Source organism: Nostocoides veronense (assembly GCF_039531185.1).
GTDB lineage: Bacteria > Actinomycetota > Actinomycetes > Actinomycetales > Dermatophilaceae > Nostocoides_A > Nostocoides_A veronense.
On the sequence record NZ_BAAAPO010000053.1, the window covers coordinates 1 to 102,659 of the forward strand.

General features: G+C 67.4%; 113 protein-coding genes. 27 read left to right on the forward strand and 86 right to left on the reverse strand.

What is annotated here, in order from left to right; all coding sequences use genetic code 11:
• Positions 1–334: 334 nt before the first annotated feature.
• The 6 genes from ABD225_RS16450 to ABD225_RS16475 form a co-directional block, all read right to left on the reverse strand.
• On the reverse strand, positions 335–775 hold the full coding sequence (locus ABD225_RS16450; protein ID WP_344088027.1) for a recombinase family protein: 441 nt from the start codon (positions 773–775) through the stop codon (positions 335–337).
• A gap of 337 nt (positions 776–1,112) precedes the next feature.
• Entirely contained in the window at positions 1,113–1,604 is a 492-nt protein-coding gene (locus ABD225_RS16455; protein WP_344088030.1) for a hypothetical protein, read from the reverse strand.
• Positions 1,601–2,713 carry a redox-regulated ATPase YchF gene (gene ychF / locus ABD225_RS16460; protein WP_344088033.1) on the reverse strand — a complete coding sequence of 371 codons (1,113 nt, stop codon included), beginning with the start codon at positions 2,711–2,713 and terminating at the stop codon, positions 1,601–1,603. The genes ABD225_RS16455 and ychF overlap by 4 nt, the downstream gene beginning before the upstream one ends.
• A 34-nt stretch (positions 2,714–2,747) precedes the next feature.
• Complete coding sequence (locus tag ABD225_RS16465) at positions 2,748–4,862, reverse strand: alpha-galactosidase (protein ID WP_344088035.1); 2,115 nt, start codon at positions 4,860–4,862, stop codon at positions 2,748–2,750.
• 43 nt (positions 4,863–4,905) lie between these two features.
• Complete coding sequence (locus ABD225_RS16470; protein WP_344088037.1) at positions 4,906–5,421, reverse strand: NUDIX domain-containing protein; 516 nt, start codon at positions 5,419–5,421, stop codon at positions 4,906–4,908.
• Positions 5,414–6,043 (reverse strand): hypothetical protein, encoded by a 630-nt coding sequence (locus ABD225_RS16475; protein ID WP_344088040.1) that lies wholly within the window; start codon positions 6,041–6,043, stop codon positions 5,414–5,416. Before ABD225_RS16475 ends, ABD225_RS16470 begins: the two co-directional genes overlap by 8 nt.
• Before the next feature lie 95 nt (positions 6,044–6,138).
• On the opposite strand from ABD225_RS16475, the gene ABD225_RS16480 reads away from it, so the two are divergent.
• The gene (locus ABD225_RS16480; protein WP_344088043.1) at positions 6,139–7,341 is read left to right on the forward strand and encodes a DNA recombination protein RmuC; all 1,203 of its coding nucleotides are present in this window, start codon (positions 6,139–6,141) and stop codon (positions 7,339–7,341) included.
• 5 nt (positions 7,342–7,346) lie between these two features.
• Here the strand turns inward: ABD225_RS16480 and ABD225_RS16485 are convergent, their stop codons facing one another.
• Positions 7,347–8,384 (reverse strand): 4-hydroxy-3-methylbut-2-enyl diphosphate reductase, encoded by a 1,038-nt coding sequence (locus ABD225_RS16485; protein WP_344088046.1) that lies wholly within the window; start codon positions 8,382–8,384, stop codon positions 7,347–7,349.
• Positions 8,385–8,429: 45 nt separating this feature from the next.
• On the opposite strand from ABD225_RS16485, the gene xseA reads away from it, so the two are divergent.
• Together xseA and ABD225_RS16495 are read left to right on the forward strand one after the other, a co-directional pair.
• Positions 8,430–9,665 carry an exodeoxyribonuclease VII large subunit gene (gene xseA, locus ABD225_RS16490; protein WP_344088049.1) on the forward strand — a complete coding sequence of 412 codons (1,236 nt, stop codon included), beginning with the start codon at positions 8,430–8,432 and terminating at the stop codon, positions 9,663–9,665.
• 34 nt (positions 9,666–9,699) lie between these two features.
• A complete protein-coding gene (locus tag ABD225_RS16495) occupies positions 9,700–9,915 on the forward strand; it encodes an exodeoxyribonuclease VII small subunit (RefSeq protein WP_344088052.1) in 216 nt (71 codons plus the stop codon).
• A gap of 4 nt (positions 9,916–9,919) precedes the next feature.
• Here the strand turns inward: ABD225_RS16495 and ABD225_RS16500 are convergent, their stop codons facing one another.
• Positions 9,920–10,501: a DUF4245 domain-containing protein gene (locus ABD225_RS16500; protein ID WP_344088055.1), complete on the reverse strand. Its 582-nt coding sequence runs from the start codon at positions 10,499–10,501 to the stop codon at positions 9,920–9,922.
• 134 nt (positions 10,502–10,635) lie between these two features.
• On the opposite strand from ABD225_RS16500, the gene ABD225_RS16505 reads away from it, so the two are divergent.
• Genes ABD225_RS16505 through ABD225_RS16520 form a run of 4 tightly spaced genes read left to right on the forward strand, consistent with a single transcriptional unit; the run spans position 10,636 to position 14,774 of the window.
• Positions 10,636–11,547 carry a carbohydrate kinase family protein gene (locus tag ABD225_RS16505; protein ID WP_344088058.1) on the forward strand — a complete coding sequence of 304 codons (912 nt, stop codon included), beginning with the start codon at positions 10,636–10,638 and terminating at the stop codon, positions 11,545–11,547.
• 31 nt (positions 11,548–11,578) lie between these two features.
• Positions 11,579–13,261, forward strand: coding sequence for a fumarate hydratase (locus ABD225_RS16510; protein WP_344088062.1), 1,683 nt, complete (start codon positions 11,579–11,581; stop codon positions 13,259–13,261).
• Positions 13,262–13,263: 2 nt separating this feature from the next.
• Positions 13,264–13,962 (forward strand): carbonic anhydrase, encoded by a 699-nt coding sequence (locus tag ABD225_RS16515; protein ID WP_425564475.1) that lies wholly within the window; start codon positions 13,264–13,266, stop codon positions 13,960–13,962.
• Entirely contained in the window at positions 13,959–14,774 is an 816-nt protein-coding gene (locus tag ABD225_RS16520) for an MOSC domain-containing protein (RefSeq protein ID WP_344088068.1), read from the forward strand. Before ABD225_RS16515 ends, ABD225_RS16520 begins: the two co-directional genes overlap by 4 nt.
• A gap of 18 nt (positions 14,775–14,792) precedes the next feature.
• On the opposite strand, the gene ABD225_RS16525 is transcribed toward ABD225_RS16520, so the two are convergent.
• The 5 genes from ABD225_RS16525 to ABD225_RS16545 form a co-directional block, all read right to left on the reverse strand.
• Entirely contained in the window at positions 14,793–15,509 is a 717-nt protein-coding gene (locus ABD225_RS16525; RefSeq protein WP_344088071.1) for a hypothetical protein, read from the reverse strand.
• Positions 15,510–15,674: 165 nt separating this feature from the next.
• The gene (locus ABD225_RS16530) at positions 15,675–15,995 is read right to left on the reverse strand and encodes a hypothetical protein (RefSeq protein WP_344088074.1); all 321 of its coding nucleotides are present in this window, start codon (positions 15,993–15,995) and stop codon (positions 15,675–15,677) included.
• 185 nt (positions 15,996–16,180) lie between these two features.
• Positions 16,181–17,527, reverse strand: coding sequence for a phosphoglucosamine mutase (gene glmM, locus ABD225_RS16535; RefSeq protein ID WP_344088076.1), 1,347 nt, complete (start codon positions 17,525–17,527; stop codon positions 16,181–16,183).
• Between the two features lie 92 nt (positions 17,528–17,619).
• Positions 17,620–17,793, reverse strand: a complete 174-nt coding sequence (locus tag ABD225_RS16540) for a hypothetical protein (RefSeq protein WP_344088079.1) — start codon at positions 17,791–17,793, stop codon at positions 17,620–17,622.
• Entirely contained in the window at positions 17,793–18,812 is a 1,020-nt protein-coding gene (locus ABD225_RS16545; protein WP_344088082.1) for an MFS transporter, read from the reverse strand. Before ABD225_RS16545 ends, ABD225_RS16540 begins: the two co-directional genes overlap by 1 nt.
• Before the next feature lie 29 nt (positions 18,813–18,841).
• Between ABD225_RS16545 and ABD225_RS16550 the strand changes: the two genes are divergently transcribed.
• Complete coding sequence (locus tag ABD225_RS16550) at positions 18,842–19,612, forward strand: DeoR/GlpR family DNA-binding transcription regulator (RefSeq protein ID WP_344088085.1); 771 nt, start codon at positions 18,842–18,844, stop codon at positions 19,610–19,612.
• A gap of 101 nt (positions 19,613–19,713) precedes the next feature.
• On the opposite strand, the gene rpsI is transcribed toward ABD225_RS16550, so the two are convergent.
• Both rpsI and rplM read right to left on the reverse strand, forming a co-directional pair.
• A complete protein-coding gene (rpsI, locus tag ABD225_RS16555) occupies positions 19,714–20,208 on the reverse strand; it encodes a 30S ribosomal protein S9 (RefSeq protein WP_344088088.1) in 495 nt (164 codons plus the stop codon).
• Between the two features lie 41 nt (positions 20,209–20,249).
• Positions 20,250–20,693 carry a 50S ribosomal protein L13 gene (gene rplM / locus ABD225_RS16560; RefSeq protein ID WP_344088091.1) on the reverse strand — a complete coding sequence of 148 codons (444 nt, stop codon included), beginning with the start codon at positions 20,691–20,693 and terminating at the stop codon, positions 20,250–20,252.
• Positions 20,694–20,964: 271 nt separating this feature from the next.
• On the opposite strand from rplM, the gene ABD225_RS16565 reads away from it, so the two are divergent.
• The 4 genes from ABD225_RS16565 to ABD225_RS16580 are packed head-to-tail and all read left to right on the forward strand — an operon-like array spanning position 20,965 to position 23,498.
• Positions 20,965–21,546, forward strand: a complete 582-nt coding sequence (locus ABD225_RS16565; protein ID WP_344088094.1) for an ArsR/SmtB family transcription factor — start codon at positions 20,965–20,967, stop codon at positions 21,544–21,546.
• Complete coding sequence (locus ABD225_RS16570) at positions 21,543–22,799, forward strand: MFS transporter (protein ID WP_344088097.1); 1,257 nt, start codon at positions 21,543–21,545, stop codon at positions 22,797–22,799. The genes ABD225_RS16565 and ABD225_RS16570 overlap by 4 nt, the downstream gene beginning before the upstream one ends.
• A gap of 46 nt (positions 22,800–22,845) precedes the next feature.
• On the forward strand, positions 22,846–23,112 hold the full coding sequence (locus ABD225_RS16575) for a hypothetical protein (protein WP_344088100.1): 267 nt from the start codon (positions 22,846–22,848) through the stop codon (positions 23,110–23,112).
• Complete coding sequence (locus ABD225_RS16580; RefSeq protein ID WP_344088103.1) at positions 23,109–23,498, forward strand: type II toxin-antitoxin system VapC family toxin; 390 nt, start codon at positions 23,109–23,111, stop codon at positions 23,496–23,498. The genes ABD225_RS16575 and ABD225_RS16580 overlap by 4 nt, the downstream gene beginning before the upstream one ends.
• Positions 23,499–23,510: 12 nt before the next feature.
• On the opposite strand, the gene ABD225_RS16585 is transcribed toward ABD225_RS16580, so the two are convergent.
• Positions 23,511–25,406 carry an ATP-dependent metallopeptidase FtsH/Yme1/Tma family protein gene (locus tag ABD225_RS16585; protein ID WP_344088105.1) on the reverse strand — a complete coding sequence of 632 codons (1,896 nt, stop codon included), beginning with the start codon at positions 25,404–25,406 and terminating at the stop codon, positions 23,511–23,513.
• Between the two features lie 154 nt (positions 25,407–25,560).
• Here ABD225_RS16585 and ABD225_RS16590 point away from each other — a divergent pair, with 154 nt between their 5' ends.
• The 4 genes from ABD225_RS16590 (at position 25,561) to ABD225_RS16605 (ending at position 28,864) form a co-directional block, all read left to right on the forward strand.
• Entirely contained in the window at positions 25,561–26,301 is a 741-nt protein-coding gene (locus ABD225_RS16590) for an amino acid ABC transporter ATP-binding protein (RefSeq protein ID WP_344088108.1), read from the forward strand.
• A gap of 31 nt (positions 26,302–26,332) precedes the next feature.
• A complete protein-coding gene (locus ABD225_RS16595; protein WP_344088111.1) occupies positions 26,333–27,148 on the forward strand; it encodes a glutamate ABC transporter substrate-binding protein in 816 nt (271 codons plus the stop codon).
• A gap of 94 nt (positions 27,149–27,242) precedes the next feature.
• On the forward strand, positions 27,243–27,923 hold the full coding sequence (locus tag ABD225_RS16600) for an amino acid ABC transporter permease (RefSeq protein WP_344088114.1): 681 nt from the start codon (positions 27,243–27,245) through the stop codon (positions 27,921–27,923).
• Entirely contained in the window at positions 27,920–28,864 is a 945-nt protein-coding gene (locus tag ABD225_RS16605; protein ID WP_344088117.1) for an amino acid ABC transporter permease, read from the forward strand. Before ABD225_RS16600 ends, ABD225_RS16605 begins: the two co-directional genes overlap by 4 nt.
• Before the next feature lie 25 nt (positions 28,865–28,889).
• On the opposite strand, the gene ABD225_RS16610 is transcribed toward ABD225_RS16605, so the two are convergent.
• Complete coding sequence (locus ABD225_RS16610) at positions 28,890–29,045, reverse strand: hypothetical protein (RefSeq protein ID WP_344088120.1); 156 nt, start codon at positions 29,043–29,045, stop codon at positions 28,890–28,892.
• A 116-nt stretch (positions 29,046–29,161) separates the two neighbouring features.
• Here ABD225_RS16610 and ABD225_RS16615 point away from each other — a divergent pair, with 116 nt between their 5' ends.
• Together ABD225_RS16615 and ABD225_RS16620 are read left to right on the forward strand one after the other, a co-directional pair.
• Entirely contained in the window at positions 29,162–29,677 is a 516-nt protein-coding gene (locus ABD225_RS16615; protein WP_344088123.1) for a transposase family protein, read from the forward strand.
• A complete protein-coding gene (locus tag ABD225_RS16620; protein WP_344088126.1) occupies positions 29,649–29,876 on the forward strand; it encodes a hypothetical protein in 228 nt (75 codons plus the stop codon). Before ABD225_RS16615 ends, ABD225_RS16620 begins: the two co-directional genes overlap by 29 nt.
• Before the next feature lie 181 nt (positions 29,877–30,057).
• On the opposite strand, the gene ABD225_RS16625 is transcribed toward ABD225_RS16620, so the two are convergent.
• Both ABD225_RS16625 and ABD225_RS16630 read right to left on the reverse strand, forming a co-directional pair.
• Complete coding sequence (locus ABD225_RS16625; protein ID WP_344088129.1) at positions 30,058–30,699, reverse strand: LuxR C-terminal-related transcriptional regulator; 642 nt, start codon at positions 30,697–30,699, stop codon at positions 30,058–30,060.
• Entirely contained in the window at positions 30,651–31,889 is a 1,239-nt protein-coding gene (locus ABD225_RS16630; RefSeq protein WP_344088132.1) for a sensor histidine kinase, read from the reverse strand. The genes ABD225_RS16625 and ABD225_RS16630 overlap by 49 nt, the downstream gene beginning before the upstream one ends.
• Before the next feature lie 142 nt (positions 31,890–32,031).
• Between ABD225_RS16630 and ABD225_RS16635 the strand changes: the two genes are divergently transcribed.
• Complete coding sequence (locus ABD225_RS16635) at positions 32,032–34,266, forward strand: MMPL family transporter (protein WP_344088135.1); 2,235 nt, start codon at positions 32,032–32,034, stop codon at positions 34,264–34,266.
• Here the strand turns inward: ABD225_RS16635 and ABD225_RS16640 are convergent.
• The 4 genes from ABD225_RS16640 to ABD225_RS16655 form a co-directional block, all read right to left on the reverse strand.
• Complete coding sequence (locus ABD225_RS16640) at positions 34,161–35,015, reverse strand: PfkB family carbohydrate kinase (RefSeq protein WP_344088138.1); 855 nt, start codon at positions 35,013–35,015, stop codon at positions 34,161–34,163. The genes ABD225_RS16635 and ABD225_RS16640 overlap by 106 nt on opposite strands.
• Complete coding sequence (locus ABD225_RS16645) at positions 35,012–37,501, reverse strand: alpha-amylase family glycosyl hydrolase (protein WP_344088141.1); 2,490 nt, start codon at positions 37,499–37,501, stop codon at positions 35,012–35,014. Before ABD225_RS16645 ends, ABD225_RS16640 begins: the two co-directional genes overlap by 4 nt.
• 32 nt (positions 37,502–37,533) lie before the next feature.
• Positions 37,534–39,243: an ABC-F family ATP-binding cassette domain-containing protein gene (locus ABD225_RS16650; RefSeq protein ID WP_344088144.1), complete on the reverse strand. Its 1,710-nt coding sequence runs from the start codon at positions 39,241–39,243 to the stop codon at positions 37,534–37,536.
• Positions 39,244–39,379: 136 nt separating this feature from the next.
• Positions 39,380–40,636, reverse strand: a complete 1,257-nt coding sequence (locus ABD225_RS16655) for an NAD(P)/FAD-dependent oxidoreductase (RefSeq protein WP_344088147.1) — start codon at positions 40,634–40,636, stop codon at positions 39,380–39,382.
• A 118-nt stretch (positions 40,637–40,754) separates the two neighbouring features.
• Here ABD225_RS16655 and ABD225_RS16660 point away from each other — a divergent pair, with 118 nt between their 5' ends.
• From ABD225_RS16660 to ABD225_RS16670, 3 genes are all read left to right on the forward strand, one after another.
• The gene (locus tag ABD225_RS16660; RefSeq protein ID WP_344088151.1) at positions 40,755–42,371 is read left to right on the forward strand and encodes a PucR family transcriptional regulator; all 1,617 of its coding nucleotides are present in this window, start codon (positions 40,755–40,757) and stop codon (positions 42,369–42,371) included.
• Positions 42,372–42,442: 71 nt separating this feature from the next.
• Positions 42,443–42,688, forward strand: coding sequence for a hypothetical protein (locus ABD225_RS16665; RefSeq protein WP_344088154.1), 246 nt, complete (start codon positions 42,443–42,445; stop codon positions 42,686–42,688).
• Entirely contained in the window at positions 42,685–43,104 is a 420-nt protein-coding gene (locus ABD225_RS16670) for a type II toxin-antitoxin system VapC family toxin (RefSeq protein ID WP_344088157.1), read from the forward strand. Before ABD225_RS16665 ends, ABD225_RS16670 begins: the two co-directional genes overlap by 4 nt.
• On the opposite strand, the gene meaB is transcribed toward ABD225_RS16670, so the two are convergent.
• The 4 genes from meaB to truA all read right to left on the reverse strand — a co-directional run bounded on the left by meaB (position 43,101) and on the right by truA (position 49,123).
• The gene (gene meaB / locus ABD225_RS16675) at positions 43,101–44,102 is read right to left on the reverse strand and encodes a methylmalonyl Co-A mutase-associated GTPase MeaB (RefSeq protein WP_344088160.1); all 1,002 of its coding nucleotides are present in this window, start codon (positions 44,100–44,102) and stop codon (positions 43,101–43,103) included. The genes ABD225_RS16670 and meaB overlap by 4 nt on opposite strands.
• Before the next feature lie 8 nt (positions 44,103–44,110).
• On the reverse strand, positions 44,111–46,264 hold the full coding sequence (gene scpA, locus ABD225_RS16680) for a methylmalonyl-CoA mutase (protein WP_344088163.1): 2,154 nt from the start codon (positions 46,262–46,264) through the stop codon (positions 44,111–44,113).
• Positions 46,264–48,111, reverse strand: coding sequence for a methylmalonyl-CoA mutase family protein (locus ABD225_RS16685; RefSeq protein WP_344088166.1), 1,848 nt, complete (start codon positions 48,109–48,111; stop codon positions 46,264–46,266). The genes scpA and ABD225_RS16685 overlap by 1 nt, the downstream gene beginning before the upstream one ends.
• A gap of 175 nt (positions 48,112–48,286) precedes the next feature.
• Entirely contained in the window at positions 48,287–49,123 is an 837-nt protein-coding gene (gene truA / locus ABD225_RS16690; RefSeq protein ID WP_344088169.1) for a tRNA pseudouridine(38-40) synthase TruA, read from the reverse strand.
• Positions 49,124–49,257: 134 nt separating this feature from the next.
• Here truA and ABD225_RS16695 point away from each other — a divergent pair, with 134 nt between their 5' ends.
• Both ABD225_RS16695 and ABD225_RS16700 read left to right on the forward strand, forming a co-directional pair.
• A complete protein-coding gene (locus ABD225_RS16695; protein WP_344088173.1) occupies positions 49,258–49,746 on the forward strand; it encodes a GNAT family N-acetyltransferase in 489 nt (162 codons plus the stop codon).
• Positions 49,747–49,808: 62 nt separating this feature from the next.
• Positions 49,809–50,969 (forward strand): MFS transporter, encoded by a 1,161-nt coding sequence (locus ABD225_RS16700; protein ID WP_344088175.1) that lies wholly within the window; start codon positions 49,809–49,811, stop codon positions 50,967–50,969.
• Positions 50,970–51,116: 147 nt separating this feature from the next.
• Here the strand turns inward: ABD225_RS16700 and rplQ are convergent, their stop codons facing one another.
• The 10 genes from rplQ to ABD225_RS16750 all read right to left on the reverse strand — a co-directional run bounded on the left by rplQ (position 51,117) and on the right by ABD225_RS16750 (position 57,429).
• A complete protein-coding gene (gene rplQ, locus ABD225_RS18790) occupies positions 51,117–52,085 on the reverse strand; it encodes a 50S ribosomal protein L17 (RefSeq protein ID WP_425564477.1) in 969 nt (322 codons plus the stop codon).
• Between the two features lie 23 nt (positions 52,086–52,108).
• Positions 52,109–53,134 carry a DNA-directed RNA polymerase subunit alpha gene (locus tag ABD225_RS16710; protein ID WP_344088178.1) on the reverse strand — a complete coding sequence of 342 codons (1,026 nt, stop codon included), beginning with the start codon at positions 53,132–53,134 and terminating at the stop codon, positions 52,109–52,111.
• Positions 53,135–53,384: 250 nt separating this feature from the next.
• Positions 53,385–53,993, reverse strand: coding sequence for a 30S ribosomal protein S4 (gene rpsD / locus ABD225_RS16715; protein ID WP_344088181.1), 609 nt, complete (start codon positions 53,991–53,993; stop codon positions 53,385–53,387).
• Between the two features lie 31 nt (positions 53,994–54,024).
• A complete protein-coding gene (gene rpsK, locus ABD225_RS16720; protein WP_048547110.1) occupies positions 54,025–54,420 on the reverse strand; it encodes a 30S ribosomal protein S11 in 396 nt (131 codons plus the stop codon).
• Positions 54,420–54,797, reverse strand: a complete 378-nt coding sequence (gene rpsM, locus ABD225_RS16725; RefSeq protein ID WP_048547107.1) for a 30S ribosomal protein S13 — start codon at positions 54,795–54,797, stop codon at positions 54,420–54,422. The genes rpsK and rpsM overlap by 1 nt, the downstream gene beginning before the upstream one ends.
• Before the next feature lie 193 nt (positions 54,798–54,990).
• Positions 54,991–55,104, reverse strand: a complete 114-nt coding sequence (gene rpmJ / locus ABD225_RS16730) for a 50S ribosomal protein L36 (protein ID WP_048696678.1) — start codon at positions 55,102–55,104, stop codon at positions 54,991–54,993.
• A gap of 61 nt (positions 55,105–55,165) precedes the next feature.
• Entirely contained in the window at positions 55,166–55,387 is a 222-nt protein-coding gene (infA, locus tag ABD225_RS16735) for a translation initiation factor IF-1 (RefSeq protein WP_048696677.1), read from the reverse strand.
• Positions 55,388–55,643: 256 nt separating this feature from the next.
• Positions 55,644–55,847: a hypothetical protein gene (locus tag ABD225_RS16740; RefSeq protein WP_344088192.1), complete on the reverse strand. Its 204-nt coding sequence runs from the start codon at positions 55,845–55,847 to the stop codon at positions 55,644–55,646.
• A 161-nt stretch (positions 55,848–56,008) separates the two neighbouring features.
• Complete coding sequence (gene trxA / locus ABD225_RS16745) at positions 56,009–56,374, reverse strand: thioredoxin (RefSeq protein ID WP_344088195.1); 366 nt, start codon at positions 56,372–56,374, stop codon at positions 56,009–56,011.
• Between the two features lie 50 nt (positions 56,375–56,424).
• Complete coding sequence (locus tag ABD225_RS16750; protein ID WP_344088198.1) at positions 56,425–57,429, reverse strand: TIGR03617 family F420-dependent LLM class oxidoreductase; 1,005 nt, start codon at positions 57,427–57,429, stop codon at positions 56,425–56,427.
• Between the two features lie 282 nt (positions 57,430–57,711).
• Between ABD225_RS16750 and ABD225_RS16755 the strand changes: the two genes are divergently transcribed.
• Entirely contained in the window at positions 57,712–60,183 is a 2,472-nt protein-coding gene (locus ABD225_RS16755; RefSeq protein ID WP_344088201.1) for a helix-turn-helix transcriptional regulator, read from the forward strand.
• A 138-nt stretch (positions 60,184–60,321) separates the two neighbouring features.
• On the opposite strand, the gene ABD225_RS16760 is transcribed toward ABD225_RS16755, so the two are convergent.
• From ABD225_RS16760 to rpsL, 47 genes are all read right to left on the reverse strand, one after another.
• Positions 60,322–61,107 (reverse strand): alpha/beta fold hydrolase, encoded by a 786-nt coding sequence (locus ABD225_RS16760; protein ID WP_344088204.1) that lies wholly within the window; start codon positions 61,105–61,107, stop codon positions 60,322–60,324.
• Complete coding sequence (locus ABD225_RS16765) at positions 61,104–62,066, reverse strand: Rieske 2Fe-2S domain-containing protein (RefSeq protein WP_344088207.1); 963 nt, start codon at positions 62,064–62,066, stop codon at positions 61,104–61,106. The genes ABD225_RS16760 and ABD225_RS16765 overlap by 4 nt, the downstream gene beginning before the upstream one ends.
• Entirely contained in the window at positions 62,063–63,316 is a 1,254-nt protein-coding gene (locus tag ABD225_RS16770; RefSeq protein ID WP_344088210.1) for a flavin monoamine oxidase family protein, read from the reverse strand. Before ABD225_RS16770 ends, ABD225_RS16765 begins: the two co-directional genes overlap by 4 nt.
• Positions 63,313–64,473 carry a cytochrome P450 gene (locus ABD225_RS16775; RefSeq protein ID WP_344088213.1) on the reverse strand — a complete coding sequence of 387 codons (1,161 nt, stop codon included), beginning with the start codon at positions 64,471–64,473 and terminating at the stop codon, positions 63,313–63,315. The genes ABD225_RS16770 and ABD225_RS16775 overlap by 4 nt, the downstream gene beginning before the upstream one ends.
• Positions 64,474–64,475: 2 nt before the next feature.
• The gene (locus ABD225_RS16780; protein ID WP_344088216.1) at positions 64,476–65,354 is read right to left on the reverse strand and encodes an ABC transporter permease; all 879 of its coding nucleotides are present in this window, start codon (positions 65,352–65,354) and stop codon (positions 64,476–64,478) included.
• Positions 65,351–66,298: an ABC transporter ATP-binding protein gene (locus ABD225_RS16785; RefSeq protein WP_344088219.1), complete on the reverse strand. Its 948-nt coding sequence runs from the start codon at positions 66,296–66,298 to the stop codon at positions 65,351–65,353. Before ABD225_RS16785 ends, ABD225_RS16780 begins: the two co-directional genes overlap by 4 nt.
• Positions 66,299–66,461: 163 nt before the next feature.
• Positions 66,462–66,827 (reverse strand): hypothetical protein, encoded by a 366-nt coding sequence (locus tag ABD225_RS16790; protein WP_344088222.1) that lies wholly within the window; start codon positions 66,825–66,827, stop codon positions 66,462–66,464.
• A 56-nt stretch (positions 66,828–66,883) separates the two neighbouring features.
• Complete coding sequence (locus tag ABD225_RS16795) at positions 66,884–67,279, reverse strand: hypothetical protein (protein ID WP_344088225.1); 396 nt, start codon at positions 67,277–67,279, stop codon at positions 66,884–66,886.
• A 27-nt stretch (positions 67,280–67,306) separates the two neighbouring features.
• Positions 67,307–67,687 (reverse strand): hypothetical protein, encoded by a 381-nt coding sequence (locus ABD225_RS16800; RefSeq protein WP_344088227.1) that lies wholly within the window; start codon positions 67,685–67,687, stop codon positions 67,307–67,309.
• 292 nt (positions 67,688–67,979) lie between these two features.
• Positions 67,980–68,357 (reverse strand): hypothetical protein, encoded by a 378-nt coding sequence (locus ABD225_RS16805; protein ID WP_344088230.1) that lies wholly within the window; start codon positions 68,355–68,357, stop codon positions 67,980–67,982.
• 221 nt (positions 68,358–68,578) lie between these two features.
• Positions 68,579–71,515, reverse strand: a complete 2,937-nt coding sequence (locus tag ABD225_RS16810; protein ID WP_344088233.1) for an ATP-binding cassette domain-containing protein — start codon at positions 71,513–71,515, stop codon at positions 68,579–68,581.
• A complete protein-coding gene (locus tag ABD225_RS16815; protein ID WP_344088236.1) occupies positions 71,515–73,761 on the reverse strand; it encodes an NHLP family bacteriocin export ABC transporter peptidase/permease/ATPase subunit in 2,247 nt (748 codons plus the stop codon). Before ABD225_RS16815 ends, ABD225_RS16810 begins: the two co-directional genes overlap by 1 nt.
• A 3-nt stretch (positions 73,762–73,764) precedes the next feature.
• Entirely contained in the window at positions 73,765–74,574 is an 810-nt protein-coding gene (locus tag ABD225_RS16820; RefSeq protein WP_344088239.1) for an HlyD family efflux transporter periplasmic adaptor subunit, read from the reverse strand.
• The gene (locus ABD225_RS16825) at positions 74,571–75,944 is read right to left on the reverse strand and encodes a SagB family peptide dehydrogenase (RefSeq protein WP_344088242.1); all 1,374 of its coding nucleotides are present in this window, start codon (positions 75,942–75,944) and stop codon (positions 74,571–74,573) included. Before ABD225_RS16825 ends, ABD225_RS16820 begins: the two co-directional genes overlap by 4 nt.
• Positions 75,945–75,981: 37 nt before the next feature.
• Positions 75,982–78,255 carry a TOMM precursor leader peptide-binding protein gene (locus tag ABD225_RS16830; protein WP_344088245.1) on the reverse strand — a complete coding sequence of 758 codons (2,274 nt, stop codon included), beginning with the start codon at positions 78,253–78,255 and terminating at the stop codon, positions 75,982–75,984.
• A gap of 43 nt (positions 78,256–78,298) precedes the next feature.
• A complete protein-coding gene (locus ABD225_RS16835; RefSeq protein ID WP_344088248.1) occupies positions 78,299–78,484 on the reverse strand; it encodes a hypothetical protein in 186 nt (61 codons plus the stop codon).
• A gap of 1 nt (position 78,485) precedes the next feature.
• Complete coding sequence (locus ABD225_RS16840) at positions 78,486–79,322, reverse strand: class I SAM-dependent methyltransferase (protein WP_344088251.1); 837 nt, start codon at positions 79,320–79,322, stop codon at positions 78,486–78,488.
• Between the two features lie 150 nt (positions 79,323–79,472).
• The gene (gene map, locus ABD225_RS16845; protein ID WP_344088254.1) at positions 79,473–80,306 is read right to left on the reverse strand and encodes a type I methionyl aminopeptidase; all 834 of its coding nucleotides are present in this window, start codon (positions 80,304–80,306) and stop codon (positions 79,473–79,475) included.
• Positions 80,307–80,317: 11 nt separating this feature from the next.
• A complete protein-coding gene (locus tag ABD225_RS16850; RefSeq protein ID WP_344088337.1) occupies positions 80,318–80,890 on the reverse strand; it encodes an adenylate kinase in 573 nt (190 codons plus the stop codon).
• 5 nt (positions 80,891–80,895) lie between these two features.
• Positions 80,896–82,209: a preprotein translocase subunit SecY gene (gene secY / locus ABD225_RS16855; protein WP_344088257.1), complete on the reverse strand. Its 1,314-nt coding sequence runs from the start codon at positions 82,207–82,209 to the stop codon at positions 80,896–80,898.
• A 239-nt stretch (positions 82,210–82,448) separates the two neighbouring features.
• Complete coding sequence (gene rplO / locus ABD225_RS16860) at positions 82,449–82,931, reverse strand: 50S ribosomal protein L15 (RefSeq protein ID WP_344088340.1); 483 nt, start codon at positions 82,929–82,931, stop codon at positions 82,449–82,451.
• A 2-nt stretch (positions 82,932–82,933) separates the two neighbouring features.
• Entirely contained in the window at positions 82,934–83,116 is a 183-nt protein-coding gene (gene rpmD, locus ABD225_RS16865; RefSeq protein ID WP_344088260.1) for a 50S ribosomal protein L30, read from the reverse strand.
• A complete protein-coding gene (gene rpsE, locus ABD225_RS16870; protein WP_344088263.1) occupies positions 83,116–83,763 on the reverse strand; it encodes a 30S ribosomal protein S5 in 648 nt (215 codons plus the stop codon). Before rpsE ends, rpmD begins: the two co-directional genes overlap by 1 nt.
• A gap of 31 nt (positions 83,764–83,794) precedes the next feature.
• Positions 83,795–84,169, reverse strand: coding sequence for a 50S ribosomal protein L18 (gene rplR / locus ABD225_RS16875; RefSeq protein ID WP_344088266.1), 375 nt, complete (start codon positions 84,167–84,169; stop codon positions 83,795–83,797).
• A 3-nt stretch (positions 84,170–84,172) separates the two neighbouring features.
• Positions 84,173–84,712 (reverse strand): 50S ribosomal protein L6, encoded by a 540-nt coding sequence (gene rplF, locus ABD225_RS16880; protein ID WP_344088269.1) that lies wholly within the window; start codon positions 84,710–84,712, stop codon positions 84,173–84,175.
• Positions 84,713–84,724: 12 nt separating this feature from the next.
• Complete coding sequence (gene rpsH / locus ABD225_RS16885; RefSeq protein WP_344088272.1) at positions 84,725–85,123, reverse strand: 30S ribosomal protein S8; 399 nt, start codon at positions 85,121–85,123, stop codon at positions 84,725–84,727.
• Positions 85,124–85,359: 236 nt separating this feature from the next.
• A complete protein-coding gene (locus ABD225_RS16890) occupies positions 85,360–85,545 on the reverse strand; it encodes a type Z 30S ribosomal protein S14 (RefSeq protein WP_324385536.1) in 186 nt (61 codons plus the stop codon).
• Position 85,546: 1 nt separating this feature from the next.
• Complete coding sequence (gene rplE, locus ABD225_RS16895; protein ID WP_344088275.1) at positions 85,547–86,107, reverse strand: 50S ribosomal protein L5; 561 nt, start codon at positions 86,105–86,107, stop codon at positions 85,547–85,549.
• On the reverse strand, positions 86,107–86,442 hold the full coding sequence (gene rplX, locus ABD225_RS16900) for a 50S ribosomal protein L24 (protein WP_344088278.1): 336 nt from the start codon (positions 86,440–86,442) through the stop codon (positions 86,107–86,109). Before rplX ends, rplE begins: the two co-directional genes overlap by 1 nt.
• A gap of 4 nt (positions 86,443–86,446) precedes the next feature.
• The gene (rplN, locus tag ABD225_RS16905) at positions 86,447–86,815 is read right to left on the reverse strand and encodes a 50S ribosomal protein L14 (protein ID WP_344088281.1); all 369 of its coding nucleotides are present in this window, start codon (positions 86,813–86,815) and stop codon (positions 86,447–86,449) included.
• Positions 86,812–87,099, reverse strand: coding sequence for a 30S ribosomal protein S17 (rpsQ, locus tag ABD225_RS16910; protein WP_344088284.1), 288 nt, complete (start codon positions 87,097–87,099; stop codon positions 86,812–86,814). The genes rplN and rpsQ overlap by 4 nt, the downstream gene beginning before the upstream one ends.
• 5 nt (positions 87,100–87,104) lie before the next feature.
• A complete protein-coding gene (gene rpmC, locus ABD225_RS16915) occupies positions 87,105–87,329 on the reverse strand; it encodes a 50S ribosomal protein L29 (RefSeq protein ID WP_344088287.1) in 225 nt (74 codons plus the stop codon).
• Positions 87,329–87,748: a 50S ribosomal protein L16 gene (gene rplP / locus ABD225_RS16920; RefSeq protein WP_344088289.1), complete on the reverse strand. Its 420-nt coding sequence runs from the start codon at positions 87,746–87,748 to the stop codon at positions 87,329–87,331. Before rplP ends, rpmC begins: the two co-directional genes overlap by 1 nt.
• Before the next feature lie 7 nt (positions 87,749–87,755).
• Complete coding sequence (rpsC, locus tag ABD225_RS16925; protein ID WP_344088292.1) at positions 87,756–88,556, reverse strand: 30S ribosomal protein S3; 801 nt, start codon at positions 88,554–88,556, stop codon at positions 87,756–87,758.
• Complete coding sequence (rplV, locus tag ABD225_RS16930) at positions 88,556–88,927, reverse strand: 50S ribosomal protein L22 (RefSeq protein ID WP_344088343.1); 372 nt, start codon at positions 88,925–88,927, stop codon at positions 88,556–88,558. Before rplV ends, rpsC begins: the two co-directional genes overlap by 1 nt.
• A 14-nt stretch (positions 88,928–88,941) precedes the next feature.
• Positions 88,942–89,223 (reverse strand): 30S ribosomal protein S19, encoded by a 282-nt coding sequence (rpsS, locus tag ABD225_RS16935; protein WP_344088295.1) that lies wholly within the window; start codon positions 89,221–89,223, stop codon positions 88,942–88,944.
• Positions 89,224–89,239: 16 nt separating this feature from the next.
• Positions 89,240–90,076, reverse strand: a complete 837-nt coding sequence (gene rplB, locus ABD225_RS16940) for a 50S ribosomal protein L2 (protein ID WP_344088298.1) — start codon at positions 90,074–90,076, stop codon at positions 89,240–89,242.
• Between the two features lie 15 nt (positions 90,077–90,091).
• The gene (gene rplW, locus ABD225_RS16945; RefSeq protein WP_344088301.1) at positions 90,092–90,391 is read right to left on the reverse strand and encodes a 50S ribosomal protein L23; all 300 of its coding nucleotides are present in this window, start codon (positions 90,389–90,391) and stop codon (positions 90,092–90,094) included.
• Entirely contained in the window at positions 90,388–90,999 is a 612-nt protein-coding gene (gene rplD / locus ABD225_RS16950; protein WP_344088304.1) for a 50S ribosomal protein L4, read from the reverse strand. Before rplD ends, rplW begins: the two co-directional genes overlap by 4 nt.
• 2 nt (positions 91,000–91,001) lie before the next feature.
• Positions 91,002–91,658, reverse strand: coding sequence for a 50S ribosomal protein L3 (rplC, locus tag ABD225_RS16955; RefSeq protein ID WP_344088308.1), 657 nt, complete (start codon positions 91,656–91,658; stop codon positions 91,002–91,004).
• A gap of 11 nt (positions 91,659–91,669) precedes the next feature.
• Positions 91,670–91,978 (reverse strand): 30S ribosomal protein S10, encoded by a 309-nt coding sequence (gene rpsJ, locus ABD225_RS16960; RefSeq protein ID WP_019146773.1) that lies wholly within the window; start codon positions 91,976–91,978, stop codon positions 91,670–91,672.
• A gap of 338 nt (positions 91,979–92,316) precedes the next feature.
• On the reverse strand, positions 92,317–92,748 hold the full coding sequence (locus tag ABD225_RS16965; protein WP_344088311.1) for a TA system VapC family ribonuclease toxin: 432 nt from the start codon (positions 92,746–92,748) through the stop codon (positions 92,317–92,319).
• The gene (locus ABD225_RS16970) at positions 92,748–92,975 is read right to left on the reverse strand and encodes a ribbon-helix-helix domain-containing protein (RefSeq protein WP_344088314.1); all 228 of its coding nucleotides are present in this window, start codon (positions 92,973–92,975) and stop codon (positions 92,748–92,750) included. The genes ABD225_RS16965 and ABD225_RS16970 overlap by 1 nt, the downstream gene beginning before the upstream one ends.
• 133 nt (positions 92,976–93,108) lie before the next feature.
• The gene (tuf, locus tag ABD225_RS16975; protein ID WP_344088317.1) at positions 93,109–94,305 is read right to left on the reverse strand and encodes an elongation factor Tu; all 1,197 of its coding nucleotides are present in this window, start codon (positions 94,303–94,305) and stop codon (positions 93,109–93,111) included.
• 103 nt (positions 94,306–94,408) lie between these two features.
• The gene (gene fusA, locus ABD225_RS16980) at positions 94,409–96,523 is read right to left on the reverse strand and encodes an elongation factor G (protein ID WP_344088320.1); all 2,115 of its coding nucleotides are present in this window, start codon (positions 96,521–96,523) and stop codon (positions 94,409–94,411) included.
• 118 nt (positions 96,524–96,641) lie between these two features.
• On the reverse strand, positions 96,642–97,112 hold the full coding sequence (gene rpsG / locus ABD225_RS16985) for a 30S ribosomal protein S7 (RefSeq protein WP_048547048.1): 471 nt from the start codon (positions 97,110–97,112) through the stop codon (positions 96,642–96,644).
• The gene (gene rpsL / locus ABD225_RS16990; protein WP_344088323.1) at positions 97,112–97,486 is read right to left on the reverse strand and encodes a 30S ribosomal protein S12; all 375 of its coding nucleotides are present in this window, start codon (positions 97,484–97,486) and stop codon (positions 97,112–97,114) included. The genes rpsG and rpsL overlap by 1 nt, the downstream gene beginning before the upstream one ends.
• Positions 97,487–97,965: 479 nt before the next feature.
• Here rpsL and ABD225_RS16995 point away from each other — a divergent pair, with 479 nt between their 5' ends.
• Positions 97,966–99,720 carry an immune inhibitor A domain-containing protein gene (locus tag ABD225_RS16995; RefSeq protein ID WP_344088326.1) on the forward strand — a complete coding sequence of 585 codons (1,755 nt, stop codon included), beginning with the start codon at positions 97,966–97,968 and terminating at the stop codon, positions 99,718–99,720.
• A 160-nt stretch (positions 99,721–99,880) separates the two neighbouring features.
• Here ABD225_RS16995 and ABD225_RS17000 read toward each other — a convergent pair whose 3' ends face one another.
• Positions 99,881–100,687, reverse strand: a complete 807-nt coding sequence (locus ABD225_RS17000; protein ID WP_344088329.1) for a thioesterase family protein — start codon at positions 100,685–100,687, stop codon at positions 99,881–99,883.
• Positions 100,677–101,219, reverse strand: a complete 543-nt coding sequence (locus ABD225_RS17005; RefSeq protein WP_344088332.1) for a GNAT family N-acetyltransferase — start codon at positions 101,217–101,219, stop codon at positions 100,677–100,679. The genes ABD225_RS17000 and ABD225_RS17005 overlap by 11 nt, the downstream gene beginning before the upstream one ends.
• 93 nt (positions 101,220–101,312) lie before the next feature.
• Between ABD225_RS17005 and ABD225_RS17010 the strand changes: the two genes are divergently transcribed.
• Positions 101,313–102,605, forward strand: coding sequence for a sensor histidine kinase (locus tag ABD225_RS17010; RefSeq protein ID WP_344088334.1), 1,293 nt, complete (start codon positions 101,313–101,315; stop codon positions 102,603–102,605).
• Positions 102,606–102,659: the final 54 nt, after the last annotated feature.

Below are 102,659 nucleotides of genomic sequence, written 5' to 3' on the forward strand. Positions count from 1 at the left end.
CGACCACCACGAAGGAGGAGATCAACGCGCGTCATGACACACCCATCCACAACTCTTGACAATTGCTCACGGGGTCCAGCCCTGCCACAAAGGAGGCTTCGACGTCGGAGGGAGTGCACACGAACCGCCCGGGCGGCAGCACCCCGTTTGCCGCCAGCGGCGGAAAGGTCACGACGACTCCTCATGTCCAAACGCTAAGAGGCCACACTGACACAGTAGCGACGCTATTGCCCTCTGAAGCGCTGCGAGGCCTCCGAGGCTTCCCGTCGAGGTCCGCTGCGGAACGAACGAGCCGGGGTAGGTGAATGCCTACCCCGGCTCATGTTCGGGGCTCTCAGTTCCGCTGCACGACGCGTGACACGGTTAGGGGGCGCCACCGCCCGCCGCGCTTGGTCGGCCTGCCTTCGGCGGTCAGCGTGTCCGCGATCTGCCGGAGGCTCATGCGCTGGCCGTGCAAGGCGTGAATGCGCGCCACGGTGGCGGCTTCCTCGGGGTCGTCCACGAGTGCCGCGCCCTCGGTGCGCTTCCCCAGCGGGGGCGACCCGTAGGCGTAGCCGCCTCGCTCGGCCTTGCGCCGCCGACCGTTGCGGAGCCGGAGCCGCACCATGGCCCGCTCGTACTCGCTCACCGCACCGAGCACCTGCCGAATCAGGCGGCGGCTTGGGTCGTCGGGGTCCTCGTGGAGGTTGGCGTCCTCGCCTTGGGCGCACGAGTACGCCCGGCCCTTAGCCCGCCAGAGGTCAGCAAGCACCTGCTCCTGGCGGCGTCCCACCATGCGCGGACCCGCCCGACGATGGCGGAAGCTCCGTTGACGACGGCGGATACGGCAGCGAGCACTCCGGCGTCCGGGGGTGGCGCTGCCGCGATTGCCTCGCGGATCGCCCCCCTCGCTGCCGTCCGGGCCGTCGTCCAGAACACCCGCGACGCCATCACCCCGTTCGTCGGAGCCAGACTCCCGCCGCCACCCTCCGCGACGAAGCCGCCGCCCTCCGGGCCAGCGGCGAGCCGGTCACCCGGCAGATGGACGCCGCCGACCTCACTACCTGTCACACCCGTCGAGGACTTCCTAGCCCTCATCGACCGGCGCGTCAGGGCGCTGTAGGGGGCGAAACTCAGCCTGCGAATGCCTCGGGCTTGACGACCGCAACGATCAGTGTGACGACGGCGGCGACGCCGAACAACGACAGGCCGACCGCCCACGTGAAGAAGCCGGGCAGCCGCCGAAACGGCTCGAACGGTCCCGCATAGGCAGGCGTTTGATTTCGCCGTTCCGCCCAAGTGGGTCCGTGTGCCCTGAAGCCTTCCGGCAAACCGCCTTCCATGTCGCTGAGCCAGTGGGCGTCTGTGATCTCTGCCTGCCGGTGACGAGTGAGCAACTGCACGGTTAGTACCGACACGATCACGCTCAATAGGGACGCCACGATCCGAGCGAAGCGCGAAGCACCACCGCCAAGCGCGATAGTGAGGAGGAATGCTTGTGCCGTCAGGCTTAGAACCGGAGCCTGCCATAGCAAGCCGTCAAAGGCTGTGCGGCGAGCGGCCACAGCGGCGTAGACCGCATCGACGCTGGGGGACGAGGTTGACCGCTCGTCACCCCCGCTCATTTGGCTGCCGCCTTGCCGCCTGATGCCTGTTGAAAGCGGAACTCGACGACGTCGCCGTCTTGCATGACGTAGTCCTTGCCTTCCAGGCGGGCCTTGCCGGCTGACTTGACGGAGGCCATCGAGCCCAAGGTGTCCAGGTCGGCGAAGGAGACCACCTCGGCCTTGATGAAGCCCTTTTGGAAGTCGGTGTGGATAACGCCCGCCGCCTGCGGGGCCGTCCAGCCCTGGCGGATGGTCCAGGCGCGTGATTCCTTGGGGCCGGCGGTGAGATAGGTCTGCAGGCCAAGCGTGTGAAAGCCGGTGCGGGCCAACTGATTCAGACCGGACTCCTCGGCGCCGAAGCTCTGCAACAACTCCAACGCCTCGTCCTCGGACATCTCCATCAGGTCCATCTCCAACTTCGCGTTGAGGAAGACTGCGTCGGCGGGCGCGACGAGTTCCCGCAGGGACGCCTGCAATCCGGCATCCGCAAGCTGATCTTCATCCAGGTTGAAGACATAGATGAAGGGCTTAGTCGTCAGCAGCCCGAGCGAGCGGGCGAGGTCGGGGTCGACACCGGCGGCGGCGCCCGCGGCATACAACGTGCTCCCCTCCTCGAGGACCTTCTGGGCCGCGAGGGCCGTGTCGAGGACCGCCTTGTCGGCCTTCTTGCCCTTGACCTCCTTGTCGAGGCGCGGGACGGCCTTCTCCAGGGTCTGCAGGTCGGCGAGGATCAGCTCGGTCTCGATAACCTCGATGTCGTCCTTGGGCGAGACCTTGCCGTCGACGTGCACGACATCGTCATCGGCAAAGGCCCGCACGACCTGGCAGATCGCGTCGGCCTCGCGGATATTGGCGAGGAACTTGTTGCCCAGCCCCTCCCCCTCGGACGCGCCCTTGACGATGCCCGCAATGTCGACGAAGGAGACCGTCGCCGGCAGGATGCGCTCGCTGCCGAAGATCTCCGCGAGGCGGGTCAGCCGCGAGTCCGGCAGGGGAACCACCCCGACATTGGGCTCGATGGTCGCGAACGGGTAGTTCGCGGCGAGCACATTGTTCTTGGTTAGGGCGTTGAAGAGGGTGGACTTGCCGACATTGGGCAGTCCGACGATTCCGATGGTGAGAGCCACGAGGACAGAAGTTTAGTGGCCTGGCGGGCACCCCTCATACGCGCTGCAGATGCACCAACAAGGCCTGCTCGGGATGCAGATTCGGCATCGACAAGCCCACTGACATCAGAACCGCGCCGCTGATCTGGGTGCCGGGGGCATCGAACCAGTCGGGGAAGTTCATCTGCTGACAGCTCGGAATCTCGCCGAGGTTGACCGGGCTCACGGCGTAAGTCGCCTCCGGGTCGAGGCCCGCCAGCCGCAGGCAGCCGGAGACCTCGACGACCTCGGTGTCGAGCTGGGCCATCGAGAAGACCGCCTCCGAGCCGTCCTTGGCGACGACTCCGTGCACCACGGCATTGCGGGTGGGTGTGTCGACGCGGACGACCTCGCCGGTGTGCAGCAGCTCGCGGTGCGCCTTGTGCCAATCGATCGCCGTGCGCAGCATGGTGAGTTCCTGGTCGTTGAGCGTGGCGACATTCCACTCCACGCCCATGTGCCAGAAGACCGCGCTCGCGGCGCGGAGCGCGAACGACTTGTGCCGGCCGGTCGTATGCGAGTGCGGGCCCCCGATATGCGAACCGATCAGCTCCGGCGGGACGACAAGCGAAGTCCAGAGGTTGATGTGCTGGCGCTCCATCGCGTCGATGGTGTCGGATGCCCAGAGGCGATCGGTGCGCTCCAGAATGCCGAGGTCGACGCGGCCGCCGCCGGAGGCGCAGGTTTCGATGTCGACACCGGGGTGGCGGCGACGCAACTCGTCCATGAGTTCGTAGACGGCGAGCGTCACGGCACGAATAGCCGGGTGACCGTCGTGCGCAACGTCGACGAGGCTGCGGTTGTGGTCCCACTTGACGAAGGCGATGTCGTGGTCGCGCAGCAGCGCGTCCATCCGCTCGAGGATGTGGGCGAAGCACTCCGGATTGGCCAGGTCGATGACCTGCTGGCGGCGGGCGAGCACCGGGTCGCGGCCCGGGACGCGCAGCATCCAGTCCGGGTGTTCGCGCAGCAGATCGGACTTGGGGTTGGCCATCTCCGGCTCGACCCAGATGCCGAATTCCATTCCGAGAGAACGCACATGGTCGATGATCGGGTTGAGTCCGTCCGGCCACATCTCATCCGAGACGACCCAGTCGCCGAGTCCCTGGCCATCGTGGCGACGGGAGCCGAACCAGCCGTCGTCGAGGACGAAACGCTCCATCCCAGCGGCCGCTGCCTTGTCGGCGAGATCGGTGAGCACATCGAGTCGATGGTCGAAATAGACCGCCTCCCAGGTGTTGAGGAGCACCGGCCGGGGGGTGGACGGGTGGGAGGGGCGCGAGCGGACATACCCGTGGAAGGCCGCGCTGATCCCGTCCAGACCGCGGTCGCTGTATGCCGCGAAACCCGTTGGTGCGCGGTAGACCTCGCCTTCGCCGAGGACCACCTCCGACGGCCCGATCAACTCCCCGGCACCTAGCTGTGCCTTGCCCTCGGGGTTGCGCTCGGCATACACCCGGGAGTCGCCGGACCAGGCGTGGTGCACGGCCCAGACCCGGCCATGACGGAACCCGAATCCGGGATCGCCGACGCACAGCGCCAACGGGCCACTGTGCTCCGTCCGGCCCGTGCGGCCCTCGCGCATCCAGGCACCCATCGGCACGGTCAGGCGCTGCGGCGAGCGCTCGCGGCACCATCGGCCGCTGAGGTCGAGCACCTCGATGGCGTCCATGGGCAGCGGCACGCTGAGCTCGCACGCATCGATCCGGAAGTCGCCCGCGCCGAGATTGCGGACGTCGGCGGCCATCTCGAGCAGGCCGTCCGGGTGGAGGCGGTAGGTGACCTCGATCTGCAACTCCGTCTGCTCGTCGACCGCATCGACGACGAGGGAGGACTCGTCCGCGGTCACCGAAGCGGCCGTGAAGCGCGGCGCAAAGCGCGTGCCATCGGGGGCCGAGCCGATCAGGGCCGGACGCATCCGCCAGCCGTCGACCGGCATCGGCAGCAGGCGACGCACGAGCGGAACGTCGGGGTGGGAGTGCGGCACGACGGGCGTGGTCGCCGCGACCAACTCCGCCTCGGAGAGGCCGTCGGGCAGGCGCGGACCCCAGTGGAGGACAACCGGCAGCGCATCACCATCGCTGGCCGCGACGAAGGAGGTGGTCTCGCTGCGCAGGTGGATCAGGGTCACGGGGTGGACTCTCCGTCGAGTAGTCGGGCGGTCACACCCAACGCTAGTCGTCCGCGCTGACGGGCGGCAGGCCGTCCTCCAGATAGGCGCGCGGCGCGGGCGTGAGGGCGGCGCGGAGGAGGCGGGCGGCATACGGGGCGACGTGGTTGTCGAGGTCCTCAACGGCCACCCAGTGCACGGCCACGATCTCGCGGACCTGCAGAATCAGCCCCTCCACCCACGCGGACGGGACACGCCCGAGGTCAAAGAGGAAGAGCACCGCGTCATCCCAGCCGCGGTAAGGCGGCAGCCAGGTCGTCGTCAGCAGCTCGCCGACCTGCACTGCGGTGCCGAGTTCCTCGGCGACCTCGCGGGCCAGGCAGGCGGCGGGCGATTCAAATTTGTCGACCACACCACCGGGCAAGTCCCACTCGCGCTTGTAGGTCAGTTCGCAGAGCAGGACTTCGCCGCGTTCGTTGCACAGCGTGCCCTGGGCGATGACGCGCTTTGTGGGCAGGCGCTCGTTGAGTCGGGCGATGAAGCTGCGGTATGCCGCCTCCTGGTCGATTGGGTCAGTCATCCACCCCCTCCCCGCCGACCGTAGCCACAAGGTGCGCGATGACCGCACCGGCGTGCTCGCGCCAGACGTCCTGCGGGATCGGCGGGAGCAGGTCATCCCACAGGGTGTTGAAGGTGCCCCGCAACTGGGGCATCCGGGTGGGCCGGGCGATGAACCAGACGTGCCCGTGCGCTCCCCCGTCACCCCACCGTCCGATGTGGCAGCGTCCGACACTTGGGAGGGCTTCGATCGCTTGGACAAGCGCCACGCTCAGCACGCCATATTCAGCAGCGCGATCGCGCGACAACTCGTGCATATCCAGATGCTCGAGGGGCTCGAGGACGAAGATCGCGGGCGAGCCGGACGGCGGGGCCTGCTTGACGAGCCAATGCTCATCGCGCCACCGGACCGGCCAGTCCGGACTCGCGGGAGTGCTTGGCGCGCAATGACATTCGGCCGGATTGTCGCCCTCGCGAGCGGCCTCCTCATCGGCCAGCGGCGCGAGAGCCTTGACCGTGAGGTCGCCGTCGAACGGGAAGGCCGCCCAGGTCGTGTAGCCGTCCTCGGGCAGCGGCAGGTGCCCGCCAGCGGCCTCTTGCGCGGCGAGTGCTCGGGCGTGGAAATCCTCGATCGACTCGGGCATGCCCAGAGGCTACCTGTGGCCGGTGACAGGCCTCCTGGCCAGCGCGTTCGCCCAACGCCGAGGGGTTGTCGGTGGGCGGTGGGAGGGTTTCGCTCATGGACGGATGGATAGCTGCTCTGGTGGGGCTGGTGATCGGCGCGCTGCTCGCAGGGGCCTTAGTGTGGGCGAGGTATGCCGCCCGCTCGGCCGCCGTGCTCACCGAGCGTGACCTGCTGCGCGCCCGCGTGGTCGACTTGGAAGCCTCGCTGAGCGAGGACTCCGAGACCGCGGCCTTGTTGTTGCCGCTGCGCGACACCCTGGGTCGAGTGGAGCGACAGGTCGGGACCTTGGAGCGGGACCGCGTGGAGCAGTTCGGGTCATTGCGCGCGGTTCTCGCGAGGGTGGAAGGCGAGACGCAGGATCTCGGGCGAGCAACGGCCTCGCTCGCGGGCTCCTTGCGATCGAGCACAGTGCGCGGAGCGTGGGGGGAGGTGCAATTGCGGCGGGTTCTGGAGGTGTCTGGGATGTTGCCGCGCTGTGATCTCGACGAGCAGGTCAGCGCCATCTCCCGCCACGGGCATGGAGTGCGGCCCGATGTTGTCGTGCGCCTGCCGGGTGAAAAGGTCATTGTCATCGACGCCAAGGCGCCCATGACGGCCTTCCTCGATGCGCAGGCCGAGGACATCGGCGACGATGAGCGCGGTGCGCTCTTGAGCCAGCACGCGGCCGGATTGCGGCGACATGTGGAGGTTCTCGCGGCGAAGGACTATTGGTCTGCTTTCAGCGCGAGTCCTGAATTCGTCGTCTGCTTCGTGCCGAGCGACGCCATGCTCGCCGCTGCCCTCGCCGCACAACCCAGCCTGCACGAGCACGCGCTCGGGCGCCGGGTTGCGCTCGTCGGGCCGGCCTCGCTGCTCGCGCTCTTGCGGACCGTGGCTTTCACCTGGCAGCAGGACTCCGTCGCCACCTCGGCCAGTGAACTGCTGGAGGTGGGTTCGGAGCTCTACCGCCGTCTCGCAACCCTGGGCGGGCATACCTCCAAGCTGGGACGCAGCCTCACCAGTTCGGTCGAGGCCTACAACGCCATGGTGGGCGCCTTGGAGTCACGCGTGCTGGTGACCGCCCGGCGGATGCAGCAACTCGGCCTCGCCACCGACGAGCTGCCCGACCTGAGCCCGATCGACACCGGCGCCAGGCCCTTGACGGCGCTGGAGTTGATCGACGCCGCAACCCAGCAGGACGCCCGAGCCGAGCTGCTCTTCGACGTCTCCGACAAGCGGGGCTCGACGGGAGGTGATGTTCAAGCGCAAACGGGCTGATCGCCTTAATGGAGCGAGGAGGTCGAGGCGAAGGAGCCGTCGTGCGTCATCTTGTCTGACATCCCGGCAGCCTTCAGGTCGCGGCGGATCTCATTCGGCAGCGAGAAGGTCAGCGACTCCTCGGCGGCGACGACGGGGCGGACATCGGCATACCCGCGCTCGGCGAGGAACTCCAGGACGCCACGCACGAGCACCTCGGGCACCGACGCGCCGGAGGTGACGCCAACGGTGGAGACGCCCTCCAACCAGGCCTCATCGATCTCGTCGGCATAGTCGACAAGATGGCCACCGCGCGCGCCATGCTCCAAAGCGACCTCGACCAAGCGCACCGAATTGGAGGAGTTGCGAGACCCGACGACGATCATCAGATCGCACTCTGCGGCCATCTGCTTCACGGCAAGCTGGCGGTTTTGGGTTGCATAACAAATGTCGTCACTCGGCGGGTCTTGCAAGGACGGGAAACGCTCGCGCAAGCGGCGCACGGTCTCCATGGTCTCGTCGACCGAAAGCGTGGTCTGTGAGAGCCAGACGACCTTGTCGGGATCGCGGACGGTCACATTGGCGACATCATCCGGGCCATCGACCAGGGTGATGTGCTCGGGCGCCTCACCCGAGGTTCCGACGACCTCCTCGTGACCCTCGTGGCCGATGAGCAGGATGTCGTAGTCGTCATTGGCGAAACGGACGGCCTCGCGGTGCACCTTGGTCACCAGCGGGCAGGTGGCGTCGATGGTCTTGAGGCTGAGCGCGCGCGCCTCCTCGTGGACGACCGGGGCCACGCCGTGCGCCGAGAAGACCACGGTTGCGCCTTCGGGCACTTGGTCGGTCTCATCGACGAAGATGGCGCCGCTCTTCTCGAGCGTGGTCACGACGTGCTTGTTGTGGACGATCTCCTTGCGCACATAGACCGGCGGCCCGTAGAGCTCCAGCGCCTTCTCCACCGTCACCACGGCCCGGTCGACACCGGCGCAATAGCCGCGCGGCGCGGCGAGGAGCACGCGCTTTGCGGCCTGGTCGGTGGTGCTGTCCTGCGGGGAAGTCATGTCTCAATCGTAGGTTGTCGCCCGGCTCCCCTACCCTCAGGCGTTGTGAGCAGCACCCCCGCCGCGCTGCCGGAGCGCGCGGCCGACACCAGCCCGGAGCATCCGTGGCCGCTGCGCCTGCTCAGCCTGAAGATCGGTGAGTACATCGAGAAGATGTCGGTGGTCTGGGTTGAGGGCCAGGTCGTCCAATTGGATCGGCGAGCAGGCACGGCCTACCTCACGCTGCGTGATGTCGATGTCGACATGTCCTTCAATGTCGCGATCTCCACCAATGCCCTCGATGCCATGCCGCGGCCGCTGTCCTCGGGCCAGCGCGTCGTCGTGCAGGCTAAGCCGGCCTTTTGGAACAAGCGCGGCAGCTTGACCCTCGACGCCCGGCAGATCCGTCCGGTCGGGATCGGTGAGTTGCTCGCCCGGCTTGAGTACCTCAAGCGCACGCTCGCCTCGGAGGGCCTGTTCGCTCCCGATCGCAAGAAGCCCCTGCCCTTCCTGCCGCGCACCATCGGCCTGATCACCGGTCGGGCGAGCGCCGCCGAGCGGGATGTCGTGGAGAACGCTCGTCGCCGCTGGCCGGGCATCCCGTTCGAGATCCGAGCTGTGCCCGTCCAGGGCAGCGCCGCCGTGGAGGAGGTATGCCGTGCCCTCGCCGACCTCGACGCCCTCGCCGACGTCGAGGTGATCGTCATCGCCCGTGGCGGCGGGTCGGTCGAGGATCTGCTGGCCTTCAGCAACGAAAGCCTGGTGCGGGCCGTGGCGGGCGCGCGCACGCCGATCGTCAGCGCGATCGGCCACGACATCGACACCCCGATCCTCGACCTGGTCGCCGACGTCCGGGCCTCGACGCCCACCCACGCGGCGAGCCTCGTCGTGCCCGATGCGGCCGAGCTGCGATCTCAACTGGATTTGACGTCCATGCGGCTGCGCCGCTCCATCGGCGACCGACTGCAGCGCGAGCGCCGACGGCTCGTCGAGCTGACGAGCCGACCGGTGTTGACGGACCGGACGGCATACATCCGGACCCAACGCATGGAGATCGCGACCATGCGCCGCCGCGGGCAGCTGCGGATGGAGTCCCTGGTCGCCCGGGACCAGGACCGGGTCGAGCACCTGCGCCGTCAGGCGCGGCTGCTGTCGCCGCAGGCGACATTGGACCGCGGCTATGCGCTGGTGACCGCCCCCGATGGGGAGGTCATCACCGACCAGGACCAAGTCGCGATCGATGACCTGTTGCGGGTGCGGGTGGCGCGCGGCGACTTCCCGGTCCGCGCCACGGCGACCTGAGGCGTGTCGGCGCGGCCACCTATCCTTGCTGCCCATGGCCACTGAGACCGAGTTCCCCGAGATCGCCGACCTGAGCTACGAGCAGGCGCGCGACGAACTCGTCGACGTCGTGGCGCGGCTCGAGGGCGGCCAGGTCGGGCTGGAGGACAGCATGACCCAGTGGCGCCGAGGTGAAGCGCTCGCCGCGCATTGCCGGGCCTGGCTCGACCAAGCCGAGGCCGCCCTGGCGGAGCAATCCGCCGAGGAGTAGGCCCTCAGGAGGCCGTCGGCGTGAAGGGCTTCAGGTGATCGGCGAAGAGCGCGAGCTCGTCGAAGGTGCCATCGCCGGTGATGATCGTCGTCAATTCGCCCGGTCCCGGGGCGACCAAGCTGTTCTGGGTCTTGATGTCTCGGACGTACTTCTGCCACTCCCGGCCGCCCGCGCTGACCGTGCCCGTCACGGGCGCGCGATTCGTCTGCTGCGTGATCCAGGCCTTCGTGGCGTCCTTGGTCTGCTCGACCGCCACATAGTGGCCAGCAGGCGAGGTATATCCGACATGCCAGGTCGAGAGATTGTCCGTCGACGGGACGAAGCGAACCGCGCTCGGACGCCAGCCATCCGGCAGCCCGACCGGCACCTGGATGGGCCAATGCAGTTGCGCGACAACCTGGTTGCCGACCTTGGGAATGTCGACGACCGGCCCGGACATGGAGTTGGTCCGCGCGACGATGAAGAACAGACCGGCCATCATCGCGCCGATGACGAGCAAGGACCGGACCATATTGAGCACCGAGCCACGGGCATACGCACTGGCCTGGCTCGGCGGGGCCGGCTGCTGGTCGACCTGCTCACTCATGCCCCTATCGTCGCCCACGGCAGCCAGGATCACCGAACTCGGGAGGCCGCGGACACCCGCTCGGCGACGCCGGGCCCGGCGATAGAGTCGGATCACAGCAATCCCGTGGAGACCGACGAAGGGCCCGAAGCCATATGGACGCGCAATTCCTGGTCATCGGCGAGGCGCTCATCGATATCGTCGCCCGCCATGCCGAGAGCCCGGTCGAGCATGTCGGCGGGTCGCCGGCGAATGTCGCGGTCGGCCTGGCACGGCTCGACAATGCGGTCCGCTTCAACACCTGCCTCGGCGAAGACGCGCGCGGCGAGCGCATCCGAACTCACTTGCGCCACAGGGGGGTTCACGTCATTGACGGCACAGACGATCACCCAACGTCGACGGCACAAGCCAATATTGACGAGTCTGGCGCCGCGTCATATGTCTTCAATCTGTTCTGGGATCCCGGGCACATCGAACTTCCCGAAAGCGTCGGCCATATCCACACTGGCTCCATTGCGGCGGTCCTCGAACCAGGCGGCACCGAGATCCTGGACGCCCTCGATCGGGGCCGGGCGCAGGCGACGGTCTCCTATGACCCCAACTTCCGATCGTCGATCATGGGCGATGTCGACGCGGCCAAGGCACGCATCGAGGACGTCATCGGGCGCAGCGATGTCGTCAAGGCGAGCAGTGATGACGTGGCGATCATGTACCCCGACCTGTCTCTGGAGCAGGTGCTCGCGCACTGGATCGACCTCGGGCCGGCGTTGGCCGTCATCACGCGCGCCGAGGACGGCGTCACCTTCCAGATCGCGGGCGCCGAGCCCGTGACCCGGCCCGCTCCCCCGACGACCGTCGTGGACACCGTCGGCGCGGGCGACTCGTTCATGGCCGGGCTCGTCTCCGGACTGCATACCCTCGGCCTCCTCGGCTCCCCCGAGGCCCGCGAGCGCTTGTATGCCGCGAGCCCCGCCGACGTCGAGCCGGCCATCGAACGCGGCGCCCTATGCGGCGCCATGACTGTCTCCCGAGCTGGCGCCTACGCCCCGAGCCTGGACGAACTCTGACCCAACCTTCGAAAGGTGTTGTGGCGCAAAGATGCCCGACTTCGCATATGAGGACATGCTGCCGACCGGGGAAGACTCCACCCCCTACCGGCTGCTGACGACCGAGGGCGTGGAGGTCGTCACCGGACCCGACGGCACCGACTTCCTGCGCGTCAGCGACGAAGCGCTGCGGCTGCTGGCCGACACCGCAATGCACGACATCGCGCACTATCTCCGGCCGGCGCACCTGACGCAATTGCGCTCGATCCTCGACGATCCCGAGGCCTCCAATAACGACAAATTCGTCGCACTCGACCTGCTGAAGAATGCGAACATCTCCGCTGGCGGCGTTCTGCCGATGTGCCAGGACACCGGCACCGCGATCGTCATGGGCAAGCGGGGTCAGCGCGTGCTATCGAGCGGCCCGGACGAGGCCGCCCTCTCGCACGGCATCTTCGACGCCTACACGCGGCTGAACCTGCGCTACTCGCAGATGGCGCCGATCACGATGTGGGAGGAGCGCAATACCGGCTCGAACCTGCCCGCGCAGATCGAGTTGTATGCCGACACGGCACCCGGGCACGAGACGACCTACAAATTCCTCTTCATGGCCAAGGGCGGTGGCTCGGCCAACAAGTCCTTCCTCTATCAAGAGACCAAGGCGGTCCTGAACCCCGAACGCCTGATGACCTTCCTCGACGAGAAGCTGCGCTCCCTCGGAACCGCCGCCTGCCCGCCATACCACCTGGCCATCGTCATCGGCGGCACGAGCGCCGAATTCGCTTTGAAGACAGCGAAATACGCGAGCGCGAAGTACCTCGACTCGCTGCCGACCGAGGGCTCGATGACCGCGCACGCCTTCCGCGATACCGCGGTCGAGGCACAGGTGCTGGAGCTGACGCGCCAGTTCGGGATCGGTGCCCAGTTCGGCGGCAGGTACTTCTGCCATGACGTGCGCGTTGTCCGCCTCCCCCGGCATGGCGCCTCGCTGCCCATCGCCGTCGCCGTCTCGTGTTCGGCCGACCGGCAGTGCCTGGCCAAGATCACCAAGGATGGCGTCTTCATCGAGCAGTTGGAGACCGATCCTGCGCACTACCTCCCGGAGCAGACCGACGACTCGCTCGCCGATGACACGGCCGCCGATGTCGTCGCGATCGACCTCAACCGCCCGATGCCGGAGATTCTCGCCGAGCTGACCAAACACCCGGTCAAGACCCGGCTCTCGCTGACCGGCCCGCTCGTCGTCGCCCGCGATATCGCGCACGCAAAGATCAAGGAGCGCCTCGACGCGGGCGAGGAGATGCCGACATACCTGCGGGACCACCCGGTCTACTACGCCGGTCCAGCAAAGACTCCGGAGGGGATGGCGTCCGGATCCTTCGGCCCGACCACGGCCGGCCGGATGGATTCCTATGTCGATCAGTTTCAGGCCGCGGGCGGCTCAATGGTCATGCTGGCCAAGGGCAATCGCAGCCAGCAGGTCACCGACGCGTGCCGCACCCACGGCGGTTTCTATCTCGGCTCGATCGGCGGCCCAGCGGCCCGGCTCGCGCAGGACTGCATCAAGTCGGTCGAGGTCTTGGAGTATCCCGAACTGGGGATGGAAGCGATCTGGAAGATCGACGTCGAGGACTTCCCGGCCTTCATCGTCGTCGACGACAAGGGCGAGGACTTCTTCGCCTCGGTGACCAAACCGGTCGCCTTCTCCATCGGCAAGCGCCCGGGGTTGGTATGACCGTGTCCGAGCGCCATCGTTCCCAGCCCGGCACGCGCCCCACAACCCCCGAGTCCGCGTGGCGCACCTTGATGGCCGGGAATGCCCGGTTCATGGCCGACGACCGGGCGCACCCGCACCAGGACGTCGACATGCGGCACCGCCTGGCGAACAAGCAGGCGCCCTTCGCGATCCTCTTCGGGTGCGGCGACTCCCGGGTCGCGGCCGAGATCATCTTTGACCAGGGACTCGGCGACCTTTTCGTCGTCCGCACCGCCGGCCATGTCGTGGACTTCAGCGTCCTCGGATCCATCGAGTTCGGGGTGCTGAAACTCGGCACGCCGCTGATCGTGGTGCTGGCTCACGACTCCTGCGGGGCGGTTGCCGCTGCGGTTGCCTCGGCGCAAAGCGGCGAGATGCCACCGGGCTATATCCGCGACATCGTCGAGCGCATCACCCCCAGCGTCTTCGCGGTCGGCAAGGCCGGGAGGATCACGCCGGAGGCCGTCGAGCGCGAACATGCCAAGCTGACCTGCGAATTACTGTATGAGCGCTCCTCGATCTGCCGGGACGCCGTCGACGCGGGTCGGCTGGCGATCGTCGGATGCGAATACGACCTCGTCGACGGCCAGGCGCACCTGGTGCATGTGGTCGGCGATATCGGTGAGCACGAGCTCGTGCTCCGGGAAGGGCCAGGCGAGTCGGGTCCGTCCCCCTCGTGACCTCGCTGTCCTCCATCCGGATTCACCCGGTCAAAAGCACCGCCATCCGTCTCGTGGGCGAAGCGGACGTCGACGCCCTCGGACTGGTTGGAGATCGCCGGTGGATGGTGGTCGATGGTGACGGCGAATGCGTGACGGCCCGCACCGACCGCCGGCTCTTCACGATCGTGGCGGACACTGCGCATACGGCTCCTGGATTGCCGGTGCCCTTGCGGCTCTCGGCGCCCGGCTTTGGAGCGATCGACGTGCCGGTCTCGGGGAGCGAGGCCATCCGCGTGACCGTCTTCGGCCGTGCCTTGCGCGCCAGGTCGGCGAGCCCGGAGGTGCGGCACTGGCTTCAGGCCGTCCTTCAGCGGCGCGATGTCGACCTCGTGCAGATGGTTGAGCCACGCCCCCTGAACCCGGCATATGCCGAGGCGGGCGAAGCAACGGCCTTTGCCGATGGCTATCCGGTGACGCTGGCCAGCGAGTCCTCGTTGAGGCAGCTTCGGGACTGGATTGGCGAGGGTGCGCAGTCTGCGCTGCCGATGGATCGCTTCCGGCCCAATCTCGTCGTGACGGGCGATGTCGCCCCCTTCGCGGAAGACACCTGGCGCCGCGTGCGCATCGGCGCGATCACCTTCCGGGTTGTTAAGGGCATCGACCGATGCGCCATGACCCTGCTGGACCCGGCGACCTTGGTGAGTGGCGCAGAGCCCATCCGCACGCTCGCGCGCTATCGAAAGTGGGACGGCGCAACATGGTTCGGGGTGCAGTTGATTCCGGACAACCCCGGATCGATCCTGGTCGGCGATTCCGTCACGCCGACCTGAGCCGGGTGACATCGTGACTTACGAGACGGTTTTCTCGGAGAGTACCGTCGCGCCGGAGGCGTCGAGTTGCACCTCGACCCTCGGCCCCTTGGCCGCTGCGGCGAGGTTGTCGAGCGTCACGTCGTCGAATCCCGCCTTCTCGCCGTCCTTCAGCACGGGGAAGGTGACTTTGCCCGTCGAGTCGACCTGACCGATGAGTTCGCCCGAGTCGACCGACCCGAGCACGCCATCGGCATAGGCGTAGACGTCGGATGGCCCAAGGAAAAGCACCACCTCACCCAGGGACGCCAGGTCCTTCTCGACCTTCTTGACGTCCGCCGTCCCGCTGAGCGCCAGACCCATCGTCAGATTGCCCGCGGGAAGCCGACCCGCAATCACCTCATCCGGCGTGACCGAGACATGGAAGGTGCGCCACTCTGCGGGGCCGTCGAAGGGCACTTCCACTCCGGACGGTGAATCATCTGCGGAGTAGGCCTTGCCCGCGGTTGCGGACCCGAACCGGCCTTTGACGACGACCGTGCTGTATTGCCAGATCGGCCCACTCCCCATCTGGTAGGTCCGGTTCGGCAGTAGGTCCTCGACCTCGTCATAGGGTGCGACCCGAGAGGCCGCCTCCCGGCGATGCTGCAACTCTTGAACCACATTGGAATCGGCTCTATCCCCTGCTTCTCCGGAGCAAGAAATCAGCATCGAGCCAGCCATGGCGGTCAATGCTCCCGCAGCAATCGCACTCATGCTTCTCATCCTTCAGGCTCCTCGCGATAGGCGTTGTTTAGGTGAGACCGATCATGATCTGTGTAATAGGCAGGCTGCGGGGCATTCGATTTCATGCACCCGTACTCGCTGTCACGATGAGTGAGACCAAGTGTATGACCTAGCTCGTGACATGCCAGGCCGCGCTCATCCGCGGTACTCGCCTGCGTAGTAAGAGAGGTCAAAGCGCACGGTGTGCTGTTCACAGGAAAGAATCACGAGGGAATCGCAGGTCGCGAGGCCAATCATTCCCGGATGCCCAGGACCGTGCCAGTCATACCCGCAGTAGCCTCCATAGTCCTGGTTGCGCACAATCACGTCAGTGCTCGAGTCCAAGGTCGAGTCGTACGCCGTCACAGCATCAGTAGTGTTTAGGTTGTACACCCGTGCGTAATTAACGGAGGATTGCACCGCAGGATCGAGGCCGATGTAATGGAACCAATGGGTCCCGCCGTCCGCCTTGTTCACAGGCGAGCCTCCCCCGCACCCGGTAAAACCGTTTGCCCCAGACCAATTGGCCTGCGCGGCGGGAGAAACCAAGGCAACGACAAAGGCGAATGCCGACGTCAGCAAGGCTATGCGTACAAATGGTCCATGGTCCATGGTTCACGGGTCAAGAGTTTGAACGGATTAGATTCCTGGCCAGGTAACAATTAGAGCGCGAGTCGCTCCTTGACCACGGCGGCGAGGCGGTCGGCGACAGCCTGGGCCTGCTCAGCCGTAGCAGCCTCGACCATCACGCGCACCAACGGCTCGGTGCCGGACTTGCGCAGCAGCACCCGGCCGGATCCGGCCAGTTCATCCTCCTCGCGGGCCACGGCTGCCTGCACCTCCTCGTCGGAGGCCACGCGGCTGGTGTCGACGCCCTTGACGTTGATGAGCACCTGCGGCAGGCGGGTCATCACCGCCGCCAACTCGGCGAGCGACTTGCCGGTTTCAGCCACTCGGGCGGCGAGCATGAGGCCGGTCAGGACGCCGTCGCCGGTGGTGCCATGCTCGAGGAGTATGACGTGCCCAGACTGCTCGCCCCCAAGCGAGAAATCGCCCTCGCGCATCTTCTCCAAGACATAGCGGTCGCCGACGCCGGTCTTGAGGACATCGACGCCTTCGCGCTCCATCGCTTGCAGCAGACCGAGATTCGACATCACGGTGGCGACGAGAGTGTTGCCGGCGAGCTTGCCTCGCTCCTGCATCGCCAGGGCGAGGATGGCCATGATCTGATCGCCATCGACAACCGCCCCGGTGTGATCCACAGCGAGGCAGCGGTCCGCGTCGCCGTCGTGGGCGATGCCGAAGTCGGCGCCGCGGGCGACGACCGCGGCCTGCAGGTGCCCGAGGTGGGTCGAGCCGTAGCCGTCGTTGATATTCAGACCATCGGGGCTGGTCCCGATCTCGATGACGTCGGCACCGGCCAGCCGGAAGACCTCGGGCGAGACCGCACTGGCCGCGCCATGCGCCCCGTCGATGACGACCGTGACGCCATCGAGCCGGTTCGGCAGGGCGGCGAGGAGGTGGGCGACATACCTCGCCTGCCCCGCACGGTTGCGGTGCACCCGACCGACCTCGGCGCCGGTGGGGCGCTCCCACTCCTGATGCAGGCGGGCGGCGATCTCGTCCTCGACGGAGTCGGGCAGCTTGTGCCCGCCGGCGGCGAAGAACTTGATGCCATTGTCCGGCATGGCGTTATGCGAGGCGGAGAGCATGACGCCGAAGTGCGCATCCATGTCCGCCGTGAGGAAGGCGACCGCCGGCGTGGGCAGGACGCCCGCGTCGTGGACATCGACACCCGCCGACGCGAGCCCGGCAATGACGGCTGCGGCGAGGAACTCACCCGAGGCTCGCGGGTCCCGGCCGACGACCGCCTTCGGCTTCCGACCGGCTGCGCGGGCCGGAGCGCCGAGCACGTGTGCCGCCGCGACAGCCAGACCGAGCGCGAGTTCCGCGGTGATCTCCCGGTTGGCCATGCCACGCACGCCATCAGTGCCGAAGAGTCGAGACATTGGGGGCCTTCCAGAAGGGGTTCACGGCCTCGCCCCGGAACGGCGGGCCTGAAGAATGGTAGTCGGCAGGAAGCCATCCCCCGTCGCGGCGACTAACTCGACGTGAGCCCAGCGTTCGCGTCGCGCGTCGCGGCACGGCGTATGCCGTGCGCGATGAGCGCTGCGATCAGGCCGGCGGCCAAGGGCACCAGCATGGCCGCGCGCAGGCTAGTGGCATCGGAGAGCACGCCAATCACCGGGGAGGTGAACAGGAAGCCAAGGCGCATCAGCCACCCCAGCAGAGCGATGCCGGTGCCGTGCGCGAAACCGGGCAACCGGCCGGCTGCGGCGAGGCCGCAGGAACCAAGGTGGCGCACCCGAAGCCGGCGAGCGCAAAGCCGGCGAAGGCCACGGCATACACCGGGGCGGCGATGACGAGCACGAAGCCGAGGGCAACGAGCACCCCACCGGCCGCCGCAACCCGTTCCCGCCCCCACCGGTCGGTCATCGGGTCGCCGAGCAGGCGGCCGACGAACTGGGCCGCGATGACGACCGTGAACCCGAGGCCGGCGATGCCCGCCGGGGCGCCGGCCTCGCGGCCGAGGAAGAGGACCGTCCAGTTGTTCGCGATGTCCTCCACGAGCGTCCCGCAGATGGCCAGGACGACCAGGGGTATGAGGAGGCGCCAGAGACGCGGGCCGCTCGAGTCAACGGGAGCGTCCTCGGCAGGCTCCACGAGCGAGTCGTGCGGCGTGGCCGCCCACCGGCTCGCGAGCAGAGCGAGCGCGGCCCACAGTGCGCCATTGACGAGCATCTGGGTCGAGAGGGGGATGTCGCGCGCCGCCCCGAAGGCGCCGATCAGGCCGCCGAGCGCGGCGCCCAGGCTCCAGAGGGCGTGGAGGGAGTTGATGATTGAGCGGCCGGTCCACTCCTCGACGATGACGCCCTGAACATTTTGGGCGGCGTCGACGATCGCATCGAGCAGTCCGGCGACGAACATGGCGAGAGCAAAGACCCAGACTGCTGGCGCGGCGCCCGCTAGGGCCAGAGCGGCCGCCAGGAGCACGGACCCAATGGCCGTGACGCGCCGGGCGCCGAATCGGCGCACGACCGGCCCGCCGCTCCCGGCCGCCACCATCGCTCCGGTCGGGAAGGCGATGACGAGCAGCCCGAAGGCCGAGTTCGATAGATCGAAGGCCGCCTTGATCTCGGGCAGGCGCGGGAGCAAGGCGCTGAGCAGGGCGCCATTGGTGAAGAACAGCAGCGAGGCACCCAGGCGGGCGCGGCGGGGGCGGGTTTCGATCACGCCATGACGCTAGATGGTTGAATGATCGGGTGCAACGATCACTTCGCCGCAAAACGATCATCCGGGCCATCCCCGAGACCGGCGAGATCCGGGTCGATGCACTCGTGCGCTTGACCGGCGCCTCGCCCATCACCATCCGTCGAGACCTCACCGAACTGGCCGAGGCGGGGGTGCTTCGGCGGACCCATGGCGGGGCGGCGCGGCCCAGCAAGCGCGGCATACCCATGCCCTTTGCGATGCGTTCCGACGAACACCAGGCGAGCAAGCGGCTGCTGGCCGCTGCCGCCGCCGAACTGATCGGAGACGACGAGTCCTTGATCATCGACAATGGCACGACCTGCCAGGCCGTGGCGCTCGCCCTCGCCGGGCGCCCGGTCACGGCGATCGCGCTCTCGCTGCACGCCGCCGCCGCCTTGGCCTCGATCCCGGGCGCGTCCGTCGTCGTCCCCGGCGGGGCCATCGAGAATGACACGCTGGCTTTCAGCGGCGCTCAGGCGCTGCGGGCGGTGCGGGATGTGCGGGTGGATGTGGCGATCCTCGGCGCCTGTTCGGCTGCGATCGAGGAGGGCTTGACCTCGACGAATTATGACGATGCGCAGGTCAAGGCCGCCTGCCTGGGTGCGGCCCGGCGCAGCGTGCTCGTCGCGACGGCCGACAAGCTCTCGCGCACCTCGACCTTCCGATTCGGCTCGGCCGCCGACCTGACACATCTCGTCACCACCTCGGCCGCGTCGGATGAGGTGATCGCCGCCTTCCGCGGCGCGGGCGTGCAGGTTGTCGTGGTCGATGACGCCGGGTGACGGGGGCCGCAGGCCGGGCGCGGTCCGCATACGCCGAAGCGCGGCACCCGCCGGAGCGGGTGCCGCGCTTCTGACGCGATCTGGGGCCGCAGCCCCGTGGATCAGCGCTTGCTGTACTGAGGCGCCTTGCGGGCCTTCTTCAGACCAGCCTTCTTGCGCTCCGGGACGCGAGCGTCACGGGTCAGGAAGCCGGCCTTCTTCAGGGCCGGGCGGTTGAGCTCGGCGTCGACGCCATTGAGCGAGCGCGCAACGCCCAGGCGGACGGCGCCGGCCTGGCCGGAGGGGCCACCGCCGTGGACGCGGACGAGCACGTCATACGCGCCCTCCAGCTCCAGGACGGCCAGCGGCTCGTTGACGATCTGCTGGTGCACCTTGTTGGGGAAGTAGTTCTCCAGGGTGCGACCGTTGATGGTCCACTCGCCCGTGCCGGGCACGATGCGCACGCGGGCGATGGCCTGCTTGCGGCGGCCGGTGCCGGCGCCGGGGGCGGACGCGGTCGGCTTGCGGGCCGGCTCGGAGGAGACGGGGCCTTCGGACTCCGAGGTGTACTCGGTGAGCTCGACGTCCTCGTCGTAGTCGTAGGTGGTGTCAGTCACGGCTGGTCAATTTCCTTCGTATGTCGTGAAGTCCGCAGCCGTTACTGCGCGACCTGGGAGATCGTGTAGGGGACGGGCTGCTGGGCCGTGTGCGGGTGCTCGGCACCGGCGTAGACCTTCAGCTTGGTCAGCTGCTGGCGGCCGAGGGTGGTCTTGGGGACCATGCCGCGAACGGCCTTCTCGACGGCCTTGACCGGGTCGCGGTCGAGCAACTCGGCATAGGTCTCGGACTTCAGACCGCCTGGGTAGCCGGAGTGGCGGTAGGCGCGCTTCTGCTGCAGCTTGGCGCCGGTCAGGGCGACCTTCTCCGCGTTGATGATGATGACGAAATCGCCGGTGTCGACGTGCGAGGCGAAGGTCGCCTTGTGCTTGCCGCGCAGGAGCGAGGCCGTCTGGCTGGCGAGCCGGCCGAGGACGACGTCGGTGGCGTCGATGACATGCCACTGACGGGTGATCTCCGCCGCCTTGGGGGTGTAGGTACGCAAAGTCTTGCCTTTACTCACTCTTCGGACGAGGGGCTGGTATGCCGCGTGCTCCCGCCGGGCGGTCCGCTCCCGGTGTTGCGGGGAGGGTTCGCTGGTGGTCCGCCCACCAGGGGCGCACGGCACAACAGCCCTCAAGTTTACGGACCGTGGGCGATCGGCTCAAATCCCGCGTTCGTGCTCGCATTCGGGGGCTGACCTGCACAAACATGACGAAGAACAGTGATCGCATAAAACTTGTGCAAACAGATTATGCAAAGGTATTGTGCAATCCATGAGCGAATCGGCCGATTTCATCCGCCTCGACGCCGAGAGCGTCAAGGTGCTCGCGCACCCGCTGCGCTCGCGGCTCGTGGGCGCCCTGCGCCTGCACGGCCCGTCGACGGCGACGGCCCTGGCCGGTGAGCTGGGGACGAACTCGGGGGCCACGTCATACCACCTGCGCAAGCTCGCGGAGGTGGGCCTGGTGATCGACACCGGCGAAGGCGACGGGAAGTCGCGGGTGTGGGCGGCGGCCTCACGCTCGACGCGATTCGAGAACAGCGATTTCGATGAGGATGAGGACGCCGCGACCGCGATGGGGTGGCTGGAGCGCGATTGGCTGCGGCATTTCACGGACAAGTTCGGCCGATGGCTCGACGTGCGCCCCTCGTGGCCGGCGCCATGGCGCGACCGGGCCGGCATGAATGACGACACCGTCTTAGTCTCAGCGGATCAACTGCGCGAGCTGCACGAGGAGATCGGTGCCGTCATCGAGCGCTATCGCCGTGTGGGACAAGGAAATCCGGATGCCAAGCGGATCGCGACCTATCTGATCTTTTATCCCGTCGACATGGACAAGGCGCCGCGCCGGTGAGCGCTCCGCTCTCGCCAGCGGCGGCCCGGCGGATCTACTACACCCTCACGCTGACCCGGTGGTTCCCTGTCGGACTGGTCGTCGGCGTCTACATCCTCTTGCAGACCGGCCGCGGGTTGACCACCGCCCAAGCCCTGACGGCCTCCGCGATTTCCGGCCTGGTCTGCTTCGCTCTCGAACTGCCGACGAGCGGCTTCGCGGACGCCTTCGGCCGGCGCGCGGTCTACATCGCCGCCGCCGTCGTCAATGTCCTCGCCGCGCTGGCATATGCCGTAGCCCAATCCTTCTGGGCCTTCGTAGCCGCCGCGGCGCTCATGGGCGTGTTTCGGGCCCTGGATTCCGGCCCATTGGAGGCGTGGTTTGTCGATGAGGTGCATGCGACGAATCCCGGCGCCGATGTCGATCAGGAGTTGTCGCGCTCCGGTTCGCTGCTCGGGCTCGGCATGGCGCTTGGCGCGCTCGTCAGTGGTGCGTTGATTTGGTGGCATCCTTTCCGGTCCGCGCCGGCCATCGATCTGGCCGTCTGGTCTTTCGTCATCCTCAACCTCGGCCATCTCCTCGCGGTGCTCCTGCTCCTGAAAGAGAGTGCGCGGCACCCGGAGGGGACGCGGCAACGTGAACTTGTGGTGGCCTCGATGAAGCAGGCGCCTTCCGTGATCACTGGCGGCCTGAAACTATTGGGGCGCAACACGATTCTGCTTGGCATCGTCGCTGCCGAAGTGGCCTGGTCGATCGGGATGATCGCCTTCGAGTCGCTGCTGCCGCTGCGGCTTGAGGAGTTCCTTGGCTCGCAGCAGGCGGCCGGTGCCGCCATGGGACCCGTCGCCGCCGTGGGATGGGCGATCTTCTCGGTGGGCACCTTCCTGGCCGGTATGGCGTCCAAGCGCTTCGGCGTCGCCCGCGCCGCAATGCTCGGACGCCTGCTCAATGGCACGGGGGTCGTGATCATGGGTCTGGCCCTCGGCCCGGCGAGCCTGATCGCGGCCTACCTTTTCACCTATGGCGCCCACGGCTTGAACGGACCGCCCCACGGGGCGCTCTTGCACCGCGAGGCCGACGCGAGCAACCGCGCAACCGTGCTCTCGATCAACTCCATGATGGCCTTCCTCGCCTTCGGCATCGGCGCCCCACTCGCCGGGCTCCTCGCCGACCGCACCTCGGTCGCGACGACGATGATCACGGTCGGCGCGATCAGCCTCCTCGGTGTCGCCTGCTACCGCCCCGCCCGCCGGGCCGAGCTCGCCCGCGCCTAACAGCTACCTCCTGTTGCACCATGCGGGCACGGTGTTACACTCAGTCATGCCGACCACTCGTCCCCGACACATGGTCACGGAATCTGATGACCTAGCGGATGCTCTGACGATGGCCAGAAGGCATTGGCCGCAAGAGACCTCGGACTCGCGCTTGATCGCCCTGTTGGCACAAGAAGGTGCGCGCGCGATCTCGATCGCCGACGCCACCCAAGTCGTCGAGCGTCGCCACCGCTTACGGGCACACGCCGGCATCCTGAGGGGCACCTACGGTCCGGATTATCTTGAGCGGCTCCGCGAGGACTGGCCAGGATGATCGTTCTCGATGCGAACGTCTTGATCGCCTACCTCGACGACTCCGACGCCCTACACCGTCAAGCGGTGGACGCGCTGGAGTCGGTGGCGGATGAGGAGTGGGTCGCGCATCCGGTCACCCTGGCCGAGGTTTTGGTCGGTCCCGCTCGACGAACCGCTGCGCATCTTCAGCAGGCTGTGGACACGCTTTCCGCCATCGGCGTAGACGAGGCCCCATGGAACGGGAGTGACGCTCTCACCCTGGCGCAGCTTCGGGCGGAAACGCACCTGAAGCTGCCTGATTGTTGCGTCCTGCTGCTCACCGAGCGCGAGGACTCGTCACTCCTCAGTTTCGACGGGGCGCTATGCCGGGCCGCCGAACGCCGAGGGATCACCGTCGTTGGATGACTGGCCCCATCCTCAGTCGGGGGCGTCGCCGAGGTGGGAGCGATAGGGCGGCACGATCAGGTGGCCTTCTCTCTGCAGGTCGGCGAGTATGCCGTGTCGCCCCAGGATGGCGGCGACCGCTGGGCCGTCCAGGCGGCCTGCGGTGGCGAGTTCGCGCGCCAGGTCGAGCAGACCCGCACGGAATCCGGTCAGCTCTGACCGAACTTCCGCGGCCAGGCGCGAGATCATCTTTTCGATATCAGGGTCGGTGACATGGCGATCCATGGAGTACTCATTGCCGAGCATGTAGTTCGCCTGGAACTCCGCGTCGAAGCCATGGCGGCGGATGAAGTCCTGGATCAAGATCGTGGCGCGCTCACGGTCCGATGCCCTTCCGACAGAGGCCAATTCGCGACCAAAGACGATCTCTTCCGCGATGCCACCCGCGAGGGCGATCTTGGCCTGTTGGATCAGAGCGGCCGAGGTCTCATAGATCGGATGCGGCGCGGTGAAGCCGCCGACATAACTCGAGGCGACCCGCGCGGTCAGTTGCAGCGGCGCGAGGCCGAAGTACACGGCATACAGCAGGGCATGGCCCGACTCGTGCACGGCAACATTCGCGATCTTGTCCGCGGGGCTGCTCTCGCGGATGCGATCGAGGCGACCGGTGAAGGGGAGCACAACGTCCTGCGAACCGACGAGCCCACGCAGCTGGCGCGTCTGTTCGTCGTAGGCAATGGCGATGCGCCCCTCGTCGGCGAGGACCGCGGTGAACAGCAGCTTGCCGAGATTGTTTTCGAGAATGTCCGCGACGCTGGAGAAGACCGGCCGCACGCCTTGCACGGGGAAGACACCATTGCGATAGATGAGGTCGTGCACCGAGGGGTCGACCTCCACCTCGATGCCGAAGCGCGCCAGAACCGACTCGCGGACCCGCTCGACTTCGCGCCGGATCAGCTCGACGAAGTCGGCATGCCGCAGCGAGGTATAGATCAGGTGCGTGTTGCCGAAGCGTGCCACCTGCTCGGGCTTGAAGCGCTTGGTCAGCGCGGCCTTGATGTCGACGACGGTGACCTTGTCGGCATAGGCCGCGAAGACGTCGGCGTCGATGTCTGCCTCAGCGCCTCGCGTCGCCATCGCGAAAGCCTCGTCGAGATTGCCACTAACGAGAATCAGGCTGCGAGAGCAGTCAATTGGCTCATAGACGACCTTGAGGTTCTGCGCGCTGCGTGCTCGGGAGACGGCCTGATCCCAGGTCATCGCGGAGAGCTGTTCGAGGCTCTCCTCGAGGCGCAGGGTCGATTTCAGGTCGCGCGCCTGCCAGATCCCGATGGTCGGGTCGACCTCCTCCTCCCCGGCGGATCGGCGGCGCTTGTGCTCGGCTGCTTGGTATGACAGTGAGGCGATGAGGTACTGCATATCCGGGTTCTCCCGGCGCGCCAGGCGGCCATCGCTGAGCAGCTCCCAGAAGTCGCTGAACTTAGTGTTAGGGACCGGATTGCCTTCGTGGTCAAGGGTATTGAAGCGTTGGATCTCATCGAAGAGCATGAACGTGGGGCGCCCCTCCAGGGCGCCGGATTCGCTGAGGCGCGAGACGACCGAGGAGTGCCACGTCGTGCTGTCGCCATTGCTTAGCTCGATCTCGACGAAGCGATCGGTGATGTCGAGCGCTCGAACGAGCCGCCGCACCAGATCGGTCTTGCCGACACCGGTCATCCCCCACAGGTTGATGATCGCGGGCCGCGAGAGCAGTTCGGGCGCAACGAACCAGACGGTCACTGCATCGCACAGCTCATCGATGATCGCGTCGATCCCGACGAAGTGCTCCTTCAATGTGGCGCGGGCCGTCTCCAAACGGGCCCGCCGCGCGGCAATGTCGGCGCGGTCCAGGGCAATACGATTCGGCGCGATCTCCCCCTCGACGGTCATTCGCTCATGCTCCCATGGGTCCACCGTGCGCGCCCGGATGCGGTCACGCCACATCACACCCGTACGACACACGGCGCAGCCGCAGGTTGCGATCCGGCCACGATCCGGGGCGGCTTCCCCACCGCCGACACCTGGCTGCCGGTAGGTTTCGCGCATGGCGGAACCCCTCGTCGTCCTGTCGGGCGTCAATAAGCACTTCGGTGACCTGCACGTGCTCCGCGATATCAACCTGTCGGTGGACCCCGGCGAGGTGGTGATCGTGATCGGGCCGTCCGGCTCCGGCAAGTCGACGATGTGCCGCACCATCAACCGTCTGGAAACCTACGAGAGCGGCTCAATCACCATCGACGGCAAGCCCCTGCCCCAGGAGGGCAAGGAGCTAGCGCAATTGCGCGCCGATGTCGGAATGGTTTTTCAGTCGTTCAACCTCTTCGCGCACAAGACGATTCTCGACAATGTCACCCTTGGCCCGATCAAGGTGCGCCAGAAGGCGAAGGCCGCTGCCGAGAAAGAAGCCATGGCCTTGTTGGAGCGGGTCGGCGTCGCCCATCAGGCGCAGAAATATCCCGCCCAACTCTCCGGTGGTCAGCAGCAGCGGGTCGCCATTGCCCGCAGCCTCGCCATGGAACCCAAGGTGATGCTGTTCGACGAGCCGACGTCCGCGCTCGACCCGGAAATGATCAATGAGGTCTTGGACGTCATGATCGGCCTCGCCAAAGATGGCATGACGATGATCGTCGTCACCCACGAAATGGGTTTTGCCCGCAAGGCGGCCAACCGCGTGGTCTTCATGGCCGACGGCCAAATCGTCGAGCAGGCCACCCCCGAGGAGTTCTTCACCAACGCGCAGTCCAATCGCGCCAAGGACTTCCTCGCCAAGATCCTCACGCACTGACCTCAGCACCAGCACCGAAGGGAACCAACCAATGAAGATTTCTCGACTCGCAGCCCTCGCGGGTGCCGCCTCGCTCGCGGTGGGCCTCAGCGCCTGCGGCGGCGGTGACGGCGCCTCCGGTGGTGACGCGATCAAGATCGGCATCAAATTCGACCAGCCCGGTTTGGGCCTGAACGACGCCGGCAAGTACAGCGGCTTCGATGTCGATGTCGCCAACTATGTCGCCAAGGAACTCGGCAAGACCAAGGTCACCTTCGTCCAGGCCCCGAGCAAGCAGCGCGAAGACCTCATCGCGACCGGTCAGGTGGACCTGATCTTTGCGACCTACTCCATCACCGACGCTCGCAAGGAAAAGGTCTCCTTCGCCGGCCCCTACTTCATCGCCGGCCAGGACCTCCTCGTGGCCGCGGACAGCACCATCACCGGGCCGAAAGATCTCGACGGCAAGAAGCTGTGCTCGGTCACCGGCTCGACGTCGGCGGACAATGTCAAGAAGGACTACCCCGGGGTCCAGCTGCAGAACTTCGACACCTACTCCAAGTGCCTAGACCTGGTCGTCAACGGCCAGCTCGACGCCCTCACCACCGACAACACCATCCTTGCCGGGTATGCCGCGCAGCCGGCCTACAAGGGCAAACTCAAAGTCGTCGGGGCTCCCTTCTCGGAGGAGCGTTATGGCGTCGGCCTGAAGAAGGGCGATGTCGAGCTGTGCAAGAAGGTCAACGCCGCCCTGGAGAAGATGGTCAGCTCCGGGGAGTGGCAGAAGGCTGTCGACAACAACTTCGGCCCCGCCGGGTTCAAGGTGGATTCGGCCACCAACCCGCCGAAGACAGACGCCTGCTCCTAACCCCTCGAAGCGATCGGCCGACCGGAGGCGATGCACGGCATACGCTCCGGTCGGCCGTTCGGACCCCGACCCCCGCGCGGAAGAAGAGTGACCCATGGGTGAACTGTTCGATCAGTTCGACATTTGGAGTGCCTTCGGGCAAACCCTCTATCTTGCGTTCTTCTCCGCCATCGGGGCGCTGGTTATTGGCACCATCTTGGCGATCATGCGCGTCGGGCCGGTGGGAATCTTCAACAAGGCTGGCGCGGCATATGTCAACCTCGTGCGCAACACACCGCTGACGTTGATCATCACCTTCTGCCTGATCGCGCTCCATTACCAACTCAAGATCTATCTCGCGCCCGCCGACAGCCCGACCTCCATCATCGACAATGGCGTGCGCTGGGCGATCGTCGGCTTGATGGTCTATCACGCGGCCTTCGTCTGCGAGGCGTTGCGCAGCGGCATCAATACGGTGCCGACGGGGCAAGCCGAAGCAGCGCGCTCGATCGGCCTGACCTTCACCCAGAGCCTGCGCGAAGTCGTTCTCCCCCAGGCCTTTCGAGGATCGATTGCGCCGATGGCTTCGGTGCTGATCGCGCTCATCAAGAACACGACGGTCGCCTACGCCATCGGTGTCGCGGAGACGGCGGCCTTCATGCGCGACGGGCTGGAGTTCCGGCCGGATCTGAGTTTCCTGATCTTCGTCCTGGTGGCCGGATTCTTCGTCCTGCTGACAATGCCGCTTGGCATCGCGCTCACCCACCTCTCCCAGCGCCTGGCGGTGAAGCGATGAGTTCCTCGGTCCTATTCGACGCCCCTGGGCCCCGCGGCCAGCGCCGCAACCAGATCATCGCCGTCATCGGTGGCGTGCTCCTGCTCGCCCTCGCCGCGCTCGTCATCCGCGCGCTCTACAACAATGGCGAATTCACCTCCGCGAAATGGAGCCCCTTCGGCCAGTGGTCGACGTGGCGGTTCTATCTGCTCCTCGGCATCTGGAACACCCTCAAGGCCGCGGTCGCCGCGGTGGCTCTGGCGATGGCCTTCGGGTTCGTTTTCGGCGTGGGCCGCCTGTCGCAGAATCGAGCGATTCGCTGGCTCAGCGGCGCGATCGTGGAGTTCTGCCGCGCCGTCCCGGTTCTGATCATGATGATCTTCTTCTTCGGGATCTATGCCTACAACGGCGTCTTTCCCGCCGCCTGGAATCCCTTCGCTGCTGTCGTCACGGCGTTGACGCTCTACAACGGCGCGGTCATCGCCGAACTCGTGCGCTCCGGCGTCTTCGGGCTCCCCAAGGGACAGGCCGAAGCCGGCTTGTCGATCGGGTTGACGCCGAGCCAGACCCTCGTGCAGATCCAGTTGCCGCAGGCCATCACGGCCATGCTGCCAGCGCTCGTGAGCCAGTTGGTCGTCATCCTCAAGGACACGGCGCTGGGCACGATCATCACCTATCCCGAGTTGCTCCAGCAGGCGCAAAACCTCGCCTCGGCTCGATCCAATGTGATCCCCGCGCTTTTGGTCGCCGCCGCATTGTTCATCGGCATCAACTACCTCCTCACCCTGCTCGCCGGCCGCCTTGAAGCGCGCATCAACCGCCGCGGCCACACCGCCGGTGCCGCCATCGGGCGGGCCCCGACCGTCCCCGGAGCCCCGATCGACCAGGGTGCCGCCGCCGCGATGACGCCGCACGAAGCCCGCGATGCCGCGGCGAAGGCCGGCCCGCAGGACCGCGTCTGACCTATCCCCGACGTACAAGCGCCGGTCAGAACGGAAGGTCGATGCCCAGCGCTCCGGTCGCCGGCGTGAACGAGATGGTCAGCGGGAGCGGCCCGGCGTCGAACCAGCCAATACGCCCCCCATCGGCGCCCGGATAACCGCCCGCACCGAACGTCTCCGTCCCGGCGACAGGTGCGGACACGCGTACCTGGTAATCCGGCTCTCCGACCTTGAGCGGGGTGCCCTGATCTGAGAGGGCTCGTGGCCCCGGGTCATGCTGTTGGTCTCTACTCCGTCAGCAGCAACGAGGCCACGAGCATGATCGACAGTACGTCAGTGCTGTTCGGGCTGGAAGACGAGTTCGTCGTCACCGGTCTTGAACGGCTCAGCGAGAGCGACTTGAGGGTCGTGATCGAGTGTCGGGACCGGGAAGCGCCGTGTCCGTCCTGCGGAGTCCTGTCCTCCAGGGTGAAAGATCGCCCCACGGTGCGGGTCAAGGACTTGGACGCGTGCGGGCAGGTGGTCCAGCTGTGGTGGCACAAGCGGCGCCTGGTGTGCCCCGAACCGTTATGCGGCACGCGGTCGTTCACGCAGCAGTCCGAGGCGATCCCCGCGCGGGCGCGGCTGACCGGACGGCTGCGGGGGGCCATCGCGACCGAGATCGCCACCGGGAACCGGGCGGTCGATGAAGTCGCCCGCACGCATGGAGTGTCCTGGCCGACGGCGCACCGGGCCCTGGTCGCCGCGGCCGCGCGGTGGCTGCCCACTCCGGAGCCGACTCGGGTGTTGGGGATCGATGAGACCTGTGCCACGTCGTGCTGTCGGCATTGCTGAGTTCGATCTCGACGAAGCGGTCGAGGACGTCCAGCGCCTTGACGAGCCGCCGCACCAGATCGGTCTTGCCGACCCCGGTCATCCCCCACAGGTTGACGATCGCGGGCCGGGTGAGCAGTTCTGGCGCGACATACCAGACCATGACGGCGTCGCAGAGTTCGTCGATGATCCGGTCGATCACCGACGAAGTGCGCCTTGAGGGTCTCCCGGGCCCGCGTGAGCCGTTCCTGACGTGCCGCGATCTCATCGCGGTCGAGCTGGACGCGGACGTCTGCCTCCTGATCATCGTTGGCCATCCGGGCATGGTCCCACGAGGTGCCCTTCGGCGTCTTGCCGTCCCCGATCACGCCGGGCACCGGACCCGAGCGCACCGGGGTCGATCAGGCGCGCAGGTACGCCAGCACGGCGAGGACGCGGCGGTTGTCGTCGACCGCGACCGGCAGGTCCAGCTTTGTGAAGATGCTGTTGATGTGCTTGGCCACGGCCTTTTCGGTGACCCAGAGCGCGGAGGCGATGGCGGCATTGGAACGGCCCTCAGCCATCAACGCGAGCACCTCTCGCTCGCGCTCGGTGAGCCGGTCGATGGGTTCGTCGCGTCGCCGACTCATCAGCGCCGCAACGACTTCCGGATCGAGGACGGTGCCGCCGGACCCCACCCGCCGGACACTCTCGACGAACTCGCCGGCGTCGGCGACACGGTCCTTCAGCAGATAGCCGATGGCGCCATCGCCTGAGGCGAGCAACTCACGGGCATACAGCTGCTCGACGTACTGGCTGAGCACCATGACCGGGAACCCGGGCCGCGCCGTGCGGGCGGCGATGGCTGCGCGCAGGCCCTCATCGGTGAAGGTGGGCGGCAGGCGGACGTCGAGGACGGCGAGGTCCACGTCGGGACGCAGTAGCGCCTGATCGAGGCCCGAGGTCCCCTCCAGTGCCTCGAGCACCTCGAGGCCGTATGCCGTGAGCAGCCGCGTCAGCCCGTCGCGGAGGAGGGCGTGGTCTTCGGCGACAACCACTCGCATGGCACCTCCATGGTGATGACGGTCGGCCCCCCGGCCGGGCTGGACAGGTCCATGGTGCCGTCGAACGCGCCGAGGCGGCGAGCGATCCCGGCCAAGCCGGTGCCCGTGCGCGCATCCGCACCTCCACGGCCGTCGTCGCCGACCTGCAGCCGCAGCCGGCGCTCGGGGGCGGCGATGACGACCCACGCCGACCGCGCACCGGAGTGCTTGACGACATTGGCCAGGCACTCGACGACGGCGAAGTAGGCGGCCGACTCCACGGGCGCCGGGGGGCGGCCGGGCAGGGCCGCGTCGACGGTGACGGGGATGGGCAGGTCCAGGGCCAGAGCCTGGACGGCACCGATCAGGCCCCGGTCGGCAAGCACGGGTGGGTGGATGCCGCGCACGACGGCGCGAATGTCCCCCAGCGCGGCGCCGGTGCTGTCGCGGGCCTCCTGGAGCAGGCGGCGCGCCGCCGCTGGGTCACGGTCGAGCAGGTCGGCGGCCATCCCCAGGCTCATGCCCAGCGAGACCAGCCGCGCCTGCGCGCCGTCGTGCAGGTCCCGCTCGATACGCCGCAACTCGGCAGCCGAGGCATCGACGCTCTCGGCCCGGGACGCGGTCAGGTCCGCGACCCGTCGCTGCAGTTCCTCGTTCGGATCCGGGCGCAGAATCGCCGCTTCGGTCTCGGTGCGGATCCGCATGAAGACATCGCCGAAGAACCACCAGACCGGCACGAGGATCAGGGCGATTCCGGTGAGCAACAGCGAAACCCAGGTCGGGGCCGCGTCGCCGGCGGCCAGCCCGAAGGCCGTGGCCAACAGGGCGATCACGCCGGCCGGCAGCGCGGCAGAGAGGGCGGACAGGACCAGGCCGCCGGAGCAAGCGAACAGGAACCACAAGAAGAGCTGCCAGAAGCCACGTTTCCCGAACCATCGGATGACCGAGCGCCAGGCCCCATCGCGAGCCGGTGCCAGGGCGGGCACCGGGACCTCGCGACCCAAGAAGCTTCCGGCCATCGATGCATTCAGCCCGGCGAAGGAGGCCAAGGGCGGCGCCCACAAGCGCACGAGCAGCACCCCGATTCCGAGGACCGCGAGGCCTGCGCTCAGGGAGACGAAGACCAGGAAGAAGGCCAGGGGCAGGACCATGAAGAGGTGGCCGAGGCCGTAGCCGGCGGCCAGCCACGGTGGCCGTCGCGTCGAGAACACCCCTCCATCCTCACGCAGTGGTCGGGAGCGCGCAGGGGTGCTAGTACCACTGCGCTCACGGGTGCCAGCGCTCCCGACACCAGGCCGCCGCGGGAGCAGGCTCATCAGCGTTGCCTTCCTCACCTCGGACGCAGGAGCCGTGATGCCTCGCCTGACCTCACTCCCCATCGCCGCCGCCCGCTGGAGCGCGCGACACCCGAAACGGACGATCGCCGCGTGGTTCGCCTTCGTGGCACTGGCGACTGCCCTGGCATTCGTCATCCCCGTCAAGGAGACCACCGATGCCGATTACCGCATCGGCGAATCGGGCCGGGCCCATGCGATGCTCGCCGACGCCGGCATCGATGCGCCGCCGATGGAACATCTCCTCATCACCGCAGGACAGGGACGGCTGGACGCTGCTGCGGCCACCGCCGCCGCCGACGAGATCGCGCAGCGGATGTCCGCTGTCGCGGGAGTGCAGCAGGTGGCACCGCCGGTCTGGAGCGGCGACCGAACGAGCGCCCTCGTCAGTGTCGTGGTGGACAAGGCGGCCGATCCGGCTGCGCTCTTGTCGGTCACTCACGCGGTGGCCGAGGCGCACCGTGACCTCCACATCGCGCAATCGGGCGACCTGACGGTCGATGCCGGGATTCAGGGCCGAGTGGCCGACGACCTGCACGCGGCCGAGTTCCTCAGCATTCCGGCGACCTTGCTGCTGATGCTGCTCGCCTTCGGCGCCGTGATCGCCGCCGGTGTGCCGGTGCTCCTGGCCATCGGCTCGGTCGCGGCCACCCTGGGCCTGTCCGCTCCCCTGTCCTACCTCATCCACGCCGAGCCGACCGTCGGCTCACTCATCGTCCTTGTGGGAATGGCTGTGGGCGTTGACTATTCGCTCTTCTATCTGAAGCGGGAACGCGAGGAGCGGGCCAAGGGGGTGACGACCCCCGACGCCGTCGCCATCGCGGCGCGCACGTCCGGTCATGCCATCCTCGTCTCCGGTGCCGCCGTGATGGCAGCGATGTCCGGGCTGTATGTCGTCGGGGCCGCGACCTTCAGTTCCCTCGCGACCGGCGCCATCGTGGTCGTCGCGGTCGCCGTCCTCGGCTCGATCACCGTCCTGCCCGCGCTGCTGGTGCAGCTCGGCCGCTGGGTCGACCGGCCGCGGCTCCCGCTGCTGTGGCGCCTCAATGCGCGGATCGGGCAGGGCGGCATCAGCCGCCGCCTGATCGCACCGGTCCTGCGGCATCCGGTCGTCTCTTTGGTCATGGCGCTGGCCCTCGCGATTCCGATGGCAGTCTCCGCTGCGGGGATCTCCCTGCACTCGGCGAATCTGTCCACCCTGCCCCCGGACATCCCCGCCGTGGCGACCGCCCATCGCATCGCTGAGAAGTTCCCGTCCGAGGGGACCAACGCCCTCGTCGTGGTGCGAGCAAAGGCCGGTCAGCAGCAGGTCGTGGAGGCCAGACTGCGGGAGCTGTCGACGCGTGCAGCCGCCACGCCCTCGTTCGCCGATCTCGGGATCGACCCGATCAAGGTCTCGTCGGATCGCAGCGTGACGTCGGTCGAACTCGCCATACCGTTCAGCGAACAGGACTCGCGCACAGCCGAAGCCATCCACCTGGCCCGCACGACCCTGGCACCTGAGGCGCTCGACGGACTCGGTGTGGACTATGCGGTGGGCGGCTGGGCCGCAGCCTCCCTCGACTTCGCCGACCGGCAGAGCGAACGGCTCCCCTGGGTCATCGGTTTCGTGCTGCTGCTGACCCTCGTGATGATGGTGGCGGCCTTCCGGAGCGTCGCGCTGGCGCTGATCTCTGCCGGGTTGAACCTGTTGTCGGTCGGCGTCGCGTTCGGTGTCCTGCGGTGGATCTTCCAGGACGGGCACTTCAGTGAGCAGTTGGACTTCACCAGCCCCGGTTTCCTCATCGACTGGATCCCGATCTTCGTGATGGCGATCCTCGTCGGGTTGTCGATGGACTATCACGTCTTCGTCCTGAGCCGGGTGCGCGAGTATGCCGCCTCGGGTCTGCCGGCCCGCGAGGCCGTGCGCCAGGGGATCAGCGACACCGCCGGCGTCGTGACGAGTGCCGCCGCCGTGATGGTCGCTGTCTTCTCGATCTTTGCGACCTTGTCGATGCTGGAGATGAAGATGATGGGTGTTGGCCTCGGCGTGGCAATCCTGTTGGACGCCACCGTGATCCGCTTGGTCATCCTCCCCGCCACCCTCGTCCTGCTCGGGGAGCGGACGTGGCGCCGGGCCCGGCACGGCGTGGATTCGGCGGTCGCTGCTCAGCCGGGAGCGTGTGCCCACCCGAGCGCGCCGGCATACGCCACTGATCGGGAGGCGATCTGCGCGGCGTATGCGAGCACCGCCGCCGGGTCCGCCACCCCGTGACCGGCCATGGCCACGGCGGCGGCGCCGTGCAGGACATCACCCGCGCCGTTGGTGTCGATGACTCGGCTGACACGCGGGACCGGTATCTGACGGTCACCGGCCTGACTGACCAGCCGGATCGGCCGGGGGCCCGCAGACTGCGCGGCGGCTCGGGCTCCGTGCGACCGGGCCCAAGCGCACGCATCGGCTGCGTCCGGCGCAGCGAAATCGGCAGACAGCAAGGCGAGATCGACGTGCCGGAGATACGCCTCCATGCCCGGCTTGTAGCTCCCGCCGTCGAGGAGCACGGACATGCCGAGCCGCCGCGCCTCGGCCGCCGCACGGGCCGGCAGATCGCCGCCATGACCGTCGATGAGCAACACCGCCGCTCCGGCGAGGACGTCCCCGCACCCCCAGTCGCCGGGGACCTGCGGTCCACCGCCGGAGACGACCGCTCGATCCCCGGTCTCCTGCGTGACCAGCACTGTCGACACAGGCGCCGGATTGGCTTGGGCGGCAACTGGATCCACCCACTCCACGGCATCCCTGGCCAGCGTGGCACGGGCGAAGTCGGTGAGCGGCGACGCACCGAAACACGCGAGGAGCCGGACCGGCATACCGATGGCGGCGACCGTGCGCGCGGCATTGGTGGCCGGCCCGCCGATGTCCAGCCGCTGCTCGCGCCCGACGGTCTTCTCGTCCGGGCGTGGCAGGCGGTCGATGACCTGGACGACGTCCACGGTCAGCAAGCCGGCGCAGACGACAGTCATCGGGCGACGGCCTGCGCCTCGTGGGTGGTCGCGTCATAGCTGAAGGTCACGCTCTGACCGTCGGCCACGGAGAAGGGGATGTTCTGCCCGTCCCTGGCGCCGTCGGCGCCATAGTTCTCGTCCCAGGAGCCGCCAATGGCAATCTTGAATTCGTAGCTGCCGGCGGGAATTCCCTTGAGGGACAGCGTGAATGTGCCGTCGCCATCGGGATCCTCGAGGGCCGTCTGCTGGCAGTCCGGCGTCCAGTCGGCAGGGCAGCCGGCTTCGCTCTGGTAGCTGCCGGGGGCGGTGACGAGCGCGGCCTGCTCGGCCGCGGCGCTGACCGTCGCCGTCGTCGAGGTGTAGCCGACCTTGCCGTCGAGGGCGCGCGCGACGGCGACCACCTCGTAGTCCCCCGGCGCGAGGGCGGAGGCATCGGCATACAGGCTGTATGACGGGTTGTCATCCGTCCCGAGGACGGTCCAGTCGGCGCTCCCCTTCGGCCGCAGCGCGAAGGTGGTCTCGACCGGGGCTGCCGAGGCGACCGTCGCGAGGAGCTTGGTTTGGCCGCTGAGTTTGCCGCCCTGGCCCACGGTGAGGTCGCGAACTCGGGGTGCTTCGGCGGCCGTGGGGATGGGGTCGACAGCGCGCAGCACGATGCCGGAGCGGGCGGGGACCGTCAGCGTGAGTCCGCCGTCCGCCGACGCGGTCAGGCTCTCCGCCTGTCCCCACACCCGATCGAATCGGATTCCGGGAGAGGCAGTTTGGATCGGCACATGCTGGTCAGTGCTGGCATTGTTGAGGGCGACGACATACTCCACATTGCTACGGCGGTCGATCCGGGAGACGGCGAAGACACCCTCGCCATCCGCGGCATACCGCTCAACTTGTATGCCGCTTCGCAGCGCCGCATTGTCGGCGCGGACCTTCGAGAGTTCGGCCAGGGAGCGGTACATCACCGCGTCCTCGTCATAGCGGTCTTTCGCGCCGGGAGTGCCGCCGATGATGCGGTCCGTGGCGAACTGCTCCACCTTGGTGGCGAACATGTCCTGGCGCGCGTCTTTGTCGCCGCCCCAGCCGATGAAGCCTTGTTCGTCGCCGTAGTAGACGACGGGCTGGCCGCGGGTGAAGTACATCAGGGCGTGGGCGAGTTGGTCGCGGCGCAGCAGGTCGATGTCGTCCTGGGCGGCGCCGACGAGGAAGGAGCCGACCCGGCCCATGTCGTGATTGCCGAGGAAGGTCGGGAGCGAGTAGGCATTGGAGTCGGCGTCGAGATAGTCGTCGTCCGCGGCATACAGCTCGGCGAGCTTCTTGGCGGACTGGCCGGAGGCGAAATCGACTGCCGCGCTTTGGAATCCGAAGTCCAAGGTGGCTGGGAGCTTGCCGATGGTGGAGTATGTCGAGGCGTAGGCCGGCGAAGTGTCGAAGACCTCGCCGAACATGAAGAAGTCGTCGCGGCCGGCGGCCTTGGCGTGCGCCATGATGGCCGGCCCGAACTTCTGCCAGAAGGGCAGGTCGACATGCTTGACGGTGTCGATGCGGAAGCCATCGATGCCGAAGTCGACCCAGGATGAGTAAATGTCGATCATCCCGTTGACGACCTTGGGGTTCTCCGTGAAGAGGTCATCGAGGCCGAAGAAGTCGCCATAGGTCGACGACTCGCCCTCGAAGGTGGAGTTGCCGCGGTTGTGATAGAGCGTCGGATCGTTAAGCCAAGCAGGCGTTTTCGCGGTTTCGTCGGCGGAGGATCGGAAGATCGGGGTATAGGGGAAGGACTTCGTTGTTAGCTTGGGGAAGGTGTCCCCGCCCGCGAGGGGAGCGTCGTCGAAGGCCTTGCCGGCGGCATCGACATAGGGCTTGTCGTCCTTGCTGATGTAGCCGTACTTGCCCTGCTTGTAGTCGATGACATCGGCGGTGTGGTTGGTGACGATGTCGAAGTAGACCTTCATGCCGCGGGCGTGCGCCGCCTCGATCAGCTGCTTCATCTCGTCATTGGTGCCGAAGTGCGGATCGATCTTGGTGAAGTCGGTGATCCAGTAGCCGTGATAGCCGGCGCTGTAGTCCTCGGCGGGGCCCTGCGTCGGACGGTTCTCGAAGGAGGGCGTAAGCCAGATAGCCGTCGTGCCGAGGTTCTTGATGTAGTCGAGTTTGCCCATCAGGCCTGCCAGATCGCCGCCGTGGAACATGCCCTTGTCGGTGGGATCGAAGCCCGTTGCCCGCCGGTCCCCGCTGAGCCCGCCTTTGTCATTGCTCGGGTCGCCATTGGCGAATCGGTCGGCCATGACGAAGTAGAAGGTCTCCTCGCGCGGCGTCAGGGCGCGCTGGGCGAGCTGCTTCAGGTCGGCATCGCTGAGGGTGACGGGACCCGAGGCGGCGACGGCGGCGCTGGTCGAGCCGGAGCCCCCTGATGGTTCCTTGTCCCCGGAGCGGGTGGCGACGGCATACGCGACGATCGCCCCGAGGAGGACCCCGATCAGGGCAAAGATGAGGGAACGACTGCGAATCACCTCGGCAGGGTATCCCGCCGGCGCTGGGTCGATCAGCGCTGCCGGACCACCCGGGTCTCGTCCCACACGGGCTCGGGCGACTCATAGACCCGGCCGTCGGAGCCGAAGACGAAGAAGCGGTCGAAGCCGCGGGCGAACCAGCGGTCGTGGGTGACGGCGACGACGGTGCCCTCGAAGGCATCGAGCGCATCCTCCAGCGCTTCGGCTGAGTGCAGGTCGAGGTTGTCGGTCGGCTCATCGAGAAGCAGCAGGGTCGCGCCCGAGAGTTCCAACAACAGAATCTGGAAGCGGGCCTGCTGCCCACCGGACAGCATCTCGAAGGTCCGCTCCCCCGCCATCGCCAGGCCGTAGCGGTCCAGCGCCTTGGCCGCCTCCTCCCGCGGCTTGCCGGCGCGGTGCTCGTCCCCCCGGTGCAGGATCTCCAGCAAGCTGCGCCCGTGCAGGGTCGTATGGTCGTGCGTCTGGGCGAACCAGCCCGGCCGCACGCGCGAGCCCAGCCGGGCAATCCCGTTGTGCACCAACGGAGTCGGCGCGAACTCCCCGACCGGTCGATGCTCAAGATCGGGGTCACTCCCGCCGGCAGCGAGCAGCCGCAGGAAGTGCGACTTGCCCGAGCCATTGGAGCCGAGGACCGCGATCCGCTCGCCGAACCACAGCTCGGCGTCGAAGGGCTTCATCAGTTGTTGCGCTGCCCCGCCCGCGCCGGTGACTTGAAGTTCGAGCCCCTCGCAGACGACGGCCCGCTTGGCCGTGCGGCCGCCGGTGAGCCGCATACGCACGTTCTGCCGCAACGGGATTCGCTCCGGCGGGCCAGCCTCCTCGAACTTCGCGAGGCGCGTCTTGGCGGCCTGGTAGCGGGAGGCGAGGCCGTCGTTGTAGGCCGCTTTGACCTTGTACATCTGCACGAGGTCTTTGAGCTTCTGGTGCTCCTCGTCCCAGCGGCGCAGCAATTCTTCGAGGCGGTCGTTGCGCTCCTGGCGCGCCTGGTCATAGGTCGTGAAGGAGCCGGGATGAACCCAGATCGTAGCTCCGGCGGAGTTGGGTTCGAGGGTGGCGATGCGGGTGGCCGCGCGCGACAGGAGTTCGCGGTCGTGGCTGACGAAGAGGACCGTCTTGGGCGAGGCGCGCAAGCTGTCTTCGAGCCAACGCTTGCCGGGGACGTCGAGGTAGTTGTCGGGCTCGTCGAGGATGAGCACGTCTTCGGGTCCGCGGAGCAGGGCTTCGAGGACGAGGCGCTTCTGCTCGCCGCCCGAGAGGGTGGTGACCTTGCGCCACTGGGCCTGATCGAACGGCATACCCAAGGCGGCCATCGTGCACTCATCCCACAGCGTCTCGATGTCGTAGCCCCCGACATCGCCCCAGTCGACCAGCGCCTGCGCATAGGCCATCTGGTCGGCCTCCTCGTCGCGCTCCATCATGAGCAACTCGGTGCGATCGATCTCGGCGGCGGCCTTGCGGATGGGGTCGGCCGCGGCCATGAGCAGCAGGTCGCGAACTGTCGACTCATCGCGTAGTTGGCCGATGAACTGGCGCATGATGCCGAGTCCGCCCGAACGCACGACCGCGCCGTCGTCAGCCTTGAGGTCGCCCGCGATGATGCGGATCAGCGTGGTTTTGCCGGTCCCGTTCGGCCCGATCAGCGCTGTCTTGCTGCCCTCGCCGATGCGGAGGTTGACATCGCGCAGCAGTGGCCGCCCGTCCGGCAGGCCGTACTCCACTCGCGAGATGTCGACATGTCCCACAACCGGGAATCATCCCCCACCCGGCAAGCCCGGCTCAACCGCGTTAGGCCGGCCGCCAGACTGCTGCAACGCCGCGGTGGGGAAGTTTTCTGCGGCCAGGGCGACAACAAACTTCCCCACCAACGGGGTTTGTGTGTCAGCGGGTGGGTGAGAAGGGCAGGAGCTCCTGCGGCACCATGCCGGTCGCGATCTGCTGCGCGAGCAACTCGCCGGTCACCGGGCCGAGGGTGATGCCCCACATACCGTGGCCGCCGGCGACGAAGACGCGCGGGTTGTTCGTGACACCGATCAGCGGCAGACCGTCCGGGGTGCACGGGCGCGAACCGACCCACTCGTCCTTGCGGTTGTCGAGGTCGGCGCCGGCGAGCAGCGGGCGGGCGGAGTCGACGATGGCCTTGACGCGGCGGCGGTCGAGCGGCGCCTCGGGCTTGCGGAACTCCATCATCCCGGCGACGCGCAGGCGGTCGCCGATCGGCGTGCACGCGACGCGAGCAGCGGGGAAGTAGACCGGGCCATTCGGCACGTGGTCGATGGTGACGCTGAAGCTGTAGCCACGGCCGGCCTGCACGACCTTCTTGACCCCGAACTGTCGGGCCATGGACGTCAGCCAGGCGCCGGTGGCGATGACGACAGCGTCGTACTGCTCGGTCTCACCACGCTCGGTGGTGACCGACATGCCCCCGGGACCGTCGTCGATCCACCGCACCGGCGTCGCGATCTCGAGCCGCGCGCCGCGAGCGACGACCGAGTCGGCGAGCGCACGGACATACACACCGGGGTTGATATAGCGCTGGCCGTGCAGCAGCAGCGCCGCGCCGATCTCACCGGACAGGGCCGGTTCGATCGCGCGCGCCTCGTCTCCGGTGAGCACGTCGAAAGTGATGTCCTGGCCCGCCGCCTTGATGTGCTTGAGCTCGTCGAGGAGCGTGACCCGCTCCTCCTCGGTGCGGTATGCCGCGATGAACGACTTCGCCTCGTAAGTGTCGGCGTCGACGCCGCCGGCCTTGAGAAGGTCGAAGGCGCCGAGCGCCCGATCGTTGATCGGGACCAGGGAGGACATCGCCTTCTTCCACGCCGGCATCGTCGAGCGCTTGGTGAAGCCGGCGACGAAGCGAAGGAAGAATTTGTCGGCGCTCGGCGGGACATAGACCGGCGAGCTCGGGCTGAGGACGGCGCGCAGGCCGTACTTGAGCACAGCGGGTTCGGGCAGGGGCGTCGCGATGCCCGGCGTCAGCCAGCCGGCATTGCCCCACGAGGACCCGGATGCCACGTCCTGTCGGTCAAAAACCGTCACATCGATGCCCTGCTCCTGCAGGAACCAGGCGGTCGAGAGGCCAACCATGCCGGCACCGATGATGGCGACCTTCTGCGGACGAACGGGCGTTGTGGGCATGGAGACCTCCGGGGCATTAAGGCTGGGATTCCATCGTCCCGCACATTGCCGGCCCACGTCTTGTGCTCTGCGCACAAGACCGGCCTTCCTGAATGTGTCCAGGGACTAAGATTTCGCGATGATCCCGGTCAACGATCTCGTCGCTGCCCTGCGAGGCCAGGTAGAGGTGGTCGTCGGTGGGGCCAGCAGCAGCGTGGACGAGGTCGTCGTCCAGGAATCGGCTCGTGAACATATCGGCGGACCGGGTGACCTCATCCTCGGAATCGGCCTCGACTCGCCCAAGCGCGCCCTCACGGCCCTCGAACGACTCGCCGATCGCGGCGTGCCAGCCGTCGTCGTCCGGGCCCCGCTGGCGTATGCCGCCCCGCTCGCCGATGCTGCGCGCTCCCGTGGCGTCTCGCTGATTGCGTTGTCTCCCAACGCAAGTTGGGCGCACCTGATCCACCAACTGCGCGACCTGCTGGACCGTGCCGCCACGGGCGATCCACGGACGACCGGCGATGACCTTTATGCCCTGGCCGACGCCGCGGCCGGGCTGATCGACGCCTCGGTCACCATCGAGGATGCCCACCACCGCGTGCTCGCCTATTCGTCGCGGTCGGTGGGCACGGACGCGGCCCGGGTCTCGACGATCGTTGGTCGGCGAGTGCCGCCCGCTGTCGTGCGCGAGCTACGCGCTCGTGGCGTCTTCCGGCGTATGACGACCTCCGCCGAGCCCTTCTTCCTCCCCGCTGGCGCCACTCCCGACCTCGGAGCCCGGTTCGTCCTGCCGGTGCGGGCAGGCGGTGAGTGGCTGGGCTCGATCTGGTGCGCGGTGTCCGCGCCGCCCGAGGCGCGCGTGGTCGCGGACCTCGTGACGATGGCCTCGGCTGTCGCCTTGCACCTGCTCGACCTGCGCGTGCAGAGTGATCTGACCCGGCGCGTGTGGCTCGATCGCCTCCGACAGGCCCTCGTGGACCCGGGCGCTGAGGCCGGTGCGTGGCTTGCCGCTGGTCCCTGGCGCGTGGTCGCCCTGCTTGGGTCACCCACTGCGGCAACGGAATTCGGCGTCGGCGAGCCCGACGAGTCGTCGGCTGCACCCGCGGTCGTCGGCGCGGCATCGGTCGATGTCTGGACGGCTACGCTGCGGCGTCGCGGGTGGGCTCAGCCGGCGGTTGTCGATATCGCCGACCGAGTCTTCGCAATCGTGACCGACTCCGAACGCCCATCTCGCGCGCGCCGATCACCCAGCACTGCTGCTTCGCGCCCACGGCCGACCCGGGCCGGCACGTGGGTCTGGTTGCAGTCAGCGGTAGCGGAATTGCACGCCCAGGGATTGCCAGTCGCGATCGTCGCGGGCACGCGTGCCGAGGTCGCTGGCAACCTCACGCGCTCGCGTTCCGAGGCCGTGGAGACCGCGCTGTTGCCGAGCGTTCACGGTACGACAATTGCTGCGGCAGAGGACCATTGGGCTCCTCTTGTCGTCTCGCGCGCGGTGCGCGGGCTGGTCGCCGAGCCGATCCTGGGACCACTGGCCGCGCTCGAAGGCGACGCGACAACGGAGGTGAGCGATCGGCATACGCTCTCAGCCTGGCTGGACCATCCCGGCTCCCCTCGCCGCGCCGCAGAGGCCCTCGGCGTGCACGTCAACACCGTGCGCTACCGGATGGACCGCATCGCTTCGTTGCTCGATGTCGACCTCGCCGACCCCGAGGTCCGCCTCGCCTTGCAACTCATCCTCCGCGCCGGCCCGTGACAGCTCTTGGGCATGCACTTGCGCAAGTGCAAACTATGGGAATGCTGAGCCCACTGGAGAAGAGGTTGCACGTGATGATCGACCAGGCTCGCTACGAGAAGCTCACGGCCGAGGCCGAGCGCACCGGTCGGTCCGTGGCCGACATCGTCCGTTCTGCCATCGATGTGCACTTCGACGAGGAGCGGCTTCAAGCTCGCCGCGCCGAAGCGGGACGGCGTTTGCTGGCATCCCAACCTGATCCCAACGAGCCGTCGGAGACGTGGGACGACATGCTCCACGTGAGGGCCCAGGACATCGAGCACACGGCGCATCAGTGACGGTCCACCATGTCTTCGTCGACACGCCAGTCTTCCTTACGGCCATCGGCCAACCGGTTGCTTCAACACCGGCGTGCCGGGCCCTCATCGAGCGCGCGGTGCGAGGTGAGTTGCGGCTGCACACAGCGGCAGAGTGCATCCAGGAAGTGACCTTGCATCGCATGCGCGTCACACGGCGCGAGCGCGCGATCCAGGACGGGATGGACGTCTACGACCTCTGCGTGGTCTATGCGATGGACGACGTAGTTATTGAGCGGGCGCTCAGTCTGCTTCAAGTGACGCAGGCGCGAGGGCGTGATGCGTTCATCGCGGCCACGGCGCTGATCGCCGGATTCGACACTCTCGTGACGACCGACCGCCGCTTCGTTGACATCCCAGGCCTGCGACCGGTGGACCCTAGCGCCGTCGTGGCCTAATTGGGGTCACCTCGCAGGTCCCTGGCATACATCGCGAGGATTTGATCGGCCGCCTCGACGGCGGAGACTTCGCCCGCGCGGACCGCCGCCTCCATCTCGTCTCGCCGCGCCCGGACCGAGGACGTATGCCGCACCGCGTCTTCCAGGTGGGCGTCCACCATCGCCCACATCCAGTCTTGCTGCTGCTGGGCCCGGCGCGCCGCGAGGGAGCCTTCGGCCTCCAGGTGGGCGCGGTGATCGAGGACGGCCTGCCATACCTCGTCCAAGCCAGAGTGCGTTTGGGCAGAGCACGTGAGGACGGGCGGGCGGCGAACATCCTTGCCGGGCAACATCAGTCGCATCGCGGCGGCCAAGTCGCGGGCGGCGACGCGCGCCCTCCCCTCGCCATCACCGTCGGCTTTGTTGACCGCGATGACATCGGCGAGTTCGAGGATGCCGCGCTTGATCCCCTGCAACTGATCGCCGGCGCCGGCGAGGGTCAGCAGCAGGAAAGTGTCGACCATCTCCGAGACCGCGATCTCGTTCTGCCCCACTCCGACGGTCTCGACGATGATGACGTCAAAGCCCGCGGCCTCCAGGATCAGCATCGACTCGCGCGTCGCGCGGGCGACGCCGCCGAGGTGTCGGCCGCTCGGTGAGGGCCGCACGAAGGCCGCCTCGCTCGCGGTCAGGTCGGCCATCCGGGTCCGGTCGCCGAGGATCGACCCACCGGTGCGTCGCGAGGAGGGGTCGACGGCGACGACGCCGACCCGGTGCCCGCGCTCGATCAGACGCGTTCCCATCGCATTGATGAAGGTCGACTTCCCCGCACCGGGCACGCCGGTGATCCCCACCCGCACCGAGCCGCCCGTATGCGGAGTAAGCGACGTGATCAGCTCGCTCGCCTTCGCGCGGTGATCGGCGCGCGAAGACTCGACAAGCGTGATCGCGCGCGCGATATCGGCGCGCCGCTGCGCCAGCACCCCTGCGGCCAGGTCGGCCGGATCGACCTGCCGCACAGTCGAACTCAGGCTTCCAGACGGCGGCGTAGGTCGGCGATCAGGTCTTGCGCGGCGCGCGCGATAACGGTGCCGGGCGGATAGATCGCATCAGCCCCGGCAGCGCGCAACTCGGCGAAGTCTTGGCTCGGGATGACGCCACCGACGACGATCATCAAGTCCTCGCGCCCGAGCTTGTCCAGCTCCTGGCGCAGGGTCGGGACGAGCGTCAGGTGGCCAGCCGCCAGCGAGGACACCCCGACGATGTGCACATCGGCCTCGACCGCCTGCCGGGCGACCTCCTCGGGCGTCTGGAAGAGCGGACCCACATCGACATCGAAGCCGAGATCGGCGAAGGCGGTCGCGATGACCTTCTGACCGCGGTCGTGGCCGTCCTGGCCCATCTTGGCCACGAGGATGCGCGGGCGACGACCCTCGGCTTCCTCGAAGTCTTCGACGAGCCGCTGGGCTTCCTTGACGCCCTGGTCATCGCCGGCCTCTGCGGAATACACGCCCCCGATCGTACGGATCTGCGCGGTGTAGCGACCGAAGACCTCTTCCATCGCTGACGACATCTCGCCGACGGTGGCCTTGGCACGGGCGGCATCGATCGCGAGCGCCAGCAGGTTCGTCGCCAGCGTGCCATCGGAATTGCGGGCTGCGGCAGTGAGTTTCGCAAGCGCCTCCTGTGTTGCTGCTTCGTCCCGCTCGCCGCGCAGGCGCTCCAGTTTCGCCAACTGCTGCGCGCGGACGGCGGCGTTGTCGACCTTGAGCACATCGATCGCTTCGTCATCCTCCACGACATAGGTGTTCACGCCGATGACCGGCTGATGGCCGGAGTCGATGCGCGCTTGGGTGCGCGCGGCGGCTTCCTCAATGCGCATCTTCGGGATGCCGGCCTCGATGGCCTTGGCCATCCCGCCGGCCGCCTCGACCTCCTCGATGTGCTCCCACGCGCGCCGGGCGAGATCGTGGGTGAGCTTCTCGACATACGCCGAACCCGCCCACGGGTCGATCGTGCGCGTGGTGCCCGACTCCTGCTGAATGACGAGCTGGGTGTTGCGCGCGATGCGCGCGCTGAAATCCGTTGGGAGAGCGATGGCTTCGTCGAGGGCGTTGGTATGCAGTGACTGCGTGTGCCCCTGGGTGCTCGCCATGGCTTCGATACAGGTGCGCACGACGTTATTGAAGACATCCTGCGCGGTGAGCGACCAGCCGGAGGTCTGAGAGTGCGTGCGCAGCGAGAGCGACTTCGGGTTCGCGGCGCCTTGCTCCTGCACGAGCCGCGCCCAGAGCAGGCGGGCCGCGCGCATCTTGGCGACCTCCATGAAGAAGTTCATGCCGATCGCCCAGAAGAAGGACAGCCGCGGCGCGAACTTGTCGACATCCAGCCCGACCGCCTTGCCCGCGCGGATGTACTCGACGCCATCGGCGAGTGTGTAGGCCAGCTCCAGGTCCTGAGTCGCTCCGGCCTCCTGCATGTGATAGCCGGAGATGGAGATCGAGTTGAAGCGCGGCATCTTTTCGGAGGTGAAAGCGAAGATGTCGCTGATGATCCGCATCGACGGCTCGGGCGGATAGATGTAGGTGTTGCGGACCATGAACTCCTTGAGAATGTCGTTCTGGATGGTCCCGGTGAGCTGCTCGGGTGCGACGCCTTGCTCTTCTGCCGCAACGACATACAGCGCGAGGATCGGGATGACCGCGCCATTCATCGTCATCGACACCGACATCTGATCCAGCGGGATGCCGCTGAAGAGCGTGCGCATGTCGTAGATCGAGTCAATGGCTACGCCGGCCATGCCGACATCGCCGGCGACGCGGGGGTGGTCGGAGTCATAGCCGCGGTGTGTGGCCAAGTCGAATGCGACCGACAAGCCCTTCTGCCCGGCCGCGAGGTTGCGGCGATAGAAGGCGTTGGACTCCTCGGCGGTGGAGAAGCCGGCATACTGCCGGATCGTCCAGGGCTGGTTGACGTACATCGTCGGGTACGGGCCGCGCAGGTAGGGTGGCGCGCCCGGGATGGTGTCGAGGAAATCGAGGCCCGCGAGGTCGGCCTCGGTATAGAGCGGCGGGACCTCGATGCCTTCGGGGGTCTTCCATGACTCGCCTTGTGGGACAGCGGATTCCGTCGCCGCGAGGTCACCGAGCTCAATCTTCGAGAAGTCGGGGATTGTCGTCATCAGAGGGCTCCTTCCGCTGGGGCGCCGAGTCTGTCGAGCAGGCCGGAGAGGAAGGCGACGACATCCATGCCGTCGTAGATCTCGCCGTCCACGGTCGTGCCCCCGAGTTCCTTGGCACGACCGGCGACGAAGAGCGTCGGGACGCCGGCCTCGCGTAGGGTCGCCACCGCGTCGGCGGCGTGCGCGGCATACCCCTTGGGAGAGCTCGCGATCACGGCGACGCTCGGGTTCGTTGCCGCGGCATCGGCGGCCGCCAACTCGCCCTCGAACAGGCTCGCCTCAATCCCCCCGGCCGCGAGCAGATTGGTCACAAACGTCTCGCGGGCGCCGAAGTCGCGGCGCCCGCCGAGCGCCACCAACGCGACACTGGGGGCGACGCCACTCTGGGCGGCGAAGGCGAGCGAGCGATCCCGGAGCCCTTCGTATGCCGCGGCATCCCGCCGCGGGAGCAGCGCACCATCGTTCGTGGGCACGTCGGCGCGGTGCCGGCGGGCCAGGCGTTGCTCCCCCGCCAAGGGGAACATCGACACCCCGGTAATCGGCTGGCGACGCGTGGCGATGCGCCCTCCGTCCTCAGCGATGGTTTCCTGAATGCGTTGCGCAACAACGGCGTTCGCTAGCGCAACAGCCATACCCCCGGCAGACTCAACCTCCTGCACGACGGCCCACGCCTTCGTCGCGACGTCTCGGGTGAGGTCTTCGACGTAATAGGAGCCGCCGGCCGGGTCAGTCACGCGCCCGACATTGGCCTCGTCCGCGAGCACGATCTGAGTGTTGCGAGCCAAGCGCCGCGAGAACTTCTCCGGCAGCCCGGCGATGGTGTCGTAGGGCAGGACCGTGATCGAGTCGGCGCCGCCCGCACAGGCGGCAAATGTCGCGATGGTGCTGCGCAAGACATTGACCCACGGGTCTTCGCGGGTGAACATCCGGGTCGCAGTGACCGCGTGCACGCGGGCGCCGCGCTCGGACTCGGGCACTCCGCATACCTCGCCGACGCGCGCCCATAGCGCGCGGAGGGCGCGGAGTGCGGCGATCGTCAGGAACTGGTCGGCGGTCGCAGAGATGCGGAACTCAATGTGCGGGAACGCCTTTGGCGCTTCGATACCGGCCTCGGCGAGCGCGCGCAGGTAAGCGATGCCGGTGGCGACGGCGTACGCGATCTCGTCGACGGCGCTCGCGCCAGCGTCCCGGTAGACCCGCGCATCGACGGTGATGGCGCGCACCTCGGGAAGGCCGTCGAGCCCGCCGATTGCCCCGACGAGTCCGCTGAGGTCCGGCGTCGCCCCGGTGCGCGCCGCCGCGCCGATCGGGTCGTGGCCGAGGTTGCCGCTGGCCCCGGCGGCGCTGCGCAGGACCGCGAGCAGGGCGTCGGCTGCCGCGGGCTGGGCATCCCACGACGAGACGACGACGGGGGCGAGGTCGAGGCGAACCTCGGCGAGCGCCTCGGCCACCGCATCGGGGGCGATGCCATCGGCACCGACGTGCAGCCATACGGAGGTGGCGCCGTGCTCGAGATCGTCGAGGACCGCCGCGCGAGTGAGGGCGGCGTCGGGATCATCGTGAAGTTGGCGGACGTCCCACGGCTGGTTGGGATCGCGCAGCGCCCGGCCGCGCGTGAAGGGCATCTCACCGGGGACACCCAGCGGGCGGGCGTCGGCCGGGCGCGAATAGAGCGGGTCGATGACCAGGTCCCCGGCGAGCGTGGTGCGCAGGGACGCCTCGGCGTCGGCGGGCGCGAGCTTCGCGTCCTCGGCGCGGCTCTTGTTGACGACACCGGCGACCAGGCGCTGCCAGTCCTCGTGGGTCTGCGCGGGGAAGCCCCCGGCGAGGATCATCGACTCGGACATACGCGCTCCTTCGGGCAACCGGACAACCGCGGCGGGCGAGGTGGAGACGGCACGCGTCCGGCAGCCTCGCCGATCGGTTTCCAGCCTATCGACGGGGTGAGGAAGCGGCTGACCACTTGCGGGGAGAGGTTCGGCACAACGGCGGCGGTGGGCGCCGAGCGCTCGCTCGCGGAGGTTAGTCGGGCAGGTGCCGGACCGCTCGGGACGCCTCGGCACGGCTGGCGAGTTCGTCGTCGGGCGGATAGCCGACCTCCTCCAACGACAGTCCGTGCGCGGGCATCACCTTGACCCGGGGATCGCGTATGCCGGCGCGCAGCACCTCCGCAGGGAAGCTCACCTCCGCCCGGCCGAGCCCGACGGGGACCACGGAGCCGACGAGCGCGCGGACCATGGAGTGGCAGAAGGCGTCGGCGATGACGGTGGCCTCGGCGATGCCCTCGGGGGTGCGGCCCCAGGAGTAGTCGAGCAAGGTGCGGATCGTCGTGGCTCCCTCGCGTTTCTTGCAAAAGGCGGCAAAGTCCCTGAGCCCCAGTAGTTTTTGCGCCGCCTCGTGCATGGCATCGACGTCGAGCGGGTCGCCCAGCGTGACGGTGTCGCGTCGGCGGAGCGGATCGACGGCGGCGATGTGGTCCCCGATCCGGTAGCGATAGCGCCGGTGCGTCGCCGAGAAGCGCGCGTCGAAACCTGGGGGTGCTTTGGTGACTCGGTGCACTACGACATCAGGCGGGAGTATGCCGCGCAGCCGGGTGACCGCCGCCAGCTCGGGTGTGCGGGACGAGCGGCCCGGGAGGGCGGCATACGCATCGTCGGCGATGTCGGCGTGCACGACCTGGCCGCGCGCGTGGACGCCGGCGTCGGTTCTGCCGGCGACGACCAGGCGCACGGGGTCTGGAGCGCGGAGCAGGGTAGTCAGCGCCGCCGACAGCTCCCCCTCGACCGTCCGCAGCCCCGGCTGGGCGGCCCACCCCGCGAAATCGGTGCCGTCGTAGGCAAGGTCGAGGCGGATCCGCACCCGCCCATCATCCCCCGGCCAACTCAGCACAAGGTAGTCAACTGCGGACAGCTTGCAAGGTGTCCACAGTTGACTAACTCCTGCTAGCAGAACTCCCTTGGCCCCGGGCCGGCCGACGGATTAGGTTCTGCACCATGCGGATACGGGAGGCCGAGGCGGCGGACTGGGCGGCGATCTGGCCGATCTGGAAGGGGATCGTCGACGACGGGGAGACCTATGCGTATCCCGACACCGCCACCAGCGAGCAGGCGCGCGGGTGGTGGTTGGAGGGGCCGCCGAGCCGGGTCGTTGTGGCCGTCGACGACGACACCAGTGTCCTCGGGACCGCGAAGATGGGGCCCAACCGGCCCGGCCGTGGTAATCACGTCGGAACGGCGTCTTTCATGGTCGGCCCCGCCGCGCGCGGGCTCGGCGTCGGGCGCGCGCTGGCCGAAGACATGATCGCCTGGCACCGGCAGCACGGCTTCCGCGCCATCCAGTTCAATGCCGTTGTCGAGACGAACACGGCAGCCGTCCGCCTCTGGCAAGACCTCGGTTTCACGATCATCGGCACCGTCCCCCGTGCCTTCCGCTCGCGACGCCACGGCGATGTCGGGCTGCACGTGATGTATCTGCCGCTCTAACACGTGCTGCGCCCTCGCGGCAGCAAGTTACTCGGCAGTCACAAAGGTCTACAGTGACCCACGTGAGCACGAGCGCGCCAACGTCGCAGGTCCACAGTCTGCCGCCCGCGCAATGGCTACCCGTCGCCGGCGCCTTCGCCGTCCAGGGCCTCCTCTTCATCGGTATGACGACCAATGTCCCCGCCCTGCAGCACCGCTTCGAACTCGGCGAACTCGGACTCACCCTGATCCTGCTGGCGATGGTGCTGCTGTCGGGCGCTGGATCGGTCCTGGCCGAACAGATCGCGGCCCGACACGGCAGTGCCACGGCCCTGCGGATCGGGCTGTCCGGCTTGGCGATTGGCGTCGCGGGCATCGGTCTGGCACCGAGCCTCGCCGCACTCGGGGGCGGGGTCACGGCATACGGCCTGGCCGTGGGAATGGTCGACGCGGCCAGCAATATGCAGGGCATCGCCCTGGAGCACCGCGCGGGCCGAACCCTGCTCCCCCGGCTCCACGCCGGCTGGACGACCGGCGGAATCCTCGCCACCGTGCTGGCGCTGCTCACTGGGGGCGCGCCCCTGGCGTGGGCCGTTGCGCCGCTGGCCATCGTCCCGGTGCTGCTGCTGACCGCCAGCTTCCAACGCCACGACACCCCAGCCGATGCCGGCGAGACCAACACCGTGCCTTGGCGTCAGATCAGCCTCGTGGGCGCGGCGCTCGTGCTGTTCTACATGGTCGACACCGCCGCCGCGACGTGGGGGCCGGTCTTCCTGCATACGGTCCATGGGTTGGCGGTCGGCTCTGTGGCCTGGGCGACCCTGCCCTACCTCGTCGCCACGCTCGCGGCGCGGATCGGGGCCGCTGCGACGCTGGCTCGCCTCGGCGGCCCACGGACGATCTCCCTGGGCGCGCTGATCGCCGCGGCGGCATTGGCGCTGCTCGTCGCCTCCCCCTCGGCACCGGTTGCCGTGGCCGCGTTCGCGCTACTCGGACTGGGCGTCGGGGTCATCGCGCCGCTGAGCTTCACAGCCGCCGCACGTCTCGCGGGCGGTCCCGGAGCCGACCGCGCCCGGCTCGACGCGGTGGTCGCCCGGTTCAACCAGTTCAACTATGCCGGCGCGCTCATCGGCGCCGTGATGACCGGGCTCGTCGGCTCGGGCAATCTGCGCCTCGGCTTCGCCGTCCCGATGGTGCTGATCCTCGGCATACTGCCGCTGGCCCGGCAGTTCGCGACGCGTTGACTTTGGGAGAGAAACTAGACATTCGCACCGGTAATGATCCGTTGCGTATGTCCAGGTTCTGGCAATGGGCGGGAATCTGGCCACGAACGCCGAAGGCCCCGCTCCGGGCGGGAGCGGGGCCTTTAGGCAGGCAGTATGCCGGGGAGGTCAGGCCTCGTCGACCTGCTGCTTGGCAGCGCCACCGGCGGGCTTGAAGCCGGCCTTCTCGGCGGCGTCGGCGCTGTCGAACCAGAACTCGGCCTCAGTGGCGTCATACCACTGCGAACCGGGGACGTGGTACAGCCCGGAGTCCGCGTTGCCCTTGACGGCGTAGCCTTCGGGGGCAGAGCCGTCGGCGTTCGCGGCAACCGCGCCCGCCGGCAGTTCGACCGCGGCGGCAGCGTCGTCGGCAGCGGCGTCAGCCGAACCAGCGTCGCCCACCAGGCCAGCAGCCGCGGTGGCGGCAACCGGCTCGGCGTCGGTCAGGTCGGCAACGGGAGCAGCCTCGGCCTCAGCGGCCTCAACCGCAGCACCGTCAGCGGCGACGTCGGTCTCGACCGCAGCAACCTCGTCGACGACCGGAGCGTCCTGGACCTCAGCGGCGACGGCCGCGTCATCCGCGGCGGCGCCGGCGGCGTCCTCGATCTCGGCAACCGGGGCGTCCTGGACGTCCGCAACCGGGGTGGCGGCGGCCTCGTCCTTGGCCTTCTTTTCCTTGGCCGAGCGCTTGGTGGCGCCCTCGGCCTCGGCGACGACGGCGCGCTTCGGCTTGGCCGACAGCGGCTCGCGGACGAGCTCGATCACGGCCATGGGGGCGTTGTCACCCTTGCGGGCCGCGATCTTGGTGATGCGGGTGTAGCCGCCGGGGCGCTCGGCCATGTCGGGCGCGATCTCGACGAAGAGGCGGTGAACAACGCCCTTGTCACGGATGACGGTCATGACGCGACGACGCGCGTGCAGGTCACCGCGCTTGGCGAAGGTCACCATCCGCTCGGCGAGGGGGCGCAGGCGCTTGGCCTTGGCCTCGGTCGTCGTGATGGAGTCGTGCTCCATCAGCGCGGTGACCAGGTTGGCGAGGATCAGGCGCTCGTGCGCGGGACCGCCACCGAGGCGGGGACCCTTCTTGGGGGCTGGCATGTCAATCTCCTAGTCGAGGTATGTCAGAGCTGCTCGTCCTCGGCGAAGGACAGGTCGTCGTCCTCGTCGAAGGAGTCGTAGCGGTCGCCGAGGGCGGACGGGTCGAATCCGGGCGGGCTGTCCTTCAGGCCCAGGCCCATGCTGTGCAGCTTGGCCTTGACCTCGTCGATGGACTTGGTGCCGAAGTTGCGGATGTCGAGCAGGTCGGCCTCGCTGCGGCCGACGAGTTCGCCGACCGTGTGGATGCCTTCGCGCTTGAGGCAGTTGTATGACCGGACGGTCAGGTCGAGGTCCTCGATCGGCAGGGCGAGGTCGGCGGCGAGCGCGGCGTCCGTCGGGGACGGGCCCATCTCGATGCCCTCGGCCTCGACATTGAGCTCACGGGCCAGGCCGAAGAGCTCGACGAGGGTCTTGCCGGCGGAAGCCATGGCGTCGCGGGGAGCCATCGAGTTCTTGGTCTCGACGTCGACGATCAGCTTGTCGAAGTCGGTGCGCTGCTCGACACGGGTGGCCTCGACCTTGTAGGTCACGGCCAGCACCGGGGAGTAGATGGAGTCGACGGGGATGCGGCCGATCTCCTGGTCTCCGGACTTGTTCTGCTGGGCGGAGACGTAGCCGCGGCCGCGCTCGACGGTCAGCTCCATCTCGAGCTTGCCCTTGTCGTTGAGGGTCGCGATGTGCAGGTCGGGGTTGTGGATCTCCACACCGGCCGGCGGCGCGATGTCCGCGGCGGTGACGGGGCCGGCGCCCTGCTTGCGCAGGTACATGACCACGGGCTCGTCCTCTTCGGAGGAGACGACCAGGCCCTTGATGTTGAGGATGATCTCGGTGACATCCTCCTTGACTCCAGCAACGGTCGAGAACTCGTGCAGGACGGAGTCGACGCGGATGCTGGTGACGGCGGCGCCGGGGATGCTCGACAGGAGCGTGCGGCGCAGGGAGTTGCCGAGGGTGTAGCCGAAACCGGGCTCCAGCGGCTCGATGACGAACCGGCTGCGGTTCTCGGCGACGACCTCCTCGGAGAGGAGCGGACGCTGTGCGATCAGCACTATTTTCTTCTTCCTCGAGAGGCACCCACTATTTGATGCCCTTCGTGTGCGCGACTCTCACGCGCGCGCCCCGCCCGTCTGTCTGAGCGGAGCACTACCGGCCTGTGGTGACCCACAGACCACAGCGGACGGGTATGTCGCCCCCAGGGGCGGCATACCCGACCGCGGTCCGAAAAACCGCCGAGCGAAGCGAGGCCTGGTTTCTCGGAACGAAAAGCACCGACTCGCGAAGCGAGACAGCGCCTTCCGATTAGTTCTTGGAGTAGAGCTCGACGATCAGCTGCTCAGTGAGCTGGGTGTCGATCTGCTCGCGGATGGGCAGCTGGTGGATCAGGATCTGCAGGCTGCCGGGGACGACCTGCATCCAGGCCGGGGCGGTGCGCTCACCGAAGGTTTCCCGGGCCAACTGGAACGGGAAGGTTTCGATGGACTGCTTGCGGATCGTGATGATGTCGAACTGCTCGACGCGGTACGACGGGACATCGACGCGGACGCCGTTGACCTCGAAATGGCCGTGCGTGACCAGCTGGCGGGCGTGGCGGCGCGTGCGGGCCAGGCCGGCGCGGTAGATGACATTGTCGAGGCGGGACTCGAGGATGGTCAGCAGGTTGCTACCGGTCTTGCCGGGGCGGGTGGCTGCTTCCTCGTAGTAGCGACGGAACTGCTTTTCCATGACGCCATAGGTGAAGCGGGCGCGCTGCTTCTCCTGGAGCTGAGTGAGGTACTCCTTCTCCTGGATGCGGCGGCGGCCGTGCTGGCCAGGCGGGAAGGGGCGCAGGTCGAAGTTCTTGTCGCCGCCGACGAGGTCGAGCTTGTAGCGACGGGACTTCTTGGTGATGGGGCCGGTGTAACGAGCCATGACTTAGCTATTTCTCCGTTTCAGTGCAGGCTCAGACGCGGCGGCGCTTGGGCGGGCGGACACCGTTGTGCGGGCTGGGGGTGACATCGGAGATGGCACCGACCTCCAGGCCGGCAGCGGTCAGGGAGCGGATGGCGGTCTCACGACCCGAGCCCGGACCCTTGACGAAGACGTCGACCTTGCGCATGCCGTGCTCCATGGCGCGACGGGCGCAGGCTTCGGCGGCCATCTGGGCGGCATACGGGGTGGACTTGCGGGAGCCCTTGAAGCCGACCTGGCCGGCGGACGCCCACGAGATCACCGCACCGGTCGGGTCGGTGATGGAGATGATGGTGTTGTTGAACGTGCTCTTGATGTGGGCCTGACCCACGGCGACATTCTTCTTGACCTTGCGACGGACCTTGGTCGCACGAGCCTTGGGGGGCATTACTTACCAGCCTTCTTCTTACCGGCGACGGTGCGCTTGGGGCCCTTGCGGGTGCGAGCGTTGGTCTTGGTCCGCTGACCGCGAACCGGCAGACCCTTGCGGTGACGCAGGCCCTCGTAGGACCCGATCTCGACCTTGCGACGGATGTCGGCGGCCACCTCACGGCGGAGGTCACCTTCGATCTTGACGTTCGCTTCGAGGTAGTCACGCAGCGCGACCAACTGGTCATCGACGAGGTCCTTGACGCGCACGGACGGGTCAACACCCGTCGCGGCCAGCGCCTGCTTGGACGTCGTCCGACCCACACCAAAGATGTAGGTCAGGGCGACCTCGACGCGCTTGTCGCGCGGGAGGTCAACTCCAACAAGACGTGCCATGGATGGCATTCCTTTTCTGTTCTCCCGGAGGTATGGAAGCAGCGCCAGTCGGGTGGTCGCTCACGGACTCGTATGCCGTGCCAGCCCGTCCCCGGCCTCCGGGCCGGGGGTGACGTCCCGCCGTATGCGGGGGTCGGGTGCTGCGGTTGTGCTCTTCAGTTGTCGTCGCAGATGACTGCGGCTCGTGCGTGCGTCAGCCCTGGCGCTGCTTGTGGCGCTGGTTGTCGCAGATCACCATGACGCGCCCGTGGCGGCGGATGACCTTGCACTTGTCGCAGATCTTCTTGACGCTCGGCTGAACCTTCATTGCCTTCGTCTTTTCTGATCGGCTGGTTGCCCGGGGCCGTTGTCGGCACCGGGTTGGTGCACTACCGGTAACGGAAAACGATGCGCCCGCGGGTCAGGTCATACGGGCTGAGCTCCACCACGACCCGGTCCTCGGGGAGGATCCGGATGTAGTGCTGACGCATCTTGCCCGAGATGTGGGCGAGAACCTTGTGACCGTTGCTGAGCTCCACGCGAAACATCGCATTCGGGAGCGCTTCGACGATCGTGCCCTCGACCTCGATGACACCGTCCTTCTTGGCCATATCCTCCGTCAATCCTGGTTGGCGACCGACCCCCCAGGTGCGGGGACCGGTCATACGAAATCGGCCCCCTGTGACACATGCGGGTGCAGGCGCACACGTGACCGACAGTCCATCGTACGCGAGCAGGGGCGCAACCTTGAAATCGGGAACTCCTGCCGCAACGCTGGTGTCAACGGCCCACGAGCGACAAGTGCTGCGGTCCCCTACCTCCCTAGAAGGTGGCGACGGGCCCGCGGGCGCCTGCGTGAGACGACAATCAGCTGGTGCTGACGGTGGTGGTCGCGCCGGTCTGCCAATTCCAGCGCATGACTTGCCCATTGGCCTCGAGATAGCAGACCCAGTCGGCGCCGCAGCGCCGACACTGCCATTCCCGCTTTGCCCGGCGGTATGCCGGACCACCCGCCACCCGCGCGCGCGTCACCCATGCCTGCCGGTCCAGACCGAGCCGTATGCCGGACATCTCCGCCTCTTGCGCTGTCGCTCACCACGATGACGCCGAAGCAGCCGCCACGGTTGGCCCCAGAAAGGCGTGAGTCCCCCATCCGGTCCGTGACTCCCCCGTCCGGCGGGGGGATCAAGGACCGAAGAGGGGACCGATGACCCGATGAGGGAGTGCTGAGCTCAGCCTTCGCTGGCGGGCACCAGCTGGCTGCGCACCTCCTCCATGTCCAGGCCCTTGACCGACTCGATGACCTGGTTCAACGCAGCAGCCGGCAAGGCACCCGCCTGGTTGAAGACGAGGATGCCCTCGCGGAAAGCCATCAAGGTGGGAATCGAAGTGATCTGGAGCTGGGCGGCGAGCAGCTGCTCGGCCTCGGTGTCGACCTTGCCGAAGACGACATCGGTGTGCTCCTGCGAGGCCTTCTCGAAGACCGGCGCGAAGTTGCGGCAGGGGCCGCACCAGGCCGCCCAGAAGTCGACGAGGACGATGTCATTGTCGGTGACCGTGGACTGAATGTCGGCGGCGGTCAGGTCGCGCGTGGCCATGAGGAAACTCCGAAAGTCAGGGGATGGGGTTCACGAGAAGGAACGCGCGATCAGGCGTCGGCATTCCGCGCCGCCGCGAGCAGCCGCGCAGCGATCTGCGGGTCGGCGCTGCCGAGCAGGGTCGGCGCGAGGCGGTCGAAGCGACCGGCATACCGCTGCACCAGCTGCACCCCGGCCTCCTCCGGCGTCCCGCGCACGGCAAACAGATCGAAGGTCGCGTCGTCGATCAGCCCCGCCATCGCGACCCACTCCCCTCGCTTGGAGAGCCGGTTCAGCTCATCGCCCAGTTCTCCGATCCCGTGGTGCTCAAAGACGGGCCGGTATGCCGGGGTGGAGCCATAGAACGCCAGCTGGGCCTTGACCGCCCCGACCGCGGCGGCCAGCTCCTGCTCGTCCCGCCCCGCCGCCACCATGACCTGCCCGACCAACTCGAACTCCGAGCGCTCGGGCGTGTGGGCCACGACGATCGGCTCGATGACATCGACGAGATAGTCGTAGGTCGTGAACGGATGCACGATCAGCCCATCCGTCGCCTCCGCGGCCACGCGGATCATCAGCGGTCCGACAGCGGCGATCTGGATGCGCGGTCGCGCCACCCGCAGCGGCCCGGGGTTGAACATCGGGGTCATCAGCGTGTGGGTATAGAAGTCCCCGCGGAAATTCAGTCGTGTCCCGTCCTGCCAGGCCCCCCAGATCGCCCGGACGGCCGCGACATACTCCCGCATCCGCGCCGCGGGGCGACTCCACGGCATACCGAAACGCTTGGTGATATGCGGCTCGATCTGGCTGCCGAGGCCCAGCGCGAACCGGCCGCCGGACAGTGCCTGCAGGTCCCAGGCCTGATAGGCCACCGTCATGGGCGAGCGGGCAAAGGCGATCGCGACGCTCGTGGCGATCCGCAGTTCCGAAGGGGCCGCGCACGCGAGCGCCGAGACGACGAAGGGGTCGTGTTGCAGTTCGGCGATGCCGAGACCGTCGAAGCCTGCGGTTCGCGCTTGCGCGACGGCCGCGCCGACCGGTCCGGGGCCGCCGTGATAGATCGAGTCGAAACGCATGGGCGATTGTCCCGCGCGGCGCGGAAGGACTCGTGGCCTCCGGCGCGCGTTCCGCCTGCTGAAATGTGGAGCGTCCGAATGCCGAGACGAACTAGCGATACGTGACACGACTTTTAGCCCCGTCACACGGGCGGACCTGCTTCTTTACCCATTCTTAGGACTCGTAGCACTGGCTCCCCGGCAGGCATTTGTTAGCTTCGCCACGCACGTTGACTTCGTTGAGCCGCCCGGGAGCTGGGATTCCTCGGGCGACGACCCGTGGGGGACGCAGTGACACAGACAATGACCGGTCTGGCAGGCGGTGCTGGGCACCAACGGGATTCGGCGCGCCCGTACAGCCCTGGTGACATCGACGAGGCGGGGGTGCCGGCGGGGCAACGACGGGACGCGTCGGCCACGCAAGACGGGCCGAGCGCCGAGGTTCGCGCCGAGGTCGCGATGGCCAAGCGACTGACGGCAATTCTCACCGACGCATCGCCGGGCGATGCGGTGATCGCGGTGCTCAATGGCCCGGTGGGGGCCGGACTCGCCGGCGTCTTGCGCCGAGCCGTCGCCAACACCACAACGCCCACCGCCTGGCTGCATGTCCTGCCGCCCCGGTCCGATGGCTCGCAACGCGCTCTCGCGCACTGGACGTATGCCGATGGCTCGGGCACACAAAGCAGCACCTCTTCCCTGAGCGTGACGGAGGTTCTCGAGGAACTCGAAGAGCACCTCTCCCCAGGCTCCACCGTCGTCATGGATGCCTTCCATGCGCTCGGACCGAGTTCGGCGAGCAGCCTGATCGTCTGGTCACAGGCGGCTCGCCTGCGCGGGGTCCGCGTGCTGTTGGGCTACCACCCCGCCCTCGATAGTTATGCGGTGGGTGCGCTGCTCAACGTCCCGACCGGAACCCACTGGATGGACCTGCACCCACTGCGGGACGAGGTCGTTCACGCAGACCTCGCCCGGTTACCCGGCTGGACCGACCCTGCGCTCCTCGACGTCTCCGTGGCAGCTGTCGCGGGCAATGCGACCCTGCTGCGTCACCTGCGGCGAGCGCTCAGCGGGGCGAGCCTGCTGGATGAGGCCACCGTGACCGCCGCACAGACGATCGCCTTAGAGGCAGCGTCCGTGCGGATGGCGTGCGACCAAGGCCATGACGCCCTGCTGCTCGCGGGGGTCCTCGGCCTGACCGTGGGGGATGTCGATCCGCACCGCGTCGACCAGGTGCTCACGATCCCAGCGGCCAAGTCCGCCCGGATCGCCCGTCTGCTGCGCGAAGTCGGCCTCATCCCTACCCATCCGAGGGCCGCCGCGATTGCGGCCGAGGCCCTGCGCCGGCATACCCCCGTGGCAGTCCGGCGCACCGCAGCCGGGCACGCGCACGACCTGCTCAGCGGCGTCGATGCCAATCAGGGGCGGCTCTTCGCGCTGCGGGCCACCGTCGGTGATCCGATGACGGGCACGCTGGCTCTCGCGCAGGCGGCATACCAGGAGGCCTTCGATGCGGACGACATCGAGGGTGCCGCCGACATCGCAGCCACCTTGATGAGCCGCACCGACGACCCGACCGAGATCGCCTGGGCTCGCGCCGCGCAACTGCGCTGTTGGGCCGTCATCGATTGGGATCAGTTCGCCGAACGCGCGCCGTGGTGCGAGGACCCCGCCGTAGCAGAAGAGTTACCGACTCTGGATGCCTCGCACTGGTTAATCGTGGAGGCTCCAACCGTGGCCCGCTGGCTCACGATGTGCCCACGCACCGATAACAGCCACCACGTCGCATCGGCGGTCGTGCGCGCCCTGCGCGGCGATATGCCCGTCGAGGACGAATTGCGCGAGCTTGCGGACAGCCTGGCCCAGGCCGGGATCTTCTCGGTGACCGCCCCGATTGCCAGCCGGCTGGCGCTCGCATTCCTCGCCCTCGCGGACTATGACGCAGCGAACCAGTGGGCCTGCGTCGCCACCTTCACGGCCGCCGATGACGAGCTGGCCGATGCGGCCATGGGCCATCTCGTGGCAGCCCACGCCCTTTTGCGCCTCGGGGAGTTCGAGCGCGCCGACACGCATGCGAGCACCGCGGCCGATCACTTCGCGAAGATCAACGCCGGCAATCTATGTCACCTCGCCGAGCTCACCCGCGCCCACATCGCCGTCGAGGCCGGCCGACCGGCTCTGCCGCTTGCGCCGCTCGCGCCGGGGCGCATGCATGCCTCGCTGCGCGCGTACCGCACCTACGTCTCGGCGCGCGTCGATCTCGACGCCGGTCGGGCCGACGCCGCCGTGCGTCAGCTTTTTGAGTGCGGACGGTTGCTCAAGCGTTGGGGCATCCAAAACCCGAGTCTGCTGAACTGGTCGGCGCATCTGGTAGCGATCTTCCGCGCCTCCGGCCAACACGACTTCATGACGCATATCGAGGACGAGCTCGTCGCGGACTTTCGAGCTTGGCAGGATGTCGAACCCGCCGCCGCTGGTCGGCGTGCCGAGATCCTGGGAGCACGCACCAGCGACCTCGACGCGGACGGCACGACTCTTGAGGCCGAACTTTCCCTCAACACCCTCTCGCCAGCGGAGCTTCGGGTCGTGGACCTGGTGGTGCAGGGCCTAAGCAATCGTGACGCTGCTAAGGAACTGTTCTTGAGCAAGCGGACCGTGGACACGCACCTGGGCAATGTCTATCGCAAGCTCGGTCTGGGCTCCCGCGAGGAACTGATCGCGGTCATGAATCGTCTGGCGCCCGCACGTGGTGGCCGGTCCCTGAACTGCTTCGGCTAATGACGTCCGCACGCGCCCGCGTGTACGCAGCGCACAATCACAACCCGTGCACCGTTACCTAACCTGTGCTTGCACAACGTAGGTGACTGTGCACAGGTTGCAACGTGTGCACAGTCACCTAACTCGTGTTGGCAGAGGTTAGGACGCTCGGACCGCGTTCACCGGCACGCGCGCCGGGACGGGCTGGCCCCAGAAGTCGCTCAGCAGGTGAGCGCAGCGGTCGGGCTGCTCCAGCAAGGGCAGGTGACCAGCACCGGGCAGCACGACCACTGTCGCGTCGGGGGCTTGCTCGGCGATGATCTCGGCGTTCGCCCGGAATTGGGGCATGTCCTCGGTGCCAACCAGGATCAAGGTTGTCGCGCGCACCCTGGCGAGCACCGTGGCATCTTGAACGGTCGCCGAGAGCGCACTCATCGCTCCGGTCCGCAACTCCGTGAACGGGTGCGCCGCCACAATCTGCTCCATCGCGGCATACCGCTGTTCGTCTCGGCGCAGGCCCCGGAAAATCGGCGGTGGGTCGCTCATCCAGACCCGCGCGAGGTCCCGGCCAGGTCCGAGCTCGCGCATCCGCATCATGAGCAGGAAGTATTTCGCTCGGGCAGCCCGATCGTCCGCCGCCCCGGACAGGGTGGGAGCCCCCAGCACAAGCCGATCAACGAGGTCTGGATGATTCGCCGCGACCTGGACCGCGATGGAAGAGCCAAAGGACAAGCCCACGAGATCGCGGGCGCCGCTGCGGCGCAAGTCCTCCGCGACGACGAGCGCCCACTCATCCAAGGTCTTGGGCATCCGCTCGCCCGCCCGCTCCCCGTGTCCAGGCAGGTCGATCCCCACATGGTCCGCCTCGGGCAGGAGCGACCACAGCTGCGGCCAGATGGCCGAACTCATGGTGTATCCGTGTAGCCACGCCACGGTGCGCCTCATCGCGCCACCGCCCGCACCCGCACCGGCTCATAGAGCGGGAAGTCCGCAACATAATCCCGGAAGGCGATGACATTGGTGTCCTGATCGTCCAGCTGCCACGCAGCACCGGGGTCCAGGTGCGCCCAGACCTGCCGGTCCTGATGTATGGCCAGTTCGGAGGCTTCGGCAATCCGCTCCAGCGGGTGCTCCGGCAGACCGATGACGGCCACCCGCACATGCGTCCCGCCGGGCGTCGGGAGCGCCCCGGTGACGATGATCGGATCATCCACTCCCTGGCCAAACGAGGTCGCCACCACAGTTGGGCTGTAAGCCACCGCGCGGAAGGCGGAGCGATAGGTCGCCGGCCGGCGGTGCGCCCCGAGGTAGTTATTCAGGGCCGACGCCAGCCGCAAGTCGTGCCATGGATCATCCTTGGTGAGGAAGTCGCCACCGATCGTCAAGGTGCCATCCGGGCGACGCTCGGTGCGCATCCCCGCGAGACTCGGCACCCCGTGCACGGTCGGGAAGTGTTCGGTGTCGAAGGCGTTCTCCACGACATACTCCGCCGGCACATCGATGAGCATGTCGACCGCCGCGAGCACTCGCTTGCCATCGGTCAGTCGCCGGAACTGCTCGGGCAGCCCCGTGTCGCCCTCCGGGCCGTCCGCCAATCGCACGAACAGCATCGGCCCGAAGACCGCCGTGTCGTAGGTGCGCACGCTGAGGCGCTCGGGGTGATCCCCGAGGCGGATCAATCGCCCGTGGAATGGACAGACGACGTTATTGCCCCGCACCTCCCCGCCAACGGCGAGGTTGGCGCCGCGATGCGGACAGGTGGAGTCGGCGACGCGGAAGCTTGGCCCGTCCGCCGATTCGCTCCTCACCACCATGAGCCGTTCGTCGCCCAGGCGCACCGGCGTTGTGGGCGCGGTCCAGTCGGTGGTGAAGCCGAGGAGATACCAGCCTGCGTGTGTGCTCATGCGACATCCTTCGTAGCGATCAGGGAATGAAGCTGTGCGGCCGCGACCAGGCCGCTGTGCATCGCGCGATCGAGATAGGGATGACCGTGGTCGGCGAATGCGGCCTCGCCCGCGATCGCGATGCGGCCACGGACCGGTTGCCGCCAGGTCTCGGCCAGGGCGCCGTCCGCAGCCGGCAGCGAGAGCGCGCCGAGCGCAAGCGGGTCGCGGCTCCAGTCCTTGCAGCGCACCGCTGCCGCGGGATCCAGCTCACCCCCGATATTGCGGCGGATGACGCGGCCCACCTCGGTGCGGCTCGTGGCCCACCGCGCCGTCGCTGTCGCGGAGCGGCCCTTGGACACGACAACGACATGCCGCTGCCCCCGATGGGCGGTGAAGAAGCCCAAGTCGGTGTCGAAAACGAAGACGTCCTCCGTCACTGGATGGCGCAGCGGGACCGCGACGACCACGGCTGGCGCCGCCCGCAACTGCCTGGCCGCCTCCCGCTGATCGCGCGGCAAGTCCGGCAGGTCAATGGTGCCCGCGGCCACCACCGGCGCCGGCACCGCCAGCACGGCGGCGCGACTGGTGATCCGGGTGCCATCAGCGAGCTGGGTATGACAGTGCTCCCCGGCGACCGCGATCGAGCGCACCCGGGCGCCGGTCTGGACCGGGAGGCCCGCTGCCAGCACGTGCGGCAGCCGATCCAAGCCGTCGGTCACGACATACTTCGCCCCTGCGGGGGGTTGCAGCGCCGGGTCCGTGGCGATCCGCGCCAGCGGCACCCGCTCGATCTCGACGCCGCTGACCTGCTCGATGAATTCCGTGAAGGCGCGGGCGCTAGCCCGGTCGGCCCTGGCCATCGAGAGCGCGCTCTCCCCCGGCAGGCCGTCGGCGAACGCCGGGCCGAGCATGCGGGCGAGGTTGCGCAGTCGCCGGCCGAGCACGAGGGGACTGCACAGCCGCTCGTCACGCACGTCTAGGGGGTATGCCGTCTCCCGTACCTGGATCGCGCTGCGCACCGAGGCTCCCTCAACCTCCCGCGCTTCGCGGGTCGGATCGAGCCATGCGAAGGCGGGATGGTCGGCGCCATGCAGCACCTGGGCGCCCATCTCAACCGGCACACAGCCCGCCGCACGATGGGTCAGAACCCGGCCGCCTATACGCTCTCGGGCCTCGAGCACCAGCACCCGCGAGCCGCGGTCGGCCAGCTCGCGGGCGGCGCTCAGGCCGGCAACGCCGGCACCGATGATGACGACATCGAGGTTCATGGGGCCAACTCCACGACGGCCGAGAACGGCCGGCGGGGGAACGCGACCGGCTGCCATACCAGGGCCGAACCGCGCAGCCGGGCGGCGGGAAAACGCACGGCGAATCGCTCCAGAACGATGGGCAGAACGCCGCGGATCAGGGCGGCACCGAGGCAAAAATGCGCCCCGGAACCGTAGGCCACGTGATCTCGAGGACGCTCCCGGTCAGACCGAATCAGATCAGGGTCGGCGAAGTGCTGCGGATCCGCATCCGCTGACCCCAGGTGAATGAGGACTTGCCGGCCCGCCGGGATGGTGCCCGACGGCAGCTCCACATCGAGCAGCGCGCGGCGCGCCGCAAACGGGATAGGGGTATGCCAGCGCGTCACGTCCTCGGCGAAGCCCGTCCGCCACGTCGGATCGACGGCGACCGCGCCCCAATTCGGCTGGTTCAACAACTGATGGATCGCGACCGTCGTGAGTTCGGCGAGCGGTCCCCAGCCGCCGATCGTGGCCAGCGAGATGATGCCCAAGGCATCGGTCCGGGTGATCTCGGCGGAGCGCGCGAGCGTGTGCAGCGGCGTGCCCGGCGCCGCAGCGTCCACCAGGGGCCCGACGAAGTCGTGCAGGCGCGCAACCGCTTCTTGACCAGTGGCCGCGGCGGCCGGGGTCGGTCGCGGATCCAGCACCGGCTCAACATCGGCGGCGCACTGCGCGAACCGCTCCAGATCCGCGATCCCCAGGACGGCTGCGAGCGCAAGGGTGGCGATCGGGCGGGCAATCTGTGGCGTGAGATCGGCCTGCGGCCCCAGCCCGTCCAGGAGGTCGGCAATGCCGGCGGAGATGATCGGCTCGGCCCGCCGCACCGCGGCCGGCCCAAGCAGCGCTGCACCCGGGCGGCGCAACCGGGCATGCTCCGCGCCATCGCTATTGAGCATGGAGGTGGGCGAGCCCGAGACCTCCCGACGCTCCTGCTGCCCACCGGCCGCCGAGAGGTCGGGATGGTTCAGGGCGGCGACGCAATCGGCATACCTCGTCAGCACGAGCAGGTCGGTGCCCGGCAACTCGTGCAGGGGGTCGTGCTCGCGCAGCCAGGCCAGGGTTCGGCCCGGATTGAGCAGGTAGGGAAAGGAGAAGATCGGCGCGACGGGCGCGCGGGAACCGGTCGCGACGCTCATCGTCACTTCACCTTGGGACCATGCCACTTGAAGGTGACCAGGGTCAGGAATCCGGCCAGGAAGATCCAGAGGGCGAGCATCAAGGCGATGGCGGGCAGGTTCCAGACGCCGCCGGCCTCGACGACCTGGAAGTCCACGGGCAAGAAGACATAACGGAAGCCTTGGGTCAACCACTTCAGCGGGAAGAAGCCCGCCACCGTCTGCATCCAGTCCGGCAGTTGGTTGAAGGGGAAGAAGACGCCGGAAATGAACTGCAGCACCAAGAAGGGCGGGGTGACGATGGCCGGCGCCGTCGCCGCGGACGGGATGAGGGCGGTGTATGCCAGCCCGCTGAGCGCCATCGCGGCCGTGCCGAGCACGAGGATCCAGCCGAAGGCGATCCAGTGCCCAGCGTCCACCGGCAGGTCTAGGCCGAAGAAGGCGGTGCCGATGGCCACGAGCAGGATCGTCTCCAGCAGACAGGTGACGGCGACGAGCACGACCTTGCCGACGAAGTAGGCGCCCTTGGGCATCGGCGAGCTGGCGAGTCGGCGGATCAGGCCGAGTTCGCGTTCGAGGGTGACATTGATGGCCAGCCCGGTGAAGGCGGTGCTCATGACGCCTGCCGCGATGATCCCCGCCACGAAGTACTGCTTGAAGTCGGTATTCGTGCCCTCGATGGTGCCGCTGAAGATCGACCCGAAGATCACCAGGAGGATCACCGGCAAGGCGAGGGTGAAGACGACCGATTGGATGTTGCGGAAGAAGCCGCGCAATTCGGCGACCGAGCGGACATATGACGCCCGGAACAGCCCCGGCAGCGGCCGGTCGGTGCGCGTCGTGGCGGCTCGAGCCCGGCTCTCGGGGGCGGTGACGTGCGGGGCGGGTGCAGTGGTCGTCATCGCTTGGCATCCTCACGTTGGATCAGGCGCAGGTAGGTGTCTTCGAGCGTCGGCCGGCTCACGGAGAGCCCCGGAATCTCCGCCATCCCGAGCGATCGGGCGTGCTCGATCAGGCGGCTCAAGACCTCGGTCGGGGCGTCGGTGGCGATCGAGGTGCTGAAGCGGTGGTCCTCGCGGCCCGCCGCCTCGACCGTGCCCAGCGTTGCGGGGATGATCTGCGCGACATCGGGCAGATCGGCAAAGGTGATCAAGGTGGCGGCCCCGGCGCTGCGGCCAAGCTCCTCAATGGTCCCGACCGTGAGCATCTTGCCGGCCGCGATGATGCCGGCGCGGTCGGCCAGCGCCTCGGCTTCATCGAGATAGTGCGTGGTCAGCACCGTGGTAGCGCCGAGTTCGCGGAAGTAGTTGACCAGATCCCAGGCCTCCCGGCGGGCTTCGGGATCGAGGCCCGTGGTCGGCTCGTCGAGGAAGACCAACTCGGGGCGCCCAACGACCCCAACGGCGACATCGAGGCGGCGCTTTTGCCCCCCGGACAAGGAGGTGGTCTTGGACTTGGTCTTGCTGGTCAGGCCGACCATGGAAATCAGTTCGGCGCTGGGGATGGGATCGGAATAGAAGGACGCGAAGTGATCGACGACCTCCCCCACCGTCAGGTCCATATAGTCCCCGGTGTTTTGGGGGACGACCCCGAGCCGGTTGCGCCAGGCGCGTCGATCAGCTCGCGGATCCTGTCCCAAGACCGAGACCTCGCCCGCCGTCCGGTCACGCACACCGACGAGGATCTCGACTGTCGTTGTCTTGCCGGCGCCATTGGGCCCCAGCAGCGCGAAGACCTCGCCCTTGCGGACCTGCATGTCGACCGATTCGACGGCCGGGAAGTCGCCATACATCTTGCGCAAGCCGCTGACACTGATGTGCAGGTCGTCCTCGGTGAGGGTGGTCATAGTGCCTCCTGATGAGCTTCCGTCACGTCCAGTCTTGATGGCCAGGCCCGACCTGACAGCCCCAAAGGGCTACGCAAGGGCGCTCCCGTGCATACGTAAAGGGGTGGACGCGACAACGGTCCCGGGGGATCTCCCCGGGACCGTCGTGGCAGATGCGCGCTGGTCAGCAGCAGCAGCAGCAGCAGGGAACCTCGCCGGCGGCCACCTCGGTCAGGTCTGCCTCGGAGAGTTCCTCGCTGTCCGCGGCCGGTGCGGCCGGCAGGTGGATCTGCACCTTGCCGGTCTGCAGACCCTGCGCGAAGAGTGCGGCCTGGACATCGAGGGCCGCCTCATTGCTGTCACCCTCATAGGGGTTCACCTCGCCGGCGACGTGGCGCACGATCTGCACGCTCACGTTGTCGGGGATGTGAACGCCCACCTCGGCCAGCGCGGACTTGGGGTCGGCATCGATCTGGCGAGAGAAGGTGTCGTCGGTCCAGTCCTTGATGAGGAACTGGAGGTATTGGTCACGGAAATCGTGCGTCGACATGGGCTAGCTCCTGGTTTCTAAAACGGTCAATCGGATTGCGCCGGAATGGCTTCCGGTCACACGGTGCAACTGCTGCAGGCAGGGCAGCAGCAGCAGCAATAGGTCGCGCCTGCGGCAACCGCTCCAAGCTCATCGAGGCTCAGTTCGGCCGTGTCGAGAACGGGCGTCTCGGGCACGTGCAGGACCACGTCTCCGGTGCGCAAGCCCTCCTCATACAGCCCGACCTGCGCCTCAAGATCGGAGGACGCGGCATCGCCGGCCCCGATCTGATCGGCGGTATGCCGCACGATCGTGACGGTTACCCCGGCGGGGATGCTCATCCCCGCCTCCTGGGCGGCCGATACCGGATCGTGGTGCAGGCGTCGCGCGAAGCCTTCGTCGCCCCAGCTGCTGAGCAGGAGGGTGGAATAGGCGTCGACGAAGCGTCGTCGTTCGGTGAGAGTCAGGCTCATGACGGTGGTCCTAGGCCGCTCGCCCGATCAGCCGCAGCAGCAGCAGGGGCAGCAGCAGCAGTAGATGCCGCCACCGGCGACCTCGGCCAGCTCGTCCATGTCGAGCTCGGAGGTGTCGATCTGCGGGGTGGCCGGGATGTGGAACTCGAAGGTGCCGCTCTCGAGGCCGGCTTCGTAGAGGGCAACCTGCTTGTCGAGACGACCCTCCTGCGGGCCGGCATCCGGGCTGGCGATCCCGCGGGTGATCTCGATCTTGGCGTCCGCGGGCAACTCCAGGCCGACCTCGGCCAGGGCGGCGCGCGGGTCGGACTCCAGGCGGGCGGCATACTCATCGTCCGACCAGCTGGACAGCAGCGCCTTGGTGTAGGCGTCGACGAACTCGTTCTTCTGGGCCTCGTTGAGAGCCATGGTCTCTTCTCCTGCTTTCGGTGATCGACGGTCGGCCCGATCGGCCGGCCTGGGTGTCCTTGAGGTGGACATCTCGATCGTGTGGCACGCGCGCTACGGTCGGGAAGGTGCCTCGGCGCGTAGCCGATGCGGTGCCGTCACCGCGCCCCGGCGGGCCATGCGCAGCCAGTGCGCAGTCATGCGTATGCCGTGCTGTGGGAGAGAACGTGGACATGCGCAACGGAAATTTTCCGTTGCGCATGTCCACGTTCTGGCAATGGGCGCAAAAGTGTCTTCGGCGCCCACGGGCCGCTCAGCCGCAGCAGCAGCAGGGGCAACAGCAGCAGTACATGCCGCCGGAGATGCCGGCCAAATCGTCGGCGTCGAGAGCCGAGGTATCGATCTGCGGGGTCGCCGGGATGTGGAAGGCGAAGTGACCGTCGTCGAGACCGGTTTCGTAGAGCGCCACTTGGCGGTCAAGGCGCGCATCCGGCAGGCCCGCGTCGACGCCGGCGCCATCTCGGGTGACCTCGATCGTCGCGTCCGACGGCAGGATCAGGCCCACTTCCGCCAAGGCGCCGCGGGGGTCGGACTCGAGTCGGGCGGCATACTCATCGCTGGACCAGGTGGCGAGCAGAGCTTTGGTGTAGGCATCGATGAATGCCTCGCGGGCGGCGGCGGAAAGGGGCATGGCGATGTCTCCTGAGGCAGGGATGGATAGGGGCCTATTCGCGCGGATTTCGGCTACGTGCCGAAAGCGGAACACCTCAATCGTTGTCCCCACGCGCCCGACCAAGGCCAGGCCAGCAGGCCGATCCGGCGCCTAGGAGGTACGGCATCGGGTCCGCCCCCACCCCGGGCATACGCAGGCATGCGTAGTGCCCTGCGTATGCCGACCTGCCGGACCGCTCGTCAGTCGGCTTCTTGACGGCGCGCCAGCTGCGCGAAGAGGCCATCCGGTTGAGCCATCAGGGCGTCATAGCTGCCGACCTGCACAATGCTGCCCTTGTCCATGACCACGATCCGGTCCGCATCGCGCACCGTCGAGAGGCGGTGGGCGACGACCACCCGCGTCGCGTTCAGCTGGCGCGTCGCCTCGGCGACAATGCGCTGCGTCGGATTGTCGAGGGCGCTGGTCGCCTCATCGAAAATGACAAACCGTGGGCGATGCACCAGAGCGCGGGCAATCATCAGCCGTTGGATCTGCCCGCCGGACAGGCCGGCGGCGGCCTCGTTGACCACGGTCGCGAGGCCCATCGGCATGGACTTGATGACGGGAGTCAGACCTGCCATGTCGGCGGCTTCCCAGATCTCGTCCTCGGTGAAACGGCCACCGCCGGAAATATTGTCCCGAATATCGCCGGGCATCAGATTGCCGGCTTGCAGCACGACACCACATTGGGCGCGCACGGACGGCAGATCGAGTTCACCGAGGTCCTGCCCGTCATACAAGACAGCGCCCTGGTGCGGGCGGCTGAAGCCAAGCATCAGCCGGATGATCGTCGACTTCCCGCTACCCGAGGGGCCAACGATGGCCACAAACTCGCCCGCATTGATGTCGAGGGAGACGTCATCGAGAACCAGCGGCCCGTCCTCGCCGTAGCGGAAGGATATGCCGCGCAAGGTGATGCTGCCGGAGAGTTCCCCGGGATGCGCCTTGCCGACTCCCGCCTCGGGCTCGGCGCCAAGGATGGGCGCCAGCGACTCGACCATCGGCACGATGGCGCCCGCCGTCAGGACGCTTCCGGTGAATTGCAGGAGCGCGTTGATCATCAAGGTGAACGCCGTGAGGAAGGACAGCAGGGCCGGCAGCGGCAGGGCCGGGTTCATCAGGTTCGCGACGGTGAACACGATGGCAAGGGCCACGAGTGGATACAGGCCATTGAAGATCGTGATCTGATCCTGAGCACGGCGGCTGGCCAGGACATAGGACTGCACGACCCGCTGCTGATCCGACCAGCGCAAGAACGCCCGTTCCTCGGCAGCACTCGCCCGGATCTTCGTCATCGCGGAGAGCACCTCAAAGCTCTGCCCGGTCAGTTTCTGTTCCGCGTCATAGCGCTCGCGCTCGAGGTGCATCACGCGGCGTCCGACGATCAAGCACACCACCCCAGCGATGGCGGCGAGCGCCAAACCGACGAGAGCCAGACGGACGCTGAAGAAGAAGACCACGGCGAGGTTCGCAATGACGACGACCAGGCCCAGCGTGGCAGCGACGACGACACCGGAGAGGACCTCCTGCGCGGCTTTCATGCTCAAGACGATGGTGCCCAGACGGCCGGTGGAGTAGCGCTGGAAGAAGGTGACCGGCAGATCGAGGAGGCGACTCCATACTCCCACCTGCGTCTTGGCGATCAGGGCACCCTGCAGACGGAGGACGGCGAGGTTCTGCACGATCGAGAAGGCCGCGGCGACCAGAGCGCTGGCGATGACCGCGATGCCGCCTTGAATGATCATCGGGCGATTCGCCGAGGCGACGAACTCCCCGAGGATCTTGCCATTGAGGATCGGGGTTAGCAGGCCGATCACGCCGATCAGGGCCGCCATGGCTCCGAAAAGCCACAATTCCGAGCGCAGGCCACGAAAGCCATAGCGGATCAGCCCCCGAACGGTCCGCACATCTGCCGGGAGCCGCGGATAGACCGCCCACACATGGCGGCCCGCGCTGAATTGGTTGTCACCGGTCACCCGCACCGGCCGGTCGAGCCAGCGACCGAAGGCGACATAGCCGCCCTCCTTGAACAAGAACGCGACGGGCAGGTGATCTGGCCCCCAGAAGCCGGCGACCGGCCCCATATCGGTGGTCCACCAGCGACCTTCGAGCCGGACAGCGCGGGTCCGCACCCACCCGCTGGACCCCAGCGCGTCATAGTCACCGATATCTCGGGCGTGGGCGATATGGGTGGGGATCTCGGTGTCCTCGGACTGCGCGGCGAGCACGCGCACGATCACATCCACCAGACCGGCCGTGACCCCGCTGGAGGCGACGATGGCTGGCGCGGACGTCCCCTCGACGAGTAGGGCATCGTTTTCCTGACGCACCTGCACGGGCGCATTCCGGTCGCGCTCTGCGGCGACGCGCACCGCCGCCTCAGCGATGGTGGCCTCGCGTTCGACGGTCCGGTCGACCTGAAAGAGGAATCGGGACCAATGCCCCACAAGCCGGTGCCAAATCTCGTCTGTGCGCACGAGGGCTTCGGTATGCCGGGTGCGCAGCACCGTGGCCATGTCTAGGGTCAGCCAGTCTTGCCGGGTCAAGCAGAGGTTCTCACCGGTGTGAAAGGGCGCCCGCTCGTGGCCCTGATAAACCTGGCCATTCACGACCTCGACCCACAACAAGGCATCGATCGGCCGCAAGACATCGCCGCGCCCGAACTCGCACGACGCATCCGCCGGGAGCACGGCGAAGTCTCGCGGGGCCAATGGCCGGGCCAGACTGCGATCGATCTTGCGCAGCGTCGCATCGATGCCCTCGGCGAGGATGCGCGCGATGTCGTCACCCTCTCCGGACTTCTCCAGGGCGGCAACCGACTGGCGCAGGCTGGAGAGGTTCAGCGAGCGCATACTGCCGTGGCCGACGCGGCGGCACAGGATTCGGTGGCGGGGGCCGAAGACCGGACCCACCGCGATGTCCCCGGCGGTCAATCGCGCTAGGGCATGCCATGGTCCGCTCGGCCGTCCGTCCTTGACGAGCACCGCGAAAAGATCCACCGCACCGGACTCGACGAAAAGCACATCCTCGGCCGTATGGATGACGTACATATCGCGTTCGTCCCACGGCACCAGTTGGGTGGGCAGGGGGAAACTGACCGTGTCGGCCCGATCGGTGACGAAATCCTCCGTCGACATCAGTTCTGCTCCGTCCTGGCCGCGCCGGCTTCGCTGTCCACCAACTCGCAATACAGACCGCCTCGGGCCATCAGTTCCTCGTGCCGGCCCTGCTCCACGACGCTCCCGTCCTCGATGACCATGATCACGTCGGCATCGCGGACGGTGGAGAGGCGGTGCGCGATGATCATCAAGGCACACCCGCGCCGGCGCAGGTTGTCCATCACCCGGCGTTCGGTGGCGGTGTCCAGGGCGCTGGTCGCTTCGTCGAGGACGACGAGGGTGGGGTCGGACACCAACGCGCGTGCCAATTCCAGTCGCTGCCGCTGGCCGCCGGAGAAGTTGCTGCCACCCTCGGCGACGGTCGCATTGACCCCGCCGGCGCGCCGGGAAATAGCATCGAAGATCTCGGCATCGCGCAGGGCGCGAAGCACCGAATCATCGCGAACTTCATTGTCCCAGAAGCAGATATTCTCGCGGACCGTGCCATCGAAAAGCGTCGTCGTCTGGTCGACATAGGCGACCGAGCGGGCCATCGACTGCCGGCTCCAGTCGTGACGGGCGCGGCCGTCGAAGAGGATCTCGCCGGCACTTGGCTCCAATAGGCCTGCCGCGAGCTTGGCGATCGTGCTCTTGCCGGACCCGGAGGCACCCACCAAAGCCACCCGCATACCCGGCTCCATCGCCAGGTCGAGGTTTCGCACCAGGGGCGCGAGAAGCGGTCCGAAGGTGAACTCCACGTCTCGAAACTCCAAGGCACCGGAGAGCAGACGCCCGTCACCCTCGTGTGGCTCGGCCCGGAAGGCCGGGTCCAGCGCGTACTTCTCCGCATCGCGCAGCCGGTGCAATTGCGCGGTCATCTCCTGCAAGGTGCCCGCCTGATTGGTCAACTGCGTCAGCGGCCGGGTGAAGGTCGCGAGCAGCGCCTGGAAGGCGAAGAGGACTCCGACGGTGATGGCCCCATCGGTCACCCGCAGGCCGCCGACGAGCATGACCAGGCCGGAGTTGATGGTCGCGAGCATGGGCGGCACGACGGTCATCAAGGCGGTCGGCTGGCCGAGGCGTTGTGACTCGGTCATCGCCTTGGCCAGGGAGCCGGACCACCGGGAGAACGAAGCATGCTCGGTCCCCGACGATTTCACGGTTTCGATCGCCGAGATCGTATGCAAGGTGGCGACCGCCAACCGGCCCTCTTCGGCCTCCAAGGCGGTGGCATTGTCGATGCGGCGGCGCATCACGGCCCGCAGCACGGCCAGGTTGATCAGGGCGACGCCGATGGCCAGTGCGCCAAGGATGAGGTCCTGCGCGAGCAGGGCTGCGCCATAGACAACGATCAGCAGCAGATTGACGCAGGTGACCACCAGATCGCGCGTGACCGTCTGGGCCACCTGACGGTTGCTGTTGAGGCGACGGCCGAGTTCGGCCGGACGTCGCTGCAAGTAGAAGCCCATTGGCAGACGCAGCAGCCGATACAGAAAGCGTCCGCTGGAAACCAGCGAACTTCGCCCCTCGACCAGCCGCAGGTAATGCGTTTGCACCTTGGTGAGGATGAAGACGCCGGCGGCACAGACCGCCAAGCCGATGAGCAGCGGCACGACAGCGAGCGCGCCCGGGGTGCCATAGATCGAGTCGACGTAGTACTGCGTGAAGATCGGCGAGACGATGCCGGGAATGACCAGCACGACGCTCGCCAGCAAGGCCAAGGCCAAGCCCCGCCCATTGCGGGAGGTGCGCTCCAGCAGCATCTCGGAGATCTTCGGCGGCGCGCCTCCAACCTCGAAGTCCTCCCCCGGCACCAGGTCCAAGACGATCCCGGTGAAGCCCTGATCGAATTCGCTGAGCGGCATCCGGCGAGGTCCGGACGCGGGGTCGTTGATCAAGACCACGGTCTGGCCACGGCGGCGCTCGAAGCCGTTGACGACCATGAAGTGTTGGAAGGCCCAAAAGACGATGACCGGATGGTCCATTTCGAGAAGCGGCGGCAGCTCCATTCGTCGGCCCTTGCCCACCAGGCCATATTGGTGTGCCGCGTCCATGACGTTCTTGGCTGTCGAGCCGTCGCGCGAGATCCCGCACACCACCCGCAGCTCTTCCAGCGGGACGAAGCGGCCGTAGTGCGAGAGCAGAATCGACAGCGAGGCCGCCCCGCATTCGACGGCCTCCATCTGGATCACCGTTGGGGTGCGGCGAATCTTGGCCCGCCGGGGCGCGAGGCCTTTGCACTCGACCTCGACACGCGGCGGGGCGGCGCGGGTTGGGGTGCGCATGCGTCATACCCCCAGCAGGATGGAGACCGGCTTGATCCCGCCGAGCGAGAGGGCACCGGAGACGGGGGTGCGGGATTGCAGGCGCACCGGAGGCCCGGAGACGCTGGTCCACTGATAGCCCGAAACCGTCGTGCTGTCCGGCAACAGCCGGATCGTGACCAGGTGACGGTTCTCGCCCACCGGTTCCCCAGCCGGGCTGCTCTGACCGGTGACAGTCGCGAGTTGTTGCGCGCTGACGGGATATTCGGAGACGCTTTCGACGACACCCTTAAGCCGTCCGAAGGCACGAGGGTTCACGCCCGGAACGGCCAAGGTGACCTCCTGGCTCGGGTGAACGTAGGGCACCATGTCGCCGCTGACGATCAAGGTCGCACCCATCTCGAGGTCATCGACGCCGACGCGTTCGAGCTGGACCAGCGGTTCTCCGGGGGCGACGTAATTGCCCAAGGCCGAGGCGACTGAGACGACCCGACCGGAGGCCGGAGAGATGATGCGGTTGTCCTCACCGCCGCGACCGCGCACCGTCCCGAGCTGCTGGCCCTGGTGAATCTGCTGGCCCATCGTGACCGGTAGGTCGACGAGCGCGCCGGCCACATCGGACTCGACCGTGACGATCCCCCCGGCGAAGGTCAGCAGCCCGCTGGCGTCGGCATACCGCGGGATCGAGCCAAGGAAGCCCCATAGGCCGATCATCACGGTGGTGATCAGGACCGTGAAGACGGCGACCCAACCCCGCGGGCTGGCCAGCAGCAGGGGCGAGTCGAGTTGGTCGGGTTGGCGCTGGCGCTCCAGAGCCTTGAAGCGGAACTTCATGGCCGGCCCCAGGCGTCGCGCTCGCTCGGGTCGGGCACGCCGAGGACCATCATGCCCACAGCGCCCTCGTCCATCGGATGCTCACCGGTGGCTTGCGCAAAGAGGGAGGCGGAGGTTCCGCCGATGCCGCAGACGCCGAGCCCCTCGGCCTCCGCATTGACATAAATCGTCTGATAGACAACGCCAACATGCTTGGTGAGCAGGGCATAGGGCATGCCCTGGTATTTCCACATCAGGCGGTCGAAACGGGCCCCGAAGAGCAGGACGACCGGCGGTGGTTGCTCGCCGCGCGTCGTGATCATGACGTCGGCGTTGACGCGGGCGCGGATGGCGTCGTTCTGCTGTAGCACATCGAGGGCGTGGCGATCCGGTGCGTAGCGGTAGATGCCGGCCTCGATGCCCGTTACGTCATTGACCACGACATAGGTCTCGATTTCGTGCACTGACCCGCCGCTGGGGTATGGCCGATCCACGACATCGAGCCCGCGATCGTCGGGATGGATCTGCCGGGCGCGCAGCGCGCGATAGAGCAGGGCGCCGAGCTGTTCCTGGCTCGTGCGGCCGGCGAGGAAGCGGCGGTGGGAGCGTCGCCGTTCCATCACCTCGGCCAGCGGCGGGTCAGCGGCGCGAGCCTGGGCGAGATCGGGGACCGGCAAGGCGAGGCTGCCGCCGGGCGGGACCGGCCGGGCATACGGCACCGGCTTGAAGTCGTCGGCGAGATGGTAAGTCCCGCCATAGCCGTCCGCCCCACGGGACTCATTGGCCTTGCGGTGGAACCACAAGTCGGTCGCATCCCACTGCCGGAAGCGCCGCGAAGCGGTCTCTTCCGGGGTCACCAGCAGCCGGGCCGTGCAGAGCATCGCGAGCACCGGATCGGGCAGCGCGTCCAGATCTCCCGCCACGACGAGCGCGAACAGGTCCGGCCGCAGCGCCACCTGCAGGTGCGAAACCCCCGACTCCACCACAACCTCTCCCGCGCGCACGGTCGCCACCGCCATCGGGCTCAGGACGCGCAGACGCGCATCCGGCGGCAAGGCCGACAGGCCGACCGGCATGGCTCCCGCCGTCATCAGGCGGGCTACGGCGCCATTGCCCGGCTCGAAAAGCACATGCTCGAAGACTCCGAGCACGGACAGTCGCTTGACCACCGACTGGACAAGCACCGCGGCGCTCAGATCCCCGCTCGCCTCCAGGGCCCTCCGTAGAATCTCCGAGGACGGCATCGGCGACTCCCGCACCGACAGGACCGCATCGCGTACTCCCGGTGACGAGACGGCGACGAGCTGTTCCCAGCCCACCCCCGTGACGGTGATGCCCTCCGGATGCGGGGACAGCGAGATCGTGGGACGCACGGCCAGGACCGTGGTCACGGGCCGAGCCTGAAGGGTCGAAGACACTGCCGGCTCCTTAGAAGAAGACACCGATGGGGTTGACATCCGCTTCGGCGATCGGCGCCTCGCGCCAGCCGAGCTGGACCGGAATGTCGTAGATGCGGCCGGGGCCGGTGCGGCGCCAGAAGTGCCGCATGCCGGGGACGAAGACCTTGGCCACCGCGAGGTCGATGTCGGGGCGGGTTTGGTTGACGACGATCGTCTCCATCCCGGCTGCCGCCAAGTCATCGACGCAGTACTGCACAATGCCGCCCAGGGTCGTGGGGATCTCCCGCTCCAGCTCCTCCAGGGTGCGCAGGGGAACGGCCGGGTCGGGGAGGATCCACGGCTCGGAGGCGCAGGTGCGGGTCTTGCACCACTCCAAGGTCGCGGCGTCATCGACCTGGTAGATCGTGTTGCCTTCCGCATCCCGCTTGCGCACGAAGGGCAGGAACTGGTTGAGCTCGGTCAGGGCCCGGAAGAAGGCGATATGCGGATCGGGGTGTGCCCCGAAGCCGACCATGATGTCCTCGACCTCGTGGTCGCGGCGCGAGAAGGCCGCGAAGGTGGAGATGCCGAGGTCGTTGGACAGGTCGATAACCCAGATGTTGCGATCCATCGAGGCATAGAACTCGCGCATCTGATCGACATACGGATCCTTGACCGAATCCAGATCGATGCCGGGGCGGGCGATCCGGTTGAACCACCACAAGGCGACGGCGTCGCGTTCGTAGACCTCGCACAGGCCCTGCAGGACCGCTTCGTCCATCGTGTTGCCGGCGGCCCCACCATTGGAGTCGGTCATCGTGAACAGGTGGCTCATGTCCTTCAGGTCCGGATGCCCGAACCAGATCATGGCGGAGGGGATCATCACCTCCTCGCCTGTGGTCAGCGAGCGGCCGGCCGTGAAGTGGATGGGCTTGTCGTGATCGAAGCGGTGCGGAATCTTCTGCAGCCGGTTGCGGGGATCGGCGTTCCAGCTCTCGCGGATGGCGTACTGCTCGTCGGAGAAGCGGAGGTAGTCGCCGGGGTGCAGTTTGCGGCCCTCGAGGGCATTCCACGTCGAAAAGGCCTCCGGGATGTCCGGGGTCCACACGCCCGAATAGCGCTCGAGCGCTTCGCAGATGCCCGACACCTTGGCCTGGATCTCGGTGCGGCCCTTGCCGCCGGACTGCCCGCGCATATTGCTGCGCAGCAGGTCCATGTTGTCGCCCATCATCCCGAAGTTGTGTCCGGCGGCGAAGGAGTACGTGATGCCTTCCTCGTCCGCATCCAGCGGCGTCAGACGAGAGACCGCGCCGAGGATGTGGCTGATATGGCGCTCCAGCCGGTCGTACGTCTCGCGCGGGGTGCAGACGCGATAGCCCCCGTCCTCGAGGTGCTGAGCCGGGGTCTCGGTCAGCGTGACCTCGCTGGTGCGCCGCAGGCTCGCCGGGTCCTCGACCGAGAACTGCGGCTGGTCGATCAGGGTGTGGCTGCGCGTCTCGTAGGTCTTGACATCCAGCGAGCGCATGGCGCCGGCGAGCTCGCCGGCCAGCCCGGCGGCTAGGGCCAAAATCTCATTCGCGATGACACCGGCGGCGATGCCCGTGGCGCCGGGGGCCAGGCCGGCGGGCTTGACCTGTGGGAAGGCCGCCCCGGTCTTGCCGGCGACATACCTCTCAACCTGACGGTTGGCCGCGATGCGGTCCTCCACGGACTCCCAGCAACCGGTCTCGCCGGGGATGAAGCGCGGGCCAACCCAGACCTCGCGTCCCGCCGGCTTGACCAGCACCCACGGCTGGCCTTCACCCTTGAAGTGTTTGTTGATCTCGCGCAGGGCGCTGCTGAGGTAATCGTCCACGACGACGACGACCAGATCCGAGCCGACGGCATCGAAGACGCCCTCGACGCTGCGCACCGCAATGCGCGGTGCATAGCTGGCCAGGGCGGAGGTCAGTGGCGTGCAGAGATCGACGCTCGTGAGCGACAAGACGGCCACCTCGAAAGGGGCGGTCCGCGTGGCGAAGCCGTCGCTAGCCCGGCCGAAGCCTTCGACATATTGCGCGGCGAGCGAGCCATCGCTCGGTGTCGTGACGACATGCCCGGACTTTTGCAGCTTGGCCAACTCCAAGAACACGCGGTCGGGCGCCATCTGGCCCGCGAGCGCCGACATCACGTCCGCGGTCGTCCGTTGGCCATCGATCAAGGTGGCGACCCTGGCGGTGTTGGGGTTCTCGACGATCATCGCCTGCTCGTCATTGAGCAGGAAGAGCAACTTGTTGTCGATGACCTCGACGCGGAAGTTGTCCCGGAAGCGAAGCACGCTCACGCTTTCTGTCCTTTTTCTTGAGGTGGAAAGTGCTGGGGTGGTGTCAGTAGGACGGACGGCGCATCAGCAGCCAGCCGCCGACGAAGCCGAGCATCCCGAGCGCGCCGAAGACGACGGCCGAGCTGGTCGCGGCGGGCGCGGATTGCAGGTTGACGACGGCGAGAACTACGCCGACGACACCCCAGATGAAGAGGAAGATCGCCAAGAAGGTCTTGAGGTTGGGGTTCATGTCAGCTCCCGTGGTGGGTGGTGGTGGCCGGTCCCGGCGAGACCGCGTGGACGGTGTGGATGTTGATGCTGATGAAGGCTTCGGGGTCGCGGCGGAAGTTCTCCCAGGACCAGCCGACGACAGCCAGTTGTTCGATCGTCAGGACGCCGGCGGCGACCAAGGGCACATAGCGGTCCGGACCCATGTGGACGGAAAAGGCGGCGACGGGGTGGTCATTTGTGGTGACCGCGGAGGTCACCGGGTCGACATCGATGAAACCGGCGCGTTCCAGCTCTGCCGGGATTTTCTTGACGACCTGCCGGTCGCCCCCATCGGCCGACTGGATCGCTCGCAACTCACTGAACAGCTCAACCAAGCCGCGGGTCACCCGCCCGCTGCTGTGGCCGGCGTCGCTGTCATCGACATCAATGACGTGCAGGCGACCCCCGGGGCGCAGGACTCGGCGGATCTCGGCGAAGACTTCCGCGCGCAGGGCGGGGCGCAGGTGTTGGGCGACGAAGCGCATGACGATGTCGTCGACGCTGCCATCGGGCACAGGGATGGTGCCATCGACGATGGCCAGCGTCGGCGGCTCGACGCTCGCGAGCAGCTCGGCGTCCACATCGCTGCCGTAGACCGTCGCATCGGGCAGCTCCTCGCGCAGCCGGCGCGTGACCGCACCATTGCCGCTGCCGAGGTCGATGACCGTGCCAGTTCGGGTCAGGCCGTGCGCGATCATCAGCTCGAACTCGCGCGGAAAGCTCAACGCAGCCTGCCGCTCCAGTCGCTCATATTCGACATCGCGGGCGTAGCCGCTGCCGGGTGAGTAGCTGCTCGTGGGTGCCGTGGTGGTCGTCATGCCCCCCAGCGAAGCGGCCGCTACGACCCTGCTCAAGGCCCAGCGCGGCCTTTACGCACCGCAGCGGCGCAGCCTGCGCACCGGGGCCGTTCAGCTACGCACCGGTTCGGCACCCACGCACCGAGAGTCGGCGCGCGGGAGGGGCTGCCCCTAGGCCAGCGGTGAGTATGCGGAGGCGAGGCGCTGCGCGCCTCCGTCGATCGCGGTCAGCACCCAGATGCCGCCGTCGTGACAGGCCACGGTGTGCTCCCAGTGGCTGGCGCGCGAGCGGTCGGACGTGACGACCGTCCACTGGTCGGTGAGGACTTCGTTCTCTTGATCGCCGAGGGTGATCATCGGCTCGATGGCGACGGTGCAGGCGTTGCGGATCGTCGGTCCCCGGCCGCGCACGGCGTAGTTGGGGACATTGGGCGACATATGCATCTCGCGGCCGATGCCATGGCCGACATAGTCCTCGACGATGCCGAAGGTGCGGCCAAGCCGCTCTCCCGCCCGCTCAATTGACGCCTCGACGGCCGACCCGACCTCGAAGAGGTCGCGCCCGACCTTCAGGGCGGCGATGCCGGCCCACAAGGAGTCCTCGGTCGCGTCCATGAGGTCGAGGTCCTCGGGGCGCGCGGCCTCCCGGCCGCCGACAATCACCGAGATCGCCGCATCACCATGCCAGCCGTCAACGATCGCGCCGCAGTCGATGGAGAGCAGGTCGCCGTCCTTGAGCACGCGCGAGCCCGGGATCCCGTGCACGATCTCCTCGTTGACCGAGGTGCAGAGCGTATGCCGATAGCCCGGCACCTCCGCGAAGCTCGGCCGGCCGCCGTGGTCTCGGATGAACTGCTCCGCGAGCCGGTCCAGGTCGAGGGTGGTCATCCCGGCCTGGGTCGCGCCGCGCAGCATATGCAGGCACTCGCCGACGACCAGGCCAGGTGCGCGCATGGCGCGGACCTGATCCAGCGTCTTGGTTTCGAGTCGCTCGCGGCCGAACATCATTGACGTGCTTAGTGCTGACGGGAGTCGAGCGCGGCACCGATTCGGTCGGTGACCTCGCCGATCTCCCCCATGCCGTCGACCTGCACGAGGAGGCCGCGATCGGCATACACCGTGGCTAGCGGCTCGGTCTCGCGGCGATAGATGGCGATCCGCTCGCGGGCGACATCCGCGGTGTCATCGGCGCGGCCGCTTTCGGCGGCCCGCTTGACGATGCGATCGACGACCTCGTCCTCGTCCACCGTCAGCTCCAGCACGGCGTCGAGTTCGCTGCCGCGCCCAGCCAGCATGGCATCCAGGGCGCTGACCTGGTCGGCCGTGCGAGGGTAGCCGTCCAGGAGGAAGCCGGTGGAGCAGTCGTCCTCGGCGAGCCGGTCGGCGACGATCGCATTGGTGATCTCGTCACTGACGTACCCGCCCGACGCAAGGATCTCCTTGACCTGCAGGCCGAGCGGGGTTTCATTGCGGATATTGGCCCGGAAGATGTCGCCGGTCGAGATGGCGGGGATGCCATATCGCTCGGCGATCAGCACCGCTTGCGTGCCCTTGCCGGCGCCCGGCGGACCAAAGATGATCATGCGCATCATGCTTATCGGAGGAACCCTTCGTACTGGCGCTGGTGCAATTGCGCCTCAATCTGCTTGACCGTCTCGAGACCCACGCCGACCATGATGATGATCGAGGTGCCACCGAACGGGAAGTTCATGTCGGCATTGATCGAGGCGATGGCGATCAGCGGGATCAGGGAGATCAGCGCCAGGTAGATGGCGCCGGGGACAGTGATCCGGGTGAGGACGTACTGAAGGTATTCGGCCGTGGGTTTCCCGGCGCGGATTCCTGGGATGAAGCCGCCGTAGCGCTTCATATTGTCCGCGACTTCCTCCGGGTTGAAGGTGATCGAGACGTAAAAGAAGGTGAAGAAGAGGATCAGGACCGTGTAGACGACCATGTAAACCGGTTTGCCCGGGTCGACCAGGTGGTTCTGGATAAAGCCGACCCAGCCCGGGCTGCGGCCCGTCGGGTTCTGGTTGAACTGCGCCACCATGGCCGGCAGGGCCAGCAGCGAACTGGCGAAGATGACCGGGATGACATTGGCCATGTTGACCTTGATCGGGATGTAGGTCGAGGTGCCGCCATACATCTGCCGGCCGACCATCCGCTTGGCGTACTGCACCGGGATGCGGCGGGTGCTCTGCTCAACAAAAACAACCGCCGCGATGATCAGCAGTCCGAGCAGGACGACGATCAGGAAGGTCATCCAGCCATTGGTGCGGCGAATGCCCCACAGGGCGCCCGGGAAGCTGGAGACGATCGAGGTGAAGATGAGGATCGACATGCCATTGCCGACGCCCTTATCGGTCAGCAACTCCCCGAGCCACATGACCATGCCGGTGCCGGCCGTCATGGTCAGCACCATGATGAGGATGGTAATCATCGAGTCATCAACGAGGATGTTGGTGCAGCTGGGGTTGCCGAAAAGCTGCGAGGGATTCTGCGCGAAGGTGATCAGCGTCGAACTCTGCAGGACCGCCAGCCCGATCGTCAGATAGCGCGTGTACTGCGTCATCTTCTGTTGACCCGCCTGGCCCTCCTTCTTGAGGGTCTCGAAGCGCGGGATGACCACGGTCAGCAATTGCACGATGATGCTGGCGGTGATGTAGGGCATGATGCCCAGCGCGAAGACCGACAGGGTCAGCAGCGCACCACCACTGAAGAGGTTGGCCAGGCCGAGGAAGCCGGTGTTGGCTTGGGCGTTGGCCACGCACTCCTGAACGGCGGCATAGCTGATGCCGGGCGTCGGAACGTGGGCGCCCAAGCGGTAGATCGCGATGATCGCCAGGGTGAAGAGGATCTTCTTGCGCAAGTCCGGCGTTCTGAACGCGCGCGCAAATGCGGAAAGCACGTGGTGTCCCTCCTCCCGCGGCGTGGCGCGCGGGATGGTCGTTCGCGGGTCTCGCTCCCTGCCCCGCCGGTGCAATCTACCCCGGCGCCCCCGTGGGCGCCGATTCCAGCCACCCGCGGTCGAGCATGAGATCCGCCATACAGCAGCTCTGGCCCCTCAACGGCGTATGCCGTGGGCCGAGTTCCCGAGGTGTCCCCGGGACTCGCCCCACGGCATACGACGCGGAAGCGTCCGATGGATCAGGCGGTGGCGACGGAGCCGCCGGCAGCCTCGATCTTGTCTTTGGCGGAGGCGGAGAAGGCGTCCGCGGTGACCTGCACCGCGACCGTGATCTCCCCGGTGCCGAGAACCTTGACCAGCTCGCCGGAGCGCACAGCGCCCTTGGCGATCAGGTCCTCGACCGTCACGGCGCCACCGCTGGGGTAGAGCGCCGAGATCTTGTCGAGGTTGACGACCTGATAGGTCGTGCGGAACGGGTTCTTGAAGCCGCGCAGCTTGGGCAGGCGCATGTGGATGGCGGTGGAGCCACCCTCGAAGTGCGCCGGCACCTGGTAGCGGGCCTTGGTGCCCTTGGTACCTCGACCAGCGGTCTTACCCTTGGAACCCTCACCACGACCGACACGGGTCTTGGCGGTCTTGGCTCCGGGGGCCGGACGCAGGTGGTGAACCTTCAGAGCGTGGGTGGACGCCGCGCCTGCGGTGCCCTTGGCGTTGTCAGCCATGCTCACTCGACCTCCTCGACCACCACGAGGTGGCGGACGGTGCGGACCATACCCCGGATCTCGGGGCGGTCCTCCTTGACGACGACATCGCCGATGCGCTTCAGGCCCAGCGTGCGCAGAGTCTCCCGCGCGCTGTGCTTCTCGCCGACGATGCCCTTCTTCTGGGTGACCTTCAGTTGCGCCATCACGCACCGGCCTTCGCGGCGGCCTGGGCGCGCAGCATGGCGGCCGGGGCAACCTCATCCAAGGGCAGGCCACGACGAGCGGCAACCGCCTCGGGACGCTCCAGTACCTTCAGTGCCTGGACCGTCGCGTGGACGATATTGATGGAGTTGTCCGAGCCGAGGCTCTTCGACAACACATCGTGAATGCCGGCGCACTCCAGGACCGCACGGACCGGGCCACCGGCGATAACACCGGTACCAGGAGCGGCGGGGCGGAGCATGACGACACCGGCCGCCGCCTCACCCTGGACGGGGTGCGGGATGGTGCCCTGGATCCGCGGGACCTTGAAGAAGGCCTTCTTGGCCTCTTCGACGCCCTTGGCGATGGCGGCGGGGACCTCACGGGCCTTGCCGTAGCCGACGCCCACGGTGCCGTCACCGTCGCCGACGACGACGAGCGCGGTGAAGCTGAAGCGACGGCCACCCTTGACGACCTTGGCGACGCGGTTGATGGTTACAACGCGCTCGAGGTACTGGGACTTCTCGGCGGCGGCATCGCGGCGGTTGTCGCGACGGTCACCGTCGCGGCCGCGGCGCTCGCCGCGCTCGGCATTCCGGTCGCCGCCGCGGTCGGCGACGCCGGTGCCTCGACGCTGGGGTCCGGGCATCAGATGTTCCTCATCTCGAAGTATGCGGTGTTCACAGAGACAGGCCTCCCTCGCGGGCGCCATCGGCGATGGCGGCGACACGGCCGTGGTACTTGTTGCCGCCACGGTCGAAGACGACCGACTCGACACCGGCCGCCTTGGCGCGCTCGGCGACGAGCTCGCCGACCTTCTTGGCCTTGGCGGTCTTGTCGCCGTCGAAGCCGCGCAGGTCGGCTTCCATGGTGGAGGCGCTGGCCAGCGTGGTGCGGGCCGCGTCGTCGACGATCTGCACGAAGACGTGGCGGCTGCTGCGCGAGACGACCAGGCGCGGACGCGCGGTGGTGCCGGTCAGGGTCTTGCGGAGACGAGAGTGACGGCGCGTGCGCGCCGCGGCCTTGCTCGTGCCGCGCTTGACGATCTTGCCCATGGCTTACTTCTTCCCGGTCTTGCCGGCCTTGAGGCGGATGACCTCATCGGCGTAGCGGACACCCTTGCCCTTGTAGGGGTCAGGCTTGCGCAGCTTGCGGATGTTGGCAGCCGTCTCACCGACGAGCTGCTTGTCGATGCCCTGGATCGCGAACCGCGTCTGGTTCTCGACCGCGAAGGTGATGCCGGCCGGCGGCTCGATGGTGATGGGGTGGCTGTAGCCCAGCGCGAACTCCATGTTCGAGCCACGCGCCATGACGCGGTAACCCGTGCCACGGATCTCCATCTTCTTCTCGAAGCCCTCGGTGACACCGAGCACCATGTTGTTGATCAGGGTGCGGGTCAGACCGTGCAGCGACCGGGAGAGACGCTCGTCGTTGGGGCGGGTAACGGCAACGGAGCCGTCCTCGACCGCGACGGCGATCGGCTCGGCGACCACATGGCTCAGTTCACCCTTGGGGCCCTTGACCGTGACGGTGTGACCGTCGACGGTGACCGTGACGCTCGCGGGAACGGTGACCGGCATACGTCCGATTCGAGACATATCGGTGCTCCCTTACCAGATGTAGGCGAGGACTTCCCCACCCACACCCTTGTTAGCCGCCTGCTTGTCGGTCAGCAGGCCGGACGACGTGGAAATGATCGCGATGCCGAGTCCGCCGAGAACCTTGGGCAGGTTGGTGGACTTCGCGTAGACCCGCAGGCCGGGCTTGCTCACGCGGCGGATGCCGGCGATGGAGCGCTCCCGGTTGGGGCCGTACTTGAGGTTGATCGTCAAGGTCTTGCCGACCTCGGCGTCCTCGACGCTCCAGGAGGCGATATAGCCCTCGGCCTGAAGAATCTCGGCGATGTGCGACTTGAGGTTCGAGAACGGCATGGAGACCTCGTCGTGGTGCGCCGAGTTGGCGTTCCGGACGCGGGTCAGCATGTCCGCAATCGGGTCGGTCATGGTCATGGGCTTGATCGGCCCCTTCTCACCGCGGTTTCTGCTGCCGTATGCCGGCCGCGGACCTTCGGTGTTGGTGGTGGTTTCTTGCGTTGTCGTTCTTGGTGACTCCGCTGGTTTCCCGCGTTAGCGGCAGACCTTCGGAACCATAGATGTCCGCGTGAGCGGAACGGGCAACCGACGAGCGCAGCGAGCTGGGTTGCCCGGAACGGACAACTTCGCCTTCGCGCAGCGAAGCCCTGGCCTTACCAGGAGCTCTTGGTCACGCCCGGCAGCTCGCCGCGGTGGGCCATCTCGCGCAGGCAGATCCGGCACAGGCCGAACTTGCGGTACACGGAGTGGGGCCGGCCGCAGCGCTGGCAGCGGGTGTAGCCACGAACCTTGAACTTCGGCGCCTTGGCGGCCTTGTTCTTCAGCGCGGTCTTCGCCATGTCAGTTCTCCTTGAAGGGGAAGCCCAGCGCCTTGAGCAGCGCCCGTCCCTCGTCGTCGTTCGTCGCGGTGGTGACGATGGTGATGTCCATGCCGCGAACCCGGTCGATGCGGTCCTGGTCGATCTCGTGGAACATCGACTGCTCGGTCAGGCCGAAGGTGTAGTTGCCTCGCCCGTCGAACTGCTTCGGGGACAGGCCGCGGAAGTCACGGATACGCGGCAGCGCGATGGTGACGAGGCGGTCGAGGAACTCCCACATGCGATCGCCGCGCAGCGTCGTGTGCGCGCCGATCGGCATACCCTCGCGCAGCTTGAACTGCGCGATGGACTTGCGGGCCTTGGTGACCTGCGGCTTCTGGCCGGTGATCGCCGTAAGGTCCTTGATGGCGCCCTCGATCAGCTTGCTGTCCTTGGCGGCATCGCCGACACCCATGTTGACGACGACCTTGACGACGCCGGGGATCTGCATGACGTTGGCGTAGCTGAACTGCTCCTGGAGGGAGGTCTTGACCTCACCCTGGTAGCGCGTCTTGAGCCGAGGCTTGGTGACGGTTTCAGTCATCAGATGTCCTTACCGGAGCGTGCGGAGACCCGCACGCGGGTGGTCTTGGTGCGGCCGTCGCGCTCGACCTGCTCAACGCGGGTCTTGACGCGGGTCGGCTTCTTGTCGGCGGGGTCGACGATCGCGACATTGCTGACGTGGATGGGCGCTTCCTGCACGACGAGGCCGCCAGTGCCGCGGGTGCCCGGCTTGACGTGGCGCGTCACGCGGTTGACGCCTTCGACGGTCACACGCTGGGTCTCGGTGTTGACGGCGATGACCTTGCCCTGCTTGGCCTTGTCCTTGCCGGTGAGCACCTGGACGGTGTCGCCCTTCTTGATCTTCATCTTGCCCATGGGGTCAGAGCACCTCCGGTGCCAAGGAGATGATCTTCATGAAGCGCTTGTCACGCAGCTCGCGGCCCACCGGGCCGAAGATGCGGGTGCCACGAGGATCACCATCGTTCTTGAGGATGACGGCAGCGTTCTCGTCGAAGCGGATGTAGCTGCCGTCCGGCCGCCGGCGCTCCTTGGTGGTGCGCACGATGACCGCCTTGACGACATCACCCTTCTTGACATTGCCACCGGGGATGGCGTCCTTGACGGTCGCCACGATGGTGTCACCGATGCCGGCATACCGCCGACCCGATCCACCGAGGACGCGGATGCAGAGCAGCTCCTTGGCGCCGGTGTTGTCGGCGACCTTGACGCGCGATTCCTGCTGAATCACTTGGCCTTCTCCAAAATCTCCACGACGCGCCAGCGCTTGGAGGCGCTCAGCGGACGGGTCTCCATGATCAGGACGCGGTCGCCAACACCAGCGGTGTTCTGCTCATCGTGCGCCTTGACCTTGTGGCTCTTGCGCATGACCTTGCCGTACAGGGCGTGCTTGACGCGGTCCTCGACCTCGACGACAACGGTCTTGTCCATCTTGTCGCTGACCACCATGCCCTGGCGGGTCTTGCGGTAGTTGCGCTCCACGCTCGACTTCTCTTCCATAGTGTTCTCGCTCATGCCGCTCACGCCCCGCCAATGCCGAGCTCGCGCTCACGCATTTCGGTGTAGATCCGGGCGATGTCCTTGCGGACCGCCCGCAGGCGGCCGTGGCTCTCCAGCTGACCGGTGGCCGACTGGAACCGGAGGTTGAACAGTTCCTCCTTGGCCTTGCACAGTTCCTCGACGAGACGCTCGTCCTCGAGGCCCCGCAGCTCGGTGGGGGTCAGGTCCTTGCTTCCGATAGCCATCAGATGTCACCACCTTCGCGCGTGACGAAACGGGTCTTCATGGGCAGCTTGTGCATGGCCAAGCGCATCGCCTCGCGGGCGACCTCCTCCGGGACACCGGAGAGCTCGAACATGACGCGGCCCGGCTTGATGTTGGCGATCCACCATTCCGGCGAACCCTTACCGGAACCCATGCGGGTTTCGGCCGGCTTCTTGGTCAGCGGACGGTCCGGGTAGATGTTGATCCACACCTTGCCGCCACGCTTGATGTAGCGGGTCATGGCGATACGGGCGGATTCGATCTGCCGGTTGGTGACATAGGCGGGCTCGAGAGCCTGGATGCCATAGTCACCGAACGCGAGGGCGGTGCCGCCCTTGGACATGCCGGAGCGACCGGGGTGGTGCTGCTTACGGTGCTTGACGCGACGAGGAATCAACATCGCGCACTCACGCTCCTTCGGAAACGGCCTCGGCAGCCGGAGCCGCCTCGGCGTTGTCAGTGCCGGCCACCGCGTCGCGGCGAGCGCGGGCGGGACGGTCGTCACGGTCGCGGCGCGGACCGCGGGCGCCGCCGCGCGGGGCGTTGACCTGCTGCGCAGCGAACTCCTTCTCGGTCATATCGCCCTTGTAGATCCACACCTTGACGCCGATGCGACCGAAGGTGGTCTTGGCCTCGAAGAAGCCGTAGTCGATGTTCGCGCGAAGCGTGTGCAGGGGCACCCGGCCTTCGCGGTAGAACTCCGAGCGGGACATTTCGGCGCCGCCGAGACGACCCGAGCACTGGATCCGGATGCCCTTGGCACCGGCGCGGAGGGCGGACTGCATACCCTTGCGCATCGCGCGACGGAAGGTCACGCGGGCGGCGAGCTGCTCGGCGATGCCCTGGGCCACGAGCTGAGCGTCGATCTCGGGGTTCTTGACCTCGAGGATGTTCAGCTGGACCTGCTTGCCGGTGAGCTTCTCGAGGTCGCCGCGGATGCGGTCGGCCTCGGCGCCGCGGCGGCCGATGACGATGCCGGGACGCGCGGTGTGGATGTCCACACGAACGCGGTCACGGGTGCGCTCGATCTCGACGCGGGAAATACCGGCGCGCTCCATGCCCTGGGACATCAGCTTGCGGATCGCGACATCTTCCTTGACGTAGTCGCGGTAACGCTGACCCTCCTTGGTGGAGTCGGCGAACCAGCGGCTCTTGTGGTCGGTGGTGATGCCCAGCCGGAAGCCGTGCGGGTTGACCTTCTGCCCCATTAGCGGGTGCCTGCCTTTCCGGTTGCCTTCGGCGCGACGAAAACGGTGATGTGGCTCGTGCGCTTGTTGATGCGGCCGGCGCGGCCCTGGGCGCGCGGGCGGAACCGCTTCATGGTCGGGCCCTCGTCGACGAACGCAGCGCTGACGATCAGGTTGCGCTCATCGAAGGACTCCGATGCGGCGTCGGCCTTGACCCGGGCGTTGGCGATGGCGCTCTGGAGCACCTTCAGCACCGGCTCGCTCGCGCCCTGGGGGGCGAAGCGCAGGGTGTTGACGGCGTCCGTGGCCTGCTTGCCGCGGATGAGGTCGACGATGCGGCGGGCCTTTTGCGGGGTGACCCGCACGTGCCGGGCGATCGCCTTGGCTTCCATAACGTTCTCCGTGCTCATCGACGACGACCCTTCTTGTCGTCCTTGATGTGACCCTTGAAGGTGCGGGTCGGCGCGAACTCGCCGAGCTTGTGTCCGACCATCGACTCGGTCACGAAGACCGGGATGTGGGTCTTGCCGTTGTGAACGGCGAAGGTGTGACCGAGGAAGTCCGGCGCGATGACCGAGCGGCGCGACCAGGTCTTGATGATGTTCTTAGAACCCGAAGCGTTCTGAGCGTCCACCTTCTTTTGGAGGTGGCCGTCGATGAAGGGGCCCTTCTTCAAACTGCGCGGCATGATTCAGGTGCTCCTATCAGCGCTTCTTGCCGGTGCGGCGGCGGCGCACGATCATCTGATCGCTGGCCTTGCCAGGACGACGGGTGCGGCCCTCAGGCTGACCCCACGGGCTGACCGGGTTCCGGCCACCAGAGGTCTTGCCCTCGCCACCACCGTGCGGGTGGTCAACCGGGTTCATGGCGACGCCACGGACGGTCGGGCGCTTGCCCTTCCACCGCATACGGCCAGCCTTGCCCCAGTTGATATTCGACTGCTCGGCGTTGCCGACCTCACCGATGGTGGCGCGGCAGCGCAGGTCGACATTGCGAATTTCACCGGACGGCATACGCAGCTGGGCGTAGGGGCCGTCCTTGGCGACGAGCTGCACGCGAACGCCAGCGGAGCGGGCGATCTTCGCGCCGCCACCGGGCTTGATCTCCACGGCGTGCACGACGGTACCGGTGGGGATATTGCGCAGCGGCAGACTGTTGCCGGGCTTGATGTCGGCGCCGGGGCCGTTCTCGATCGGCTGACCCTGCTCCAGGCCCTTGGGGGCCAGGATGTAGCGCTTCTCGCCATCGGCATAGTGCAGCAGCGCGATGCGGGCGGTGCGGTTGGGGTCGTACTCGATGTGCGCGACCTTCGCCGGCACGCCGTCCTTGTCATGACGACGGAAGTCGATGACGCGGTAGGCGCGCTTGTGGCCACCACCAATGTGACGCGTCGTGATGCGGCCCGAGGCGTTGCGGCCACCGGACTTGCTCAGCGGACGCACCAGCGACTTCTCGGGGGTGCTGCGCGTGATCTCGACGAAGTCGGCCACGCTGCTGCCGCGACGACCCGGGGTCGTGGGCTTGTACTTGCGGATTCCCATGTCTACCTATGCTCCTCAGGCGCCCGCACCGAAGATGTCGATCGAGCCCTCGCGGAGGGTGACGATCGCACGCTTGGTGTCCTTGCGCTTGCCCATGCCGAAACGGGTGCGGCGGGCCTTGCCCTGACGGTTCATCGTGTGAACCGAGTCGACCTTGACGCCGAAGATCTGCTCGACCGCGATCTTGATCTCGGTCTTGTTCGAGCGGGGGTCGACGATGAAGGTGTACTTGCCCTCCTCCAGGAGGCCATAGCTCTTCTCGGACACGACCGGCGCGATCAGGATGTCGCGCGGGTCCTTCTGCACGGTGCTCACTTGGTGTCCTCCTGCGCCGGCCCGACGAAGACGTCGAAAGCGGCCTTGGTGAAGACCACGTCGTCGGCGCACAGCACGTCGTAGGTGTTGAGCTGGTCGACGGCCAGGACGTGGACGTTGTTGAGGTTGCGGACCGACTTCAGCGAGACGATGTCGCTGCGGTCGAGGACGACCAGCAGGTTCTTGCGCTCGGTGAGACCGGCCAGCAGGGCCACCGCGTCCTTGGTCGACGGAGCGTCGCCGGTGACGAGGCCCTCGACGACGTGGATGCGGCCGTGGCGCGCCCGGTCGGAGAGGGCGCCGCGCAGCGCAGCAGCCTTCATCTTCTTGGGGGTGCGCTGGGAGTAGTCCCGCGGCTGCGGGCCGTGGACGGTGCCACCGCCGGCGAACTGCGGCGCACGGGTCGAGCCCTGACGGGCGCGGCCGGTGCCCTTCTGCTTGTAGGGCTTGCGGCCACCACCGGAGACCATGCCCCGGGTCTTGGTGGCGTGAGTGCCCTGGCGGGCGGCGGCGAGCTGCGCGACGACGACCTGGTGGATCAGCGGGACATTGGTCTGCACATCGAAGATCTCGGCGGGCAGATCAACCGTGACGGTCTTGGCGGTCATGCTCAGGCTCCCTTCGCGGCGGAGCGGACGAGGACGAGGCCACCGCGCGGGCCGGGGACGGCGCCCTTGATGAGCAGCAGGCCCTTGTCGGCGTCGACGGCGTGGATGGTCAGGCCCGCGGTGGTCTGGCGAACGCCACCCATGCGGCCCGCCATACGCATGCCCTTGAAGACGCGACCGGGGGTGGAGCACCCGCCGATGGAGCCGGGCTTGCGGTGGTTGCGGTGCGCACCATGGGAGGCCGAGACGCCCTTGAAGCCGTGACGCTTCATGACGCCGGCAAAGCCCTTGCCCTTGGTGGTGCCGGAGACGTCGACCTTTTGGCCGGCCTCGAAGACGGCCGCGGTGATCTCGGCGCCGAGGGTGTAGTCCGCGGCGTCGGAGGTGCGCAGCTCGACGAGGTGGCGGCGGGGGGTGACCCCGGCCTTCTCGAAGTGGCCGGCCATCGGCTGGTTGACCTTGCGGGGGTTGATCTCGCCATAGGCGATCTGGACAGCGGTATAGCCGTCGGTCTCGTCGCTGCGGACCTGCGTGACGACGCAGGGCCCGGCCTGGACGACCGTGACCGGGATGAGGCGGCTGTCGGCGTCCCACACCTGGGTCATGCCGAGCTTCTCGCCGAGCACACCCTTGACGGCGCGCGTGTTCGCGTGAGTCATGGTGGTGTCCCTTAGAGCTTGATCTCGATGTTGACATCCGCCGGCAGGTCGAGACGCATCAGCGAGTCGACGGCCTTGGGCGTCGGGTCGATGATGTCGATGAGGCGCTTGTGCGTGCGCATCTCGAAGTGCTCGCGGGAGTCCTTGTACTTGTGGGGGCTCCGGATGACCACGAAAACGTTCTTCTCCGTGGGCAGGGGAACCGGGCCGACAACGGTCGCACCCGCGCGGGTCACCGTGTCGACGATCTTGCGCGCCGAGCTGTCGATGACCTCGTGGTCATACGACTTCAGCCGGATGCGGATCTTTTGTCCCGCCATCGTGTGGTCGTCTCTCTCTCGCCGTCCAACTAACAAAACGTATGTGGCCTGCTCCGGCCTCCGACCCCCGAGGTCGGGTGTGTCGCCCTAGCTCCGCTACCCGGCGACGCGCCTAATCGGCGATCGTCGGTGCTGATCGGTGGTCCGGCCTGAGCCGGCGGCTTGAACTCAAGAGTGTGTCGCCCCGGCCGTCATGGCTGGTTCGATTCGTTCGCACTCTCGGGCGGCTGGTCAAGCCCAGGGCTCGGTGCCGCGTCAAGCAACCTGATTATTCTGCCAGACCGCACGCTCGGCGGCAAAATCGGGAGGCCGAGCTCGTTCGGGTGACGAGGAATGCTTTAGCCAGCAACGAGCGGGTTGATCCAGCGGAGGTCCGGGAAGCGCGCGAAGTCGCTATCGGCGCTGACGATCGCGAGGCCGTGCTCGAGGCAGATCGCCGCCAGGGCCGCGTCGCTGACCAGACCGGCCCGCAGATCCCGCTCGATCACCAGCTTCTGAAGGAGTCGGCGGTGCCCAGAACCCGGTGCGGGCACCCAGGCAGCCGGGGCGTCCAGCCACTCCTCGATGTGCCCCCAGGCGTGCGCCGGACTGAGCGGGTTGAGACTGGCTCGCGGGTTCGTCGCGATCCGAAGGAAGGCCCACAGTGACATCCAGGGCAAGCCGACCCGTTGCGCCCCGTTCAAGGCCTCCGTGAGCCACTCGCGAGCACGGTCGTGGAATGGGGAGTCGGCATCAACGGCATACAGCAGGATGTTGGCGTCAACCAGCATCAGCGTGCGTCCGAACCTTCAAGGACCTCGAGGGCATCCGCGACATTGGAGACATCGATCCGGATGCCGAGGTGACGCGTGCGCTGAACAAATGGTGCGCGTGAGCGCTCGGAGACCAGCCCCGCGCGGATGAGTGTGTTGACCGCCTCACTCACCCCTTTGCCCTGCGCCCGCAAATCTTCGACAGCCTTGGCCGTGTCCGGGTCAAACTCAACTGTCGTGCGCATGCTGCAAACGTAGCACGCGCGTGCGCCAGCGGGTGCACGCGCAGGGACGCATTTCTGCGGAGACGAAAGGGCCCGTATGCCGATCGGCATACGGGCCCTTCGCGATGCGCGGGTGATGGTCACCCGCGAGGCGTCACTTGTTGATCTTGGTCACGCGACCGGCGCCGACGGTGCGGCCACCTTCACGGATCGCGAACTTCAGACCCTCTTCCATGGCGATGGGCTGGATCAGCTCAACGGCCATTTCGGTGTTGTCGCCGGGCATAACCATTTCCTTGCCCTCGGGCAGGGAAACGACGCCGGTGACGTCCGTGGTGCGGAAGTAGAACTGCGGACGGTAGTTGTCGTAGAACGGCGTGTGACGGCCGCCCTCATCCTTGGACAGGATGTAGACGTTGGCGTCGAAGTTCGTGTGCGGGGTGATCGAACCCGGCTTCACGACGACCTGGCCGCGCTCGACGTCTTCGCGCTTGATGCCACGAAGGAGCAGGCCGACGTTCTCGCCCGCGCGACCCTCGTCGAGCAACTTGCGGAACATCTCGATGCCGGTGACGGTGGTCTTGGTCGCCGGACCGGTGTGGATACCGACGATCTCGACCTCCTCGTTGACCTTGAGGATGCCGCGCTCGATACGACCGGTGACGACGGTGCCACGACCGGTGATCGTGAAGACGTCCTCGACGGGCATGAGGAAGGGCTTGTCCGTCTCACGCTCGGGCTCGGGGATGTACTCGTCGACAGCGTCCATGAGCTCGAGCACGGAGCCGGCCCACTTCTCGTCGCCCTCGAGCGCCTTCAGCGCCGAGACGCGCACGACGGGCAGGTCGTCGCCGGGGAACTCGTAGGTCGAGAGCAACTCCCGGACCTCCATCTCGACGAGCTCGAGGATTTCCTCGTCGTCGACCATGTCAGTCTTGTTGAGCGCCACGACGATGTAGGGGACGCCGACCTGGCGGGCCAGGAGGACGTGCTCCTTCGTCTGCGGCATGGGGCCGTCGGTGGCGGCAACCACGAGGATCGCGCCGTCCATCTGCGCCGCACCGGTGATCATGTTCTTGACGTAGTCGGCGTGCCCGGGGCAGTCGACGTGGGCGTAGTGACGGCCCTCGGTCTGGTACTCGATGTGCGCGATCGAGATGGTGATACCGCGCTGCTTCTCTTCCGGCGCCTTGTCGATGTCATCGAACGCAAACTTGGGGTTGACGTCCGGGTACTTGTCGTGCAGGACCTTCGAGATCGCAGCCGTCAGCGTCGTCTTGCCATGGTCGATGTGACCGATGGTGCCGATGTTGACGTGCGGCTTGGTCCGCTCGAACTTTGCCTTCGCCACTTGCTTGTCCTCCTCAGGACTTCTCTGGGATACCGCTTGCGACCAGGAAGGACGGGCGGTGCTTAGGGGGTATGACTAGAGGGTCAGCCGGTAAGTCTACCGGTCACTCGCCTCGGGTCTTCTTGATGATTTCTTCCGCGACGCTCTTGGGCACCTCGGAGTAGGAATCGAACTCCATGGAGTAGTTCGCGCGACCCTGGGTCTTGGACCGCAGGTCACCGACATACCCGAACATCTCCGACAGCGGGACGAGGCCGCGAACGACCTTGGCGCCGCTGATGTCCTCCATGGCCTGGATGTGGCCACGGCGGGAGTTGATGTCGCCGATGACGTCGCCCATGTACTCCTCGGGCGTGCGGACCTCGACGGCCATCATCGGCTCGAGCAACACCGGGTCACACTTCTTGACGGCCTCCTTGAAGGCCATCGACCCGGCGATCTTGAACGCCATTTCGGAGGAGTCGACGTCGTGGTAGCCACCATCGAGCAGCGTCGCCTTGACGCCGACGAGGGGGTAGCCGGCCAGGGTGCCGTACTGCATGGCGTCCTGGATGCCGGCGTCGACCGACGGGATGTACTCGCGCGGCACGCGACCACCGGTGACCTTGTTGGAGAACTCGTAGAGCTCGCCCTCGGAGGTGTCCAGCGGCTCCAGCGCGATCTGCACCTTCGCGAACTGACCGGAACCACCGGTCTGCTTCTTGTGGGTGTAGTCGTACTTCTCGACCGCGCGACGGATGGTCTCGCGGTAGGCGACCTGCGGCTTGCCGACATTGGCCTCGACCTTGAATTCGCGACGCATGCGGTCCACGAGGATGTCGAGGTGGAGCTCGCCCATGCCGGCGATGATCGTCTGACCGGTCTCTTCGTCGAGGTTGACCTTGAAGGTCGGGTCCTCTTCGGCGAGCTTTTGGATCGCGACGCCGAGCTTCTCCTGGTCGCCCTTGGTCTTGGGCTCGATGGCGACCTGGATAACCGGCTCGGGGAAGGTCATCGACTCCAGGACGACGGGCTTCTCGATGTCGGAGAGGGTGTCACCGGTGGTGGTGGTCTTCAGGCCGATCGCGGCGTAGATGTGCCCGGCCAGCGCCTCGTCAACAGGGTTTTCCTTGTTGGCGTGCATCTGGAAGAGCTTGCCGATGCGCTCCTTCTTGACCTTCGTCGAGTTGAGCACCTGGGTGCCTGCGGCGATCCGGCCGGAGTAGACACGGATGAAGGTCAAGGTCCCGAAGAACGGGTGCGAGGCAACCTTGAACGCCAGCGCAGAGAAGGGCTCGTCGGCCGCCGGGTTGCGGACGATGACCTCGTCCTCATTGCCGACGGCGTGGCCGTTCATGGCCGGGACGTCAAGGGGGCTGGGCAGGAAGTCGATAACGGCATCGAGCATCGGCTGCACGCCACGGTTCTTGAAGGCCGAGCCACACAGGATCGGGTAGAGCGTCGACGAAACGGTCAGGGCGCGGATGCCGGCCTTAAGCTCGGCGACGCTGAGGTCGCCCTCCTCGAGGTACTTCTCCATCAGCTCGTCGCTGGACTCAGCGACCCGCTCGACCAGGGCCATGCGGTACTCGTCCGCCTGATCCTTCAGCTCGGCGGGGATCTCCTGGACTTCATACTTCGCGCCCATGGTGACATCGCCCTTGGCATCGCCCGGCCACACCAGGGCGCGCATCTCGACCAGGTCGACGACGCCAACGAAGTCGTTCTCCGCACCGATGGGCAACTGGATGACCAGCGGCTCGGCGCCGAGGCGGTCCTTGATGGTCTGAACGGTGAAGTAGAAGTCCGCGCCGAGCTTGTCCATCTTGTTGACGAACGCGATGCGCGGGACGTCGTACTTGTCGGCCTGACGCCACACGGTCTCGGACTGGGGCTCGACACCCTCCTTGCCGTCGAAGACGGCGACGGCGCCGTCGAGGACGCGCAATGAGCGCTCCACCTCAACGGTGAAGTCGACGTGGCCGGGGGTGTCAATGATGTTGACCTGGTTGCCATTCCAGAAGGAGGTCACCGCGGCGGAGGTGATGGTGATGCCGCGTTCCTTCTCCTGCTCCATCCAGTCGGTGGTGGAGGCGCCGTCGTGGGTCTCACCGATCTTGTGGTTGCGACCGGTGTAGAAGAGGATGCGCTCGGTCGTCGTGGTCTTGCCAGCGTCGATGTGCGCCATGATGCCGATATTCCGGACCTTGGTGAGGTCGGTCAGGACGTCCTGTGCCACTTTGGGTTATCTCATCTCGTTCGTTGCGAACTGCGTTACGTGTCAGGGTCCGGCGCGGCTGCGCCGGGGGCCGTATGCCGCGCGCTCGGGTGAGCACGCGGCATACGACCGGCTGGGGTCACCAGCGGTAGTGCGCGAAGGCCTTGTTGGACTCGGCCATCTTGTGGGTGTCCTCGCGACGCTTCACGGCGGCACCGAGGCCGTTGGAGGCGTCGAGGATCTCGTTCATCAGGCGCTCGGTCATGGTCTTCTCACGGCGCTGCCGGGAGTAGCCGACGAGCCAGCGCAGCGACAGGGTCGTGGCGCGGCCCGGCTTGACCTCGACGGGGACCTGGTAGGTCGCGCCCCCGACGCGGCGGGACTTGACCTCCAGGGTCGGGCGGACATTGTCCAGCGCCCGCTTGAGCGTGGGCACGGGGTCGGTGCCGGTCTTGGTGCGAACACCCTCGAGGGCGCCGTAGACGATGTTCTCGGCGATCGACTTCTTGCCATCGAGCAGGATCTTGTTGACCAGCTGGGTCACCAGGACGCTGTTGTAGACGGGGTCGACGACGAGCGGCCGCTTGGGTGCGGGACCTTTACGAGGCATTACTTCTTCACCTTCTTGGCGCCATAGCGGCTGCGGGCCTGCTGGCGGTTCTTGACACCCTGGGTGTCGAGCGCGCCGCGGATGATCTTGTAGCGAACGCCGGGGAGGTCCTTCACACGACCGCCACGCACGAGCACCATCGAGTGCTCCTGCAGGTTGTGGCCGACGCCGGGGATATAGGCGGTGACCTCGATGCCGCTGGTCAGGCGCACACGGGCGACCTTGCGCAGGGCCGAGTTCGGCTTCTTGGGGGTGGTGGTGTACACACGGGTGCACACACCGCGGCGCTGGGGAGAGCCCTTCAGGGCAGGAGTCTTGACCTTGGTGGCCTTGTCCTGCCGGCCCTTGCGCACCAGCTGGTTGATGGTAGGCAAACTGCGTCCTTCGATTCGTCGTGGCGCTCGTCCGGGTGGACGGGCGCTCCTAGTCATGTCTGGGCTCGACCCCCGATCTCGGGTGTGTCGCCCAGGCTCTCCCCTGCACTCCCCGCTTCCACACACGGGTGGAGTGTGAAATGGTTTGCCCGGCGAGAGGGTGTGGCATATCAGTCACCAAGGACTGCTGCCCGGCGGCTCGCGCGCAGCGCAGCGCTGCGAGACACGGTGCTCCAGTCTAGTCGGGCGCACCGGCGCAGCAAAATCGTCTGGCCCGACCCGCTGACCAGCAAGTATGCGGCGGCCCCGGCCCACATCCTCGTCTCCGTGGACTAGCGTCCCTAGGGTGCCCGACCCGGGCGCACACGGTCCACCGGCCTGATCTAGGCCGCGGGGGACGCGCGATGCGAGGTTCCCGTGCGGTGGTCCGTGCCACGACCGAGAACAAGGACGTTCCCGTGCGCTGAAGCAGAATCCGGATGTTGACCGGGGCTACCGCCCTGGCTCTGGTGGCCGCCCTGGCTCCAGCAACCATCGCCCAATCCGCCCCCGCGGCCGAGGGGGCGCCAAGTGCCGGCGCGGCAGCCGGCGACGATCGGCCCGATGCGGCCAGCGACGCCCGCCGCGACGCCATGCAAGAGGCCGTCTCTCAGGTGGTCTCCGGCAAGGCGAAGCCGGTGACCAAGGGCAAGAGCAAGGCCGTCAAGATCTCCCCCGGCCAGTGGGCGCAATACGGGCTGCAATCCAGCGATTCGATCCTCACCTTCCTGATCGACTTCGGCGACCAGATCGACCCGCGTTTCCCGAGCGCTCCGGCCGGGCCGCAGCACAACCAGATCCCGCAGCCGGACCGCAGCACCGACAACACGACCTACTGGGTCCCGGACTTCAGCACCAATCATTACAAGGACATGTTCTTCGGCTCCGGCGAGTCGATGACCAGCCTGTATGAGGAGATGAGCAGCGGGCGCTACACCGTCGACGGCGATGTCTCCGACTGGGTCACCGTGCCGTACAACTCGGCCAGCTATGGCGAAACCGAGAGCCAGACGGATATGACGCGCTTCATCCAAGACAGCGCGAATGCGTGGTACGACCAGCAGAAGGCGGCCGGCAAGACCGATGCCGAGATCACGGCATACCTCGCCTCCTTCGACAAGTGGGACCGCTACGACTACGACAAGGACGGCAACTTCGGCGAGCCGGACGGCTATATCGACCACTTCCAGGCCGTGCATGCCGGGGAGGGCGAGGAGGCCGGCGCCCCGAGCTCGGCGATCTGGAGCCACCGCTGGGCCGTCGGCCAGCGCAGCGGCGGCGGGCCCGCCTGGAACAAGATCGGCGGCATCAAGATCGGGAACACCGATCTGTGGATCCGCGACTACACCACCGAGCCGGAGAATGGCGGGCTCGGCGTCTTCGCGCATGAATACGCCCACGACCTCGGCCTGCCGGACCTCTACGACACCAGCGGCGGCGAGAATGGCACCGGCTTCTGGACGTTGATGTCCTCCGGTTCGTGGCTCGGCCACGGCAAGGACACCATCGGCACCACGCCCAACCACATGGGCGCGTGGGAGAAGCTGATGCTCGGCTGGCTCGACTACACCGAGGTCGCGGCCGATCAGAAGGCCACGCTCATGCTCGGGCCGTCGACGCACGCGACGAAGAAGTCGCAGGCGCTGATCGTCACGCTGCCGGTCGATGCCAATGGCAAGTCGCGCTACTACATCGCGGAGAACCGCCAGTACCTCTCCTATGACGCGACCCTGCAGACCGGGCCTTACAACTTCGGCTGGCTGAACACCAAGCCGAACTGGGTCGAGCACTTCCCGTACCAAAACGGGCTGCTCGTGACGTACTGGAACACCGCCGTCTCCAACAACAACACCCGCCAGCACCCGGGCTCCGGCCGCGTTCTGCCGGTTGACGCCCGCGCCAAGGCGCTGACCTGGAGCGATGGCGTGGTGGCTCGCAACCGGATCCAGACCTTCGATGCCACTTTCGGCACCGAGGCGACGGACCCGATCTCGCTGCACCGCGAGACGGCCGCTGGCATGACGACCCTCTCCGTGCCCTCGCAGGCGCCCATCGCCATCTTCGATGACAGTGACCCCAACGCCTACTACGACGACGCCAACCCGATGGGCAGCGTCAAGGTCGCGGGCGTCGGCGTGACGATCAAGGTCGTCCAGGCCAACTCGACCGGCAAAATGACGGTGCGGGTGAACTGACCCCACCTGCCTCGGGTTGGGGTCGGCACTCGCGCGGGTGCCTGCCCCCGCCCTAACGCTCGAGCTACCGCCTGGTTTTGGTCGTGATCACGACCAGAACCAGGCGGTAGCTGCGTTGGTAGCGGGACGCGCGCGGGTAGGCCGCCTGGGCCAGCACGGGTCAGCGGGTGCGGGGGCGGACCAGCAGCGACTGGGCGGAGGCGCCGATGACGCCGCGCTCGTCATACAACGTGGCCCGGGCCAGGCCGGCCCCGGTGCCGGCGAGCAGGGTGGAGGCGGCGAGCGCCACCCACTCCCCCTCGGGCGGCCGCACAATGTGCACCGTCAGGTCGGTATTGCGAAAGTCCCAGGCGCGCAGGTCGAGTTCGGCGCCGATCCCGGAGGCCGAGTCAACGCAGGCAAGCACCCGCTGCAGCGGCGAGAGCGCCTCACCGTCGATGAGCGGCACGCGCGGACGCATCCACACCGTCGCGGGCCCAGCCTGCGCGACGCTGCCCTCCACCCAGCGCCAGTCGATGCTGTCGGCATACCCGCGCACCCAGCCTGGTGGCATGGGGTGATGTATGCCGTCCGCCGGCGTCCCGGGTGGGCTCGCCGCCCCCGCTTCGGGCCCGCCGTCCAGGATCGGCACGCACCAGGCGCTCGCCTGGGCGACGGTGCGCCCGGTCGCCGGATCGGCCAACTCGGCCCGCACTAAGGCCACCGCCCGACCGTCGCGCAGCACCTCGGCGCGAACGACCACCTCGGCGACCGGGATCGGCCCGAGCAAGTCCATCGTGAACCGCGACACCCGCTTCCCCGCGGGCACCACGCGCCGTTCCAGTTCGCGCGCCAGCAGGGCCGCCGGGGGTGAGCCGTGCTGGGAGTCCTCGGTCCAGGGCCCGGCCGTATGCCAGGTCGCTCGGAAGGTCGCGGCCGCACCGGTGTCCTCGACGGCTTCGAAGTATGCCGTCGCTTCAGTGTTCATCGGCGGTGTCCTCCAGCGAATCGAAGGCGGATGCATAACGGAAGGGCCCGCCATCGCGCGACGGGTCGAGGTGCGTCAAGGGCCGGGCTTGGAAGTATTCGCCCCACGGGCCGGGGCTCTGGATGCCGAGCTGAGCGGCCGGGAGGAAACCGAACCGGGCGTAATACGCCGGATCTCCGAGCAGGGCAATTTCGCGCTCGCCGGCGACCTGCGCGGCGTCGATGACGGCCGCCATCAGCGCCGAGCCGATGCCCTGGCGTTGGTGCGACGGCAGGACGGCGATCGGGCCCAGCCCGACGGACGGGCGCTCCCCGATCCGGCCGCGACTGCATACGACACTGCCGACGACCTCGCCGTCGCGCACGGCGACGAAGGTGAGGGCCGAGAGCACCGCGCCATCGGCTCGCAGGCGATCGAGCAGCGGCGCCTCGATCGGCTCCGCGGCGCCCGGCGGCGTGGCGAAGGACTCGGCGTGCACCCGACGCACGGCGAGGATGTCCTCGGGAGATTCGGCCCGCACGTGGATGTCCACCGCCGAATGCTATGCGTCACAGAGTGCCCCTTTCGGACACATCGGGTGAGCGCGAGTCACGGGATGTCGGTGTCCGGCAATAGCCTTGGGTTTGTGAAGGCCGTGCCGTGGCGACCGGACCCGGCCGGCGGCTGGGCCGAACTTGTGGAGTTCGGCATCCGGCTCGGGGTCATGGTCTGCTTCCTGGTCAATATCGGCGTGACGCTCGCCATTGGTCGCCGGTCACTGGACCTTGCGGACGGGCGCACTCAGTGGGGCGTCGCTCTCATGGGGGTGGCCGCCGTCGTCATGCTGACGGCCACGATCACCTGGCGCCGCCTCGCTGAGCTGTCCGTGCTCGCCGCCGCGCTTTTCAGCGCCGGCTTGTTACTGGCCGGGCCACAGACACGGCAGTCCATCGACCTTGCCGATTCTTGGTGGCCCACTCAGGGCTTGATCGCGACCACAGCCTTCCTGGCGGTCGCCACGCGCTATGGCTGGGCCCTCGGTCTCGGCGTCCTCGCCGTGAACTTCCAGGTTCGTTGGAACACCTGGCTCGCCGATCCAGACATTCCAAGCCTGCACCGATCCGTCGAGGCGTTAGCGTCGACCGGTCAACTCGTCGCTCTCGCCGGCGCCCCGGCCTTGACCGCGATGCTCGTGCGCCGCGCGGCGCAGAAAGTCGACGACGCGGCCGCCCTGCGCGCCGCGGAGCGAGCAGACGCCGCGGCGCGGGAGGCGAAGGCGCGGCGCGAGAAGGAAGCAGATCTCTTCGTGCACGACGAGATCCTGCGGACCCTGCAAATGATCGCGATGGGCGGCGCCGGTGTCTCGCCCACGGCAGCCCAAGAGGCGGCTCACGCCTTGGTAGCCGCGCCGCTCGGCGCAGCGGAGGAGGACCCCGAGCGCGAGCAGACCCAGGAGTCTCTGCTCGGGCCGGTTCTGCGGGCTTCGCGGGTCGAGGTGCGTTACCGCGGGCCAGATGTGCTCCTGGTGCCGGGACCGGTGCAGGAAGCCTTCCGGCGTGCGAGTGCCGAGGCTCTTCGCAATGTGGCGCAGCATTCGGGCGTGAAGTCGGCGGACGTGACGGTCGGCATGCGTGGGCTCGTGGTCGGGGTGCAAATCCGTGATCGGGGGGTGGGCTTCGAACCCGGAGTGACGCATCGCCGCGGCCTCAGCGCCTCGATCCAGGCTCGCATGACCGATGTCGGCGGTTCTGCCAGCGTGACGTCGGCGCCGGGCGAGGGAACCGTCGTGGATCTGACCTGGTCCCCTTGGCCGCGGCGGGCGGCATGGACCGAGGGCAAGGCTGGCATCCTGCCGGATCTTTTCCCCTATCTCGTCGTCATGGCCGCCCCGCTACTGCTCCTCGGGCTGTGGTTCCCTCCGCTCCTAGGGAAGCGCTGATCTTTAGGACTGTGCGGCCTGGTGGCTGGCTCGGCCGGGCGGGTCGGGAAATGA

What these genes read in the sequence shown, in the direction of transcription:
- ABD225_RS16450 (WP_344088027.1), bottom strand. Translation starts at nt 775, where the DNA reads ATGGTGGGACGCCGCCAGGAGCAGGTGCTTGCTGACCTCTGGCGGGCT.
- ABD225_RS16455 (WP_344088030.1), bottom strand. Translation starts at nt 1,604, where the DNA reads ATGAGCGGGGGTGACGAGCGGTCAACCTCGTCCCCCAGCGTCGATGCG.
- ABD225_RS16470 (WP_344088037.1), bottom strand. Translation starts at nt 5,421, where the DNA reads ATGACTGACCCAATCGACCAGGAGGCGGCATACCGCAGCTTCATCGCC.
- ABD225_RS16475 (WP_344088040.1), bottom strand. Translation starts at nt 6,043, where the DNA reads ATGCCCGAGTCGATCGAGGATTTCCACGCCCGAGCACTCGCCGCGCAA.
- ABD225_RS16480 (WP_344088043.1), top strand. Translation starts at nt 6,139, where the DNA reads ATGGACGGATGGATAGCTGCTCTGGTGGGGCTGGTGATCGGCGCGCTG.
- ABD225_RS16485 (WP_344088046.1), bottom strand. Translation starts at nt 8,384, where the DNA reads ATGACTTCCCCGCAGGACAGCACCACCGACCAGGCCGCAAAGCGCGTG.
- ABD225_RS16495 (WP_344088052.1), top strand. Translation starts at nt 9,700, where the DNA reads ATGGCCACTGAGACCGAGTTCCCCGAGATCGCCGACCTGAGCTACGAG.
- ABD225_RS16500 (WP_344088055.1), bottom strand. Translation starts at nt 10,501, where the DNA reads ATGAGTGAGCAGGTCGACCAGCAGCCGGCCCCGCCGAGCCAGGCCAGT.
- ABD225_RS16505 (WP_344088058.1), top strand. Translation starts at nt 10,636, where the DNA reads ATGGACGCGCAATTCCTGGTCATCGGCGAGGCGCTCATCGATATCGTC.
- ABD225_RS16510 (WP_344088062.1), top strand. Translation starts at nt 11,579, where the DNA reads ATGCCCGACTTCGCATATGAGGACATGCTGCCGACCGGGGAAGACTCC.
- ABD225_RS16525 (WP_344088071.1), bottom strand. Translation starts at nt 15,509, where the DNA reads ATGAGTGCGATTGCTGCGGGAGCATTGACCGCCATGGCTGGCTCGATG.
- glmM (WP_344088076.1), bottom strand. Translation starts at nt 17,527, where the DNA reads ATGTCTCGACTCTTCGGCACTGATGGCGTGCGTGGCATGGCCAACCGG.
- ABD225_RS16540 (WP_344088079.1), bottom strand. Translation starts at nt 17,793, where the DNA reads ATGCGCCTTGGCTTCCTGTTCACCTCCCCGGTGATTGGCGTGCTCTCC.
- ABD225_RS16565 (WP_344088094.1), top strand. Translation starts at nt 20,965, where the DNA reads ATGAGCGAATCGGCCGATTTCATCCGCCTCGACGCCGAGAGCGTCAAG.
- ABD225_RS16575 (WP_344088100.1), top strand. Translation starts at nt 22,846, where the DNA reads ATGCCGACCACTCGTCCCCGACACATGGTCACGGAATCTGATGACCTA.
- ABD225_RS16580 (WP_344088103.1), top strand. Translation starts at nt 23,109, where the DNA reads ATGATCGTTCTCGATGCGAACGTCTTGATCGCCTACCTCGACGACTCC.
- ABD225_RS16585 (WP_344088105.1), bottom strand. Translation starts at nt 25,406, where the DNA reads ATGACCGTCGAGGGGGAGATCGCGCCGAATCGTATTGCCCTGGACCGC.
- ABD225_RS16590 (WP_344088108.1), top strand. Translation starts at nt 25,561, where the DNA reads ATGGCGGAACCCCTCGTCGTCCTGTCGGGCGTCAATAAGCACTTCGGT.
- ABD225_RS16595 (WP_344088111.1), top strand. Translation starts at nt 26,333, where the DNA reads ATGAAGATTTCTCGACTCGCAGCCCTCGCGGGTGCCGCCTCGCTCGCG.
- ABD225_RS16600 (WP_344088114.1), top strand. Translation starts at nt 27,243, where the DNA reads ATGGGTGAACTGTTCGATCAGTTCGACATTTGGAGTGCCTTCGGGCAA.
- ABD225_RS16605 (WP_344088117.1), top strand. Translation starts at nt 27,920, where the DNA reads ATGAGTTCCTCGGTCCTATTCGACGCCCCTGGGCCCCGCGGCCAGCGC.
- ABD225_RS16615 (WP_344088123.1), top strand. Translation starts at nt 29,162, where the DNA reads ATGATCGACAGTACGTCAGTGCTGTTCGGGCTGGAAGACGAGTTCGTC.
- ABD225_RS16625 (WP_344088129.1), bottom strand. Translation starts at nt 30,699, where the DNA reads ATGCGAGTGGTTGTCGCCGAAGACCACGCCCTCCTCCGCGACGGGCTG.
- ABD225_RS16635 (WP_344088135.1), top strand. Translation starts at nt 32,032, where the DNA reads ATGCCTCGCCTGACCTCACTCCCCATCGCCGCCGCCCGCTGGAGCGCG.
- ABD225_RS16640 (WP_344088138.1), bottom strand. Translation starts at nt 35,015, where the DNA reads ATGACTGTCGTCTGCGCCGGCTTGCTGACCGTGGACGTCGTCCAGGTC.
- ABD225_RS16655 (WP_344088147.1), bottom strand. Translation starts at nt 40,636, where the DNA reads ATGCCCACAACGCCCGTTCGTCCGCAGAAGGTCGCCATCATCGGTGCC.
- ABD225_RS16660 (WP_344088151.1), top strand. Translation starts at nt 40,755, where the DNA reads ATGATCCCGGTCAACGATCTCGTCGCTGCCCTGCGAGGCCAGGTAGAG.
- scpA (WP_344088163.1), bottom strand. Translation starts at nt 46,264, where the DNA reads ATGACGACAATCCCCGACTTCTCGAAGATTGAGCTCGGTGACCTCGCG.
- ABD225_RS16685 (WP_344088166.1), bottom strand. Translation starts at nt 48,111, where the DNA reads ATGTCCGAGTCGATGATCCTCGCCGGGGGCTTCCCCGCGCAGACCCAC.
- ABD225_RS16695 (WP_344088173.1), top strand. Translation starts at nt 49,258, where the DNA reads ATGCGGATACGGGAGGCCGAGGCGGCGGACTGGGCGGCGATCTGGCCG.
- rplQ (WP_425564477.1), bottom strand. Translation starts at nt 52,085, where the DNA reads ATGCCAGCCCCCAAGAAGGGTCCCCGCCTCGGTGGCGGTCCCGCGCAC.
- rpsD (WP_344088181.1), bottom strand. Translation starts at nt 53,993, where the DNA reads ATGGCTCGTTACACCGGCCCCATCACCAAGAAGTCCCGTCGCTACAAG.
- rpsK (WP_048547110.1), bottom strand. Translation starts at nt 54,420, where the DNA reads ATGCCCCCCAAGGCTCGTGCGACCAAGGTCCGTCGCAAGGTCAAGAAG.
- rpsM (WP_048547107.1), bottom strand. Translation starts at nt 54,797, where the DNA reads ATGGCACGTCTTGTTGGAGTTGACCTCCCGCGCGACAAGCGCGTCGAG.
- rpmJ (WP_048696678.1), bottom strand. Translation starts at nt 55,104, where the DNA reads ATGAAGGTTCAGCCGAGCGTCAAGAAGATCTGCGACAAGTGCAAGGTC.
- infA (WP_048696677.1), bottom strand. Translation starts at nt 55,387, where the DNA reads ATGGCCAAGAAGGACGGTGTCATCGAGGTCGAGGGCACGATCGTCGAA.
- ABD225_RS16740 (WP_344088192.1), bottom strand. Translation starts at nt 55,847, where the DNA reads ATGTCCGGCATACGGCTCGGTCTGGACCGGCAGGCATGGGTGACGCGC.
- trxA (WP_344088195.1), bottom strand. Translation starts at nt 56,374, where the DNA reads ATGGCCACGCGCGACCTGACCGCCGCCGACATTCAGTCCACGGTCACC.
- ABD225_RS16750 (WP_344088198.1), bottom strand. Translation starts at nt 57,429, where the DNA reads ATGCGTTTCGACTCGATCTATCACGGCGGCCCCGGACCGGTCGGCGCG.
- ABD225_RS16755 (WP_344088201.1), top strand. Translation starts at nt 57,712, where the DNA reads ATGACCGGTCTGGCAGGCGGTGCTGGGCACCAACGGGATTCGGCGCGC.
- ABD225_RS16760 (WP_344088204.1), bottom strand. Translation starts at nt 61,107, where the DNA reads ATGAGGCGCACCGTGGCGTGGCTACACGGATACACCATGAGTTCGGCC.
- ABD225_RS16765 (WP_344088207.1), bottom strand. Translation starts at nt 62,066, where the DNA reads ATGAGCACACACGCAGGCTGGTATCTCCTCGGCTTCACCACCGACTGG.
- ABD225_RS16770 (WP_344088210.1), bottom strand. Translation starts at nt 63,316, where the DNA reads ATGAACCTCGATGTCGTCATCATCGGTGCCGGCGTTGCCGGCCTGAGC.
- ABD225_RS16775 (WP_344088213.1), bottom strand. Translation starts at nt 64,473, where the DNA reads ATGAGCGTCGCGACCGGTTCCCGCGCGCCCGTCGCGCCGATCTTCTCC.
- ABD225_RS16780 (WP_344088216.1), bottom strand. Translation starts at nt 65,354, where the DNA reads ATGACGACCACTGCACCCGCCCCGCACGTCACCGCCCCCGAGAGCCGG.
- ABD225_RS16785 (WP_344088219.1), bottom strand. Translation starts at nt 66,298, where the DNA reads ATGACCACCCTCACCGAGGACGACCTGCACATCAGTGTCAGCGGCTTG.
- ABD225_RS16790 (WP_344088222.1), bottom strand. Translation starts at nt 66,827, where the DNA reads ATGTCGACGCACGATTTCCGTGACCAATACCTCCAGTTCCTCATCAAG.
- ABD225_RS16795 (WP_344088225.1), bottom strand. Translation starts at nt 67,279, where the DNA reads ATGAGCCTGACTCTCACCGAACGACGACGCTTCGTCGACGCCTATTCC.
- ABD225_RS16800 (WP_344088227.1), bottom strand. Translation starts at nt 67,687, where the DNA reads ATGGCTCTCAACGAGGCCCAGAAGAACGAGTTCGTCGACGCCTACACC.
- ABD225_RS16805 (WP_344088230.1), bottom strand. Translation starts at nt 68,357, where the DNA reads ATGCCCCTTTCCGCCGCCGCCCGCGAGGCATTCATCGATGCCTACACC.
- ABD225_RS16810 (WP_344088233.1), bottom strand. Translation starts at nt 71,515, where the DNA reads ATGTCGACGGAGGATTTCGTCACCGATCGGGCCGACACGGTCAGTTTC.
- ABD225_RS16815 (WP_344088236.1), bottom strand. Translation starts at nt 73,761, where the DNA reads ATGCGCACCCCAACCCGCGCCGCCCCGCCGCGTGTCGAGGTCGAGTGC.
- ABD225_RS16820 (WP_344088239.1), bottom strand. Translation starts at nt 74,574, where the DNA reads ATGAAGTTCCGCTTCAAGGCTCTGGAGCGCCAGCGCCAACCCGACCAA.
- ABD225_RS16835 (WP_344088248.1), bottom strand. Translation starts at nt 78,484, where the DNA reads ATGAACCCCAACCTCAAGACCTTCTTGGCGATCTTCCTCTTCATCTGG.
- ABD225_RS16840 (WP_344088251.1), bottom strand. Translation starts at nt 79,322, where the DNA reads ATGACGACCACCACGGCACCCACGAGCAGCTACTCACCCGGCAGCGGC.
- map (WP_344088254.1), bottom strand. Translation starts at nt 80,306, where the DNA reads ATGTTCGGCCGCGAGCGACTCGAAACCAAGACGCTGGATCAGGTCCGC.
- ABD225_RS16850 (WP_344088337.1), bottom strand. Translation starts at nt 80,890, where the DNA reads ATGCGCATGATCATCTTTGGTCCGCCGGGCGCCGGCAAGGGCACGCAA.
- rplO (WP_344088340.1), bottom strand. Translation starts at nt 82,931, where the DNA reads ATGGCTGACAACGCCAAGGGCACCGCAGGCGCGGCGTCCACCCACGCT.
- rpmD (WP_344088260.1), bottom strand. Translation starts at nt 83,116, where the DNA reads ATGGCGCAACTGAAGGTCACCCAGAAGAAGGGCATCGTCGGCGAGAAG.
- rpsE (WP_344088263.1), bottom strand. Translation starts at nt 83,763, where the DNA reads ATGCCCGGACCCCAGCGTCGAGGCACCGGCGTCGCCGACCGCGGCGGC.
- rplR (WP_344088266.1), bottom strand. Translation starts at nt 84,169, where the DNA reads ATGGGCAAGATCGTCAAGCGCGGCACGAGCAAGGCCGCGGCGCGCACG.
- rplF (WP_344088269.1), bottom strand. Translation starts at nt 84,712, where the DNA reads ATGTCTCGAATCGGACGTATGCCGGTCACCGTTCCCGCGAGCGTCACG.
- rpsH (WP_344088272.1), bottom strand. Translation starts at nt 85,123, where the DNA reads ATGACCATGACCGACCCGATTGCGGACATGCTGACCCGCGTCCGGAAC.
- ABD225_RS16890 (WP_324385536.1), bottom strand. Translation starts at nt 85,545, where the DNA reads ATGGCGAAGACCGCGCTGAAGAACAAGGCCGCCAAGGCGCCGAAGTTC.
- rplE (WP_344088275.1), bottom strand. Translation starts at nt 86,107, where the DNA reads ATGACTGAAACCGTCACCAAGCCTCGGCTCAAGACGCGCTACCAGGGT.
- rplX (WP_344088278.1), bottom strand. Translation starts at nt 86,442, where the DNA reads ATGGGCAAGATGAAGATCAAGAAGGGCGACACCGTCCAGGTGCTCACC.
- rpsQ (WP_344088284.1), bottom strand. Translation starts at nt 87,099, where the DNA reads ATGAGCGAGAACACTATGGAAGAGAAGTCGAGCGTGGAGCGCAACTAC.
- rpmC (WP_344088287.1), bottom strand. Translation starts at nt 87,329, where the DNA reads ATGGCTATCGGAAGCAAGGACCTGACCCCCACCGAGCTGCGGGGCCTC.
- rplP (WP_344088289.1), bottom strand. Translation starts at nt 87,748, where the DNA reads ATGTTGATTCCTCGTCGCGTCAAGCACCGTAAGCAGCACCACCCCGGT.
- rpsC (WP_344088292.1), bottom strand. Translation starts at nt 88,556, where the DNA reads ATGGGGCAGAAGGTCAACCCGCACGGCTTCCGGCTGGGCATCACCACC.
- rplV (WP_344088343.1), bottom strand. Translation starts at nt 88,927, where the DNA reads ATGGAAGCCAAGGCGATCGCCCGGCACGTGCGGGTCACCCCGCAAAAG.
- rpsS (WP_344088295.1), bottom strand. Translation starts at nt 89,223, where the DNA reads ATGCCGCGCAGTTTGAAGAAGGGCCCCTTCATCGACGGCCACCTCCAA.
- rplB (WP_344088298.1), bottom strand. Translation starts at nt 90,076, where the DNA reads ATGGGAATCCGCAAGTACAAGCCCACGACCCCGGGTCGTCGCGGCAGC.
- rplD (WP_344088304.1), bottom strand. Translation starts at nt 90,999, where the DNA reads ATGACCGCCAAGACCGTCACGGTTGATCTGCCCGCCGAGATCTTCGAT.
- rplC (WP_344088308.1), bottom strand. Translation starts at nt 91,658, where the DNA reads ATGACTCACGCGAACACGCGCGCCGTCAAGGGTGTGCTCGGCGAGAAG.
- rpsJ (WP_019146773.1), bottom strand. Translation starts at nt 91,978, where the DNA reads ATGGCGGGACAAAAGATCCGCATCCGGCTGAAGTCGTATGACCACGAG.
- ABD225_RS16965 (WP_344088311.1), bottom strand. Translation starts at nt 92,748, where the DNA reads ATGCTGGTTGACGCCAACATCCTGCTGTATGCCGTTGATGCCGACTCC.
- ABD225_RS16970 (WP_344088314.1), bottom strand. Translation starts at nt 92,975, where the DNA reads ATGCGCACGACAGTTGAGTTTGACCCGGACACGGCCAAGGCTGTCGAA.
- rpsG (WP_048547048.1), bottom strand. Translation starts at nt 97,112, where the DNA reads ATGCCTCGTAAAGGTCCCGCACCCAAGCGGCCGCTCGTCGTCGACCCC.
- ABD225_RS16995 (WP_344088326.1), top strand. Translation starts at nt 97,966, where the DNA reads ATGTTGACCGGGGCTACCGCCCTGGCTCTGGTGGCCGCCCTGGCTCCA.
- ABD225_RS17000 (WP_344088329.1), bottom strand. Translation starts at nt 100,687, where the DNA reads ATGAACACTGAAGCGACGGCATACTTCGAAGCCGTCGAGGACACCGGT.